Origin of the sequence: uncultured Tenacibaculum sp. (assembly GCF_947495995.1) — a bacterium.
Taxonomy (GTDB): Bacteria; Bacteroidota; Bacteroidia; order Flavobacteriales; family Flavobacteriaceae; genus Polaribacter.
In genome coordinates this window covers 576,715-692,057 of the sequence record NZ_CANMAX010000002.1, presented here as the reverse complement: position 1 = coordinate 692,057, position 115,343 = coordinate 576,715, and the positions used below count along the sequence as shown (strand labels likewise).

Genomic DNA, 115,343 nt, shown 5'->3' with positions numbered 1-115,343 from the left:
ACATTGTTGCAAATTGGACAGAAAAACTTGCAAATATGGGAGTAAAAATAGTATCTTTGTCTGACACGATCGGTAGTTCAACCCCGGATGTAATTGACTATCTGTTTTCGAATTTAACCCCAAGTTATCCTAACATTGAGTTTGGAGCTCATCTCCATACAACACCAACAACTTGGTTTGAAAAAATTGATAGTGCATTTAAAGCCGGATGTAGAAGGTTCGATGGCGCTATAAAAGGGTATGGAGGTTGTCCTATGGCAAAAGATGATTTGACAGGAAACATGCCTACAGAAAAAATGCTATCTTATTTCACTACCAACAAAATTGAAACAAACATTAAACCTATGAGTTTTGAAAGCTCTTATAATAAGGTTTTAGATGTTTTTAATAGTGTTTATTAACTGTGTGTAAAGTATGAAGTTTAGTTTTTTAATAACATTCTTAATTGGTTTATCTTTAGGTCCTGTAGATCCACCTGCGCGAGCAAACGAGACTCTAGGCTCTTGGGAAATCAGAAACGGAATTTTTATTGACAGCTCAGACGACGATACTACAATAGCCAGATATAACTGGAGCATATTTTACAGCATTTTTCCTAAAAGAATAACACAGAAATATATTAAGAGATTAGTTTTAATGACTGATGGTGAAGATGAAAAAACTGGAGCTCTTGGTGCATTAAACGATAAAAATACTGAATGGCAACTAGTAATTGATCCTATAGATGTAAACTTTACAGATATGGATGATAAAACTAGAATTAACCAATCAATTTATACGCTTGTTCATGAATTTGGTCATCTACTTACGTTAAATCATACTCAGATTAGACCTGGTAGGAAAATTGATCAGCAGCCTAATGAACCTTATGTAACTTTAGAAGGTACAACTAACAAGAAAAGCTATTTAAACTTATTTGTTAATGAATTTTGGGATGGAACACTTTTAAAAGAGTGGGATTATATCCAAAGAAACTTTTGTTATACAGAGCAGAAAAGTTGTTTAGAAAAGCTTTATGGATTGTATAAAGACAATTATAACGATTTTATTACCGATTACGCTGCTGAAAGTCCAGAAGAAGATATAGCTGAAAGTTGGACTGCTTTTGTTTTGGGCAAAAAAATAGAAAATCCTGAAACTGTTTCAGAATTAAAAATTAACTTTTTCTACCAATTTGAAGAATTGGTATACTACAGAAAAGTTATTAGAAAGAATATCAAGAAATACGAATAGACTAAGGAAAAATTCCTGTGAAATCAATCAACTTTTTTTTAAAATACAGTTTAGTTTTAATTGTATTTATAGCATCTTGCAAATCCAAATCTACACCTAGTAACAATCCATTAGAATCTTCAGAAGAGTTTAAGTTTAAACAAAGATTAGGGCATATTTATTTTACCATTTTACAATTGAATGATGTTTATGAAATAGCACCAATTCAAGGAAATAAATATGGAGGAATGGCTAGAGTAGCAGCGCTTCACAGACAATTGGTAAAAGAAAATCCAAATACAATGCTTGTATTGGCTGGAGATTTCTTAAATCCGTCGCTTTTAGGAACAATGAAAGTAGATGGAGAACGAGTGCGAGGAAAACAGATGGTGGAAGTAATGAATGCTATGAAATTTGATTTAGTAGCATTTGGAAACCATGAATTTGACTTGAGTTATAGTGATTTGCAAAAACGTTTAAATGAAAGTGAATTTAAATGGTTAAGTTCAAATGTTTTTCATAATCAAAATGGAGAAAATTCTTTCTTTCATAAGGTAATTAACGGTAAGAAAGAGAATGTAAACGAAACTTATATTAAGGAATATAGTTTAGGAAATAATACCATAAAACTTGGATTTATAAGTGTATGTATTCCTTCTAATCCAAGAAGCTATGTAACCTACACAGATATTTACAAAGAAGCAGAACGAACGTATAATGAATTAAAAGATAGCGTTGATGTAGTTTTAGGTTTAACTCACGTAAAAGTTGAACAAGATAAAGAGATCGCTAAAAAACTACCCAATATTCCTTTGTTTATGGGTGGACATGAACATAATAATATGTATGTAAAAGAAGGAAATGCATATATTGCGAAAGCAGATGCAAATGCAAAAACAGTTTATATACATCGATTTGAGTTCAATCCGGAAACTAAAAAGCTTAATTTTAAATCAGAATTAAAAACTATCTCAGATAAACTACCAGTAGATAAAGAAGTCGACTCTGTAGTTAAGAAATGGCAAAATCTACTAAATGTAAATATTAAAGATGTAGTTGATAATCCAAATGAAGTTGTTTATAAAGCAATTGAACCTTTAGACGCAAGAGATACACCAGTAAGATCTGTTCAAACTAATATGGGAATTATTATAGCTGAAGCAATGAGTAAATCATACGGTGATGATATTATCGATTGTGCTTTTGTAAATGGAGGATCAATTCGAATTGACGATATTTTAGAAGGTGATATTACCGCTGTTGATATTTTTAGAGTGCTACCTTATGGCGGACCAGTTTTAAAGGTTAAGTTAACAGGAAAACTTTTAAAAGAGGTTCTTGATTTCGGTGAAAATGCCGGAGGAACTGGAGCTTATCTACAACGATTCAATATCAATAAAAACGAAAAAGGGGAGTGGTTAGTAAAAGGTAACTTAATTGACGATACTAAAGAATATTCCGTTGCAACTTCAGACTATTTATTAAAAGGTTTCGATATTCCTTTTCTAAAAGATTCTAATCCACAAGTGATTGATAATTATAACCCTAACTCAGAAGAAAAAGCTTCAGATGTAAGGAAAGCAGTTATTGAATTTCTTAAGTCAAAATAATTTATTTTAAATAAATCTAAATAAAGTTTGCTTAAGAGCGAATGAGTGCTATATTTGCATGAAATTATTTAAAATAAGTCTTAATAAAATGAAGAGAGGTTATTTATCAGTATTAGCTATAGCTGGTTTATTTTTTGTTTCATGTTCAGATGACAACAATATTCCAGACGATCCAAATCCAGAGGTTATAGCTCCAGCTACATATAAATTTGAAAGAAATGGAAGTACATCGGTAAGTTATTCTGGTCAAACTACAAGAATCAAAATGGCTGAAGAACTGATCAGCGCATTAAAGAATGATCCTTCAAGTACAACTATTCCAACTACTACAGAAGCTATGCTTGACGGTATGTTTGCACACGTAGAAGGAAATAGCGATTTTTCTGATGCAGATTTAAATGCTTCGGATAAAAGTATTCGTAGTAAAACTGCAGCTTCTAGAGACTATTTTTTCTCTAATGCAGTAGAAGGTACAGCTATCAAAGAAAAGTTCGATGGTTGGATTGAAGCACAAGTGGCAGAAGTTTTTCCTAACTGGAATACAAATGCAGCTGCTGGTGTTGCAGGAAGAATTCAAGAAGCAGGTGGTGGATCAAACCGTTTAGTTAATGGTAAAGGTTTAGAATTAAATCAAGCTATTAATAAAACATTAATCGGAGCTTTAATGGTTGACCAAATGTTGAATAACTATTTAGGTGTTTTAGTTTTAGATGAAGGAACAAATGTAGCAGATAACGATGCTGAGACACTTGCAACTGATAAAAACTACACAACTATGGAGCACAAGTGGGATGAAGCTTTCGGATACTTATACGGTACAGATGACGCTGAAAATCCACAATATAACGCAGATAGTTTCTTAAGTAAATATATTTCTAGAGTAGAAGGAGATTCAGATTTTGCTGGAATTTCTGCTAAGATTTATGAAGCATTTAGAACTGGTAGACAAGCAATCGTTGTTAAGAATTACACTGAAAGAGATGCGCAAGCTAAAATTATTAGAGACGAAGTATCTAAAGTAATTGCAATTAGAGCTGTTTACTATTTGCAACAAGCTAAAGCTACTTTAGCAACAGATAAAGCTTCTGCTTTCCACGATCTATCTGAAGGTTATGGTTTTATAGAGTCTTTACGTTTTACACGTAATACTTCAACAAATGAGCCATATTTTACTACAAGTGAAATTACTGAGTTTACAGATAAATTATTAGAAGGAAACGGATTTTGGGATGTTACTAATGCTACATTAGATGATATTTCAGAAGATATTGCGGATAAGTTTGATTTTTCTGTTGAAGAAGCTGGAAGTTAATTAAAATTATTCTAAATAAAAATAAATTTATAAAAAGTAGCTAGATTCATAGCTACTTTTTATCTTTGCGAAAGTTTTATTTAGAATAAATAGAAATAATTATCACATGTTAAGAAAGTATTCAATATTATTCATTTCATTTTTATTAATCATAGCGTGTTCTGATGATTCGCAAGGTCCTGATACAGGAAATAATAGCGATAATTTTGATAGAGGAGCATTACTTAGAAATGTAGCAGATAACATTATTATTCCAGCATTTAAAGATTTACATGATGAGTTAATCTTATTAGATGGAAATGCAAGAGGTTTTACTCAAAATCCAAATACTTTATCGTTAGGACAGGTAAAAACATATTTCTATCGTTCTTATAAAGCATGGCAACAAGTTTCTATGTTTGATATTGGTAAAGCAGAAGAATTACAATTTGTAAATCATTTTAATATTTTTCCTGTAACTGTAGCTGATGTTGAAAGCAATGTTACAAGCGGAACATATGATTTTAATAGTCCAAATAATCATGATGCGCAAGGTTTTCCAGCAATTGATTATTTAATCTTCGGGATAGGAGCAGATGAAAATGCTGTAGTTGCTAAATTTACAACGGATCCTAATGCAGATGGATATAAAAAGTATCTTACAGATATTACAAAGTTAATGGTAGATACTATTTCTGATATCATTCAAGATTGGGAAAGTAGTTATAGAGACGAATTTGTAGCAAGTACAACAAATACAGCAACAAGTGCTTTAAACAAGTTAGTAAACGACTTTATCTTTTATTATGAAAAAAGATTAAGAGCAAACAAAATTGGTATTCCAGCAGGAGTTTTTTCAAATACACCTTTACCAGAAAAAGTTGAAGCATTTTACAAAAAAGAAAACTCTAAAGAATTTGCTTTAGAAGGATTATTAGCTGTTCAAAATTTCTTTACAGGAAAAGCTTTTAATGGTACAACGACTGGAGAAAGTTTCAAAACGTATTTAGTTAGTTTAGATAAAGCTTCTTTAGCTACAGATATTGAAAATCAATTCAATTTAGCAAAAACACAAATTGAAACATTAGATGATAACTTTTTTGATCAAGTTAATTCTAATAATACTGAAATGTTAAAGGCATACGATGAATTACAAAAAGCAGTAGTGCTTTTAAAAGTAGATATGTTACAAGCATTTAATGTAAGTGTTGATTTTGTTGATGCTGACGGAGATTAGTAAAATAGCATTTAAAGAAATATAAAAAAGCTGTCTGATCATCAGGCAGTTTTTTGTGTATAAAGTATTGAGGTTTAATAATTACATATCAAAAAGAATTAGTTCAGCTCCATTGGCGACTTTTCGCCTGTTTTTTGGATTGTTGATGTGTATTAGTATTATTAGATTTTGGTATCATGGTTGGATTGATAAATTATATATTCAACCTAAATTTTTCTTCTCTTTTTATGGGTTCAGTTGGGTAAAACCTTTTGGAACTTACACCTATTTATTATTTATCATTTGTGGAATTTCAGCTTTATTAGTTGCTGTTGGTTATAAATATAGATTAGCGATTGTCACTTTCTTTTTAAGTTTTACTTATATAGAATTGATGGATAAAACTACGTATTTAAATCATTATTATTTTGTAAGTATTTTAAGTTTTTTACTTATTTTCTTACCTGCAAATGCTGCTTTTTCCATAGATGCATACAGAAGAAAAAAAGAGTATAAAACAATTCCAAAATGGACGATAGACAGTATAAAGTTGTTATTAGGAATCGTTTATTTTTATGCTGGTTTAGCAAAACTAAATTCAGATTGGTTGTTTAGAGCACAACCTTTAAAAATATGGTTGCCGTCCAAATACGATTTACCATTAATTGGTCAGAATTTAATGCAACAAGAATGGTTTCATTTTGCGATGAGTTGGAGTGGAGCGATCTATGATCTTTGTATTCCTTTTCTATTATTGTTTAAAAAAACAAGACGTATAGGATTCCTTTTTGTAGTCGTTTTTCACGTCTTTACACGAATTTTATTTCCTATAGGAATGTTTCCTTACATCATGATTGTTGCAACATTAATTTTCTTTGATGCGGCATTTCATGAAAAGATAATTACTTTCTTAAAAGAAAAATTAAACTTAAATAAGTTTAAAATAGCAGTTTTACCAGCATTTGAATTCAAAAAGAAAATAGTCTTTAGAATTGTAAGTCTATTTTTAGTTTTACAGCTTTTATTTCCTTGGAGATATATATTATATTCAGGAGAATTATTTTGGACAGAAGAAGGATATCGTTTTTCATGGCGAGTAATGTTGATGGAAAAAGCTGGATATACCACTTTTAAAATTGTTGATGGAAAAACAAAACAGTTTTTTTACGTAGATAACACAGACTTTTTAACCTCTTTTCAAGAAAAACAAATGAGCTTTCAACCAGATTTTATTTTGGAGTATGCTCATTATTTAGGAGATCATTTCACACAACAAGGGCACAAGAATGTTGAAGTGTATGCAGATTCTTATGTAGCATTAAACGGTCGTTCAAGTGAACGATTTATAGATGCTAAAGTTAATCTTTATAAAGAGCAAGAAAGTTTCAAACATAAATATTGGATTTTACCTTTTACAAATGAGATTAAAATTAAGGGACTATAGTTTTTTAATTATAGTAGTATTAATATCGATGCATTCTTATGCGCAAAATCGATTTACGGGGACAGTAACAAATACAAATAAAAAAACATTACAAAAAGTATCAGTTTTAGATAATTCAGGGAATACTTTAGCTACTACAAATAGTAAAGGAGTATTCTCTTTTACTGCTGCTAAAAGTAAGATTCGAATTATTTTCTATTTAGATAACTACGAATTACAAGAGCAGGAGATTCAATCAGGAAACAATATTACTGTTGTTTTAGAATCTTTTTCTGAAGAATTATCTGAAGTAGAAATCAAAGCTAAAAAACGAAAAGCATTTGAATTAAAACGATTAAAAGACGTTGAAGGAACAGCAATTTATGCAGGAAAAAAGACGGAAGTAGTTTTAGTAACTCAATCTTCGGCGAATTTAGCTACGAATAACGCAAGACAATTGTATAACCAAGTAGCTGGATTAAATATTTTTGAGAATGATGATGCTGGTTTACAGTTAAATGTTGGAGGAAGAGGATTAGATCCGAATAGAACATCGAATTTTAATACACGTCAGAATGGATACGATATTAGTGCAGATGTGTTAGGATATCCAGAAAGTTATTATACTCCAGCAGCTGAAGGTGTTCAAGAAATTCAAGTAATTCGCGGAGCTGCATCTTTACAATACGGAACGCAATTTGGAGGATTAATAAATTTCATCATGAAAAAGCCAAATCCTAATAAATCATTAGAAGTTGTTTCTAGAAGTACTTTAGGAAGCTTTAACCTATTTACAAATTTCACAAGTGTTGGCGGAACTTCAGAGAAATTAAGTTATTACGCCTATTATAACTATAAACAAGGAGATGGTTTTAGACCAAATTCAGGTTTTAGTTCTAAGAATGTTTTTGCTCATTTAGGATATCAAATTTCTGATAAATCAAAAATAGAAGGAGAAGTAACATATTTAACTTATTTAGCTCAGCAAGCTGGAGGACTGACAGATAGAATGTTTGCTGAAAATCCGTTTCAAAGCAACAGAGAGAGAAACTGGTTTTCTGTAGATTGGTTCTTATACAACTTAAAATTCACACACGATTTTTCTACGAATACAAAACTTACATTTAATTTCTTTGGATTAAATGCTTCTAGAGATGCAATTGGATTTAGAAATAGGAGAGTAGATTTAGCAGATGATTTACAGGCAAGAGAGTTATTAAGTAGTGATTTTAATAACTTTGGTTTCGAGGCTCGTTTTTTAGATAGATATACAGTTTTAGGAAAAAAAGCAACGTATTTAATCGGAGCTAAATATTACAATGCTAGTAATACATCTTTTCAAGGACCTGGAACAGATGGAAGTGATGCAAATTTTAGTTCTGCTATAGATCAATTTCCTAATTTCACTTTTCAATCAAACTTTGAAAATCCAAACGAAAATATCGCTGTATTTGGTGAGAATATTTTGTACTTAAACGATAAGTTTTCAATTACTCCAGGTTTCCGTTTCGAACATATTGTTACAGGAAGTAATGGTTTTAGAAGGCGTGTAAATACAGATGCAGCTGGAAATCCAATTGGAACGGTAGAAGAATCAGATAATTTAACCAAAGAACGTTCATTTGTTTTATTAGGTTTAGGATTAAGTTACAAACCAAATGATGCTTTAGAAATTTACGGAAATGTATCTCAGAATTATAGATCAATTACATTTTCTGATGTAAATATTGTAAACCCTTCTAATGCTATTGATCCTAATTTAGAAGACGAAACAGGTTTTACTATTGATTTTGGAGCACGTGGAAATTTTAATCGTTTTATTTCTTATGATTTAAGTGGTTTCGCATTGTTTTATAATAATAGAATTGGTGACTTCACTACTACAATTCCACCTTTAAACACAGTAGGACAGTTAAGAACAAACGTAGGAGAAGCAAGGATTTTAGGAATAGAATCGCTTATAGATGTAAATCTGAAGAAAGTTTTCAATTTATCCAATGATTATAGCTTAAACACGTTTATCAATACTTCTTTTATAAATTCTGAATACACAGCTTCTAGAGAAAATAATATTCAAGGAAATAAAGTAGAGTTTGTACCAGATTTAAATTTAAAAACAGGATTAAAATTCGGATACAAAGATTTTACTACAAGTGTGCAATACTCGTATTTATCTGAACAATTTAATGATGCAAATAACTCTGCTATGCCAGATAATTCTAATGCAGTGCGTGGACCAATACCTGCTTACGGAATTTTAGATTTATCTGCATCGTATTCGTATAAATTTTTAAGATTAGAAGTAGGAGTGAACAATGCTTTAGACGAAGTTTACTTCACAAGAAGAGCAACAGGTTATCCTGGACCAGGAATTATTCCTTCAGCTCCAAGAAATTGGTATACAACTTTACAGTTTAAATTCTAAGTTTCTATTTAGAACTATTCAAAATAAAATCGAAAAAACCAGTATGTAATTATACTGGTTTTTTTGTCGTATTTTTATGGTAAATAGAGCGTTATCATGTTACATCCGGTTAATTTACAAGAAAAATTACTTAAAACTAGAAATAAAGAGCTTAAGAATTTTGCTATAGATTTTTGGATTAAAGAAATCTTTGCAGATTTAGATAAAGCAAGAGAAGCTACAAAGTCAAAATTAGAAGCTGAAAGTGATGCAACTAATTTGAATCAATTTGATATAGATCATGTAGATTCTAATGCCATTTTTCATATCAGTCAGATAAAGAAAATTTGTATTGATTATAGATTACGTTTCTTAGATACTTCTTTCTTCAAAGGAGATTTTCCTGAAGAAGCGATTACAAAAATACACGAACTAGAAAAAGTACATAATACAAATCTAGAAGGTTTTAAAATAATTGCACCTTCTGTATTATTCCGACTTAAAAAAGCTGATGATCCTATGCTTTTTGCTCCAATGGGTAATGATTATTACTATTTAATTCACAAATGGGGTAACGATTTACATCCTTTACGCAAATTAAAATTTTGGTTTGTAAAAGATTTAGATAATTTCATATTCACATTATTAGCTTTATGCTTTTTGTTTTCAATAGCAACACATACTTTTTTCTTCAGAGAACATTCTTCAATCAGTTATTTCATAGTATTATTCCTGTTCTATTTCAAAGGAGCTGTAGGTTTAAGTTTATTATGGGGAGTTTCTTTAGGAAAGAATTTCAACAAGTATATTTGGCAAAGTAAATACGATAAGGTGTCTTAATAATTTATTAGTATTCTTTAGTTTACGTTATAATATTGTTTTGTTTCAATTAGATTGAATAAAAAATTGCTTTTTTTTCAATTTTTATTGTAGATTTAGTTTTTCTAATCAAACAATTTTTAAAAACTATGGCATCTATTACAATAGGAGCAAACCCAGTGTTAACTAATTTAAACACTACAGTAAACTACAACCCAGAATCAAATTATCCTGCAGTAACTGTTTTTAGTAACGGTAACAACAACTATTCAGTTTATGCTTTATGTTATATCCCAACAGGAGCTTTAATTTCAAAATCTGTTGCAGCATTTTGTCAAGGAAATTACTCAGGCTATACACCAACACAAGCAATTCCATTAGTTGGAGATGTGAATAGTGCCACAGTTGTTTTAGCTAATTTTGAAGATATTGAAGCTGCAGATATGGTACAATCAGAGAGTACACAGTTTACAACTCGTGCTTTTGCGGTTTGTTATGATTTTGAAGCTCAAGGATCACCTTCTTATGAATGCAATTTATATGCATTACAATTTGACTATACTGTAAATGATGGAAGTAGTTTTGAGGTATTATTTTTAGCTCAGGGTGATTTAGATCCTGAGTTAAGTAGAGGAACAATTAGTGCACCTTCAAAACCTAAAGAATAGTAGTGGTAAAAAGATTCCTTTTCGTTTTATTTATTTTACTAATAATATTAGACTCTTTTTCACAAGAAACATCTAATAGTCTTAAAGGAGATTTAGAGCTTTTTTACTACAAGAGAGACTCAATATACAGTATTACAAAAGATTCAGATTTTAAAAAACTAATTGATTTTTACAAAATAGAAGAATTTGATTCTTCATATGTATATTCGGATGTTTTATTGCTAAAAGTAAATACTGTCCTTGAAAAGGATATAGTTAATTATATACAAGGTGTAAGTTCAATTAATAAAGGTTTTTATAAAAAAGCTTTATTGAATTTTCAGAGGATGTCTAAGGATAGTGATTTTGATAATTTAAGATTACTTAAATTAGGTTGGTCTCATCTCAATTTAAGAGATTATAGTAAAGCTATTTTATATTTTAAGAAGTGGAATGACCAAAATCAAAATACTGAAAAAAGAATTAAAATAAACGGTTATCATGATTTAGCATTATGCTATATGCATCTTAAAGATTATAAAAAAGCTAGAGAATTTTTTGATAAAGAGTTATCTCTACTATCTAAAAAAGATACTATATCTAACATTAAATATAAAATAGATCTAGCGAATGTATATTATGAACAGTATTTAGATGGTGAAGCAATCCCATTATTTAAAGAGGCTTATGATTTAGCTAAAATTTTTACAGATGTAGAGTTAAAACAATTAACAGCCCAAAATATGGCAGTTATTGAACGTAATCGTAAACGCTATAAAGAAAGTGTAGAATATTATCAGGAATATAATAAATGGAAAGATTCTATTTGGAATCGAGATCGAATTATAGAGTTAGCAGATAGAAACAAAAAACTAATGGTAGCTCAAAAGGATAAAGAGATCGCAATACAAGAAGCTGAAATAAAGCAAAAAGAAGCAGTTCAACGTGGACTGCTTTTTGGAGCTTCTGGCTTACTTTTATTTATTGGAGCTTTAGGCTTTTTCTATTCTAAACTAAGAAAACAAAATACTTTAATTACTAAGCAAAAGGAAGATTTAGCTATTGCAAACAAAACCAAGAACTACCTTTTTTCTGTTGTTTCTCACGATTTACGTTCTCCAATGAATACAATTAAATATCAGCATGAACAATTGAAAAAACATATCGCTGATAATAATTTAGAAGCGATTGAAGAAGCAAATAATACAGCTATTACAGTTACAGAAAGTACTAGTCATTTGTTAAATAATGTATTGCATTGGTCTTTAGAACAGAGTAATCAAATGGTTTTTGCGCAAAAAGCGTATCCTTTAAAATCAATTGTAGAACATGTTTTATATGATTACGAAAATCTTATCGAAGCTAATGCTATAGAAATTTCTACAAATTATATTCAAAATTCAATTGTAAATGCAGATCGAGAGTCTATAAAGATTGTTTTACGTAATCTTTTAGATAATGCAGTAAAATACATGAACGGAGAAGGTAAAATCACCGTAGAAATTGGTGTAGATAATGAAAATTACAGTTATGTGTCTATTCAAGATACAGGAATTGGAATTCCTAAAGATCGTTTGGAAAAAATCAATGCTCTAAAAGGTGTAAGTATTGATAAAATAGATCGTTCTGAAGGTGTGGGACTTGGGTTAATCTTATGTCAAACTTTAGTTAAGAAAAATAAAGGGATTTTATCTTTTGATAGTGAAGTAGGTAAGGGAACAAAAGTAACGATACAATTACCAATAGCTGACGAATAGATAAATGCTATCTTTTTTTAATTGAATATTTTTTAATTAAAAGAAGCATTAAATCATGATCTAATTACTTAATACAATCACGAAAAATCATTTTCGTTATTAATTGATTGATTTTATGTATGCTTGGTAGTGTTTTAACGTTTTTAAGAGAAAGTTCTAACCTAAAACAACGAAACCTTGTCAACTTTTTTATACTTTTATGGTTAAACAACCATTAACATGAAAAGCCTTCGACTACTACTGCTAGAAGATTTAGATAAAGAAGCCCAAGATTTAATCGATTTTTTGGATCAACATGATTATGAAATTACTCGTGTTAGAAACTTAGCTGAAGCAGAAAGTGAAATTAAAAATCGTTTTTTCGATGTCATCATTCTAGATATAATGATTGATGGAAAACCAGAAGGAATTGAGTTTGCGCAACGGTTAAATAAAGAAGGTATAAATGTTCCTTTTTTATTTTTAACCAGTATGCAAAGTAGAGCTGTTTTTGATGAAGCTAAACTGACAAATCCATTGGTGTATCTTTTAAAGCCGTACAATAAATTAGAATTATTGTATTCTTTAGAATTAGCTATAGAATCTTGTTATCAGCAAAATAACAGTATAAGTTTTGGAGATGATAGTGGAGTTTTAAGTCCGAAATTTCTTTTTATAAAACACAAAAGGAGTGTAGTTAAAGTTGATGTCGATTCAATCAATTTTATTGATGTAAAAGAGAAATACTGTAATTTACAATGTAGTGAAGGAAGGTATTTGGTAAAGTTATCTTTAGTAAAATTGAAAGAAATGTTGAACAACGACAACTTTAGGCAAGTTCATAGGAATTACTTAGTAAATGTAAAGAGTATCAAAGAAATTTATCTAGAAGATAATTTGATAATTCTAAATAATCTAGAAAAGATTCCTTTTAGTGAACGATATAAAAATGCATTTATAAGAGATAATACTATCTTCAGATAATGAAAAAAAGGTAATACTTGAAAATAAATCAATGTATTACCTTTTAAATTATAATCCCCTAAAATTATATTTTTTATTTGTTTGCAGATGTTACAGGAACGTTTTCAATTTTTTGAAAACCAAAACTAAATCCTCCAGTTCCATTCCAAGAATTATCAACATCTAAGTATGCATTAAACTTTTCTAAATAACTACCGATAGCTGGTGGTGGAACAGTTACTACATATTCTCCGTCTAAACTTACGATCTGAGTTATATTTCCATAACCAGTATGACGTAATCTTCCAGCTACATTAACTTTAATTGTAGGTCTGTCAATAGCTTGTGTAATTTCTACTATTCCAGAAACAGTTCCTTGTTCAGGAGAAACAACAAGAGAAAAATGTGCAATAGGTGCTCCAGGCATTCCAACATTTCCAATTGTTCCTTTAGTTAAATATGCTGTATCTAGTAGTGATTTTGGTTCTTTTAAAGTAGCCATGTTATTTTGTGTTATCGGGTTAGTAATCTTCTATCTTTATGAGACTAAGTGGCGCCGTTTAGTATTCACATCTACTAAATTACCTGATAACTACTTTAAAACTGAAGTTTTTTCCTTAAGTGTATGAATATTGAGAATAAACGTTTTGTATTTAATTATTGAGCAGAAGAAACAATCATTAACGTTAACATAAAGTAAATGTTACAATAAAAGTAGTATATTTGCATGCAATTAATTGACAAGATAATATTGATTGCAATATGAATGCTCACCAAAATAAATTCGTAGGCGAAGGTTTAACATACGACGACGTATTATTAGTTCCAGCTTACTCAGAAGTACTTCCAAGAGAAGTAAGTATCCAAACAAAATTTACAAGAAACATAACAATTAATGTGCCTATAGTATCTGCTGCTATGGATACAGTTACTGAAAGTGCAATGGCAATTGCTATGGCAAGAGAAGGTGGTATTGGTGTGCTTCATAAAAATATGACAATCGAGAAGCAAGCTCAAGAAGTAAGAAAGGTAAAAAGAGCGGAAAGCGGTATGATTATCGATCCGATTACTTTACCTCTAGATGCGATTGTTTTAGATGCAAAGCAAGCAATGAAAGAGCATAAAATTGGAGGAATTCCAGTTGTTGATGCTGAAAATAAATTAGTTGGTATCGTAACTAACAGAGATTTACGTTTTGAAAAAGATAACGATAGATCGATTACAGATGTAATGACATCTGAAAACTTAATTACTGTTGCTGAAGGAACTTCATTAAAAGAAGCAGAAATAATTTTACAAGAAAATAAAATTGAAAAACTTCCAGTAGTTAATGATGACGATATTTTAGTAGGGTTAATTACTTTTAGAGATATCACTAAAACAACTCAAAAACCTATTGCAAACAAAGATAGTTTAGGAAGATTAAGAGTGGCTGCTGCTTTAGGAGTTACTGCCGACGCTGTCGAAAGAGCAGAAGCTTTAGTAAATGCAGGTGTAGATGCAGTAATTATAGATACAGCTCACGGACATACGCAAGGTGTTGTGTCTGTATTAAAAGAAGTAAAAGCTAAGTTTCCTAACTTAGATGTTGTTGTTGGAAATATTGCAACACCAGAAGCTGCTAAATATTTAGTTGAAGCTGGAGCAGATGCTGTAAAAGTAGGAATTGGACCTGGATCTATTTGTACAACTAGAGTTGTTGCGGGTGTAGGTTTTCCACAATTTTCAGCAGTTTTAGAAGTAGCTGCAGCAATTAAAGGAACAGGAGTACCAGTTATAGCAGATGGTGGTATTCGTTACACAGGAGATATTCCTAAAGCTATTGCAGCTGGAGCAGATTGTGTAATGTTAGGATCTTTATTAGCAGGAACAAAAGAAAGTCCAGGAGAGACTATTATTTACGACGGAAGAAAGTTCAAAACATATAGAGGAATGGGATCTGTAGAAGCGATGAAAAAAGGTTCTAAAGATCGTTATTTCCAAGATGTAGAAGATGATATTAAAAAATTAGTTCCAGAAGGAATTGTTGGTAGAGTACCTTACAAAGGTGAGCTTTATGAAAGTATTCACCAATTTGTAGGAGGTTTACGTGCTGGTATGGGATATTGTGGATCAAAAGATATTGAGACATTAAAAGAGAACGGAAAGTTTGTAAGAATTACTTCAAGTGGAATAAACGAAAGTCATCCACACGATGTAACTATTACTAAAGAAGCTCCGAATTATAGTAGGAGATAAGATAATATTACAATAGAAAAAAAGCGGTTGAATTTAAATTCAACCGCTTTTTTTATTCATATAATAAACCTTCTTTTTCGAGATAAAGAGCAATGAATTTTAATAGTTTTTTGTCCAAAAAATTTATTTTTGGTTGAATGTTAATTAAAATTTTTAAAAATCCATTTTTGTTATGAAACACATTTTAATAATATTCGCATTGATTATAGTGAGCAGCATATTTACTTCATGTACAGGTTCAACAGAAGAACAAATACAAGAATTAGAATTACAAGAAAAAATTAAAGCTACTGGAGGAGAGGATGAGCAAGACCCAGATGAGGATCCAGATGAAGAATCCTACTTAATAAACTGAAAAGTATGGTAGAATTTTATGCAAACTAGAAAGTAAAAAGAATAAATAGTTAACACTCTATTTTCATTTTAACACTGTTAATTAATGCTGAGCTAACTTTCTCATAAAGCACATTTTTCTTTAGAAAGAAATCAAAAAGATAATTTTAACTGAGTTAACCTTAATACATAATTTATAATGAAAAAAATCACTCAAATTATTGTCTTTTTAGTAGCTATCTTATTAGTTTCAAATGTTGAAGCTCAAAATTTAGTAGATAATTCAAATACTATTGTTGAGACCAAAACAAAAAAAGAACTAAATAAGAAATCATCAGAATTTGATGTAAGAATCAAATTAGTAGATAGATATGGAAATGAAGTTCCAGCAGCAACTTTACCTGGATATTATGCGTATAATTTAGAAACAAACACATATTATTATGCAGATGATAGAAGAGAAGTAGATCTTTTTACAAATTTACCTGCAGGAACATATCGTTTCGATGCTTACGATGGATATTTTGATGGAGCGAGCAGTACAATGGTTACATTATCAAATGCTTTAGTTGTAAATGATGAAATTGTGGTAACATTGTCTTATTGGTCAGAATAATTTTATTTCTTCTATTTAGAAATCAATACATTAAAAACTCTGTTAATAACTATGTTGACAGAGTTTTTTGTTTTTTCTATGTAAGTCTTATTTTAGCATACACTTCATTTTTCTCAGATTTTATGGCGCAAGAAACTAAATATACCGAAGATAATATACGATCACTCGACTGGAAAGAGCATATTAGAATGCGTCCAGGAATGTATATTGGTAAATTAGGAGACGGTTCTTCTCCTGATGATGGAATATATATTTTAGTAAAAGAGGTACTCGATAACTCTATTGATGAGTTTGTAATGGGGACAGGAAAAACAATTGAAGTATCTATTCAAGGTAACAAAGTTATTGTTCGAGATTACGGTCGTGGTATTCCGTTAGGAAAAGTTGTCGATGTAGTTTCTAAGATGAATACCGGAGGAAAATACGACAGTAGAGCCTTTAAAAAATCTGTAGGATTAAATGGAGTTGGTACCAAAGCAGTAAATGCATTATCAACATATTTCCGTGTAGAAAGTACACGTGATGGAAAATCTGCTTCTGCTGAATTTGAAAAAGGAAATCTTACCAATCAAGATCTTTTAGAAGAAACAACGAGAAGAAGAGGAACGAAGGTTACTTTTATTGCAGATGATGCTATCTTTAAAAACTATAAATATCGCCCAGAATATGTAATTCGTTTATTGAAAAACTATGTATATCTAAATCCAGGGTTAACCATAGTTTTTAATGGAGAAAAATATTATTCTGAAAACGGATTAAAAGATCTTTTAGAAGATAATAACAATGTTGAGGATATGCTATATCCAATCATCCATTTGAAAGGAGATGATATAGAAATAGCTATGACACATAGCAAAACTCAATATTCTGAAGAGTATCATTCGTTTGTAAATGGACAAAATACAACACAAGGTGGTACGCATCAAGCTGCATTTAGAGAAGCTGTTGTAAAAACAATTCGAGAATTCTACGGAAAAAACTTCGATGCTTCTGATGTTCGAAAATCTATCATTGGAGCAATTTCCATAAAAGTAATGGAGCCTGTTTTCGAAAGTCAAACAAAAACAAAATTGGGTTCTACCGAAATGGGAGGCGGATTACCAACGGTAAGAACTTATATTAATGATTTTGTAAAAACAAAGCTTGATAATTTCTTACATAAGAATACTGTAATTGCTGAAACACTTCAAAAGAAGATTTTACAAGCAGAAAAAGAGCGTAAAGAATTATCTGGAATCCGAAAGTTAGCAAGAGATCGAGCTAAAAAAGCAAATCTTCACAATAAAAAATTAAGAGATTGTAGAATTCATTTTGGAGATACAAAAAAGGAAGATTATTTAAATACAACGTTATTTATTACCGAGGGAGATTCTGCATCAGGATCTATTACAAAATCTAGAAATGTAAACACTCAAGCGGTTTTCAGTTTAAAAGGAAAGCCTTTAAATTCGTACGGATTAACAAAGAAAATCGTATATGAAAACGAGGAGTTTAATTTACTTCAAGCTGCTTTAAATATTGAAGACGGACTAGAAGGTTTACGTTACAACAACATCGTAATCGCAACCGATGCCGATGTCGATGGGATGCACATTAGACTGTTATTGATTACATTCTTTTTACAATTCTTCCCAGAAGTAATAAAAGAAGGACATTTGTATATTTTAGAAACGCCACTTTTTAGAGTTCGTAATAAAAAAGAAACGCATTATTGTTATTCCGAAACAGAAAAACAAGCTGCTATTGCCAAACTAAGAGGTAAACCAGAAATTACACGATTTAAAGGATTAGGTGAAATTTCACCAAACGAATTCGTACACTTTATTGGAGACGATATTCGTTTAGATCCAGTAATGTTAGATAAAGAAATGTCTATCGATCAGATGTTACAATTCTACATGGGGAAAAATACTCCAGATCGTCAAAAGTTTATTATAGAGAATCTAAAAGTAGAGCAAGATTTAATAGAAGAAAGTTAATCATATAGTTTATAGCTATTAAATTGATATATGAAAAAGATATTATTATTTACTGTTTTTATTTCTGTAAGTTGTTTTTCTCAATTTAAACAAATTGATATCACAAGTATTGATGAAAAGATTAAAGAAAAAATATTTGATTTTACTTTTAACACATTAAAAGTATGTGATGGAGGAAAATATATTCCTTTGGATACAAATTCAGGAGAAAAACAATTACTAGAGTTTTATTCTATTAAATCAGTTACTAAGAATTGCGAATGGTTTCTAGAGAGATATGGAAAAGTTTTAGATGTAAAACTAGAACAAGTTTTGAAAAGTGGATATCAGAATTTAATTTTTAGATTTAAAGTTTTCAGAACACATTCAGACATTCCTCAAGAGTGTAAAGTTTTTTATAGTAGTAAAGGAAAATATTATGGTTTTTCAACAAAAACCTATTGGGATGATAATTATGATAGTACAAATAAATATCCTGAACTATACATAAGAAGTATTGAAGAAATCACTAAACATCGTAAAAAAGAACTAAGTGATTTTGTTTTGAATTCTTATAATGTTTGCGATGAAAAGAATATGCCAACTATAACTAAAGGCAATACCGTGTATAGATCTTATAGAAAAGGATGGACATCATTACAAATCAAGGAATGTGATTCAATAAAATCGAAAAACGGAATAATTACATCATTAAAATTTGAACAATATTTATCTGATGATATCATAAATAAAATATATCGTTTTAAAGTGCAATTTGATAAGTTATCGAAGCCATCAGAAATTAGAGTTTATGCGAATATAAAAGATAAATATAGAGGAATATTTGTGATAGATAAATGGTACAGTAATTATCTAGAGTTTGATGAAGCAATCAATAAATCACAAAAAGACCTGAAAAGTAAACACCTAAACGAATAATCGTTTAATCATTTATAAATGAGCGAAGAAAACAATAATTACGAACACGACGAAGAATTAACAAACGAAAACCAAGTTGAAAATACAGAGACCATAACTAAGGTTACGGGAATGTATAAAGATTGGTTTTTAGATTATGCTTCGTATGTAATCTTAGAACGTGCTGTTCCGTCTATTGAAGACGGATTTAAACCTGTACAGCGTCGTATCATGCATTCTATGAAAGATTTAGATGATGGACGTTATAATAAAGTAGCAAATATTGTTGGTCATACCATGCAGTATCACCCACACGGTGATGCTTCTATTGCAGATGCCATGGTGCAAATGGGACAAAAAGAGCTACTTATAGATATGCAAGGAAACTGGGGTAATATCTTAACAGGAGATAGAGCTGCAGCTTCACGTTATATCGAAGCACGTTTATCTAAGTTCGCTTTAGATGTTGTTTTCAATGCAAAAACTACCGAATGGCAATCGTCTTACGATGGTAGAAAAAAAGAACCTGTAAATCTTCCTGTAAAGTTTCCTTTATTGTTAGCACAAGGAGCAGAAGGTATTGCAGTAGGTTTATCTACAAAAATTTTACCGCATAACTTTAATGAGTTAATTGATGCTTCTATCAAATATCTTAGAGGAAGAAACTTTACTATAGTTCCAGATTTTTTAACTGGTGGTATAGCTGATGTTTCTAATTATAGTGATGGTAAACGAGGAGGAAAAGTTCGTGTAAGAGCAAAAATTTCACAGTTAGATAAAAAGACATTAGTAATTACAGAAGTTCCTTTTGGAACAACAACTTCTTCGCTTATTGATAGTGTTTTAAAAGCAAATGATAAGGGTAAAATCAAAATCAAGAAGATTGAAGATAATACAGCAGCTAATGTAGAAATATTGGTGCATTTACCACCAAATGTATCTCCAGATAAAACTATAGATGCATTGTATGCTTTCACAAATTGTGAAAATTCAATTTCTCCATTGTGTTGTATTATTGAAGATAACAAACCAATTTTTATTGGGGTTTCTGATGTTTTAAAACGTTCTACAGATTTTACTGTCGATTTATTAAAACTAGAGTTAGAAATTCAGTTAAATGAATTAGAAGAGCAATGGCATTTTTCTTCATTAGAACGAATTTTTATTGAAAATAGAATTTATCGTGATATTGAGGAACAAGAAACTTGGGAAGGTGTAATTGAAGCAATTGACTTAGGTTTAAAGCCTCATACTAAGCATTTAAAACGTGAAGTTACTGTAGATGATATTGTAAAACTTACTGAAATTCGAATTAAGAAAATTTCTAAGTTCGATATTGATAAAGCGAAACAATTCATAGAAAGTTTAGAAGAGAAAATAGCAGAGGTAAAAGAATATTTAGATAATCTTATCGAATTCGCTATTGATTACTTCAAAGAATTAAAAGCTAAATACGGAAAAGGTAAAGAGCGTAAAACTGAAATCAGAATCTTCGATGATATTGTTGCTACAAAAGTGGTAATGCGTAATGCAAAACTTTATGTGAATAGAGAAGAAGGTTTTATTGGAACATCATTAAAGAAAGACGAATTTGTTGCTGATTGTGCCGATATTGATGATATTATCGTTTTCCGTGAAGATGGAGTAATGCAAGTTACCAAAGTTGGTTCTAAAACTTTTGTTGGTAAAGGAATTATCCACGTAGCAGTTTTCAAGAAGAAAGATAAGCGTACAGTTTATAACCTAATTTATAAAGATGGTACACGCGGACCAAGTTACATGAAACGTTTTAATGTAACTTCCATAACTAGAGATCGTGAATACGATTTAACGAATGGAAACAAAGGTTCTCAAGTACTGTATTTCTCTGCAAATCCAAATGGAGAAGCAGAAGTTGTTACTATTTTATTACGCGCTGTAGGAAGTGTTAAAAAGCTAAAATGGGATTTAGATTTCGCTGATTTAGCTATCAAAGGTAGAAGTGTAAGAGGTAATTTAGTTACTAAACATAGCGTTAAAAAAGTAGAATTTAAAGAAGCTGGAGTATCAACATTAAAGCCACGTAAAATATGGTTTGATGATACTGTAAAGCGTTTAAATGTTGATGAAAGAGGAGAATTATTAGGAGAATTTAAAGCTGAAGATAAAATTCTAATCGTAAAACAATCAGGAAAAGCTAAAGCTGTAACACCAGACTTGGCAATGCATTTCGATAATGATATGATTGTCTTAGAAAAATGGAAACCGAATAAACCAATTTCTGCTATTTATTACGATGGACATAAAGAACGTTATTATGTGAAGCGTTTTTTATTAGAAAGCACTGATAAAGAAGAAACATTTATCACAGATCACGAAAAGTCACAACTACAGATTGTAGTAACAGATTATAGACCAATGGTAGAAGTGATTTTTTCTAAAAGAGCTTTACCTAGTATGAAAGTAAACTTTGAAGAATTTATTTCAGTAAAAGGTATAAAAGCTATTGGTAATCAATTAACAGCAGCTAAAATTAGAACGGTAAAAACTCTAGAATCTTTACCTTATGAAGAACCTGAAGAAGAAAAGGTTGAAAACATAGAGGTGAATGAGGAAGAGTTAGTACAAGATAATGATACTACTGCTGATACAGATGAATCTTTAGATAAAAAAGAGAAGGCACGTAAAGCATTAGAAGCAGCCATTAAAAAGAAGAAAGAAGGTGATGATGAAAGTCAAACAGCATTATTTTAAATGAAACTAAAGTATTTGTACTTATTCTTAGCAATATTGGGTATGTGTTATACGTGGTATTACAATATCCAATATTTTCAAACAGCAAATGATCCATCATTTTTGAACTTTTTTGCAGATGCGAAAGTCAATTTTGCCGGTAAATCACTAAGTGCAGATTTATTAGTAGTTGCTTTAGCTTTTTTCGCTTTTTATATACCAGACGCAATAAAACTGAAAATTAAGTATTGGTGGATTTTAATTCCATTAACTTTTATTATTGCTGTGGCTTTTACATTTCCATTGTATTTATATTTAAGAACAAACGCATTAGAAAAAAGAAGCTCAATTGGATAAAATCTCTCCATATTTTGATTTAAATACTCCATTAGGTATTACACTTTATGTCCTAATAGTATTACTTGTCGCTTGGGGAATTTCTAGATTGATTCGTCAGATCATTTTAGTAGTAATTAAATCCAAAAAATCTGAACGTTTTGGTAGAACTAGTATTCAGTTTTTACGTAATTCAGTAAAGTTTTTTGTAGGGATTTTCGCCTTAATGTTTGTGGTGATGACGATTCCTACATTACGAAGTAAAGCTACAATTATATTTTCTGGAGCTGGTATTATTGCGGCTATTATCGGTTTCGCAGCACAGGCCGCTTTATCGAATTTAATTGCAGGTGCTTTTATCGTAATTTTTAAACCATTTCGAGTAGGAGATTATATCAAATTAGATGAAGCTAGAGTAGGGATTGTTGAAGATATCACATTACGACATACCGTAATTAATAACTTTGAAAATAAACGTTTAATCATTCCAAACTCTGTAATTAGTACCGATTCTGTTTTAAACCACACCATACAAGATTCTCACGTTTTAAGCTTTAATAATTTTAAAATCGGATTAAGAGCAAATATAGATTTAGCACGTAAAATTATTCAGGAGGAAGCCGTAAAATTACCTATGGTTATGGAAACTGAATCTAGTGATAGTATTGATGTTCGTGTAATAGATATTCATGAAACCTACATCCATATGAGAGCTTATGTTTGGATGAACGAACCATTTCAAGAATTTAGAGGTAAATGTGCTTTAAAAGAAGCTGTTCATAAACGTTTTATTGAAGAAGGAGTAGATTTACCTATTCCAATTAATAAAGTGGAGAGAATCGATTAAAAGTCAATTTGGCAATGGTTTTTAAAATATATTTGGAATGAAGATATAGAGTTACCAAAAGAATAATATAAAGAAGCAGAGAAGATTAATTTTTCTGATTTTTATGTAGATCTATTTCAAATTTCTATCTGTAATTTCTACTCCTATATGATATAATTGTTCGAGTTGTTTAAGTTGATTTAATTTCCCTCGAATTCGTACACGAATACCTTCAGTATCTCTTATAATTATTGGATGATACATAATATTTTTGCTTTTTCTAGCGGAGATTAAACTGTTTAAAGTTTTGTATTGATCTAAGGCATTTTCATTTCCTTCTGATGCAAGAACAGCTCCTAAAGGTTCTTCAACCGATCTTTCTACTAGTTTACAATGATTCAAATCTATCGACATACCTTGCGTATACTGAAACATTAAACGTTTTATAATATTAGTAAAGATTCCAGCTTTTCCTTTGTTTAACATTTTTATAGTTTTCTGAGGTAAACGCGGACCCAAAACTGCAATGCCATTTTCTAATTGACCTTTATTTGTAGACCATTCTATCCATTGTTCTTTATGAACAGAATTGGTTATAGCAGAAGTTGAAATAAAACTATAAATATCTATTTTCCATTCGTTTGTATAGTCTGATAAATAGATGTGTTCACCAGTATTAGACTTTCCGGTAACGTGTCGATATTGCCAATTTTTGATACGAGCAAAAGACTTAATTTTCTCTTTTGATATTCTTGTGTTTCGAACAGAAAGGTTTTGAATTAAATATCCAATTACACTAGCTACAATAAAAAAGATAATGATTTCAGTATACATTCGTTTGTTTTATCCTTTATGTTTTTTGTTGGTAAAGGATAACAATACTATCTTTTGTTTCTTCTTTTATTAAACCATTTTTATCGTAAAGAACTCTATAGGTTTCATTTGTTTTGTTTCTATCATTATCTAAATAATGAAAAACCTGTATAGCTGAATCTATTTTTTGATTGGTATAATAGTATTTTACTGTGTTTTTAAAAGCGTTGTAATAGTTGTAGTTAGCAGAATCTTTAATAATGCTTAAGTCTAAAAATTTTTTCTCAGATAGTAATTGATGTAAAGAATCATAGGTATATTGAGTTATGTATCTTCTTCCAGCATCAAAATCATTATTTTCATACTGAGATTTTTCAATTAAATATCCTTGTTTATTGAATTTGAAAGTTCCTGAAATAACAGGAATTTTTCCTGATATATTTTTACAGGTTGGACTCTTATATTTTTGATATAATAACAGACTGTCAGGTTTTAATTCATAAACAAAATCAAATTCATTGGTAAAGTCTGATTAATGAATTTTTTTAGTAACTAAGTTTAATGAATCATATTGATAAGAAACATTATTGCTATATAAAGCTTTAGTTCTGATATATTTATTGATTAATTTCCCTTGTGCATTATATTTTAAAATACTTATAGTATCATTCTTTTTATATTGCCCAAAATCTGATCCAGCAATTTTGTAAACTTCTTTTACATTATTCTTTCTGATTGATTTCTCATTTACATCTGGGAATTTTAAGTCTTGTATCTTAAGTTGATTACTATTTGTACAATTCCACAGAAAGCCAATTAAAAGTATAGTTACAAGTTTATTTTTCATAGTTTATAATTCACTTTCATTTTAGTTATTTACTCGAGTTTAAAATCTTTTAAATCCCAACGTTTAATAGATGATTCTCTGCAAATTCTAGCAAGCTGAAATGATTTTTGCTCCAAAGTATTTAAATCTATTTCAGATGCTTCATAAGCTTTTATTTGTCTAGAATAATTCTGCATGGCTTCTTTTACAGAAGTATCTTCAACTATTGAAAGTGGTCCCCAATATAGTACATAGAATTTTTTTCTAGCGATTACATAATCATCAGAATTAATTTCAAATTGAGTGAGTTGAGCAGCGTAAGTACAGACCTCAATATATAAATCCAATTGTTTTTGCCAGAATGAATTTTGAAAACCATTTAGTTTTGTTTCTTGATTTTCTTTGCGCTGTGCTTCAATTTGAGTTTTAACAATACCAATTTGATTTTTGTGATTAATATTGAAATGGATTATAGTTACTAAAATTCCTGCTAACACTAAAACAGCGTTTATTGAGTCCATAGTATTTTTATTTGAGTTATATTTTGATTCGTTTCTTCGTTACAATTGTACTCAAGCCTGTCTAAAACAATTCCGGATTTCCCTTTGGAGATTTCAGTATCTACAATTTGTTCCAAATTTTCACAAGCCATTGCTCCAACTCCATAATAATCAAAAACTAAAGTAGTATATTTCTCAAAATCACATTTAATCATCAAAGCTTTTTGTTGTCCTAAAATTAAATTTTTCACTTTTTCTTTAGGTTTGATTTGTAATTCTTTAGCAATGTCAATTGCTTTGTTTTTATCTATATCAAGACTCTTCATGATATAATTCTCAACAGTTATAGCATTGAATAAAGAGATCAATTTATTTTCTTGAAAATCTGTAATCAGTTTTGCATTTGGGACATTTTCAGCTAAATGATGTAACAAGTCGTAACGAAAATCATGTACTAAACATCGACCTTTAGAATCAGTATTAGGTATACATATAGTAACTAATTTTCCTTTTTCTAATTGAAATTCTGGTATATCAATTCCTTGAAGTTTGAATTTTTGACTATGAAAAATAATCTTATTTGACATTATAAATAGTGTAAATTAAAAAGTAGCCATTACATTGTAATGACTACTTTATAAATTCTAGTTTAGAAGATTATATCGTAAACTATAAATAGTTTTTAACCATTAGTTGAAGGAGAACAAACTCCACTAGCACAGAAACCAGTTGGACAATGCGGTAAACCTGTTAAACAAGCTAAACCATCTGTAGCAAAACTACAAGATTCGATGTATTCAGTTAAAAAACCTCCTACAAGTTCTTTTTGAGCATTTTTGTTTAATTCCTTAATTCCTTGAATTTTTAAGATTTGTCTCATAATAATGATTTTAATAAGATTAATTTAATTGTACTTAAAAATACAAAGTTTCATGTGTGAAACGTAAGTTATAAGGTCAGTTTTAACTTTTTATTAAATATTTTAACATTTTTAGTTAATGAATCTTAGTTTAAAATTATTAGTTGTAAAAAATGTATAATTCTATTTTTTCTTTGGACGAAATGGTTTTATAACTTCATGATTACACTCTAAATATGGTCCGTTCATTAAATCGATACAATATGGAATAGCAGGAAAAACTGCATCTAAACATTCACGAATTGATTTCGGTTTACCAGGTAAATTCAGAATTAAACTTTCTTTTCTAAGACCAGCAGTTTGCCTAGAGAGTATAGCTGTAGGAACATATTTTAGAGATTCCGCTCTCATTAATTCTCCAAAGCCAGGCATCATTCGATCACAAACAGCTTCTGTAGCTTCGGGCGTAACATCTCTTTTTGCTGGACCAGTTCCACCAGTTGTAATTACTAAACAACAACCTTGATTATCAACCATATCGATCATGGTGTTTTCAATAACATCTTGTTCATCTGGAATAATTTGATAAACTTCTGTCCAATCAGAAACTAAATAATCGTTTAATGTTGCTATAATTGCTTTTCCACTAAGATCTTCATAAACACCTGCACTTGCTCTATCGCTTACAGTGATAATTCCAATTTTCGCCATTGTTATTTTACCTGTTTGTATGTAATTATTCGTTAACTAGTTCGTTTAAAAAAGAATCGAAATTTTCGGTAAACTCAGTATATAATTTACCAGTAGCCGGACCGTTAAATCCGGTGTGTATTTTACGAACCTTTCCTTTTTTATCTATAAAAATAGTAGTTGGGTAAGATAATACATGATTTAACATTGGTAACTTTTCTTGAGCAGAAATTTTACTTGAAGATCCGTATTGTGCAAGTAAAATAGGGTAGGTGATACCAGTTTGCTCTTGTAAACGATTTAATAGTTCAAAAGCATCTTCTTTTGTTTTAGCAACTTCAAAAGCTAATGAAACAAATTCAATTCCTTTAGCTTTATTTTTATTGTAATATTCTGAGTAAAATTTACTTTCATCTAAACAGTTCGGACACCAAGATCCCATTATTTGAACTACAGTTACTTTGTCTTTAAAGCGATCGTCTTTTAAAGAAACAATAGCATCATTTTTATCAGGAAAAGCAAAGGCAAAACTATCATAACCTTCTTTTAAATAAGTTAAAGATTCTGCATTAGGTAATTCGTAGTTGTTATTAAGTTTAGCTGTAAAAGGTTCTTTCCAATGATTTCCAGAGTAAAAATGTCCATTCATTGTAGAATCTGTTACTTTAGCTGTAAAGAAGAAAGCATGAGCACCATCGAACGTAGACAGTTCAAGCTGATCATTATTAATAATACCTTCTAAAAAACGATAATCACCAGTAGTTGTTCTAAATGTACCAGTTACTTTATTGCCTTTTTGTTCAAAAATACCTTTAGCGATGTAACGATCTTCATCAGAATTTGGACTGAAAACTGTTTCCCAATTTCCACTAATATTAAATTTACTTTCTGAAGTTTTCTCAAATCTATGTTTACTTTCTACAGCTGTAAACGGAACAATACGATTTAAACTAGATTTTACAAATTGACCGTTAAGTTTTTTACCATCGACTTTCGCAATAAGGTATCCTTCAAAGAAAGGCATTTGTATTTTTACCGAATCATTTTTATACGTGATTTCGTGAACTTTTATCGTTTCTTCAGCATTAAAAACATGTAGTTCTTTTTCATTAATAACTTCGAATAAAAAAGGAATTTCTTTTTGATCTTGGATTTGTAATGTAGCTCTGTAAGTACCTTTTTCTAAGGTGTTAATTTTAGTTTCAGAAGCGCATGAAGATATAATTATAGCTAAAAGTAAAGCAATGTAAGATTTCATAAGATAAATTTGGTATTAGTACGAAGTAACAAAAAAATCTTACACGATACTAGTAAAAAAAGAAATCGCCCAAATAAGGCGATTTCAAATATTGTGTATTCTAAAATGAATTTATTGTTTTCCGATCATAGTGATGTCTTCTGATTCACCAATTTTTTCGAAATCAATAGTTAATCCATCAGTTTTCTTAAGAATGAAGTTTAACAATAGTGTAATTATTAAACCACCGATAAAACCAGCAATGAAATACATTATAGGTAAGAAAATTAGAGTTAAAAGACCTCCTCCAAAAAATCCAAATGGGCTCATTCCTCCAGCAGCACCTATCATGCTACTAAAAATAAAGACAAAGAATGCAAGTACTAGTCCAAATAAACCTAATACTGCTCCATATACTATTCCAGCTTTAACAGGATCAATTTTCTTTAATTTAAGTTTTAAGTTACTCATAAGTTAGTTAATTTAAATGATAGTTAATATTTAGTTGAAAAGGATTTAGAACAGTCCTCTCGATTTTAATTCTAAGTATTTATTGATAGTATTTCCGGTAAGTTCTTTAGGCTTTGTAAGTACAGATTGAATACCGTACTTTCTTAATTCATTTGCAATTTGTTTCTTTTCATACATGAATTTTTCAGCAATAATCTTATCGTAAACATCACTTACTTTTGTTGATTCTTGTGAAACTATTTTATTTAACTCAGTATTTTGGAAAAATACAACAAGTAATAAATGATTTCTTGCAATTGCTCTTAAATAAGGTAATTGTCTTTTCAGTGCATCTAAAGTTTCAAAGTTTGTATATAAAATCAGTAAGCTTCGACTTGTGATTTTTCGTTTTACTGAAGCGTAAAGTAAACTATAATCAGATTCTAAAAAGTTGGTTTTAATATTATATAAAGCCTCTGAAATTAAATTCATTTGAGAGTTACGCTGTTCTGCAACAATAATGTTATCGATCTTTTGAGAGAAAGAAAACATCCCAGCTTTATCATGTTTCTTCAAAATAGCATTACTAACTGCAAGTGTAGCATTTATGGAATAATCTAATAAAGTTAAATTGTCGAAATGCATTTGCATCGCTCTACCAGTATCAATAATTGAATACACAGGTTGAGATTTTTCTTCAACATACTGATTTACCATCAGCTGATTCCTTTTTGCTGTAGCTTTCCAGTTTAAGGTACGTATATCATCTCCAGTTACATATTCTTTAATTTGTTCAAACTCCATTGAATTTCCAATTCTTCGAATCTTTTTATTTCCATGAGAAGTAATATCATTTGAAATAGCTTTGATAGAAAAATCGTTTAACTTTAAAAAAGAAGGATAACATTTTACAATTTTAGGCTCTCCTAAAACATATTTTCGAGTTACAAACTTTAATGGAGATGAAACATATACGTTCATTTTACCAAAGTCATAATCACCTCTAACATTAGGTCTAACAGTATAGTAAAGATCTTTTTCTTCTTGTTTTTTTAATTCCGTAGGAAGTTTAAAATAACGCATTTGTAATTGATAAGGAAGCTCTTCTAAAATTACAGCGTTGGTCCTAATCGTATAATTACTTTTTAGTGAAATTTGTATTTTATTATTATCTCCATTCGATAGCTTTTCAGGAACAAAACGTTCTCCTGTAATTCCATTTTTTTTAGAATACAGAAAAATAAGATCTATAAATACAATGGCACCAATACTAAATAAGGCAATTTTAGCAATAGCAAAAAATATAGGAATGAAAAAACCAAAAATAAATGCAGTAGCTATAATTCCTAATACATAGAAGAAGCGATTATTTAAAAATAAAGAACTAAAAAACTTTTTCATTTACAATTTACCTAGGAATTTCTACAGCTTCTATAATTTGTTCTATAATTTGTTTGCTTGTAACACCTTCCATTTCACGCTCAGGAGTAACAATAATTCTGTGTTCTAAAACCGGAATAGCTGCATTTTTAATGTCTTCAGGTGTAACAAAATCTCTACCTGCAACTGCTGCAAAAGCTTTAGAAGCTTTTAAAATTGAAATTGTGGCTCTTGGTGAAGCTCCTAAAAATAAGAATGAATTAGAACGCGTATTTACCACAATATTAGCAATGTATTGTAGTAGGTTTTTCTCTACTTTAATATTAGTAATTAAATCTCTGTATTTAATAATTTCTTCACCAGTAATTACTTTTTCAATCTGATCTAATTTCTTGTTTTTAAGTAAAGCTTGTTCGCGAGTAACAATTTCTAACTCTTCAGAAGCAGACGGATAATCTACATTAATTTTGAATAAAAAACGATCTAATTGAGCTTCAGGTAATCGGTAAGTTCCTTCTTGCTCAATTGGGTTTTGAGTAGCTAAAACAATAAATGGAGCATTCATTGGATAACGAGTTCCATCCATAGTAATTTGCTTTTCTTCCATTACTTCGAATAAAGCAGCTTGGGTTTTTGCTGGAGCCCTATTAATTTCATCAATTAAAACCATGTTAGAAAATATAGGTCCTTTTTTGAATTCAAATTCTGATGTTTTTACATTGAAAACAGAAGTTCCTAAAATATCAGAAGGCATTAAATCTGGAGTAAATTGAATTCTACTAAAATCAATATCCATAGCACGAGATAATAACTTTGTAGTAATTGTTTTTGCAACACCGGGCACACCTTCAATTAAAGCATGACCATCAGAAAATATAGCAACAATTAAAAGGTCGATCATGTTTTTTTGACCAACAATAACTTTATGTAGTTGATTTTTAATTTTATAAACACTTTCTTGTAATTCAGAAAGATCTATTCTATTTTCAAAAGCTAAATTATCTTGAGGTATGTTGTTTTCTTCCATATTATTTGTTTTTAAAGAAGTTCTCAATCAAGGTATTTAATCGAATTAATTCGTCTTGACTACATTGAGATCTTTTATTTACCGTTATTATCGTATTAATTAAATATTTTGTTGTGTGTTCTGTATTTCCTGACTTTGCAGCTAGTTTTTCTACAAAACTATCATTAAGGTTTTGAGTATCTATGTGATAAAGTGATCGAACCTTTTCTAAAAAGTAAGTTATCTTTTTAGTAACTAAGTTTTTATGATTTTCTTCTTTTAAATATAAGTTAGCAATTGTATGCGTAAAATCTTGAGTAGAATTTTTTAAAGGTTTTAACTCTGGAATAGCGCGTTGTTTTCTTCTTGCATTTAGAAATAAAAACAATAAAAGCCCGAAAAACGCTACATACAAAGACCATTTTAAAGAAGGATTACTGTAAAAGAAATTTAAGGCAGATGTTTTTGGTCTGTCACCTTTATTTTGGTTGTACGTACTTCTATGACGTTGTGTATCTAGTATTATGTCTCTATCTGGTAAATAAGAAAATACTTGTTCAACGTAAGCTGCATTCTCATCTTTTAATAAATAATAGTTTGTAAAAGCAATAGGTTGAGTGTGTAAAAAAACATAACCCAATCCGTGTTTAATTTTAATGAAATTTGGATTCGTAACTCCTTTTGCTTTTTGAGTTCCTAAAACAACAGTTGTTGTAGTATCAATAGTTTCAAAGTAATTGTTTCTTAAATTACGATCGTAATAATACGATTTAGATTTATCCTTTAAATATAAATTACCATCTAATTCTTTTAAGGCTTGTATGTTGTATGTATTACCATCTTCATTAGAAACTTCAAAGTTTAATTCTTTTTGAAGTGTTTCATTAAAATATGATAGCGCTAAAAAAGCATCGTTACCCAAAGCAACATATTCTAAGATTTTAGCTGTACTAAGATCATCTAATCGATAGGCATATGATTTTACACAAACATAGTTTGCATGATTTTCTACACTCATTGAAGCATCATCGAGTAAATAATCATAAATATGCTCATCGAGTACTCTGGTTTCATTATTATCAAATAAATTTTCTAATTCATTTGCTAAAATATATGTACCAAAAGGATCGGTAGATCGTTCTTGAAAACTTTCACTCCAGTTTGTGTTTTCACAGCTTGTTAAGGTTAGTAATAGAACTACTAATATGTAAATACTTTCTCTTTTAATCATGACAATTTTTTTAGAAAAGATTCATAATTAGTTTCTATAACATCAAAATTCATACGATCTACAACAAACTCTCCATACCAAACATAATCGTAAATATATAATAGGTACGAAAAAGGCTTTCTTAATTCTTTCTCTTGAAGATCGAAAATATATTCTGTATTTGTTTTGTCTTTATCAAACGTGATTAAACCTTTATTAGACATTTGTTTTAGTAATAACAAATAGTAATAACGAGTTGCAGTTCTAAAGTCACCTTTTTCTTTAGCAAGTTCTATAAGTTTACTGTAATTCTCACTTTTTAAATAAGATTCTTCTTCAGAAGTAAAAATAGCAGCACGTTCAATCTTTTTATTTTTAGAAAATTTAAGCCAAGACAAATCATCACCCATAACAGCTTTAACTACTATAAAAATTACCATTAAAGCAATTACATAAGGAAATGCGGTAGATATAAAATCAAATAATTTGACTAGACTTTCACTTTTCTCACGTTCAACCTTTTTTGGTGGCGGTTTATATTCTTGGTATTGAAATTCTACACCGTTATATTTCGATGATAAATCTTCATTAAAATTACGTTGCTTGCTAATTTCATTTGATGGAGGAACAGGTTCATAAGTTGAATAATCTTCCTGCGCATACAAAATTACATTTCCGAAGAAAAGTAGTAGTAAATAAAGGATTTTTTTAATCATACAACTTGTTGTTTTTTAGCAACTTTATATGGAAATATAAGGTAATAATATGATATAGATGCTAAACAAAATAAAATAATAAATACACAGATAAAAGCTGGCATTTTATTGTAAAGTCTAGTTACGTAACCTTCTAAAAAAGCAGCAACAAAAGTAAAAGGTATTGTGCTTAAGAAAATAAAGAAAGCTTCTCTCAACCCTCTTTTAAAAGATTCTAAACGTTTTAAAGCTCCTGGAAATAAAATACTAGCTCCGATAATATAACCACAACCAGCTTCTATTACCATTGCAAAAATTTCATAAGTTCCATGAATCCAAATTCCCTTTAAACTATCAAGTAAAGAATTATTTTGATAGAAAAAAGCTTGGAAAACTGCAACCATAATTCCATTCACCATAATGTAATATCCAGTACCGATACCAATAAAAAGACCAGATAAGAACATGTTTAAGCCTACTCTTAGGTTATTATTAAATATTCCTATAAAACTTCCCCAAGTACTTCCGCCTTTATAAACGGCTAAAGCATCACCTTTTTCTATATTTTCAAGTGTTTGATCTACGTATCCGTTTCCTAAAATTTGCCTTGCAAAATTCTCATCATTAAAAGTAGATAACAAACCAATAAAAAAGAATATGAAAAACACAGCAAAAGAAATGTACATGTATTTTCTATGCTTGTATAATAATAAAGGTACTTTTTCTAAGAAAAAAGAAACGAAAATATTTTTAGTTTGCTTTTTGGTATGGTAGATTTTACCATAACTACTTTTGGCTAATTTATTTAAATAAGGTACAACGTTACTTTTCGGATAAAAAGATTGCGCATACGACAAATCATTCATGATCTGTATGTGTAAATTAGCAATTTCGTCAGGAGTTTTCTCAATTTTATTTGAAATTACTTCTTCTAATTCAAGCCATTTTTCTTTATTTTGCTTTATAAAAGCGATCTCTCTCATAGAGACAAATGTAAAAATTGTATGAAAACACTACAAGTAAATACTACACAAAATGTTAAAATAAATTTTGAGTTGGCTAACGTAGGTCAAAGATTATTAGCATTTATAGTAGATAACATCGTAAAAATTGCCTACCTATATTTTGTGGGGAAGTTTATAGATTTCGATTCCCTTTTGAGATATATAGAGCAAGACCATTGGTCGAAAGTAGCCATAAGAGTATTATTCCTTTTACCAATAACATTTTACACGTTGTATTCTGAAGTTTTAATGAACGGTCAAACTATTGGAAAAAAAGTGGTTAATATTAAAGTGATTAACCAAGAAGGGTTTAAACCTTCTTTTTTAGATTATACAATACGTTGGTTTATGCGTATGGTAGATTTCAACTTTTTTATTTTGATTTATGTTTTGCTGAGTAATAGTTTGCGAGGCGAACAACTATTTGTTTGGGTATACATGATTTTCTTGATAGGTAAAATGATTGGTTTTTTTGCAATTGTTTTTACTAAAAATAATCAACGAATAGGAGATTTTGCGGCAAATACTGTAGTGGTTTCATTAAAAGATAGAGCTAGCTTTTCTAGAACAATTATACAGAACATTAGAGAAGATTATAAACCAATGTTTTCAAATGTTATTAAGCTGTCGGATAATGATGTAAGAATTATTAAAGACACGTTTATGAGAGCAAGTAAAAGCAAAGATTATAATACGTTAATAAAACTGAGAACTAAAATTGAAGAAGTTACTACAATAAGTAAACCTAAAAACTTAACAGACATTCAGTTTATAGATATTGTATTGAAAGATTTCAATTATTATACTCAGGATGCTTAAATTTTAATATTCGAATTTGCTGAAAATCAAATCATACAATAATACCAAAATATCTACTTTTTTTCCTATAGTATTGGGACTTATATCTGGTATTTCGGTATTTTATTTTTTGTATTTCTTTGAAGCTTATGGTATTCAAAAAGGAACTTCTTATTCTGGACATTCACATTTGTTTAGAAGTTCTTGTTTTGGTCTTCTAACATTTGTTTATTTAGCTTTTTTTGAGTTTTATCTTAAGAAGAAGTTCACTATAAATACTGTAAAACAACAAGTTTTTTGGTATGTGTTTTTAGTGTTTTTTGCTAGTCAGTTAATCTTTTTATTATTCAATTATTTTTGGAATTGGCAAGAATGGAATCTTGAAGCTTATCTCTTAATTATCAAAGAATTTCCTTTGATGATGATTATTCCGATAGGTTTTTATTTAATACTTTCTGAATTAGCTAATCATAAAAAGAATGAAAATACTGAGTTGATATTTCAATCAGAAAATAATAAAGATCGTTTAAAGATTAAAGCAGAAGATTTTTTATATGCGCTTTCTTCAGGAAATTATATTACTGTTTCCTATGCTTCCGAAAATTCTATTAAAGAACATTTAATTAGAAAAACATTAAAACTTCTAGAAAAAGAATTAGAAGAGGATTCAAACATTAAGCGTTGTCATCGTAGTTATTTGGTAAATACTTCAAATATTCAAGCTATAAAACAAGAAAAAGGAAAGGTTTTTATAGAAATTAAAGAACATAAACTTCCTGTTTCAAAACAATACCAAGAAGAATTCTTATTCTAACTTATTTTTTCATCACAGATACTAAAAATTCATCCCTTAGCACAACTATTTTAGGATATTACAGATTTAAGTTTTCATATTTGTGAAAGAATAAATCATAAATGAGAACATCAGTTTTTATCACTTTTTTAATAATAATCTTCCTGAATATAGGATGCAATTCTAAAGAAAAAGAATCTATAATTAAAGATTTAGATTTTAGAGTTCAGCAAATAGATACTTTATTTCAGCACAAGCTTAAAGAAGATAAATTTCATGGAGGCGTTGTAATTTCAAAGAAAGGAGAAATTTTATACGAAAACTACTTTGGGATTGCAGATAGAAGTCTAAACATTCCAATGCGCAGGAACATGAAATTTGATATTGCTTCAGTAAATAAATCAATGATTGCTGGATTGGTGTTAAAAGCTGTAGAAAATAAGTTGTTAAATCTAGAAGATAAATTGGTCGATTTACTTTCTGATTTTAAATACTCTGGTCAATTTGATTCAGAAATTACACTACATCAAATGCTTTGTCATCGTTCAGGATTGCCAGATTATGATAGTGTTTCTTTAGAACTGAAAGAGAATGGATTTTTGAAATTTAAAAGATTACGATTTACGAATGAAGAATATGTGGATTTTATAAGTCAACTTAAACCTGTAAGCAAACCTAATCAAAAATTCTACTACAGTAATTTTGCTTATCATTTGATAGCAATAATTTTAGAAACTGCTTATAACAAGCCTTTCAACGAAGTTTTAAAAGAAAACTTAACAGTTCCTTTAGGATTAAAACACACGGTTTCTGAAAGTAGAAATGAAAATATTATTCCTAGTTTAGTTAAAGCTTATACTTACGATGTTCAACATAAGAATTGGCAAATTACACCATATATCGATTTAAGCTTAGGAAGACGAATTTTTTCTACTCCTTCAGATTTAAATAAATGGGCGCAAGTTATGAGTAATCCTGGATGGTTATCTCAATCTTCACTGAAGTTGATGTTGCAAAATTATCAAGAAAAAACATCAAATGTTAGTTATGGTTACGGATGGTTTGTAGTAGATGAAGAGCATAAAAGTAAGATTGGAAACTTAGAAATAACTCAGCCGTATATTATTCATGGCGGAAGTACAGACGGTTATAAAGCAATGCTAATTAATATCAATAATCAAGAGTTTGTAATGAGTTTTTTAAGTAATGTAGGTAATCGAACAAATGAGATGAAATTAGCTCAAGAAATCGTGAAAATTTTAATTCAATAAATAAGATGAAAAGAAAACAGTACACATTAGTTTTAGTTGCTTTGATGTTAATTACAACTACTAGTAACGCGCAAAAAGAAAAGTTAATTGGTTTATGGGAAATTAAAAATGTGGTTGTAGGGAATCAAAATATGACACCAGTTGCAAAATGGACTCAAATAAATTCTGATGGAACTTATGCTTCTGGAAATGGATGGTTACAGAATGCGAAAGGAAAATGGAATTTTGATACAAAAACCAATATTTATTCAGCAGTTGATGTTTTAGATGTTGCTGATGAATTTGGAGGTTTTTCTGTAACTTTTGAGAACAATAAAATGTGTTGGAGTAGAGTAGAAGAAGGACAAAATGTGAAAGTTACATTGTCAAAAATTAAAGAATTACCCATGTCGCCAGCAGACTATTTAGAAGGAATTTGGGATTTAGAAGACATTAAAAAGAAAGGAAAAAGTATTACAAAAACATATGATAAAAATAACAAACACAAATTGTTTATCAGATGGGATAGAATTTATTTGAATTTTAATCCTGAAGGAAAGAAAACAACAGGCTATTGGCATATTCACGGACATAAACCTCACATCACTTTAATTCCGCATTCGAAAGATGATAAATTAGAAAGCTGGAAAGTGAGTGTAAACGAAAAGGAGTTGATTATGATAGGTTTATCAGATACTAATAGAGATGAAGAGCGAATATATAAGCGTAGAAACTCGTTTTAAGTTTTTTTGAGAAAAGACAATAAAAAAAGGAAGGTTTAAAAACCTTCCTTTTGTATTTATTCCTCTTCGTCATGTATCGGATTTCTAAAGACTAAATTGTCGTCAAATTCATCTAGAAGAATCAAACTATCACTAGATATTTTTCCTGCTAAAATTTCTTTAGACAGTAAGTTTAATACTTGCTTTTGAATAACACGTTTTACTGGTCTAGCACCGAATTCAGGTTGAAAACCTTTTTCCGCTAAATAATTAATTGCTTGCTCAGTTGCATCCAGAGTAATATTCTGTGCTGCAACAGTTTTTTTAACATGATTCAATTGTAATTCTACAATAGATTTGATGTTTTCCTTAGTTAAAGGAGTAAACATGATGATATCATCGATACGATTTAAGAATTCAGGTCGAACACTTTGTTTTAAGAGACTTAATACTTCCTCTTTCGCTAATTCCATTGAAGCTTCTACAGCTCCATTCATAGTATTGTATTTCTCTTGAATAATATGACTTCCCATGTTAGAAGTCATGATAATTATCGCATTTTTAAAGTCAGCTAAACGACCTTTATTATCGGTTAACCTTCCTTCATCTAAAACTTGTAAAAGTATATTAAATGTATCTGGATGCGCTTTTTCAATCTCATCTAATAAAATTACTGAATACGGTTTACGTCTAACAGCTTCAGTTAATTGTCCACCTTCATCATAACCAACATATCCAGGAGGCGCGCCAACTAATCTACTAACAGCATGACGTTCTTGATATTCACTCATATCAATTCTGGTCATCGCGTTTTCATCATCAAATAAATAAGAAGCTAAAGCTTTTGCTAATTCTGTTTTACCAACACCAGTTGTTCCTAAGAAAAGGAAAGAACCAATGGGTTTATTCGGATTTTGAAGTCCGGCTCTAGATCTCCTAACAGCATCAGAAACTGCTTCAATAGCTTCTTCTTGTCCAACTACACGTTTATGCAATTCTTCTTCTAAACGTAATAATTTCTCACGCTCAGATTGTAACATTTTAGTAACTGGAATCCCAGTCCACTTTGCAACAACTTCAGCAATATCATCGTAAGTAACTTCCTCTTTAATTAAAGCGTTATCACTTTCTTGAATTAAAATTTCTTGTTGACGTTCTAATTCTTCTTGCGCCTCTTTTATTTTACCATATCGAAGTTCTGCAACTCTACCATAATCACCATTTCGCTCAGCTTTTTCTGCTTCTAGCTTATAATTTTCGATATCAGTTTTTAAAGTTTGAATTGCATCAACCGTACTTTTTTCAGATTGCCATTTAGCATTAATATCGTTTCTTTCTTCTTTTAAATTTGCTAATTCAGCATTTAAAGATTTTAATTTAAGATCGTCATTTTCACGTTTAATCGCTTCGATTTCAATTTCTAACTGCATAATTCTTCGATCTAAAACATCTAATTCTTCTGGTTTAGAATTAATTTCCATGCGAAGCTTAGCTGCAGCTTCATCCATCAAATCAATCGCCTTATCAGGTAAAAATCGACTCGTAATGTAACGTTGAGATAATTCTACAGCACCAATAATGGCTTCATCTTTAATACGAACTTTATGGTGTGTTTCATATTTTTCTTTAATTCCTCTCAGGATAGAAATTGCACTTTCAGTATCGGGTTCATCTACCAATACTTTTTGAAAACGACGTTCTAAAGCTTTGTCTTGTTCAAAATACTTTTGATATTCATCTAAAGTAGTTGCTCCAATAGCACGAAGTTCACCACGAGCTAATGCAGGTTTTAAAATATTAGCAGCATCCATAGCGCCTTGTCCGCCACCAGCACCAACTAAAGTGTGGATTTCATCAATAAATAATACGATGTCTCCTTCAGATGAAGTTACTTCTTTTACAACTGCTTTTAAACGCTCTTCAAATTCACCTTTAAACTTTGCACCAGCAATTAAAGCTCCCATATCTAAAGAATAAATCTGCTTATCTTTTAAGTTTTCAGGAATATCTCCTTTAATAATACGGTGTGCTAATCCTTCGGCTATAGCTGTTTTTCCTGTTCCAGGTTCTCCAACAAGAATTGGATTGTTTTTAGTTCTACGAGATAAAATTTGAAGTAATCTTCTAATTTCTTCATCTCTACCAATCACAGGATCTAGCTTTCCATCTTGTGCTAATTGGTTTAAGTTTTTAGCATATTTATTTAAAGAATTGTACGATTCTTCTGCGCTTTGTGAAGTAACACGATTTCCTTTACGTAATTCTTCTATTGCAGCTTTTAAACTCTTTTGGTTTATACCTTGATCTTTTAAAAGTTGTGCAATTTGACTTTTAGAATTGAAAATAGCTAGAATTAGATGCTCAACAGAAACATACTCATCGTTCATTTTTTTTGCTATAATACTAGCTTCATTCAACGTTTTTGTAGCTTCTCTAGATAGTAAAATTTCTGCACCATTTACCTTTGGGAAACTATGTAATTGTTGATCTAATATGCTTGAAATTAAATCAATATTTACATTTAATTTCTTTAATATGTACGGAAGCACGTTTTCATCTACTTGTAATAAAGCCTTGAAAAAGTGTTCGTTTTCGATTTGATTGTGACTGTACTCTTGCGTTATTTGTTGTGCAAGTTGGACAGTCTCTTGTGATTTTATTGTATAGTTATTGAAATTCATTTTCTCAACTTTTTTATTTCATCCAGTAATAGTCAAAATACATTCCATTAGAAAAAATATGTCAATTTGACTTTTTATTGATAATAATCCTGTAATCTTGTCGTTATTGAGTTGTTTTTAAACACTATAACCAACTAATAAATCCCTAAAAACCAAATGAAATCTTTAATTAAACTCCTTGTAATCTTTACAATAAGTACAACGTATGCACAAAATATATATGTTGCCAAAAATGGAAATGATGCAAATTCTGGAGGTGAAAACGATCCTTTTTTAACAATAGCGAAAGCTTGTGAAGTAGCAAGACCAGGAAATGTTGTATTGATTCGTGAAGGAAAATATGAAGAAACCATAAAACCATCCAGATCAGGTGAAGCAGGAAATCCAATAGTTTTTAAATCTTACCCTGGAGAAAATGTGGTGATTTCAGCAATGAAATCGTTAAGTAATTGGACTGCTGATGGTGATGGACGATGGAAAACTACTGTGAATTGGGATTTAGGTCAACGTAATTTTGTGATGAATGGAACTACAGTTTTAGATTTAGCTAGATGGCCAAATAATACTGATGGTGATCGTTTTACTTTAAATTCTTTACGAAATGATGGAGGAAGTCAAGATGAAGTTTCTGTAAACGCGTTTTTAACTGATACTGAAATTCCAAATTGGAATTGGGCAAATGGAGGTTCAATAATGTTTTACGGTGATCGCCCAGGATCTGGCTGGACAACTTGGAGAGCTTGGATTAAAAGTCAATCTTCTGGTCGTGTAAATTTTGATGCAATTAAAAATCAAAATTGGATTATCGGATCACATCCTCCAGGAGATTTAGGAGATTATTATTTAGAAGGTATTAAAGAAGCTTTAGATTATCAGAACGAATGGTATTTCGATGCTACTACAAGTACACTCTTTGTACAATTACCTGGCGGAATTAAACCAAATGATGGTGAAGTACAAATGTCGAGAAGAGAAATAACTGCAGATTTACAAGGTCGTAGTTATATTCATATTGAAAATTTAGCATTGTTTGGTGGAAATATTTTAATAAAAGGAACAGGGAATAAATTAAATAGAGTTACAGTTTTATATGGAAGTATGACAAGAGGAATTAATCCTAATTTTAATTCAGGAATTAATGCTGTTGATATAAAACACGGTTCTAGAAATACAATTATAGAACATTCAGAAATTGGTTTTGGAGATGCAACAGGTATTTGGGATTCAGGTACGGCTTCAATAATTAAAAACAATTATGTACACGATTTTGATTTTTTAGGTTCTTACGATGCCCCAATAATGGCTAGAGGTGGAGTAGACACTAAGATTTTAAATAACAATATTTCAAGAGGAGGAAGAGATGCTATCCAAATCGTTAATAAAAATTCTGAAGTAGCTTGGAACGATATATCTCAGAGTAATTTAATTGCTGATGATTGTGCGTTGCTGTATACTATTAATAAAGGTTTAAATCTAGATATTCACCATAACTGGTTTCATGATGCTGAAAGTAGAGGAAGATTAAAAAAAGCAGCGGGTATTTATTTAGATAACGATGCCGAGAATGTGAGAATTTATAGAAATGTTGTTTGGAATGTAGAGTGGACTAACATTCAAATTAATTGGGATGGAAAAGATATTGACATTTTCAATAATACTCTAGTAAAAGCAAAAGGCGGAACAATGGGAGCTTGGCATAAAGCCGGAACCATGTTTACGAATGTTAAGGTGTGGAATAATATTACTGATAGAAATGCAACAGATCAAGGAGGGAATCAAGAAACAGAGGGAACTTGGGAGACACAGTCTGATAAACAGAATAATTTAGTGAATAAGACTTCTTTTGTAGATCATGAGAACAACGATTTTAAATTGAAAGCAGGTTCAGCTGCAATAGATTTTGGAAGAGAAATTACAGGATATACAGATGGTTTTAAAGGCGCTTCTCCAGATGTAGGTGCTTATGAATTAGGAGACGATTGGATTCCTGGTCCGGATTGGAAATTATCTGAAGGAGCAAATGGTTCTTGTTATAATTTACCTGGAGAATCTTGTGGTTGTACTCCGGTTGTTTGGTATAAAGATGCAGATGATGATGGTTTAGGAGATCGTAATAGTACTTTAGAAGCTTGTAGTAAACCTAATGGTTACGTAGCGAATAACTCAGATAATTGTGATGATGATAAAGATAACAGATGTGATATTTTACACCAAGTAGGAGTAAAAATAGAAGCTGAGGACTATAATAATGAACAAGGTGTAGATATTGAAACTAATGTAAGTGGAGTTACGAATTTAGGTTTTATTGAAAATAATGATTTTTCAGCCTATAAAATCAATATTCCACAAACAGGAACGTATACCATCACTTATAATGTAGCTAGTGCAAGTAGAGGAGGAGGAATTCAACTAACTTCAGATAAAACAGGATCAGAATCTGTAATTACAACGATTGCAAATACAGGCGGGTGGCAAGCTTGGCAAGAAGTTTTTTCAACATTAAAGTTAGAACGAGGTATACAAACATTAACAGCAACTTTTGTTGGTGGAAGTAGCTTTTTATTTAATGTAGATTGGTTAAGAGTTGATGCTGGAGTTTTATCTGTTGATGATATTGATGCTTTAGCAGTAAAAGTATACCCTAATCCTTCTAATGATATTATAAAAATTGAAGGTTTACGAGAAGATATTAACTTCAGTCTTTTTGATATAAAAGGAAGAAAGCTAAAAACAGTTGTATTAACTTCTAATTCAAATGAAATTCATATTGAAGAATTACCTCAAGGAATCTATTTTTTAAAATCTAAACAGAAAGATGTTTCCTATAAGATTATTAAGAAGTAACTTTGTAAGTAATCGAAGTAATTCGAGACTACACAAGAAAAATAATTTTTATAACTAAGGAATAATGGGAGTTTTTGGAAATATTTTTAAGAAATCATCAGAACAAAAGAAAGAAGTAAAAGAGAATAATATCAATTGGATTCCGTTAAAATCGGTAGATCAAATTAAGCAAGTGACTAAAAGATCACACAACAAACCAGTAGGTATTTTTAAGCATTCTACACGTTGTGCTATTAGTAAAACAGTGATTAAAAACTTTGATCAGTCATTCCCAAAAGAGTTAAATGAGAAGATTGATATCTTTTATATAGATTTATTAAACTATAGAGACGTTTCTAGCGAAGTTGGATACGAATATCAAGTTTTACATCAATCACCTCAGTTTCTTTTAATTAATAAAGGAGAGGCGGTTTTACATGCATCACATTACGATATCACTCAAATTGATTTAGAAAAAATCATAAAATAATAGGTAGGTTTTACAAATAGGTTGTATTTTTGAGCTTTCAAAAAAATTAACCTTTTGAGCGCTACAGAGTCAAAAAACAAAGTCGGAAAAAGCCTATATAACTACCAAAAGGAAGCATTATTCAAGATATTTAAAAGTTTTGAAAATGCTCCTGAGAATTATCATTTGTTATATCAACTTCCAACAGGAGGTGGTAAAACAGTTATATTCTCTGAGATTACTCGTCAGTATTTAAAACATTATCAAAAGAAAGTTTTAATAATGACACACCGAATCGAATTGTGTAAACAAACAGCTAGAATGCTTGGAGAGTTTGGTGTAGAAAATAAAATTATTGACAGTAAAGCGGATTTGAATGATCAGGGAGATTATGATTGTTTTGTTGCCATGGTGGAAACATTAAATAATCGTTTAAATGATGATATTCTTGATATTTCTGATGTTGGTTTAGTCATTATTGATGAGGCACATTACAATTCTTTTACAAAGTTATTTAAGTTCTTCAATAAATCTTTCATTTTAGGTGTAACAGCAACTCCTTTGAGTTCTAACATCAAAATGCCAATGAAAGATAACTACGATCATTTAATCGTTGGTGAAACAATTGCGGCACTTATTGATAATGAATATTTAGCTAAAGCTAATGTGTACTCATATAATGTTGGTTTAACTTCTCTTGAAGTAGGAGCTAATGGAGATTATACTGTAAAATCTTCGGAAGATCTTTATACCAATACAAACATGTTATCTAAGCTTTTACAAGCTTATGAAGAAAGAGCAAAAGGAACTAAAACTTTAATCTTTAATAATGGTATTAATACATCTTTATATGTATACGATACTTTTAAAAGAGCAGGATATCCTATTGCACACTTAGACAATACAAATACTAAGAAGGAAAGAGATGCGATCTTAAAATGGTTTAATCAAACTCCAAATGCTATTATAACATCGGTAAGTATTTTAACTACTGGTTTCGATGAACCTTCAGTTCAGTCTATCATATTAAACAGAGCGACAAAATCGTTAACGTTATATTATCAGATGATTGGTCGTGGTTCTCGTATTATTCCAGGGAAATCTCACTTTAATGTAATTGATTTAGGAAATAACTTCCATAGATTCGGACCTTGGGGTGCTGATTTAGATTGGCAAAAAATGTTTAGAGCTCCAAACTTCTACCTAGATAATCTATTAACAGATGAAGATATTGAGAGTACTTTTAAATATGAATTGCCAGAAGATGTAAGAAAAGAATTTGCAAATACTAAGGAAGAAGATTTATACTTCGACGTTAAAAGAGTATATGTAGATACGATTCAATCTGGTCAAAGTTCTAAGAAAGTATTAGAAAAATCTATCGAACACCATACTCGCATGTGTGTTGAAAATAGTGAAGATGTATTTGATGCATTAATCTTAGCAAAGAAATTAGGAGGAGATATAGACGATAGAATTCACAGATATTCTAAATGTATTTGTAAATCAACTCACAATTTTATTGATTGGCTTCAAGACGATTATAGAAAGAAATTGCATTCTTATATCAGAGCAAACTTTGATGAAGTTTATGAAGATATTTTTGGTCATCCACCACCAGAAGAATAAAATATAAAGCAAATAAAAAACCATTTCTAATTAGAAATGGTTTTTTTGTTTATGTTAAGTATTGTGATTTACTTTTTGAATGGTTTAGCAGGTAAAATTTTACCAGTACATTCTCCAAATCCAATTCTTACTTCATTGTTTTGAGAATAACCTCTCATAATAACAGTATCATGATCGTTAATAAATTTACGCTCACTACCATCATTCATTTTGATAGGATTTTGTCCTCTCCATGTTAATTCCAACATCGAACCAAAACTATCTTCAGTTGGTCCAGAAATAGTTCCACTTCCCATCATGTCACCAGCTTCAACAGGACATCCATTTACTGTATGGTGTGCTAATTGTTGTGCCATTGTCCAATACATATACTTAAAGTTAGAATTACAAACTACAGTTTCTTTCTCGTTTTCTGGCTGAATTGCCATCTGTAAATTAATATCGAAACTGTGTTTACCTTCGTGCTGCAAATAAGGTAATGGTTGTGGTTCTTGTTTTGGGTTATTTACTCTAAAAGGCTCTAAAGCATCTAAAGTAACAATCCAAGGAGAAATTGTAGAAGCAAAGTTTTTACCTAAGAAAGGTCCAAGTGGTTGGTATTCCCATGCTTGAATGTCTCTTGCAGACCAATCATTAAATAAAACTAAACCAAAGATATAATCTTCAGCTTCTTCTACAGCAATACGATCACCCAAATCATTTGATACCGTAGTGATAAACGCCATTTCTAATTCAAAATCTAATAATTTTGAAGGCCCAAAACCTGGTACTCCACCTTCTTCAGTAGGTCTAGATTGACCAATTGGTCTACGAATTGGAGTTCCTGAAGGAATAATAGAAGAACTTCTTCCGTGGTAACCAATAGGAATGTGTAACCAGTTTGGTAATAAAGCGTTTTTAGGATCTCTAAATAAGCTTCCTACATTAGTCGCGTGTTCTTTACTAGCATAAAAATCTGTATAATCTCCAACTTGAACTGGTAAAAGCATTTCGATCTCATCCATTCTAAAGATAATTTTATCTTTATGATCTGCATTATCACGAAGTTTACCGTTCTTAACATCAAAGATATCAGCAATTCTATTTCTAACTAATCGCCAAGTTTTTCTACCATCAGCGATAAAGTCATTTAATGTATCTTGTAAAAAAATATCGTCAGTTAATGGAATACCTTCAAAGTAACCTAATTGATGTAAGGCACCTAAATCAATTGCAAAATCACCAATTCTTGTTCCAATAGTAATAATATCATCACGAGTTAAGAAAACTCCAAAAGGTATATTTTGAATTGGGAAATCTGAAGTTTCTTCAACTTTTAACCACGATTTTCTGTTAGGGTTATTGGCTGTTATTTCCATTTCGTTTTTTAGTTAATTGTTTCATCAAACCTACATATTTTTTCAATTCACAACAAACTTTACAGGCTAAAAAAAGCAGATATTTTTCCTATAAATAAGTTAAAAATAAATATGTTCTTCATTATTAGTGCAATTCAATGTGAAACACTACTTTTGCGGCAAATTAATGTAGCACTATGCAATCCATAAGAAATATAGCAATTATAGCCCACGTAGATCATGGTAAAACTACTTTAGTAGATAAAATTATAGATCAGGCTAAAATATTAGATGAGCGTAAAGAGCGTAAAGATTTATTGTTAGATAACAACGATTTAGAAAGAGAGCGCGGAATTACAATTTTATCTAAAAACGTTTCTGTAAACTATAAAGGAGTAAAAATTAATGTAATCGATACTCCTGGTCACGCCGATTTCGGTGGAGAAGTAGAGCGTGTATTAAAAATGGCAGATGGAGTTTTATTATTGGTAGATGCTTTTGAAGGACCAATGCCACAAACACGTTTCGTATTAGGAAAAGCATTAGAGTTAGGATTAACACCTATCGTAGTAGTAAATAAAGTTGATAAAGAAAACTGTACACCAGATTTAGTACACGAAAAAGTATTCGACTTAATGTTTGCTTTAGAAGCTACAGAAGAGCAATTAGACTTTACAACTATTTATGGTTCTGCTAAGAATGGTTGGATGAGTACAGATTGGCAAGATCAAACTGAAAACATTATTCCTTTATTAGATGCTGTTTTAGAAACTATTCCTGAAGCACCATACAGAGAAGGAACTCCGCAAATGCAAATTACTTCGTTAGATTATTCTTCATTTAAAGGAAGAATTGCTATCGGTAGAGTATATAGAGGAGATTTAGAAAAGAATAAAGATTACATGTTATGTAAAGCTGATGGAACTACAAAGAAAGTTCGTATCAAAGAATTACATGTTTTCGAAGGAATGGGTAAAGTAGAAACTGATAAAGTTCGTAGTGGTGATATTTGTGCTGTTACAGGAATTGATGATTTTGAAATTGGTGATACTATCGCTGATTTAGAAAGTCCAGAAGCTTTACCAAGAATTGAAGTAGATAAACCTACGATGAGTATGTTATTTACAATTAACAATTCTCCTTTCTATGGTAAAGAAGGAAAATATGTAACTTCTCGTCATTTACGTGATCGTTTATATAAAGAAACAGAGAAAAACTTAGCATTACGTATCGAAGATACAGATACAGAAGATAAGTTTAATGTATTTGGTCGTGGTATTCTTCACTTATCAGTTTTAATTGAAACGATGCGTAGAGAAGGATACGAATTACAAGTTGGTCGTCCACAAGTAATTTTAAAAGACATCGACGGAACGAAATGTGAGCCATATGAAACATTAGTAATTGATGTTCCTGAAGAGTTAGCAAGTAAAGCAATTAACTTGGTAACTATGCGTAAAGGAGATTTATTAGTAATGGAGCCAAAAGGAGATTTACAACACTTAGAGTTTGATATTCCTTCAAGAGGTTTAATCGGTTTACGTAATAAATTATTAACTGCAACGCAAGGTGAAGCTATTATCAACCACCGTTTAAGAGGTTATGATGCTTACAAAGGTGAGTTCTCTGATTTAGTAAACGGAGCAATTGTTTCTTCTGAAAGTGGAAAAGCTACAGCTTATGCGATTGATAGATTACAAGACAGAGGAAAGTTCTTTATCGATCCTAACCAAGAAATATATAAAGGTCAGGTTGTTGGAGAAAATGCAAAGCAAGACGATTTAGCTGTAAACTTAATTAAAGGAAAGAAGTTAACTAACGTTCGTGCTTCTGGATCTGATGATGGAGTTAAAATTGCACCGAAAATCGATATGTCTTTAGAAGAGTGTATGGAATATATTAAAGACGATGAGTATTTAGAAGTTACTCCAGAAAGTTTAAGAATCAGAAAGATAAATTTCAGGTAGAAATCTTAAGATATTGTTAAAAACACCCTTTTTTGGGTGTTTTTTTATGTTAAAAGCTGTTTTGTTTATGTTAACATAATAAAAGTTAAACAAAATCGTTATATTTGAACATCACTTAAATTAAACAAGTGATATTTTTTGGCCAAAAAAGTTTTTGTTTATTAAATTTAAGTAAAAGTTAAACAATTAAATTAACCCTAAAAAACAAACTTATAATGTTATTTAAAACAATCAAAAAAGCAGCTATTCTAGGCTTAGTGTTAAGTTTTGGATTATTTACTTCTTGTGATGATGACGATGATACAATGAACGGGGGACAACAAGACGATATTGTACAAATTGCTTCAGCAGATAACAACCTATCAATTTTAGTTCAAGCATTACAAAGAGCAGATTTAGTTTCAGCTTTACAAGCAGACGGTCCATTTACAGTTTTCGCACCTACAAATGCAGCTTTTCAAGCATTATTAGATTCTAAAGCAGAATGGAGTTCTTTAGATGATGTTCCTGTAGATGTTTTGAGAAATGTCTTATTATATCACGTAGTACAAGGAAAAGCATTAGCTCAAAGTTTAACAAATGGTCAAACATTAACAACTTTAAGTCAAGGAACAATCACAATCGATTTATCTAGCGGTACTAGATTTGTAACAGGAGCAGAGCAATCTGTATCTGGAGACACATTTAATATCGAAGCTTCAAATGGTGTAATTCACACAGTAAACGAAGTATTTTTACCAGGTAAAATTCAAGATATTGTTGATTTAGGTGTTTCTACACCAGATTTAAGTTCTTTAGTTGCTGCGTTAGAGAGAGCAGATTTAGTTTCAGCTTTACAAGCAGACGGTCCGTTTACAGTATTTGCACCTACAAATGCAGCTTTCCAAGCGTTATTAGATTCTAACATAGATTGGAATTCTTTAGATGATATTCCTGTTGATGTATTAAAGAATGTATTATTATTCCACGTAATCAGCGGAAAAGTTGAGTCAGGAGATTTATCAGATACGTATGTAAATACATTAGCTGTTGGACCGAATGACGAGCCACTTTCTTTACAAGTAGAAGTTACTGGAGGAATTGAATTCAATGGAGATTCTAAACCAGTTGAAAACTTAATTAATATTTCAGCTACTAACGGAGTTGTACACGTAATTGATAAAGTTATGTTACCACCAAACGTTGTAACATTAGCGTTAAACAATGCTGGTTTTTCAACTTTAGTTGCAGCTTTAACAGATTCTAGACACACAACTGACTTTGTTTCTATCCTTTCAGGAGACGGACCATTCACAATTTTTGCACCAACAAATGCAGCTTTCCAAGCATTACTAGACTCTAACGCAAGCTGGAACTCTTTAGCTGACATTCCAATCGCTACTTTAGATGCAGTTTTAAAGTATCATGTAGTTAGTGGATCAAATGTACAAGCAGATCAATTAATGAACGGAGATGTAACAACTTTAGGGGGAACAATCACTATCGATTTAACTTCTGGAGCGCAAATTAATACATCTAGTTCACAAACCGTTAATATTCTTGTAGGAGCAGCTACAAACGACGTACAAGGTACTAACGGAGTTATTCATGGGGTTGATAAGGTATTATTACCTTAACCTGATATATATATTTACACTTGTTAATAGTAAGAGCTACTCGTTTGAGTAGCTCTTCTTTTTGTTAAATAATAGTAAAGTTTTATTAAAGCTATTTTTTCGATAGTTGGTGGTATGTTTTTTGTTTCAAAAATGTAGAAACCAATTAAATGAAAAATTATGAAAAAAAGTAACTATTTATTTTTAATGATGCTGTTAACAATTTTAATTCAAGGTTGTTATGGATATAGACCTTCAGTTGAATATACAGCATTTAAAAATGAAGATTGCGAAGAAAAACACCAATCACTATACCTGTTTTTTGATGGTGAAGAAATTGCCTTTGAGTATGAAAAATTAGGTTTGGTAGAAGTAGAAGGCGAGCAATTTGCTTCAAATACCGAAGCTTTAAACAAACTGAAACAAAAAGCATGGGAAAACTGTGCAAATGGTTTAATTAAAATTGAAACAGGTTATAAAGATAGAGAACGAGGTGTTGCTTTTGTAGAGGAAACCGAAGAAGTTTACAGCGCTAAATTTTACAAAGCAATAGCTGTAAAAATTCTAGTTGATGATGATTTTAGAGCTAAATACGGAGGTGGAGTTGAAATCAATCTAAAGGAGTAGTAATTTTTAAAATAGCTGTTGCGAATATTTAATATCTTTGCCGAATGAATGAATTCGGACAACTTTTTCAGGCTTTAAAAGAAGCAATTTCAAACGATAATTTTGTAAAGTTAACATTGAGTAAACCTATAAGCAAAAGCTTTAATTTACCTAATGTTTATGTACGATTGGTGAATATCAAAAACCAAAAACAATTACAGTTTACGTATCGATATAACACGAACGATCAAACAAAAAATTATAGTGTAGAAGAAGCTTGTGAAGAGTTAGAAACATTGTTATTAGAAAAATTCAAAGCAGCTACTTTATTTACTTTGGAATCGGACTTGTTAGTTATGATTTCTAAGAAGAAAAAAGTAAGTTACAGAACTACTGCACCAAGTTTTAAAAATAAACTTCCCGAAATTCACGATAAACCTAAAGAAAAGAGAATAAATCTTTCAAGTAGCTATTTACAATTTCTAGGAATTATAGATAAGAGCAGTAAAGTAATTCCTAAAATGGCTGATAAATATCGACAGATTAATAAATATTTAGAAGTAATCGAAAGTTTAATTGCTTCTTTAGATATGAACAAAAAGCTACAAATTGTTGATATGGGTTCTGGTAAAGGCTATTTAACTTTTGCTTTATACGATTACCTAGTCAATTTAAAAGGGTATAATGTTTCTATTACAGGAATTGAACTCAGAGAATATCTGGTAGATTATTGTAATGATATTGCTAAAAAAAGTGGTTTCGATCAGTTAAACTTTATTGCGCAGCGTATACAAGAATACGACAACGATAAAATTGACATTTTAATTGCTTTACATGCGTGCGATACTGCTACAGATGATGCGATTTACAAAGGTTTAATGGCAAAATCTGAATTAATCATTTGTGCGCCGTGTTGCCATAAACAAGTGCGTCAGCAAGTAAAAGGAAGAGAGCAGGAGAGTCCGTTATTAAAATATGGAATTTTTAAAGAGCGTCAATTCGAAATGATTACCGATACCATTCGTGCATTAATTTTAGAAAAATTCAACTACAACACTAAAGTTTTCGAATTTATTAGCAGTGAACATACACACAAAAACGTAATGCTGATTGGTAGTAAATCAAGCAAAAAGAAAGATATAGAAAGTATCGATAAAAAAATAGAAAGTTTAAAAGAGTTGTATCATATCGATCATCATTATTTAGAAACGTTGTTGTAGTAGGTTATTTTATAATCTATTGTCAAATCGAAGCCTGAGAAAAGGAATTTCAAGCAGATATGATGACATTATTTTGAAAAACGTCATCGCGAATGTAGTGTAACGGAATGAAGTGATCTGATATTCGATAAGTAGTTTACTTCTTTCGCTATCGCTTCATCGTAATGACGAAAAGATAAACATGTCAATGGTGGTAAAATTACTTGTAATGTAATGAAGAATAATTTTGTACTTCGACTATTGCTCAGCAGAACTATCGAGAAGTTCTAGTTACACAAACTGTTCTCGATATATTTTTTACTACGTTTACACTCCATAAAAAACACTCGAACTGACATATATTTGTAAATTGATATGTATTTATGGAAAAGAAAACTTTAACAAAAGAGCAATTATCCAAACGTTTTTTTAGACGATTAAAAGACTATAGAAATAGTCGTAAGTTGATCTTTTTTGATGAAGTTGATTTTAAACAGACTAATCTACAGGTACAAATCAATGAAGACGACGTTCCTATTGCATTACTAAAACTTAAGAATTCTGAACAAATTCTAATCACTATTCGAGCTTTATATCACATTAAAAAATCTGTAGTAACAAAAATTGAAGCAAAAGATCTAGAAGAATGTAAATATCTACCTCATGAAAATGCTTTTGAACTTCGACAAAAATCGCTATATCATAAATTAAAAAACAAGTTTGAACTTACTTTTTTAATTGGAAAAGTTCAAATACAAACCAAAAACAATTCGTTTATTGATTTGTATATGACCAGAGCTAAATATTTGTTTGTCTTAACAGGGATGATTAAAATGCTTAGGGATTATAGTTTCTACAAGATAAGTTAAATGTAATGATTTAATTTCTTGTGTAAAATTAAAAGTTGTATGTTTATTTTTATGATTAAAAATTGATACTTGTAGAATAGATAATAAAAAAAACAAACAATTATTTGTGTGATTCTTGCTCTTTCCCAAACTCTTCAAGTAAATTACTCATATTGATGTGGTAATCATCATTTATTTTTTTATATTTAGTTAAATAACTAATATTTTCAAAAAGAACATCTACAAATTTTTCTATATACTTATCGTCTTTAAAAAACTGTTCTAAAAGATTTTTATTCTCGTTTTGTTTTTCAAAGAATTCACTTAGTAAAATATCAATTTTAGATATTATTATAGATTGTTTTTTTTCGTCTTTTATAAATAACTCATTCTTTTCTGAAGCAACTTCATCAATTTGAGATATTTCTTTACTTTTTATTTCATTAAATTTCTCATAATATTTTAAACCTATTTTATCCTCTGAGTCAATAAATGTTAAAATATTATCTATTAGTGATTTTGTTTTACTGTTAAACGAAATGTCATTCTCGAGTATTAAAAGTACTTCATTTGTTAAGGATCCGTAACCTACATTAAGATTCATCATTGAAAAGTGCTCGATTAATCTTGAAGGTGTATACATGAACCATTGGGTACAACCTTTATTTACTTCAAAATATTTTTTTCTTATAGAGATTAACGAAAAATCCCAAGTACAAAAAATAGGTTCAATAGGATTTATTTCAATATTGTTATCAGCTAATCTCTCAAACATTTTACTATCATTCGTAATAGCTTTTAAGGATTTATTCTCTTGAGAATTTTCAGCGATTAGATGTTGTGTTTTAGATATATCATAACTTGGTAAGTTTTCAACATTTATTTTAAGATGTTCTAGTATACCAATGATTTGTTTTTCTATCCCACTTGTATGATTGTATGCTTGCTTAGTGATACCAAATCTTTTAAGAAATGTTTTAAAATCTTCTGAGTTTTCTAATAAATCATTATCATGTAGATGGATATAAAACTTATATATAGCATTATTAGTTTCACTTATTAAATATTTATGTTTTCCTTCTGTTAATGGGATAAGTTTATATGCATATTTAAATAAATTAGAAGTTTCAATAACGTATTGATATATCGTTTTCAAATCTAATGACTTTGCATAAGAAAACTTAAAAAATTGATTAATGATTTTATACCTAGGGTTATCATATTTAAAATCTATATTGTAAGAGTTAAGAACTAAAAAAACTAATACATTAGTGTCAATGAAAATACTTTTATTGTTGTGATGTTGTTGAATGTAATCTTGTAAATTATCAAGAGAGTTTACTTTTGTATAAGCAGAACCTGAAGCTATTATAGATATTAATTCGTTATTATCAATAATTTCAGATAATGATTCTATCAATGCATCAATATTGTATTTTTCTTCATCAACAATAGTTTCTAAATAAGATTTAAAATGATTTACTTTTTTTTCAAAACTTTTAAAATCTGACTTTCTTTCAATAAGTTCATTATAAGTATCCGAATAACGAGATTCACTTAATGAAAATATTTGTTTAAGGATCTCATCTATTTTATTTTCTATATTATACTGACATAGAATATTAGTTACAGACTTCCTAAGATGAGATTCATGTTCATTTAGAGTTTGATGTAATTCGCTAATTCTTTTATTTTCCGAATCACTTATTTTTAAAAAAGAGTTATTAATTTTTATATAATTTTTAGTTTGTAACTTTTTTAAAAAAACATCATAATAATGCTCACCGATTGTTGATTCAAAATTCAAATTTATAGCCTTTAAAACTCCAACTTTGCTGGTTTCACCTTGTTTGAAAAGAAGATTTATTACGTAGGATTTAATGATGTTAAATTTAATGTCATTTGAAGTTCCTATAGTCATTAAATCATAATAAGTTCTGGAGTTTACATTATTAAATTTATTATTTTGAAAATCAGATTCTGATATTTTATTCTTGTCAAGAAGTAACTTTTTAAGTTCAGAAGTAATCATTGCTTCAGAAGCTATATCTTCAGCTGAGTAAATATTTAGTTTCAAAGAATAATTTGTAGTTGCCAATTTACGATATTCTACCTTTTTTTGTTGAGTAATTTTTTTGGAATAAAAATAGAGAACCTTGCTAGGCATATTTTTATCCTTTACATTTTTTTCTGCTTTCTGTAAATCTGATTTTAACTTATTTAGAAATCTAGATTCTTTAGTAGTGGTAGCTTGATATTGATAATTAATTTTTTCATAATCTCTAGCTATTAAATCTACACCTGAATCATTTGTCCCATCAACTATAGATATTCCTTTATTACCTTCTATTTCAGTTATAAAGTAAAGAGCTATTTCATTTAATTCTTTATCATTTAGAGATTCAACAAGTTTTGTATTAAAAGAAAGTTCAGACATATTTAAAGTAGTTTGTTACAAGTGATATATTTTTTTGAATAAAATTTATAAGAATCTAACTTTTTGATACTAATTTTTTAGTTAGACGAATTTAGATTTTTTATAATTGAGATTATCATCTATTGAGTCTAATTTGTTTTTTTAAGTAGTTAGAATTTTATCTATAAATCAGAAAAAATAAAGGAATAGGAGGGTTTGTCTATTGCTTTTTCATTTTCTAGTTGCCAAATAAAAAGAAAGTCTACATTAAAAACAAAAGGATACCCGTAAAGAAATGAGAAAGGGGAAAAACACTCTTTTTTGTTTTTGTAGAAAAATAAACTAGAAGATTACTTCATTTCACCCATTCGAAATTTCTCTGGGTTCATTCGTAATGACGTTAAATTAGAAATACCTTTTTATTGTCATTGAGAGCGAAATTTAATGCAGAGAAGCAATCTGTTTATTGGTTTTATCCTTAGTATTGATGTAAAAAAATAGTTTATTAAAAAGAAAATTCTATTTAGCAAAGCTTGTCTTGAGCGACAGTAGAAAGATTCGTAATGATGTTAGGTTAGAAATACTTTTTTTATCGTCATTGCGAGCGAAATTTAATGTAGCGAAGCAATCTGTATATTGGTTTCAAAGAAACCTTATTCATTGTCAATTTGTTCAATCATTTCTAAAGCTTCTTTCCTTGGAGGATATAGTTTTGAAACAAGAAAACCTACAAGCATAGACACTAAGAAAGAAGGAAACAATACATCAACAGCAACAAAATATGCACCAATAGTTTCAATTTCTTTAAAAACAAAATTAAATAACATTACGGCTACAAATCCAGAAATCATTGAAGCAATAGCTCCTTTTTCCGAATATCCTTTCCAGAAAAGTGTAAGGATAATTACAGGACAAAAAGTGGCGGCAATTCCAGACCAACCAAATATGATAACCCAGAATATTTGTCGATCAGGAGAAACGTAGTTCATAATTAAAGCAATAACTAAAGCAGAAAAAGCCATAATTATTGTAGATGTTCTAGAGAACTTAGTAAGGTTTTCATCTTTAATATCGGGTCTAAATATTTTTTGATAAAAATCGCGAGTAATGGCACTTGAAGCCAATATTAATAAAGAATCAATTGTAGACATAATCGCTGATAAAACAATAGCGATAAAAAGAGCAACTAAAACTGTTGGTAAAAACGATTCTGTAATCATACTTAAAACATCTTCTCCATTATTTCCTAAAACTGCCTCTGGATCTTGTCCATTCGTTGTAAAATAAATACGCGCCAAAATTCCTATAGTCACAGCGGCGGTATCTGTTAACAAAGTAAAAATACAAGCAACCCATTTTCCTTTATCAATTTCTTTTTTGTTTTTAATCGACATGAATCGTACATAAACTTGAGGTGAACCTAAGAAACCAAGACCAATCATAGAAAACCCAAGAATAGTAAAAAGGTTCATCCAACCGTCAGAACTTCTACCCATAATATTGGTCAAGGTAGGATCTATAGCATTCAGTCCAGCGGTAATTCCAGCACCTTGATCCATAGAAAACCAAACAACGATAGGAAGTAATACTAAACCGAAGAACATCAACAATCCTTGAAAAAAGTCTGACCAAACTGCAGCAACAAATCCGCCAAAAAAGATATAAGCAAGCACAATGAAAAAACCAATTAAAGCTCCTAGTTTATAATTAATGCCAAGCATAGATTCAAAAGCTACACCTGTTACATCTATTTGAGAAGCTACATAAATAACAATAAAGACAACCAAAACAGAAGCTGCAATTATCCTCAACGTATGTGTAGATGTTTTAAAATGACTTTGCAAATAATCTGGAATTGTGATGGCACCAAATGCATCTGACCTTTTTTTGAAACGTTTTGCCATAAATTGCCAAGAAATAAAAACCCCCAACAATTCTCCTAGTACAACCCAATAAGCAGAATATCCAGCTATAGCTCCCATTCCTGTTAATCCAATTAATAACCAACCAGATTCACCTGTGGCTCTAGCCGAAAAAGCAACCGCCCAAAATCCCATTTTTTTTCCACCAACATAGTAATCACTCATTCCTTTTATTTTGCGAGAAGCTAAAATTCCAATTAGAAACAGAATTCCAACATAAACAGCCAGTACAGCTATTTTAATTACTAAATTTTGGTCTACCATAATGAATTTGTTTTTTTGATTTTATGTTGATGAGTTTCTAAAAAAGAAGAAAATACGATTTTTTAACGATCTTCAAAATAGATAAAATTTAATGAATTTTTAAGTGTTTTTAATGTTTTAACTAAAAAAAGACTTTAAAAATGCTCAATTTTATTATTTTTATGCGAATCTTGATTTGCGACACTTATCAATATAAATAGGGCAAGGAAACGTTCTTGGATTTGCAAATCAACCCTAAAAAAACAAAAGATTTGAATCAAAATCAAAAACCTTCTCAGAAGGAACTTCAAACTTTAGATGATTTAGTAACAGCTCTTTCAGAGGAAGAGAGGACGACTATAAATCACATAATACGCTCAATTAATATTAACCCCAAGGACATAGAAAAATATACTTCATGGTCTGAGGATTGCTACACGAGAAATTGCATAATAAACAATGAAAAGTTTGAATTAATCTTAATTTGCTGGTGTAAAGGTCATAAAACGCCTATTCACGATCATGGTGGTCAAGAATGTTGGGTGAAAGTTATAGAGGGTGAATTGGAAGAAGTAATTTATAAAAAGAATGAGAATGATGAGTTGATAGCAATAAGGTCATCAAAATCAAAAGCGAATCAAGTTACTTATATGAAAGACTTTATGGGATTTCATAGTTTAGAAAATATATCCCCAAACAGAAGCATAACCCTTCATTTATATGCAAAACCTATACGAAAATGCAATATTTTTAATGAAGATTTAAAGAAGTTTGTAAGTAAGGAGATGAATTACGACACAGTTGCAAATTATATAAAAAAATAAAATAGTATATGTCTACAATAAAAAATGATTTAAAGTTATTCAATGAACTTGCAGAAGTTTTATTGAATGAAGAACAGCAGAATCCTGTTGCGGAAAGAATAGAAGCAAATCAATTATATGAGACTATTGATTTATCTTTACGTGATACTGCAATGGTTGATGATGATTTTAAATCGTTATTACAAGATGTGTTAGTTTCCACACCAAAAACTGCAACTAGTTTATTTTTCAATCAACTTTTTGGAGGAAGACAACCCAAAGCTGTTTTGGGAGATTTATTGGCTGTTTTATTAAATAACAGCATGTATACATATAAAGTTGCAGGTCCTCAGGTAGGTATAGAACAAGAAATTATTAGAAAATCTTGTAATTTAATTGGTTATGGTTCGAATAGTAACGGAACTTTCCCAACAGGAGGATCTATGAGTAATTATATGGCCTTAGTTATGGGGCGCGATGCAAAAGATCCTTCATGTCGTTTTGATGGAATGAGAAAACCTTTAATTATTTACACATCTATTGAATCTCATTACTCTAATGCTAAAAATGCAAGTTTTGCAGGAATTGGTAGAAATAATATTCGATATATAGAAGTTGATAGCGAAGGAAAAATGATTCCTGAAAAGCTAGAAGAACAAATTAAAGAAGATATTAAAAATGGCGGTATTCCAACATACGTAAATGCAACTGCAGGAACTACAGTTTTAGGTGCTTTTGATCCTATTGATAAAATTGCAGATATTACTGAAAAGTACGATATCTGGCTGCATGTAGATGGAGCTTATTGTGGAAGTGTTATGTTTAGTGAAAAATACAAACACCTTATAAAAGGAGTAGAAAGATCTAATTCTTTTAGCTACAATGCTCATAAAATGTTAGGAACTCCTTTAACATGTTCTATTCTTTTAGTAAATGATAAAAAACATTTACACAATTCTTTTAGTAATGATGCGAGTTATTTGTATCAAACAGATGGTGATGATTTTAACTTAGGGAAAACTTCTTTTCAATGTGGAAGAAGAAATGATGCTTTAAAGTTTTGGACACTTTGGAAATCTATAGGAACAAATGGGTTAGAACAAATTGTAGATAAACAATTAGAATTGGCCAAAGTTGCAGTTGATTATATTAAAAACAATCCTGACTACACGTTGTACAGTTATGACGATTCTATTTCTGTTTGTTTTAATTACAAGGATGTAGATCCCGTTGCTTTATGTACTGCCTTATATGAAAATCAAGAAACTGTTGTTGGTTTTGGCTCGTTTAATGAAGATACTTTTGTAAGATTTGTGACAATTAATGCAACTAATAGTAAAAATGATATTTTGAATTTTTTCAAAGTTCTAGAAAACTTTGTAGCTAATACATCAGTATTAAAAACTACATCAGCACTAAATACATAAACCACGCTTCAACCAGTTAAATAAAGATTCTTTATTTTGAAATAAAAGAACATCTGTAAAGATGTATTTATATTGTCTGATGGTAGTTTAGCCTATAAAAAAAAGAAAAGAGATTGATTTTTATAAATCAATCTCTTTTAATGCTTTAATATTATTACGTTCTAAGAAAGCATCAATAGTTTCAAAATGCTCAATCACACGTTGATCTTTAAATTCAAAAACTTTCTGAGATAAACCTTGTAAGAAATCACGATCGTGAGAAACCAAAATTAAAGTACCATCGTAATCTAATAAGGCTTCTTTAATCACATCTTTCGATTTTAAATCTAAGTGATTCGTAGGCTCATCTAAAATTAATAAGTTCACTGGCTCCAATAATAATTTTACCATCGCCAAACGCGTTCTTTCACCACCAGAAAGTACTTTTACTTTCTTTTCTAAATCGTCTCCACTAAACATAAAACGACCTAAAATATTCTTAATCTGTGTACGAATATCACCTTCTGCAACTTCATCAACCGTTTGGAAAATCGTCAATTCAGGATCTAATAACGAAGCTTGATTCTGAGCGAAATACCCAACTTTAGCATTATGTCCTAATCCACCTTCACCTTCAAAATCAATTTCTCCCATAATAGCTTTAATCATGGTCGATTTTCCTTCACCATTTCTACCCACAAAAGATACTTTTTCACCACGAGCAATAGCAAAACTAGCTTCTTTAAATACCACATGATCTCCATAAGCTTTTGTCAGTTCACTAACTTTAACCGGATAATCACCAGATCTTGGAGAAGGAGGAAAGCGTAATTTTAATGCAGAAGTATCTACTTCATCAATTTCTACAGGAACTAATTTTTCTAACATTCGCTCACGAGAAGCTACTTGGTTGGTTTTAGAATACGTTCCTTTAAATCGCTCTATAAATGCTTTGGTTTCTGAAATAAATTTTTGTTGTTCTTCGTAAGCTTTTAATTGATGTGCTCTACGTTCTTTTCGTAACTCTAAATAATGTGAATAATTCGCTTTATAATCGTGAATTGTTCCCATCGTAACTTCTATGGTACGATTGGTAATATTATCAATAAACGCTTTGTCGTGAGAAATAACAACAACAGCTTTTGCTTTGTTTAATAAGAAGTTTTCTAGCCAAATTACAGATTCAATATCAACGTGGTTTGTAGGCTCATCTAGTAGAATTAAATCTGGTTTTTGTAATAAGATTTTAGCCAATTCAATACGCATACGCCAACCACCACTAAATTCAGAAGTTGCCCTGTCGAAATCTTCAGGTTTAAAACCTAAACCTTTTAAAGCTTTTTCAACTTCAGCTTCATAATTAATTTCTTCTAAAGCATAGTATTTCTCACCTAAATCAGAAACACGTTCTATAATTTTCATATACGCTTCAGATTCGTAATCGGTACGCGTTTCTAATTGCTTGTTTAAATCATCCATTTCAGCTTTCATATCAAAAACTGATTTAAATGCTTTTGAAGCTTCTTCTTTTACAGTACAATTATCTTCAATTAGTAAATGCTGAGGAAGGTAAGCGATCACTGTGTCTTTAGAACAACGAACTCCACCTTTTGTTGGAGAAGTTAATCCGGCAATAATCTTCATCATTGTAGATTTTCCTGCTCCATTTTTTCCCATTAAAGCAATTTTATCATTTTCATTAATCACAAAAGAAACATCGCTAAATAAGGCACTTCCGTTAAACTCAACCGTTAATTGATCTACTGATATCATATGGACTTCGTATTATTAAGCTGCGAAAATACTAATTTGTGATAAGCAGATATAACGATTAAAAATAAAAATGAATTCATTTAAAAAATGGTTAACATTATTAAACACATTTTTGTTAATTTGTGAGAGATGACATATTGTTATCTTTTTAATAACCTCAAATTAATTTAATATGATTAAAAACATTTCAAAATTAGGAAAGCACTTAGACAAATCTGAACAAAAGTCTATCAAAGGAGGATATCGTTGTACTCCATATGACTGTTGGGTACGTTATGGAGGACAATTTCTTACTCCAGAAAACTTCTTTTGCCAAGGAGATGCTTGTGGTTTAAAAGCAATTTAAAAATAATACAAAAGCGAGTTAAACTCGCTTTTTTTGTTTTAGTTATGAAAAGACGCTTACATAACCCAAAATACAGTTCACTCATTTTATCATTTTCGTTAATCACTAAAAAAATATAGCTAAATAAGGCACTTCCATCAAACTCAACCGTTAATTGACCTACTGATTTCATAGTGTTTTTATAATTGCGTGAAAATAATGATTTTGGTAATTATCGATTAAGGAATACAATGGGTTTATTTAAAATTTTTACGTTTGTTCTTCTAAAAGTTTAATTTTAGAAAAAGTAAAAGCTATGATACAAATGCTTAAATATATTATCACATTCTTGATTATCATATTAGTAAGTAACGACATAATTGCACAAAATTCAGAATTAGTGCTAACTATAGAGAGTAAGTTTACTTCTCTTTTAAAGAATAAACGATTTAAGAATAATGAAGGTCGTTTTATAAATGAAGCAAGAAAAGAGTTCCTTTCTCATTTAAAAATTGACAATGATATTAAAGGGAATTTAGTTGAAACATTCGATGCAGAAATACCTTCAAGATTATATTTAGCAATTATAATGTATGATGATATGATTTTCATATTTGAAAAAGGAATAAAAGATGGTGAAATTGAATCAGGAAAGCTTACTAAAATTGATAAAGATGATTTTGTAAATAATTATCCAGCATTATCATGTGTTTTATTTGAAATGGAAAAACCAGTACCGAATAAAATTAAGGGTAAAAAGAGAGAAGGAAGTTATCATTTTAGAATATACCTAACTAAAATATTAAACTTAAAAAAGGTGTTTACGTATATCCCTGATGATATTTGTGTTAATTTGTAAAGATGATTTTTTTGTTAAAATAGAAGTAATAAAACAAGTATTTGTTTAAAATTTAAATATTTGAGATTTTATTTGGAGGATAACTAAAATATCTCATACATTTGCACCCGTAAAACAATTACAATGACATTTATTCAATTACATCATCATCATCATCACATTTGCACTCAGGCGAATTGATAATGATATGTATGTAATTAACAATCATAAAATTTAAAATCCGTTTGAGTAAGTCAAGCGGATTTTTTAGTTTTATAAACTATTTAAAATCTAAAGATTTACTCAAACAACAACACAAACTTAAAAAATGAGTAAATTAAGATTAGCAGTTCAAAAATCAGGTAGATTAAACGAAGAATCCCTTAAACTTTTAAAAGCAATTGGTATTTCTATTGACAATGGAAAAGATCAATTAAAAGCTTCAGCTAGAAATTTCCCTTTAGAGGTTTTCTTTTTACGTAATGGTGATATTCCACAATACTTAAGAGATGGCGTTGTAGACATTGCTATTATTGGAGAAAACTTAATTGTTGAGAAAGGAGAAAGTATCGAAGTAGTTGAAAAATTAGGTTTTTCGAAATGTAAAGTTTCTATCGCTGTTCCAAAAACATCAAACATTTCAAGTTTAAAAGAATTAGCAGGAAAACGTATTGCTACTTCGTATCCAAAAACTGTAGAAAAGTTCCTAGAAAAAGAGGGAATTACAGCTAATTTACACATTATTAACGGATCTGTAGAAATTGCACCAAATATTGGTTTAGCAGATGCAATTTGTGATATTGTATCGAGTGGAAGTACATTATTCAAAAACAATTTAAAAGAGATTGAAGTTTTATTAAAATCGGAAGCTGTTTTAGTAAAGTCGCCAAAACTATCTGATGAGAATGAAGCAATTTTAAAGAAAATACAGTTCAGATTACAATCAGTTTTAAAAGGTAGAGAGAATAAGTACGTGTTATTAAATGCACCGAACGATAAGTTAGAAACAATTACTAAGATTTTACCAGGAATGCGTAGTCCTACTATTTTACCATTAGCACAAGAAGGATGGAGTTCTGTACACTCAGTAATTAATAAAAACGATTTCTGGGATGTAATTGATGAATTACGTGAAGCAGGAGCTGAAGGAATTCTAGTTTGTCCGATCGAAAACATGGTACAATAAAAATTTACCGTCATTCTGAAGGAGTTGTGCGACTGAAAGAATCTCTTTAATACTAGTAGATTGCTTCTTTGCACTGCGTTCCAATCGCAATGACATAAAATATATCACAAAGATGAAATTATATAATAATCCAGATCAGAAAGAGTGGCTAGACTTGTGTAAAAGAGCACAGTTTGATAAATCTACATTAGATGAAGCCGTTACTAATATTCTGGAAGATGTAAAAGAAAATAAAGATGCAGCTTTATTCAAATATGCTGAACGTTTTGATGGAGTAAAGTTAACTTCTTTAACTGTAACTCAAGAAGAAATTAAAGCTGCAGCAAATGAAGTATCTGAAGATTTAAAACAAGCAATTGTTTTAGCGAAAAATAATATTGAAAAGTTTCACGAATCTCAGAATGAAGCTCCACAAAAAATAGAAACTACCAAAGGTGTAGAATGTTGGAGAAAATCTGTTGGAATTGAAAAAGTTGGTTTATACATTCCTGGTGGAACAGCACCGTTATTTTCAACAATTTTAATGTTAGCAATTCCTGCTAAAGTTGCAGGTTGTAAAGAAATTGTGTTATGTACGCCACCAAACAAAGAAGGAAAGGTTAATCCAGCTATTTTATACACTGCAAATTTAGTTGGTGTAACTCGAATTTTTAAAGTTGGAGGAGCACAAGCAGTTGGAGCTATGACTTACGGAACAGAAACTATTCCACAAGTATATAAAATTTTTGGACCAGGAAATCAATACGTTACCAAAGCGAAAGAATTAGCACAACAATCAGGAGTTGCTATTGATATGCCAGCCGGACCAAGTGAAGTGTTAGTCATAGCAGACGAAACTTGTAATCCTAGTTTTGTTGCAGCAGATTTATTATCGCAAGCTGAACACGGAGTAGATAGTCAAGTGATTTTATTATCAGACAGTGAGACTGTAATTTCAGAAGTGAACAAAGAAGTAGAAAAGCAATTAGCAGCATTACCAAGAAATGAAATTGCTCAAAAAGCTTTAGAAAATAGTAGGTCATTATATTTTTCTGATATGAATACTTGTATCGAGTTTAGTAATGAATATGCACCAGAACACTTAATCATTGCTTCAGAAAAAGCTGATGATTTCATTGATAAAATAACTAACGCAGGTTCTGTTTTCTTAGGAAATTATAGTTGTGAAAGTGCTGGAGATTATGCTTCAGGAACAAATCACACATTACCAACTTACGGTTATGCGAAGAATTATAGTGGAGTTTCGTTAGACAGTTTTGTAAAGAAAATTACATTTCAAAAGTTATCTAAAGAAGGAATAAATAACATTGGTAATGCGATTGAATTAATGGCGGAAGCAGAAGGTTTGCAAGCGCACAAAAATGCAGTAACGTTACGATTAAATTCTATTAAAAGTTAAATTGTCACCTCGAGCATTATCGAATCAAAATAATATTTTTGATGAAGATAACTTACGTAGTAAGTCGAGAGGTTATTAAGATCTCGACTCCGCTCGATCTGACATATCAAGTGAATAATGAAAACAATCAATTTAAAAAATATAGTTAGAGAAAACATTTTAAATCTAACACCATATTCATCAGCAAGAGACGAATTTAAAGGAGCTGCAGATGTATTTTTAGATGCGAATGAAAATCCTTACGGAACATTAAATCGTTACCCAGATCCACACCAAAGAGAAATCAAGCAAAAGTTAGCGAAAATCAAAAACGTTGAAGCGAGTCAAGTTTTCATAGGAAACGGAAGCGATGAAATTATCGATTTAGCTTACAGAATCTTTTGTAAACCAGGTGTTGATAAAGCATTAACATTCTCACCAACTTACGGAATGTACGATGTTTCTGCAGGAATCAATAATGTAGAATTAATTAAACAGCCATTAATTAATGATTATCAGATCAATTTAAATCAATTACAACCGTATTTAGATGATCCGAAAGTGAAAATTATTTTTGTGTGTTCACCGAACAATCCTACAGGAAATTCTTTCAATATAGGAGATGTAGAATACATTCTAGATAATTTTGATGGTATTGTTATTATAGATGAAGCGTATATCGATTTTAGCGAACAAGCATCATTTGTTAGTAAAATTAACGATTACGAAAACTTAATTGTTAGTCAGACATTCAGTAAAGCTTGGGGATTAGCAGGAGTTCGCGTTGGAGCAGCTTATATGAATGAAAAATTAATGGATTTATACAAACGTGTAAAACCGCCATATAATGTAAGTGTTTTAAATCAAGAAGCTGTTTTAGAATCATTAAACGCTTATGAATTAGTACAAGCTAACATTAAAGTAATCTTAGAAGAACGAGAAAATTTAAGAGAGAAATTAGCAGCATTAAAGATTGTAAATAAAATTTACCCTACAGATGCTAACTTTTTATTAGTAAATGTAGATAATGCGGATAAAACGTATGATTATTTAATCGAAGAAAAGGTAATCATTAGAAACCGCAATAAAGTAGTTAATAACTGTATTAGAATCACGGTAGGAACACCTGAGGAAAACGAGAGATTAATCGAATCATTAAAAGAATTAAGTTAGCTGTCACTTCGAGCGGAGTCGAGAAGTTATTGAGGTCTCGACTCCGCTCGACCAGACATTTTAAAACGAAAATAAAGTGAGCAAAAAAGTATTATTTATAGATAGAGACGGAACTTTAGTAATAGAACCACCAATCGATTATCAATTAGATAGTTTAGAAAAATTAGAGTTTTATCCGAAAGTATTTCGTTACATGGCTAAAATAGCTGAAGAGTTAGATTACGAATTGGTAATGGTAACAAATCAAGATGGATTAGGAACAGATTCTTTTCCTGAAGATACATTTTGGCCTGCACAAAATAAAGTGATTACAGCTTTTGAAAGAGAAGGAGTTGTATTTTCTGAAGTAGTAATTGATAAAACTTTTGCTCATGAAAATGCACCGACTCGTAAGCCAAGAACCGGATTATTAACACATTATTTTTCTGAAGAATATGATTTAGAAAATTCTTTTGTGTTAGGTGATCGTATTACAGATATGGAGTTAGCAAAAAACTTAGGAGCAAAGGGAATTTACTTATCTGAGAATCCAGAATTAGGAGTAGAAGAAATCGAAGCTTCGAAACAAGAAATTTTTAATAGTATTGCTTTAACAAGTACAGATTGGAAGGAAATTTACGAGTTTTTAAAGTTAGAAGATCGTGTTACAGAGATTACAAGAAATACGAACGAAACTAAAATTTATATCAAACTGAATTTAGATGGTTCTGGTAAGAATGATATTGATACAGGATTAAAGTTTTTCGATCACATGTTAGATCAAATCGGTCGTCATGGAGCAATGGATTTAACAATCAAAGTAGATGGAGATTTAGAAGTAGATGAACATCATACTATCGAAGATACCATGATTGCTTTCGGAGAATTATTCAATAAAGCTTTAGGAAGTAAATTAGGTATAGAGCGTTACGGTTTCTGTTTGCCAATGGACGATTGTTTAGCGCAAGTTGCTGTTGACTTTGGAGGAAGAAACTGGTTAGAATGGGATGCAGAGTTTAAGCGTGAGAAAATAGGTGATATGCCAACAGAAATGTTTTTCCACTTGTTTAAATCATTTACAGACGGAGCGAAATGTAATTTAAATATTAAAGCAGAAGGTGTAAACGAACATCACAAAATAGAAGGTATTTTTAAAGCCTTTGCTAAGGCAATGAAAATGGCTGTTAAGCGCGATGCGAATAAAATGTTTTTACCTTCTACAAAAGGAATGTTATAAGACTCTAAAATATGGCATATTATGCAGATATTTATGTGATAAAAAAGAATAGATCAAAAAAAGATGGATTAAAATTCTTAAATTATTTTTTACCAAATAGAAAGGAAAGTAGTGATGAATATTTAATCCCTCAATTTTCAAAAAAACCTATTCAAACATTCCATAGAGTAGAAGATTTAATGGATTTTTTAGAGTTACATAAAAATTATGCACAGGCTATTTATTGGTCTAATTCTGATAATAAAAATCCGAATGCTCACGGAATGCTTTTCTATACAGAAGATGGCTGTATGATTTTTGGGATTTCTAGGGATATGAATGAGATTAAGTCAAATAGAAAGCCTGAAAAATGTCTGGAAGAAATGCAAGAGTTTTTAGAAACAAATATTGGGTATATAACATATGAAACTCCTCCTGAAGACACATATGAAGAGTTCTTAAATAAAATAAAAAAATAGTAAACATGAAACTAGTAATCATAGATTACGGAGCAGGAAATATAAAAAGTATTCAATTTGCTTTTAAGCGTTTGGGAGTAGATGCTGTGTTAACCAATAACGTAGCAGAAATTCAGAATGCAGATAAGGTGATTTTCCCAGGTGTAGGTGAAGCAAGTTCTGCAATGCAAAAACTAAGAGAAAGCGGATTAGATAAAGTGATTCCAACTTTAAAACAGCCTGTTTTAGGAATTTGTTTAGGAATGCAGTTAATGTGTAATTCTTCAGAAGAAGGAAATACAAAAGGTCTAGGTATTTTCGATGTCGATATCAAACGTTTTTCTAATGAAGTTAAAGTTCCACAAATGGGATGGAACACGGTAACAGATTTAAAGTCTGAATTATTCAAAGACATCAAAGAAGATGAATATATGTATTTAGTGCATAGTTTTTATGCTGAAGATTGTGAATATGCTATAGCTTCTACAGAATACGGAGTAAAATATGCAACGGCTTTACATAAAGATAATTTCTACGGAACTCAGTTTCACCCAGAGAAAAGTGGAGTAGAAGGAGAAAAGATTTTAAAGAACTTTTTAGCGTTATAATTTAAAATAAAATGGAAAATACAACGAATTATAAAAAGTGGGCTTTTAAACTGTTATTGTATATCATTATTATCAATATATGTGTGGCTTTTTTACCTTTTTTTACGCATAGTTTAAATATCTTGGTTTTATCAATTATAGCAGATATACTATTTCTAACAGGTATTGGATTAACTATTGCATCAATTAAGTATAAAGAAGAGAAAGATTATCAATATTATTTTTCAATTACAGGTTATCCTATTTTAATAGTATTATTCGTTTTAATAACCTTTATAATTAAATAAATGACACAAGAAGAGAAACAAATCATTTTAGAAACATATAAATGGATTAAAGTTAAAAAGTATGTAGATGATCAATCTCTATCTTGGGAAGAACGTTACAAAAGACTAGAAAAACATCATTTAGAAGAGACCAATTTTTTAATTGATAAAATTAGAGAAGTAGTAAAACAGTTTTAAATCATGTTTGAGATAAATAAGATTATTAGTCATTATAAAAAATCTGGAATAAAGCTTAATAAAGGTATAGAAGTTGCTAACATTAATACTCTTGAAAAAAAGCTGAAATTTATTTTTCCTAATTCCTTCAAGGAGTTTTATAAAGCAATAAATGGTTTTTCAGATTTCGATATGGATGATAATATGTTTACTATCTATTCAATAGAAAGAATTGAAGAAGAATTTAAAGCATCAAAAAATGCAGAGTTTATTCCATTTTCTGATTATTTAATCAATTCACATCAAATAGCATTTAGAAAGTCTGATGGACATGTTTATATTAACTACTCTTTAGAAAATTATATAAATACTAAAGTAGCTTTAACATTTGAACAAAGTTTATTAGAAATTATAAATAACACAGATAAAGTTTACTAAACCAAAGAACAACTAACAAAATGAGAATCATACCAGCCATAGATATTATAGACGGAAAATGTGTCCGTTTAACAAAAGGCGATTACGATACAAAAAAAATATATAATGAAAGTCCTGTTGAAGTTGCTAAGGAATTTCAAGATGCAGGAATCGAATATTTACACGTAGTAGATTTAGATGGAGCTAAAGCTAGTAGAATAATCAACTACAAAGTTTTAGAGCAGATTGCGACTAAAACTTCTTTAAAAATTGATTTTGGAGGCGGGTTAAAATCTGATGAGGATTTAAATATAGCTTTTGAATCGGGAGCAAATCAAATTACAGGAGGAAGTATTGCCGTAAAGAAACCAGAAGTTTTTGAAAGTTGGATTCAAAAATACGGATCAGATAAAATCATTTTGGGTGCCGATTTTTATCCAGATGATACTGGAGGGAAAATTGCAATAAGTGGTTGGCAAGAAGAAAGTAATTTAGCTTTATTACCTTTCATTCAAGGATATCAAGAAAAAGGAATCAGTTATGTGATTTGTACAGATATTTCTAAAGATGGAATGTTACAAGGTCCAAGTTTCGGAACGTACGAAGAGATTTTATCAGATCGAGCGGAGTCGAGAGCTAAACTAAATCTTATCGCTTCTGGAGGAATTTCTAATTTCGATGAGCTACCAAAATTAGCTGAGTTAGGTTGTGAAGGAGTAATTATTGGTAAAGCCATTTACGAGAATAGAATTAGTTTAAAAGAATTAGAAAATTTTATAGTTTCAAATAGTTAATGTTATGAATGAAGAATTACTTAATGAATTCAAAGAGCAAATCATTTTTAGACTTGACGAAAGTTCAAGAATGAACATGAAATCTCTGGCTTTAATTTCCGAAGAAGATGTGTGGAAACGTTTTAATCAATCATCAAATAGTATTGGTAATTTGATTTTACACCTTTGTGGAAATATAACTCAGTATGCCATTGCTTCTCTAGGGAATAAAGAAGATCAAAGAAATAGAGATATAGAATTTTCAACAGAAGAAGGATATACTAAAGCAGAATTATTAAGTAAACTTTCGGCAACAGTACAAGAAGCAAAACGTATTATTTTAGAAACTTCTCAAGAAGAATATTTAAGAAAAAGAGAAGTGCAAGGTTTTAATTTTTCAGGAATAGGAATAGTAATTCATGTTACAGAACATTATTCTTATCACACTGGTCAAATTGCATTTTGGATTAAGCAATTAAAAAATAAAGATCTTGGATTTTACGATGGTATCGATTTAACAGTAAAAAATAAACAGTAACATGTTAACAAAAAGAATTATTCCTTGTTTAGATATAAAAAACGGAAGAACTGTAAAAGGTGTCAATTTCGTTAATTTAATAGACGCTGGTGATCCGGTTGTATTGGCTAAACAATATGCAGAAATAGGAGCCGACGAATTGGTGTTTTTAGATATTGCAGCTACGTTAGAAAACAGAGGAACTACTTTAGATATGGTAGAAAAAGTTGCCGCACAAGTAAATATTCCATTTACAGTTGGTGGAGGAATTTCTTCTGTAGAACATGTAGATGCATTGTTAAAATGCGGCGCAGATAAAGTTTCTATCAATTCATCAGCAGTAAAAAGACCAGAACTGGTAAATGAATTATCTCAAAAATTCGGAAGTCAATGTGTAGTTGTAGCCATAGATGCTAAACAGATTGATGGAGAATGGAAAGTACATTTAGCAGGAGGAACAATTCCTACAGAATTAAATCTTTTCGATTGGGCTAAAGAAGTAGAAGAAAGAGGTGCAGGAGAAATCTTATTCACTTCTATGGATAACGACGGAACTAAAGCAGGTTTTGCTAATAAAGCCTTAGCGAAATTATCAGAAGAGTTAAATATTCCAATTATTGCTTCTGGAGGTGCAGGTTCTGTTCAACATTTTGTAGATACGTTTATAGAAGGAAAATCAGATGCAGCATTAGCAGCTAGTGTTTTTCACTTCGGAGAAATTCCAATTCCTGAGTTAAAACAGGAATTACAAAATCAGAATATTCCAGTTCGAATTTAAAATGAAAAAGAAAATTAAATCAGATTTTTAATTGATGATAGATTTTGATTCAAATATCATAATTAAAGATGTTGCTACTTGGATGGATGGTGGTTCTGTTACTTTAACATGCAAAAATGATAAAGAACAAAATTTTAAAGTCCATTTTGTTCAAAATATGATCTTTGAAATACCAGAAGATTTTGAAGAATTACCGGGTAGATTATACTTCAATAATGAATTAATAGAACAACGATCAGATTTAGAAAGAGATATTATCAATTCTTTAGAAAAGAAAATAGTTTCTGGTTTAGGAAAGTTAGAAAAAGCGTTATTGAAAGAAAAGTTAGATTATATTAAGTCCGAAGAATACTTAAAAGCAAAAGAAAAAGTGAAAGTATACAAGAGGAACAGAAAATGAAAAAGAAAAAATTATTTCTAGATGATATTAGAACCATAGACATGGTTTACGGTGCATCAGAAGAAAAAAACTATGATATTGTAAGAACTTACGAAGCCTTTGTTACTTACATAAAAGAAAACGGATTACCTGATTTTATCAGTTTTGATAATGATCTTGGATTAGATGAAAATGGTGAAGTTGCTCTAGATGGATATGCTGCTGCAAAGTGGTTAGTGTACGAATCTGGATTAGATTTATCAGAATTAAAATATAAAGTACATTCTGCAAATCCAGTAGCAGCAGAACAAATAAGAGGATTATTAAATAATTATATCGAGTTTTTAAATAAAAAATAAATGTCAACTAGAGCGCAGTCGAGAAGTAGTATTTTAATATATCAGTAGGTTTCGACTACGCTCGACCTGACAACAAAAACATAAAAATGAAAATAGATTTTACTAAAAGCAGTGATGGGTTAGTACCTGTTGTGGTTCAAAACAATAATACTTTACAAGTTTTAATGTTAGGTTACATGAACCAAGAAGCATTTGAAAAAACTGAAAAAGAACAAGTAGTTACCTTTTTTAGTAGAAGTAAAAACAGATTATGGACCAAAGGTGAATCGAGTGGAAATTTTTTACACGTAAAAGATATTCAAATCGATTGTGATAATGATACAGTATTAATCAAAGCAGATCCTAAAGGACCAACTTGTCATAAAGGTGATACCTCTTGTTTTGCTGAAGAAACACCTAAAGGTTTCTTATATGAGTTAGAACAAATCATTCATGATAGAATTGATAACAATGTTGAATCTTCTTATACAAACAAGTTATACAAAAGAGGAATTAATAAAGTGGCACAAAAAGTAGGTGAAGAAGCAGTAGAATTAGTTATTGAAGCTAAAGACGATAACGACGAGTTATTTACAAACGAAGCTGCAGATTTAATGTATCACTACATTATTTTATTAAAAGCAAAAGGATTTACTTTAAAAGACATCGAAGCTGTTTTAAAAAGCAGACATTAAACTCTTACTAAAGTGCAAGGAATAAATGAACTTTTTATTTCTTGCACTTTGTAATCTGCCTTCTTAGATAAACTTTTAGAAATACAATTTTTCTTCCTGAAATTCCAAATTCTCCGTAGATTTCTAAAAAGCAAAAAACATCAATTATTTTTAGATTATTAAAATGTAATCATCTTAATGTTAATATAAACATTACTTATTTTAAGAGTAATTGTAGTAATGTTTTACTAATATAATCGCGGTTTCATCTATTTAGTTTAGCGGACATATTAACCTAAAATCTAAATAAAAATGAAACAAAAATTATGCTTGTTACTACTACTTGTATTATCTCAAATTACAGTTCAAAGTCAAGACTTCTTAATTAGCGCACACAGAGGAAACTCAAGTGAAGCTCCAGAAAATACATTAATAGCAAATGAACTTGCAATAGACGCAAAAGCTGATTTCATCGAATGTGATGTAAGAAGAACAAGAGATGGAGTTTTGGTTTTAATGCACGATAGTACATTAGACAGAACTACAAATACCAGAGGAAGATTAAGAAACTTCAATTATAATCAATTAGCAAATGTAAGTGCAGGATATTCAAGAAGATTTGGAAATCAATTTTCAAATGAAAGAATACCAACATTAAGAGAAGCTTTAGTTCAAGCCAAAGGAAGAGCTAAAGTTGAGATAGAGATTAAAGAAAGCGGATTAGCAGATGCAGTTATGGCTTTAGTAAAAGAACTGAATATGGAAAACGATGTGATTATTATTTCATTCACTTTTTCAGAATTACAAAGAGTAAAACAAATTTCTAATATTCCAATTAAATATTTAGTAAGTATTTTCTGGGGAAGTAGCACATTAAGAAGAGTTCAAAGCATTGGTGGAGAATATTTCGGACCAAGAGGTGTTGTATCTACATCTAGAATAAGAGAAGCAAAGGCTATGGGAATTGAAATTATTTCTTATACGATAGATTCTGAAAGAGATATCAGAAGAGCAATTCAAAACGGACAAAGAGGTATTGCTACAAATTATCCAAGAAGAGCTTATAGAATCAGACAAGAGTTACAAGGCAAGTCAGTAACCACAACTGAAGATATTTTACCTGTAATTGATGAATTAGATTCGGATGAGGTAACTGTCTATCCAAATCCAACTATAAATTCTTTTCAAATAAAAACGAATAAGATTTCAGGGAAAGTAAGAATTGTAAATGCTTTAGGTCAAACTGTAGCTAATTTTGGAATTATTAAAAATGTAACGAATTACAACTTTACTATTCCTAGTTTACAAAGTGGTAGATATACAGTGATTATTGAAACAGAAGCATCAATAGAAAAATTACCGTTGTTAATTAAGTAGAAGCATAGTAATATTAATTTTTTAAACTCCATCTTTTATAAAACAAGTTGGAGTTTTTGTTTACTTTTATCTCAAAAATAACTTGTGTGAATTAAGAGTATGAAAGTAAAACTTTGGACGATTCAAAATGAAAAAGGTTGGAATGAACTTCAAACAAAAGGAGTTTTAATTCCAGAAGAAAAATATATTATTCCAGAATGGAAAGAAGGTTATTCTTGGTTAAAATCTCAAATGATTCAAAGAATTGGTACCCCCAAACACAAAGATCAATTTCCAATTTGGGCTTGGTTTCAACATTACGATGAAAACAAAAGAAAGCCAGATTTACGAAAATCAGGACATTTGCCTTCAGGAGAAATAGGGTATCGTATAGAAATAGAAAAAGAAGAAAGAGAAGTTTTATTATCAGATTTTGTTTTGTGGCATTGGCCTTTATGTTATAAAGATTATATAGCGAATTCAGAAGAAGAAGCAATTAAAGTTGATAAAGAAGAGATAGTTTATACAGAAGAAGAGGTTCAGAAAAGTTGGGAGAAAATTTTCGATATGAATTTTGATGTAGAATATTATACATTACCATTTGCAGAAAAAAAAATCCAAGCAACTTTCTGGGATTTAAAAGTTGAAGATGTTATTAAAGTAGATAAATTCATAGCAAGGTAAATATCTAACCTTAATAACATCTTTATATATTATTTTCTAGTCAGTTTAAACTTAAAAATTAAGAAAAGATAATTAAAGAATACAGACCAAGCACTTAGTTTTAAATTTGGTTTTTTACCTAATCCTAAACGTTTTATTTGCGCTTCGTACCAAATAATATTCATCATTCCATCAATACCTTTCACACCAGTTTTATTAATGTTTACTCCAAAGTTTGTTCTACTTTCTTCTAAAACCTCATTTCCGATATTAGGAAACAAAGTAAAAGGACGTGCTAATCCAACCACGTCGAGTTCTTCAGAGGCTATAGCTTCTTGCATTACAGAAACGGTTCTAAAACCTCCAGTTAACATTAATGGAGTTTTAGTTATAGCTCTTGCTTTTTCGATATAATCAATAAAATAAGCTTCTCTTTCTTTAGTACTTTGCTTACGATTTCCCATCATCATTGCAGGAGCTTCATATGTTCCACCAGAAATTTCAATTAAATCAATTCCAGCTTCCGATAGTAGTTCTATTACTTTAATAGAATCTTCTTCACTAAATCCGCCTTTTTGAAAATCCGCAGAGTTTAACTTAATTCCAATAGGAAAATCTGCACCTACTTGTTTTCTAATTTCTTTATAAACTTCCAATACGAATCGAGCTCTTTTTTCTAAACTTCCTCCCCAATCATCTTCACGAACATTAGCGTAAGGCGATAAAAACTGACTTACTAAATATCCATGAGCTCCGTGTATTTGAACTCCTCCAAAACCAGCTTCTTTTAAAATCGAAGCTGTTATTCCGAAACGTTTAATAATATCTTCAATTTCTTCATGCGTTAAAGCTTCCGGAATCTTAGTTGTCGCTTTTTTTCTTCCTTTAGATTTTAAAGGAATTGCAGATGGAGCTTTTAAAACACTATTAATTTGATCCATCGCTTGTCGCCCAGGATGATTAATTTGTACCCAAAGTTGTGTATTCGTTCCTTCTACAGAATTTGCCCATTCTTGTAATTTTTCGAAGTGACGTTTATCTTCTACTACTACATTCATAGGTTCACCAAGAGCTTTACTATCAATCATTACATTACCTGTAATTAATAATCCAGAACCACTCTTTGCCCATTTTTTATAAGCATTTATTAAAACTGGCGTTGGTTCGTGAGTTTTATTAGATAAGTTTTCACTCATTGCAGATTTAGCAATTCTATTAGCTAATACGGTTCCATTCGGAAGTGTAAGTTGATCTTGTAGTGTAGTCATTGGGTCGATTAAAATAGTATGTAATTTACTTAGTTCTTAAAAATACTTAATACATCTAAATTACTTAGATATAAAATGAAAAAGTTTTAAGATTAGTTTTCATGAATACCTATTTTTGTGGTTCATTTTTTAGTGAATGATTTATGAAGTTTAGCGAACATATTGTATCTAATTATAAACCTAAAAATCTTGCTGTAAAACTTTCTAGTAAAGGAGAACAACATGTAATTAAAAAACATCCTTGGGTATTTTCAAATAGTATTGAAAAGATTAGTAACGAACCTAAAACAGGTGATTTAGCTATTATTTTTAGTAAGAAAAGAAATAAGGTTGTTGGAATTGGTTTGTATGATGCAGATTCACCAATTCGAATAAAAGTTATTCATAGTGAAAATGAAAAAGCTACAGTAAATGCTGAATTTTTTCATACTAAAATTGAAAAAGCTTACAATAAGCGTGAGAAATTATTAGAAACAAATACCAATAGTTACCGACTTATTTTTGGTGAGAATGATGGATTTCCGTCTTTAATTGCTGATGTATATGCCAGTGTTTTAGTAGTGAAATTGTATTCTGAAATTTGGTTACCTTTTTTACAAGATATATTACAAAGTTTACAGCAAGTTTCTAAAGCGAAAACTGTGGTGATTCGTTTAAGTAGAAATGTAGAGAAATCTACAAATCATAATCTGAAAGACGGAGAAGTGGTTTACGGAGTTTTAGAAGATGAGGTGGTACAATTTGTAGAACACAATGTGAATTTCTCTGCAAATGTGATTAAAGGACATAAAACAGGATATTTTTTAGATCATAGAGCAAATAGAAAACGAGTAGGTGAGTTGAGTAAAGGAAAACGTGTGTTAGATGTGTTTTCTTATGCTGGTGGATTTTCGGTTCATGCATTATACAATCAAGCAAAAGAAGTAACTAGTTTAGATATTAGTAAACAGGCTTTACAAATTGCCGTTGAAAATGGAAAATTGAATGATTATTCTGGAATTCATAAAACTATTGCCGGTGATGCTTTTGAAGAATTACGTAAGTTGATTCAACAGAACGTAAAGTTTGACGTTGTCGTTATTGATCCACCAAGTTTTGCGAAACAAGCTTCAGAAATTGATCTTGCAGAGAAAAAGTATAAGCAATTGGCAAAATTAGGAGTACAACTAACTGCTAAAAACGGATTGTTAGTATTGGCTTCTTGTTCGTCTAGAGTTGTTGCTGAGGTATTTTTTAGTATTAACGAAGAGACTTTAAATTCTTCAAAAAGAAGATTTAAAACTGTTTCTAAAACATATCACGATATAGATCATCCGATAGGTTTTCCAGAAGGTGCTTATTTAAAATGTGGGTATTATCAGTTTTTTGATTGATTTTTAAAATTTCATTCTCAAATAAAACGTAACTTAGACCAATGAACAAACAAAAACTATTCATTCTATTATCCTTCTTTTCAATTTATTTTATTTGGGGATCAACATATTTATTAAATAAAATAGCAGTTGCAGAAGTACCACCGTTACTTTTAGCAGCTATACGTTTTGGTAGTGCAGGAGTTTTAATTTTGGTGATAGCCAAATTGCTTAAAAAATCACTAAAAATAACAAAAAGGCAATTATTGAATATAACAGTAGCTGGTTTTCTATTTTTAGTTTATGGAAATGGAGTTTTCGTTTGGGCTTTAAAATATGTAGATAGTGGTTTTGCTGCTTTATTAGCTTCTACACAACCTTTATTTGTGTTGTTTTTACTGCGATTAATTGACGGACAAAAAATGCAACAAAAATCAATGATTGGTGTTGGTTTAGGTATTTTAGGAATGTATCTTTTAGTAAGTCAGAAAACAATTTCAACTTCAGAAGGTATGATTCTAGGTATTTTTATGATTCTATCTTGTGTTTTAAGTTGGAGTTATGGTAGTGTATTTGTTTCAAAAGCAGATTTGCCTAAAAACTTTTTTGTTAGTACAGGTTATCAAATGACTATTGCTAGTATTTTGCTTTTATTTTGGAGTCAGATTTTCAAAGAAGATATTACTACAATTACAAGAATTACATCTAAAGTTCAAATTTCTATTGTCTTCTTAATTCTTTTTGGTAGTATAGTTGCCTTTACTGCCTTTAATTACTTATTGAAAGTAGTTTCTCCGGAAAAAGTATCAACATCTGCTTATGTAAATCCTGTAATTGCTTTATTATTAGGATGGTATTTCTTAGGGGAAAAACTAACCAATCAATCGATTTTAGCTTCTTGTGTTTTATTAACTGGTGTGTATTTTATTACATCTAGAAAGAGAATTACTAAGAGAAAAGTAAGACCTTCACAAAAAACATAATTCAATTTTTTTGCAATAAATGGTAGGGATTTTTGTTTATGGATTGTATTAATAATATAATCCACTAAATATAATTATCCTCATGAACACAAAAAAACTCCTAAATTATGTAATGTATACAGCTATAACTGTTACAGTTATGTGTTGTATTTTCTTTTTAATGGTTCAGCATTTTAAAGATTTACCAATTATATAAAATAGTATCATGCATTTCTATAGTTTGTTGAGGTTTAATCACCACCAGACTATAAATATTTTGAAGAGTTCTCCATTTGCTTTTTTCAACCAACATAAAGGAGAACTCTTCTTTTGTAAAAAAATGTCAAGTTTTTCCTCAAACGTATCATAATTCAACCAGCCAACATCATAATGTGGTTTTACTAACCAATTATGTTTCGTAGGAATATAAAATTTAGCATTTGCATATTCTTTTAGCTCTTTTCTATAAATGTAAAATCCTTCAATACATTCGTTATTTATTATCGGAAATTCTTTTTTATAATCGTTGAGGTGTGGATACAATTGTGCCTTAAAATATACTTTTTGAATAATATCTCTAGGATCTAAATTATACTTACTAATTGCCTCCACAGTTTTTTCATGATATAATAATGGAAGTTGTTTCTGAATTAATTTATCATGTTTTTGTCTGAAACTATCATTTCTATTCGGACCAATCCAATGATCAATTTCTGAAGAACCAACAGATGCATCATACAAATAGAATTTATACACAATTTCTAAATGTACCGGTTGTTTATTTTCTAGAAGCAAACAATCTATTTCTCCAACGGTAATTTTATCGTTCTGTATCTGTAAATTCTCGGTTATAATTTCAATTCGTTCATCTTTAGAGAATTGATAAAAAACAAATTGCTCTACAAGTTTCCCCAATCTCGGATTACCATCTATTTTTAATTGAGATAAAGATGTGTAATCATTTTGAATATCAGTAATTTGATTTAATTTATTTAAAGTATTAAACCATAATAGTTTGGTGTTTTCAAACCCTTGATATTGTAATTGTATTTCTTTGCTTTTAAAATGCATTAATGTTAAAATAATTCTAAATAGTAATACATATGAATGTAAGACTGGTGTAAAAATACAAATAGCCGTATTTTTATAATATGATTAATCAGTTTAAAAAAGGATTACGCTTCGAAAAATTCGAAGCAAAACAAATCCCGCCATTCGATAAACTTTTTGATATTTTCAAAGAATTGATCACGTATACTTCTGGTGATTTCGATGAAGCTTTTGAATGGTTAAAGCAATTAGATAAAGAGTACAAGTTAACAACTCCTGAATATACCTTAGATGATTTTTTAGAAGATTTAAAAAGAAAAGGATATATAAGAGAAGAGTTCGATGATCCTAAAGATGGAGAAGGAGATGGTGAAGGTAAATTAAAAATTACTTCAAAAACAGAACAAGCCATTCGGCAGAATGCATTAAATCAGATTTTCGGAAAACTAAAGAAAAGTCGATCAGGAAACCATAAAACCAAAAGTATTGGTCAAGGCGACGAGCATACCGGTGAATTTAGAAACTTTCATTTTGGTGATGCTTTAGATCGCATTTCTATGACTGAAAGTATTAAGAATGCTCAAATTAACAACGGAATTGGTAATTTTTCATTAACTGAACAAGATTTAGTTGTAGAAGAAACTAATTTTAAAGCTCAAATGAGTACGGTTTTAATGATTGATATTAGTCATAGTATGATCTTATATGGTGAAGATAGGATTACACCAGCAAAAAAGGTTGCTATGGCTTTAACTGAATTGATAAAGACAAGATATCCGAAGGATACAATCGATATTTTAGTTTTTGGAAATGATGCTTGGCCAATTTCCGTTAAAGAACTTCCGTATTTAAAAGTTGGACCGTATCATACCAATACAGTTGCTGGATTGCAATTAGCAATGGATATTTTACGTAGGAAGCGAAATACGAATAAGCAAATATTCATGATTACCGATGGAAAACCAAGTTGTTTGCGTTTACCAGACGGAACGTACTATAAAAATAGTAACGGATTAGATAAATATATTGTAGAAAAGTGTTACAACATGGCTTCTCAAGCTAGAAAATTACACATTCCTATCACAACATTTATGATTGCGCAAGATCCGTATTTGATGCAATTTATCCGTCATTTTACACAAGCAAATCAAGGAAAAGCATTTTACACCGGATTAAAAGGTTTAGGTGAAATGATTTTCGAAGATTACGAATCAAACAGAAAAAAAAGAATACGAGGAATATAAATTATGAAGTTTACCGATATAAAAACATTAGGCGCTTTAAAAGAAGCAGGATATAAATCTGTTGATATTAAAGATGAATTAAGAAATAACTTAATTAAAAAATTAAAAAATCAAGAAACTGTTTTTGAAGGAGTTTGGGGTTACGAAAATTCTGTTATTCCAGAGTTAGAAACAGCAATTTTATCAAAACATAATATTAATTTACTAGGATTAAGAGGACAAGCTAAAACGAGATTAGCTCGTTTAATGGTAACACTTTTAGATGAGTATATTCCAGTAGTAGAAGGTTCTGAAATTAATGATGATCCTTTTAAACCGTTATCACGTTTTGCCAAAGAGTTGATTTCAGAAAAAGGAGATGAAACACCAATCACTTGGTTGCATAGAGATGAGCGTTTCTTTGAGAAATTAGCAACACCAGATGTAACTGTTGCAGATTTAATTGGAGATATTGATCCAATCAAAGCGATGAATTTAAAATTAAATTACGCAGATGATCGTGTGATTCACTTCGGAATGATTCCAAGAGCTAATCGATGCATTTTTGTAATTAATGAAATTCCGGATTTGCAAGCAAGAATTCAAGTTTCGTTATTCAATATACTTCAAGAAGGAGATATTCAAATACGAGGCTTTAAACTACGTTTGCCATTAGATATTCAGTTTGTGTTTACAGCAAATCCAGAAGATTATACAAATAGAGGTAGTATTGTAACTCCGTTAAAAGATAGAATTGGATCTCAAATTTTAACGCATTATCCGAAGTCTGTAGAAATTGCAGAAAAGATTACAGAACAAGAAGCTAAAATTTTACAAGGACAAAAAGATACAGTTCACGTACCACAACTAGCAAAGCGCTTGGTAGAACAAATTAGTTTTGAAGCTCGTGATAGTGAATATGTAGATGCTAAAAGTGGTGTTAGTGCCCGTATGAGTATTTCTATTTTTGAGAACTTATTAAGTACTGCCGAACGAAGAAGTTTATTGACAGAAGATGAAAAAACATCGATTCGCTTACTAGATTTCTTTGGTACAATTCCAGCAATTACTGGAAAAATAGAATTGGTTTACGAAGGCGAGCAAGAAGGAGCCGATGTAGTTGCACAAACTTTAATAAGTAATGCGGTAAAATCATTTTTTGTTGAATTATTCCCAGAGATTAAAAAACTAAAAAGAGAAGACGAAGAAACTCCATATGATGATATTTCGCAATGGTTCTATTCAAAAGATGCTATTGAATTGTTAGATGATATGGATGATAAATATTTTACAGAACAGTTAGATACAATTACTCCGTTGAATTCTTTGATTAAAAAATATCAACCAGAATTTCCACAAGAAGATCTGTATTTCTTAAAAGAGTTTATACTTTGGGCTTTATCAGAGTTTAAAATTTTAAACAAAGAACGTTTTACTAAAGGTTTTCAATTTAATGATCCTTTAGCGAATTATATAAGAGGAATTTAATTCGTACAACAGATAAAATTTTAATAGCTCAGAGTTTTCTGGGCTATTTTTTTTGTTTAAAACTTAATGAATAGTAAAAATTTAGACTATAATTAAATACTATCTTTTTTCTTACTTTAGTGGGCTAATCAACCAAATAATAAGTCAATACTTATTATTTTCTAGACTTTTAATTAACCTAAAAATAATGAAAAAAGTAATTTCAATTTTCGTTTTGTTACTAACGATTATATCCTGTAACAATACTACACCTAAAAAAAATGCTTATAATTATCCTAAAATAGAAAAAGAACCAGTAACGGAAGAATACTGTGGGGTTTCAGTGACAGATGATTATAGAAATTTAGAAAACCTTAAAGATTCTTCGGTCATTAAATGGTTTGAAGATCAAGAAACTTATGCAAATAACTATTTGAATAAAGTAAAAGGAAGTGAAACTTTATACAAAAAGATGACTTCCTATGCCTCAAGAAGTGAATTTGAGACCAAGACTATTTGGATGTTAGATAATGGAAATTACTTTTATTTAAAGCAATATGTCAAAGAAAATAAGGTGATTTTATGTAAGAGAAACTCATTAAATGAAGAAGAGCAATTTATCTTTAATTCTCAGGAATATAAAAAAGGTGATAAAAAGAATTATGTGATTCGATCTTATGCACCAAGTTGGGATGGTAAAAAAGTAGCTATAGCATTAACTCATGCAGATAAAGAATATTCAGAGGTACTTATAATCGACATTGAAACTCAAAAAGTTTTAATAGATGGTATTCCAAATTTTTGGAGTGGATTATCATGGTTAAAAGATAATACAGGTATATATTTTACATCTTTTGCAGATAATTATAAAGCATCCGATGATCATTTTAAAAACATGAGTGTAATTTTATATAAATTAGGATGGCCTGCGTCTAAAAAAGAAACACTTTTTAGTAAAGAAACTGCTCCTGAGTTAAATCTTACAAATTCAGATCTACCTTTCGTAAGTGTAGATAGAAGCAATGATAAATATGTGATTGGTAGAAAAGGAGGTGCTACTGCTTATTCTGATAGATATTATTGTTTATCGTCAAACTTTTTCAATAAAAAGAATGTAAAATGGCTTCCTTTAGTTAAAAAAGAAGATAAAATTAAGAAAGTTATAATTCATAATGATAGTGTATTTGCTCTAACGGCAATTAATAATGCGAATTATGAAATTATAAAAACAGATCTTAATAAAATTGAGTGGACTAAGGATAATACATTAATAAGTCCTAAAGAAGGAGAAGTAATAAAAAGTTTTGTAATTACTTCTGTAGGTTTATTCTACACAACTTCTATCAATGGAGTAAAAGCGAAACTGTATCATTTTAAAAATAATAAATCTACAGAAATAGAATTACCAATGAGTGCAGCTAGCTCTTATATTGGTAATTTATCTTCTAGTAAGCCAGATCTTTGGGTTTTCACTAGGGGTTGGTTAAATAAACTACGACGTTTCAAGTACGATTTTAATGAGAAAAAGTTTACACCAGAGGAGTTATCACCTGTAGCAACGTATCCAGAATTTGAAAATTTTACAGTAAAAGAAGTAGAAGTTACGGCTCATGATGGAGAAAAAATTCCTTTATCAATTATCCATAAAAAGGATATAAAAAGAGATGGTAGTAATCCTACGTTATTATTAGCTTACGGATCTTATGGTAGAAGTTACACTCCTGGATTTTCTGAAAGCAGATTAACATGGGTAGAACAAGGTGGCATTATAGCTATTGCTCATGTTAGAGGTGGTGGAGAAAAAGGAAGTGCTTGGTATTTGGGAGGTAAAAAACAAAACAAGCCAAATACATGGAAAGATATGATTTCTTGTACTGAATATATGATTAATGAAAAGTATACATCAAACAAGAAGACTGTAATTACTGGTACTAGTGCAGGAGGAATAATGGCTGGTAGAAGCATAACTGAAAGACCAGACTTATACGCTGTGTCCTTATTAAGAGTTGGTACTTTAAACATGTTAAGAAATGAAGAAGGACCTAATGGAGCAAATAACGTTAAAGAGTTTGGTACGTATAAAAATCCAGAAGAATGCTCAGCATTATTAGAAATGGACGCTTATTCTAAAATAAAAGAAAATGAAAAATATCCTGCAACAATTATAACCGCAGGATTAAATGATTTAAGAGTTGTTCCTTGGGCTCCAGGTAAATTTGCAGCTAGATTACAAGAGAAAAATAAATCAGATAAGCCAATTATTTTTTATGTGCAATCAAATAAAGGACATGGAGTTAATGAAGCAGAATTAAAAATCTATCGTGAATTATCAAACCTTTTAGCCTTTGCTTTTGCTCAAGTTGGGCATCCTGGTTTCGAAGTAAAAAAATAATTAATACTATATTTCAATTATATAAATAGCTCAGAATCTTTCTGGGCTATTTTTTTTAAATTCAACTATGAAAATATTAAGAATACTTTTCGTTTTTTTATTGATACTGTCTTGTAAACAAGAAAAACAATCAAAGGAAATTACTAGTAAAGAAGAATCAACTGCCAATAAAGAAATTGTTTCAGAAAAATTTCAAAAAATAATTGATGAAGCTAAATTAAAAGGATCTATTTTAATTTATGATTCCAACAAAAGACAGTTTTTATCTAATGATTTTTATTGGGCAAGAACAGGAAAATTACCAGCGTCTACCTATAAAATTCCGAATTCAATAATAGCTTTAGAAACAAGTGTTGTAGAAAATGACAGTACTATTTTTAAATGGAATGGGGAAGATAGACGATTAAAAATCTGGGAACAAGATTTATATTTTAAACAAGCATTTCATTATTCTTGTGTTCCTTGTTATCAAGAAATAGCTAGAAAAATAGGAGTAAAGCGAATGAAGAAATACCTTGAAAAACTCAATTATGGTGACATAAAAGTTGATAGCACAAATATTGATTTGTTCTGGCTTCAAGGAAATTCAAAAATAACTCAATTTCAACAAATTGATTTTCTACAACGTTTTTATAAAAAACAACTACCTATCTCTAAACGAACAGATAGTATTATGAAAAATATGATTGTAATGAAAGATAAAGAAGGAGTAAAGTTAAGCGGAAAAACAGGTTGGTCTATCTATAATAATATTAATAATGGTTGGTTTGTTGGCTATGTAGAAGCAAAAAATAATGTTTTCTTTTTTGCTACCAATGTAGAACCAACAACAACTTTTGATATGAAATTGTTTCCTAAAATCAGAAAAGAAATAACATTCAAAGCTTTTGAAAATATAGGAATATATTTAAATTAAATAACAAAACCCACCAAATCATAGCATCTTGGTGGGTTTTGTAAATCTCTGTACAAACTTTAAATTATACTGTCTTTTTCTAGCAATTTTTTTAATTTCTAATTCATTTCTTTTATTCCATTTTTCTCAACTAATTTATTTTCCTTTTCAATTCAAATGTATAGCATACATGAAGAGTTTACAATCCATATTGAGTGTAAGTGGTTTTTTATTGAGTAAACGTGACTTAGTTAACGGAAATAGATACAAAATCATCAGTGAAACTGATTATTGATAATCATATGGATTTCTTTTTATAGATTTTTTCCTTAGTTCTTTTGAATTTTTCCTGCATTCATTAGAAAGTAATTTTTCACGTTTTATGATCCACGTAGTTTTGAAGTGTCATTAATAACTAAAAAACGAAACACGATGATAAATACAACAAAAGAACTTATTTTTTTAAGAACATTCGCAATCACAACAGCTTTAGGAATTATAACTTTTGCCTCTTTAGCTTTCACAAAATATAATGGTAACAATAAATTCGGAACTATTGATGTTGAGCGAATTAATATTGTAGAAAATGATGGAACTGTAAAAATGGTAATTACAAATGCTAATCATTTTCCGAGTAAAGGAGATGAAGTAAATGGAATAGTTTATCATAAGCGTACAAAGCGAGCTGGAATGTTATTTTATACGGAAGATGGTAAAGAATGTGGAGGATTTATTTACGATGGAAATAAAACAAAGAATGGGCATAGTTCAGGACTTTCACTTACTTACGATCAATACGATGGAGATCAGGTAATGCAGTTAAAAACTACAGATAATCAAGTAGGAGAGAAGCGTTATAAGTCTGGATCATTAGTTTTTAACGATCGTGGAGATAATGAAACTCATGCTAATACAATGAAAATAAATGAAGAGTTACAAGCTATTAAAGATCCGAAAGAGCGTAAGAAAAAATTCAGAGAGTATTGGAAAAAAGGAATGATAGGTTCTGTAAGAAGAGTTGCATTAGGACAAACTCCTGGAAGACAAAACGGATTGTTTTTATACGATGATAAAGGAAGACCAAGAGCTAAATTTGCTATTGATGAAAATAATAATGTTAAGCTTGAAGCTTACAATGAAAAAGGAGATGTAGTTAATTCTTGGCCAAATTAAATTATTCTATTCATAATGCATTTGCAAACAAGAAACTAGTTTTTCTTCTTTGCAAATGCCTATATTTACCAAGCATGAAAGTAGTTGAGTTTTATAAAGAAAATAAGAATTTCATTCTTTTCTTATTTATTTTTTCCTGGTTATTTACCCTTAAAAATAATATTGGTAGCGCAAATTCTTGGCAAGATTTTGTTTTTCATTTAGATGCTCCAATTTGGGTTTTTATAGGAGCATTTCTCATTTTTTTGTTAACAGATTTTGTAAAGAGAAAAGTTAATAAAAACGAAACTAACGAAGTTTCTTCAGTAAAAAGATACATAAACTTTTTCTTGATAAGTTACGTGTTTTATATACTATCAGCCAATATTTTCGGAATTCTGATTTCTCTAATTTTTAATACATTTTCGAGAAATTTTAATTCTTCATTTATGATTACATACAGGCTTTTTTATCAGACAATAGACTTTGTAATCTTCGGAGGAATTTCATTGGCATATCTATATTCTAAGGATAATAGTAAGTACCGTAAAAGGTTGAACGAATATGAAATAACTAATTCTAAAAGTAAAATTCAACAATTAAAGGCTCAGTTAAATCCACATTTTCTCTTTAATAACCTTAATATTTTAGATCAATTAATAGAAGAAGATCAAGATAAAGCTTCAGATTTTTTAAGTAGTTTTTCTGAATTATATCGTTATGCTTTAAATAGCGCAGAAAGTGAACTTATAGAAATTGAAAAGGAATTGATATTTACTCAAAACTATTTTGAGCTAATGGAAAAAAAATATGAGGGATATTATCAATTAAATATCACTAACGAAATTAAAAATTCAAGGATTATAGTTCCGCCGTTTTGTCTACAAGTATTAATAGAAAACGCCATATTGCATAATTTAGGAACAAAACAAAATCCTGTTATTGTTACAGTTACTCTAGAAAATGGAGTAAAAGTTAGTAATAATAAAGTTGAATTAAAGAGAAAGAAAAAAAGTAATGGAGTGGCTTTAAAAAACCTAAATAAACAGTTTGAATTACTGACAAAAAAGCCAATTGAAATTCAAGATGCAGGAAGTGCTTTTACTGTGATTTTACCACTTATTAAAACAAATAGTTATGATTAGAGTTGTAATAATAGAAGATGAAGCTCCGGCTAGAAAAAAGTTAAAGAGGTATTTAGAAAAAGTAAATGAACCTATTGAAATTATAAAAGAAATAGAAACTGTAGACGAAACTCAATCTTTCTTTAAAACTTCTCCAGATATTGATTTAATTTTTTCTGATATAGAATTACGAGACGGAAATGTTTTTGATGTTTACAATCAGATAGCTGTTGATTTTCCAATCATATTTGCAACTGCTTATGATCAGTTTTGGATGAATGCGTTTGAAACCAGCGGAATAGAATATTTATTAAAACCTTATTCCTTTACACGCTTCGAAAAAGCTTGGAAAAAATATACTTCATTGGTAAATAAGACAGAAGTAAATCATAACGATATTTTTAAAAAATTAGATGCTTATTATCAGAGTAAGATTGAAGTGAAGCCAAATTATAAAGAATATATATCTGTTAAATCTAACAGTGATATTTACTTTCTAAAAGTTGAAGATATTATTTTCATTCAATCAGATTACGGAGTTGTGTTTGCTTATGATCAAAACAATAAGAAACATCTGCTAAATCAAACAACGCTTAAAGAAGTACAAGAAATGCTTAATCCGACTTCGTTTTTTAAAATCAATAGGAGTGAGTTGATTAATAGAAATTATATCGAAAAAATAAGTCGTTATACCAAAAATACTGTGGCAATTCATATCAAATCACATGTGTTAAAAACTAGTCAAAATAGTACAGCATCATTTAATACTTGGATGGGAGTTTGATAAATAATTAAACAATAAATAAAGCAAAATAAAAACCTCACTAAAATCATAGCCATTTTAGTGGGGTTTATAAATCCTTAAACAAACTTAATTACATCCTCTTTTTTCTAGCAATTTTTTTAATTTCTAATTCATTTCTTTTTATTCTTTATTTATCAACTAATTTATTTTCTTTCTCAATTCAAATGTATAGTATATGTCAGGTTCATACAATCTGTATTGAGTGAACAAGATTTTTTGTTGAGTGAAAGTGATGTAATATTGAGTGTAGAGAATTTGAAAAATAAAATACTTTATAAAAAAAAAGAACACTAATCTATTTGAGCTTCTATTTTTTGGATAATGGTGTTTCTATCTTCTTTAAAATCGAACCATAATGTTTCAGTATCTCTTTTAAACCAAGTAAGTTGTCTTTTAGCGAAACGTCTGGTATTCTTTTTTATTTCTGAAATTGCATAGTTTAAATCCCAATTACCTTCAAAATATTCAAACAATTCTCTATAACCAACCGTTTGTAGTGCATTTAAATGTTTGTTTGGAAACAAAGCTTTTGCTTCATCTAATAAACCATTATTAACCATAATATCAACTCTCTGATTAATTCTATCATAAATGATTTCACGATCAGCAGTTAATCCGACTTTTATAGATTTAAAATTTCGTGGTTCTTTTTCTTTATTTATAAAATAGGAATAAGGTTGATTTGTTCCTATGCAGATTTCTAATGCACGAATTAAGCGATGTGGATTATCGATAGCTATTCTTTGATAAGATTCGATATCAAGCTTTTCTAATTCTTGCTGAAGAGATTCGATACCTTCGTTTTCAAATTTTAAGGTAAGACCTTTTCTGATTTGTGGATCAACATCTGGAAAATAATCTAATCCTTTTAAAACAGCATCAACATATAAACCACTTCCGCCAACCATTATTTGAATGTTATTTTTATCAAATAATTCATTGAGTTTAGCTATCGCATCTTTTTCAAAACTTCCTACATTGTAATCTTCAAAAACACTTCTGTTTTGAATGAAATGATGAGTAGCAGCTTCTAATTCTTCTTTTTCAGGAACAGCAGTACCAATGCACATTTCTTTATAAAACTGTCTAGAATCACAAGAAATAATATCCGAATTAAAATGTTTGGCAAGCTCAATACTTAAAGCTGTTTTTCCAATTGCAGTAGGACCAACTATGGTGATTAGTACATTCATTACTCGTTAAGTTTATGTCCGCAGTGATAACAATAAATAGCATCATCTTTATGATTTTCTGCTGAACAATGAGGGCAAGATTGTGTATTTAAATTAGGTGCTGTTTTCTTTACAATTTCCGAAGAAACAATTCCTGTAGGTATGGCAATTATAGCATAACCCAATATCATTATAGCACTGGCAATAAACTGACCCAAAGGTGTTCCTGGTGCAATATCTCCATAACCTACTGTTGTAAGCGTTACAATTGCCCAATAAACACTTCTTGGAATACTCGTAAAACCATTTTCAGATCCTTCAATTAAATACATAAGAGAACCCAAAATGATACATATAATTAGTACGAAAAATAGGAAAACAGATATTCTAGCCATACTAGCTTTAATAGCACGAGAAAGATGATCAGACTCACCAATAAAACGACCAAGTTTTAAAATTCTAAATACACGTAATAATCGTAATGCTCTTAATGCTACAAGTGTGTGTGTTCCAACAAAAATTATAGATAAGTATTTCGGAATCGTGGATAGAAAATCAACAATACCATAAAAACTAAAAATATATTTAACTGGTTTTTTAATAGATATAATTCGTAGGATATATTCTAGCGAAAATAAAATGGTGATAATCCATTCAGCAATATTTAGTTCATTACTGTATTTATCGTTAATCGTATTAACGCTTTCTAGCATTACTAAAGCTATACTAAATAATATCGCAATCAGAAGAATAACATCAAAAAGTTTTCCTTCAGGAGTATCTGCTTCATAAATAATTTCATGAAGTCTTTGTTTCCAATTTTTCTTAGTTTTAGAAGTACTCAAAGCAGTTATTATTTGAGCAATATTACAAATTATTTTCTAGTTCGTATCGTATAATCTTATCTGTATTATTAGCAGTATCTAAATAATTTTTGATGATAGTTTTAGCTAAAGCTTTATTATCTACAGGAGTTAAAATATTCTTCAGAATTTCTATTTGATTTGTCTGATACGATAGGTTGGTATAAGCATAACCGTAAACTTCATTGTTTTCTACTAAAATAACAGCATTTTCTTCAGGTATTCTTCCTTTAGAAACTAAAATGAAGTGATCGTGACCGAAGTTTTTTTCAGTCATTTTTCTCTTACGGATGATATTATATTTCGGTTTTATTGTAGTGAGTTGAAGGTAATATTTTAAACGAGTAAAAAGCTCACTTCCAGTTTTTTCGTAGGTGATAGAGTCAACTTTATCTTTTACTTTTAAAGCACGTTTAGATTGTTTTAAAAATAATTTATTAGCTTCAAACCTAATATTTTTACCTCTACCAATAAAAATCACATTTCCTTCTTCATTATGAACGTAATAAATTCCTTCAGTTTCTGGTAGATCATCAAGAATGCTCTTAATTTTCAGTTTATGATTTCTATTATCAACATATTTGATAGTGTGTTGTAAAATATTTTTCTCTTTATCTTTTTCTAATAAAAGCTGAAAAAGTTTTACGGTAGCTAAAGCATCGCCGTTAGCTCTATGTCTATCGGTGACTGGAATTCCTAAATTACGACACAATTTTCCTAAACTATACGATGGCTGCTCAGGAATTAATTTCTTACTTAACGAAACAGTACATAATGTATTTCTAAAGTAATTATATCCTAAACGATCAAATTCTGTTTTTAACATTCGATAATCGAATGCAGCATTATGAGCCACAATGATACAATTGTCGGTAATTTCAATAATACGTTTGGCTACTTCATGAAATTTGGGGGCATTACGTAGCATTTTGTTGTTAATACCTGTTAGGTTAACAACAAACTCTTGTATTTCTCTTTCTGGATTAACTAAGGTAATAAATTGGTCAACAATTGAATGACCATCGAATTTATATGCTGCGATTTCGGTAATTCCTTCCTCGTTAAATTTTCCGCCAGTAGTTTCAATATCTAAAATAACATACATGCAAATGCCTCTCCCATTAAAAGTTTAAGTAATATTAAGGAATTATTAACAACAAATATAAGAAAACCAGTTTAGTAATTAAATGTAGTATTTATATCGTATAATTTCTTGCTCCAAAAATAGAGCTTCCAACACGTATCATAGTACTTCCACAATCTATGGCTAACTTATAGTCACCACTCATTCCCATTGATAATATCGAAAAATCAGAGTTTGTACTTTTTATTTCATTAAATAAGTTGCTTAATGAGCTAAACTCTGTTGTTAATTGATCTTGATTATCAGTAAATGTAGCCATTCCCATCAGTCCAACTACTTTTACGTTGTTTAAGTTACTAAATTCTTTTGAATTAATAATATTTTTAATTTCTTCAAATGGTAAACCGAATTTAGTTTCTTCTTTTGCAATACGAGCTTGTAGTAAACAATTAATAATTCTATCGTGTTTTAATGCTTGTTTGTTAATTTCAACAAGTGTTTTAAAACTATCAACTCCATGAATCAAATCAACAAAATGAGCCATGTATTTTACTTTGTTACGTTGTAAATGACCGATCATATGCCATTGAATATCTTTTGGCAATTCATCGTATTTTGCAACCATTTCTTGTATTTTATTTTCTCCAAAAATACGTTGACCAGCTTCATAAGCTTCTTTTAAATCAGCAACTGGTTTTGTTTTAGAAACGGCAACTAATGTAACTTCTTTGGGAAGTGTATTTTTTATTTGAATTAAATTTTCTTTAATCATAAGATTTCATAAATCGTTAAAGCACTTCGTAGTTTAGGTTCTATATAAGTAGTTTTTGGAGGCATTACTAATCCTTTATCTACTATAGTTTTTATTTCTTCAATTGTAGTTGGCATCATACCAAAAGAGACTTTAAAATCTCCACTATCTACTTTTGTTTTTAATTCTAAACTATCAGATTTGTCTTGTGAGTAAATAATTTTTGAATCGTCTCGAATGTCTTCTATACCTAAAATTGGTTTTAAAACTGTTCGAAATAAAATTTCAGCATCTAGTTTGCTTAATTCATCAGTAAATTCATAAGCAGATTTACGTAAATAGAGCGCATAAAATTCACCTTTAAGATACATGCTAAAGTGATGTTTCTCTTTAGGTTTATATAATTCTTGACCTCTTTTTTCAATTCTGAAATAGGTGTCTAATTCAATTAAAAACTCATCTGGAGTTAATCCATTTAAATCTTTAATTAATCTATTAAATTCATATATACTAAGCTGACTTTCTGGTAACAAATAACTCATAAAAAAATTGTAATCTTCATCACCAGTATGATTTGGATTTTCTTTAGCTAGATTTTTAGCCAAAATACAAGAAGATGTTGTACGATGATGACCATCAGCAATATATAAAGTTTCAACATCTTTAAAAGCATCAATTAAGAGTTGTAAATCAGACGGATCGTTTACTAACCATAGTAAATGCAAATCTTTGTCAGAAGTAGTAAACTCGTATTCTGCTCTTTCCTTTTTATATTTCTGAATAATCTCTTCTACCTTGTTGTTATCAGGGTAGGTAAGTAGTACTGGTTCAGCATTAAAACCAGTATTTTTTAGATAATTTTCGAATAATAATTCTCTTTTTCTTAGTGTACGTTCATGAATCTTAATTACGTTATTATGATAATCTTCTGTAGAAGTTGCAGCTATAATTCCTGAAAAAGATTGTCCAGAAGATATCTTTTGATAAACATATAAAGAAGCTTTTTCATCTTGAGTAAAAATGTGATCTTCTTTGAATTCTAAATAACGATTATGAACTAATTTAAAGCGTTTTTCACCAGTTACATCTTGTGAATGGTATTTATATCCTGGATTTACTACATGTAAAAATGTAAAAGGATTGAATGCTAGTTTTGCATCCAATTCTGTTTCCGGATAAGTTTCATAAGATTTAGAAGACACCAGAGCAACTTTATCTCTGGTTGGTCTAACTGCTTTAAATGGTTTAATTTTAGCCATAAATTATGATAGTAAATTAGCGATTTGATTTGCTAATTCGATACTAATTTTTTGTTGTGCTTCGTTTGTTGCTTCTGCAATGTTTGGCGATAACGATAAATTCGGATTCATTAATAATTGAATCTCTGGATTTGGTTGATTCTCAAATGCATCTAAAGCAGCATAACGAATCGGACCTTTTTCAATAGAATCAACTAGAGCGATTTCATCTACTAATCCACCTTTTACACAGTTTAGAATAATAACACCTTCTTTTACTTTTTTAAATTCAGCTTCACCTAATCTAAAATTATCAGAATTTAAATGCACTGTAATAAAATCAGATTCTTCTAATAATTCATCAAAAGGAATGCTGTTAAAGTCAAAATGTAATGTTTGTCCATCAAAAAACTCTAATTCTACCGAAGTTTCAACAACTTCAGGATCAGAAAAAACAACTTTCATTCCGTAACCTAAAGCAATTTTAGCAGTTGCTAAACTTGAATTATTAATTCCGATTAAACCTAAAGTTTTTCCTCTTAATTCTATACCGTGATATAATTTTTGTAATCCTTTAAAATTCATGTCACCTTCTAAAGGCATTTCTCGATTGGCTTGATGTAAACTTCTAGCTAAACCAGATAAGTGAGCAAAAACCAATTCGGCAGTTGCATTTGCGCTCCCTTCTTTACTATTTACAACTTGTAAACCTTGATCAATTGCGTATTGTACATCAATGTTATCCATTGTTCCAGCAGAAGCTATTAATTTTAAAGTAGGACAACCATCAATTAATTCTTGTTGAATTTGTGTGTTGTTTTTAACTAAAATAGCATCAATACTATTGTCGTTAATATAGTTTTCAAGTTGCTCTTGCGCTACTTTAGTAATGATTACTTCAAATCCTTTGCTTTCTAAAATATCAACTCCACCTTGAGTAATTCCTTCGTTTACTAATATTTTCATTTTATAATTTAAATCGTTTGTACATTAATCTGAGTTTATTTCAGTTTCTTTTAATGATAAGATTTTGAAACAAGTTCAGAATGACACATATTTTATGCTTTTCTCTCTAATTCTTTCATTACATCTACTAAAGCTTGTACGCTATACAATGGTAACGCGTTATACATACTTGCTCTATATCCACCAATTGAACGATGTCCGTTAATTCCATTAATACGAGCTTCAGCCCACATTGAATCAAAACGAGTTTTTAAATCCTCGTTTGCTATTGTAAATGTAGCATTCATAATACTACGATCTTCTTTAGCGACAATACCTTCAAAAAGTGGATTTCGATCTATTTCATCATATAATAACTGAGCTTTCTTTTTATTCACTTCTTCAATAAAAGAAATACCACCTAAGTTTTTTAACCAATCTAAAGTTAACATAGATACATACACGGCAAAAACTGAAGGAGTATTAAACATACTATCTCTTTCTACATGTATTTTGTAGTTTAACATCGATGGAACTTCTCTGCAAATACGATCTAATAATTCTTCTTTAATGACAACTAAAGTTGCTCCAGCTGGACCCATATTTTTTTGAGCTCCGGCATAGATTAAATCAAATTTTGAGAAATCTAACTGACGAGAAAAAATATCAGAACTCATGTCACAAATTAAGGGAACATTAGTTTCTGGAAATTCATTCATTTGAGTTCCATAAATGGTATTATTACTTGTACAGTGGAAATAATCAACATCGTTAGGAACAGTATAACCTTTTGGTATGTAAGTAAAGTTTTTATCTTCAGAAGAAGCAACCTCAACTAAATCTCCAAAAAGTTTGGCTTCTTTAATCGCTTTACTACTCCAAGTTCCTGTATTTAAGTATGCTGCTTTTTTATTTAAAAAATTATAAGCAGTCATTAAAAACTGAGTACTAGCGCCACCTTGTAAGAATAAAGCTTTATAACCTTTATCTAATAAGTTTAAATGTTCTAATGCTAAAGTTCTTCCTTTTTCAATTACTTCAACAAATGGTTTACTTCTATGGGAAATTTCTATTAACGATAAATCGTCGTTATTAAAATTTACAACAGCTTCAGAGGCTTTTTTTAGTACTTCTTCTGGTAGAATACAAGGTCCGGCACTGAAATTATGCTTTTTCATTTAAAAAAGGTTTAGAGGTTTGATAGAAAGTTTAGCGTGTTTACACCATCGGCGTAATCCCATAAATTAGGGTGTTGTGTTTGCCCGAAAGATATTTCTTGTTCTAGAAAATCTTTAGCAACTACACATTGTATTTTATCACGGTCTTCGTATAATTTAATCTTTAAATCATCTGAGTTGTCGTAATATTCGTAGAAAATAGAAGCGATAGGAGAAGCATAACTTTCATCTTCCTTAATCATTAAAAATCCGTTTTCTAAAATATCAAACTCACTCATTAAGTATACTGCTTTGTTATAATCGTAATTATTCGCATACTTTGCATTATTGATGATATCTTGTTTGTTGTACATTCCTTTAAAGAATTGATCGAAATCATAATCTTTAGGAATAAAAAGTTTAGAAACAGAACGACAACCTAATCCGAAATAACGAAAAACATCTTCACTAAGTTTCTCATAATCTTCTTCATTTTCATTACCAGTGATAATAGCAACAGAATTTCTGTTTTTACGAATAATATTAGGTTTATCTTTAAAATAGAATTCAAAGTAACGAGCAGTATTGTTACTACCTGTAGCAATTACAGCATCAAAATTTTCTAATTTTTCACTAGTAAATGTAATTTTACCTTTGAATTCATCATTACAAAACTCAAGATATTTAGCAATAAATGGAAGCAAATGCTTGTCGTTAGTTGATAATTTAGCAAGTACAGCATGACCAGAAATCAATACTGAAAGAAAATCATGAAAACCTACTAATGGAATATTACCAGCCATAACAACCGCTACAATCTTATTAGAATCTGTAATTAAGGATTCATCTTTTATCCATTTTTCAATATTGGACAGTGTTAAAGCTTTAGTCCAGCTCTCACAAGCAAACAGTAAATTTTCTCTTGTAAACCAGTTGTTATTTTCCTCAGCTAATTTTAATTGATGTTTAAATCCATCAAAGAAAATATCGTTAAACTCAACAGTATCATTTTTTTGAATTCCTTCTTGAGAAAACTGACTTAAAAAGTTACCTAATTTTACAAACGCATCGATACGTTTTCTGATTTTATCCATTTAAATTGTTTCTAAATTAAATTGGCTTTATTTTTGCGTTAGCAAAGTTACAAAACTGAAATAGATTAGCTATGGCGATTATTATAACAGATGAATGTATAAATTGTGGTGCTTGTGAACCTGAGTGCCCAAACACAGCGATATATGAAGGAGCAGAGGAGTGGAAATATGCTGACGGTACAGATTTAGGAGGTAATATAGTTTTACCTAACGGAAATAGTGCAAACGCAGACGAGGATCAAGAACCAATTTCTGATGAAATTTATTATATAGTAGTTGATAAATGTACAGAATGTAAAGGTTTCCATGAAGAACCTCAATGTGCTGCTGTTTGTCCGGTTGACTGTTGTGTGCCTGACGAAGATAATGTTGAAACTGAAGAAGAATTGCTAGCTAAGCAGCGATTTATGCATAACGACTAAATTCAAAAAAACTTGAATTATAAAATCCTGAGCAAATTTGTTCGGGATTTTTTATTGCTTTTGAGCTACAACAACATAGGTGTCAAAAGCATAACTTTTACGATCTATCATTTCAATAATTTTAAAATCATTTAGATTTAAGAATAATTCCCATTCATTTTTTGTAAAAGCTCTAACTTCCGATTGATCTTCAGTTAATAATGTTTGTTCACCATTTATAGTTTGGTAGTACTTTGCATTCCACTGAAACATAAAATTCTCTTTAATTACATTAGGTTTCATATAACTAATTCTTGAATAATTTTTATCATTAATTGTAGCTTCATGTATTACTGTTTTTCCATTTTTAATGCTAGGAAAAAAACGACTGGCATCTATAAAATCAAAACATAAAACTCCATTATCATTCAGATGATTGCTAATGTTTTTAATAGCTTTTTGAATAGCGATATTGTTTAATAAATAACTAGTTGTTCTTGCAGTAATAATTATACTATCGTATGTGTTATTTAAATTAAAACCAGTCATATCTCCATTATAAAAAGTTCCTTCTGGATTTTTATTTCTTGAAAGTTCTACCATTTCATTACTTAAATCCATTCCAGAATAATGAATGGGAGAGTTGATAAAATGAGAAGCTAATCGACCAGAGCCACAACCAATTTCTAAAACATCTTTCTTTTGCTGTTTTAAAATAATTTCAGAATAAAATTGAAATTCCTTCTCATAATCAATGAATGTTTGATACATATCATCATAAATATTTTCAAACCCATTGGTATATAAACTTTGCATGAATAGTGTATTTGATGAATAAAAAAATGCTACTTTATAAAAGTAGCATTTTTAAGATTGGGGAATTATAATTAGAACTTATAATTTACAGATAAATTGAATAAAGTTCCTAATTGGCTAAAGTGATAGCCATCATAAGTCATTTGAGAATATCTCTGGTTGAATGTAATTAAGTTAGACTGCTGTTGCACTTGAGCAGGATCAGCTAAAATAGCATCACCAGCAGCGTTTTGAGAAACAAAATTCCATTCTGGAAGCACATTAAAAATGTTGTTAATGTTTGCAGCGATAGTAATATTCTTAGTTGCGTTGTAGTTAATACCTAAATCAGTAACAACATTTGGAGTAAATTCTGTACCTAAGTTGAAAATTCCGTTAGCATCAGTACTTAAACCTTGTTGGAAAAATTCTGTCTTTCCAAAGTAAGTATTATTTAAAGTAAAGCTAAACTTATCAATATCGTAAGTCGTACCTAAAATCCACTTAGTTCTTGGTCTAGAAGTAAAAAATAAAGCTTCTTGAGTTTGATTTACAACAGATTGCCCAGCGTTAGCTACAATTGTAGGATTATTAACTGCTCCATCTCTTTCGTTTTGAATTGTATAGTTACCAGATAAATTGAAACCTAATTTACCAGTTCCTAATTTTACATTTTTATATCCAACAACTACATCTATACCAGAAGTTCTAGTATCAATAGCATTAACAAAGAAACTTAAATCGCTTAAGTTATTTGCATCTAATAATTGATCAAGTGCAGTATTTCCAGCAGCAGTTCTACCGATTTCTGTACTTAATACAATTCTGTCATCTACAGCAATGTTATAATAATCTACAGTTACAGAGAAGTTTTTAAATGGCTTAGCACCAAAACCAACTGTAAAGTTTGTAGATTCTTCAGCTTTTAACTTCGGAATTCCTAAAAGACGTGCTTGTGGAGAAATATTATTTACTAAACCACCAACTTGAATACCTTGACCAGGAATAAAGCTATATTGTGCTTTTTGAGTATAAATTTGATGTAACGTTGGAGCTCTAAATCCAGTAGAAACTGAAGCTCTTAATGTATACTTATCTTCCATAAACTTGTAACGAGTACTTGCTTTCCAAACAAAAGTACTTCCGAAGTCAGAGAAGTTTTCTGCTCTTACTGTACCGTTTAATAAGAAATCTTTAGTTACATCCCAAGCGATATCAAAATAACCTCCTAAATTGTATCTGTTGAAGTTTCCAGAGTTTTCTGGTCTATTTCCTGCAAAAGAGTCTGCACCACCACCATCGTAAGAAGCTAATCCACCTTCAATAACTTCAAAGTTTTCAGTTCTAAACTCAGTACCAATACCAATTGCAACTTGATCAGATAAAACTTTTGAAATATCGATGTTTCCTACAATATGATTAAATGAAGTTCCACCTGGATTGAAACTTAAAGGACTATTCTCTCTATATAATTGAGTACTTTCTGTAGTTTCACCTGGATCAACTATACCATTATTATTCGCATCTACCCAAGTAGAAGGAGATAAAACCACATTTCTGTTGTGAGAATTACTAACTGTATACGTTTGTGTATTTCCACCAAAAGTAGCACTTGCATCGACATTCCATCCATTGATTTTAGATTTAAATCCTAAAGTAGCATTAAAGTCATTTAAATCACCTTCAAAAGTTGGAACATAACCGTCATATCCACCCGGATTTGTTGGATTATTTCCAGGGAAGAAGTTAGCTAAGTAAGGGAAATCTTGAATATCTCTCCAATATGGAGTTCTATAGTTTGCAAAACTATTTACTTTCTTATAAACATAAGCAGCATTGAAATATAGATCACTATTCTCACTCATGTCATAACTACCATTCACTAAGAATTTAGCAGCAGTAGTTTCAGGTGAACCATTAATGTTTCCTGCATCTGGTCTTCTAGATAAAAATTCTTGAATATCAGCTAGAGTTTCACCAGGACGCGTTCCTCCAAAATCAGCGAATTCTCCTTGTGCATCTACAGTTCCAGGTCTGTTTGCTAAAGCAGTTTTAGAAAAATCTAAAGTATAGTTTACAAATCCTTTTTTTCCAATTCTACTACCGTTATTTACACTTACACCAAGCATTTCTCCATCTCCTTCACCAGTAATTCCAGCTCTAAATGTAGCAGATCCATCTTTATAATCATCTTTTAAAATAATATTCATTACCCCAGCAATTGCATCAGATCCATACTGAGCAGAAGCTCCATCTCTTAAGATCTGAATAGTTTTAATCGCATCTGTAGGAATACCTGAAATATCTGCACCAGTTTCACCACGACCTGGTGATGTTTGTGTATATAATAACGCACTTAAATTTTTTCTTTTACCGTTAATTAAGATTAACGTTCTACTCGGTCCCATGTTTCGAATTTCATAAGGATCTAATAACGAAGTTGCATCGTTTACAGGAGTATTTACAGTGTTAAATGAAGGTATTTTATATTGTAAAGCTTTATCGAAAGTTGGTTGCCCCGTACTTTGTAATTCTTTTACACCAACTATATCAATTGGTAACGGACTTACAGTATTACTCCTAGCAGGAGTTCTAGATCCAGTAATTACAACTTCATCAAGTTGTACTCCATCTTTTAAAACTATAGTGAAGTTTGTTTTTCCATTAACAGCAACTTCTGTAGTTTCAAATCCAGTGAAACTTACAACAAGTACAGCACTGTCTGAAACAGTAAGTTCAAATAAACCGTCAAAGTTAGTAGAAGTACCATTGCTAGTTCCTTTTTCAACGACACTAGCTCCAGGTAAAGGCTCATTTGTGGAGTCTACAACCTTTCCAGAAATTTTTGTTTGTGCATACATTACGCCACATAAAATTGTGAGTAAAAAGCATAATTTTGTTTTTAACATAATTAATTGAATTAGTTTTATTTTAGATTTATCATTGTTGATTTTTGATTTAATTAACAATGAGATTATACTATTCTTAAGTAATTATGTTTTTTTTTATACTCTAAATTTTAAGAAAAATTTAAAATTTAGCTAAAAATTTGCTGTAATAGAAGGCTCCATTTGTACCCATTTGAACTGCATCCCAAAGTCCTCCACTGTCAGTATTTTCGCCCTGTACAGTTGGGTAAGTGTTGAATAAATTATTAGCTCCAATTTGGAAAGAAAAATTTTTATTGAATTTATAAGAAATATGAGTGTCTAATGTATATTTTGAATCATATCTATCGACTGAAGCGTTAAATCTTTCTGTAGTTGAATTATTAAATTCACTCAAAGGATTGTTGATTTGCCAATCAATTAATTCTAGACTACTATATTGAGTTATAGTGTTACTGATTGAAAACTTTCCTGTAGAAAAAACCGAATTTAAAATGATCTTATAGTCTGGTGCTGATGCTTTAAGAAAATATTGTTCTCTTGTACCGAAGAATGTTTCTGTATCTAAATCTTCATGATCTATTCGGGTAATTTTCATATTATTTACATTTCCAGTTAGATTTACAGCTAAATCGGAATTAGACCATTTTTTTAACCAATTTAATTTAAAATCGATACCAAAAGTGCTGGTATTAACACCATTTGCAAAAAATTGTATATTTTCTGCATCAGTATTTAATGATGAAGCATCAAAATTTCCGCTTAATATAATTCGATCTTTAATAGCAATATGATAAGCATCTATAGAAAACCCAAGATGATCTGAAATTCTATAATTGTAGCCTAAACTGTAATTTAAAGCTTTTTCTTCTTTTAACTTCTGAATTCCAAATTGTCTTGTAATCGGATTGTTATTTGCGATTAGAAAAGATTCTGTAGGAACATTATCAATATAATTCGTAAACTTTAAATTATAATAAATTTGGGCTAGGGAAGGAGCTCTAAAACCTGTACTAAAAGAAAAACGGAGATTTGATTTTGGAGTAATTTTATAATTACTAGCTACTTTTGCATTTATCGAACTACCAAAATCACTATAGTTTTCGTAACGCATGGCAGTTGCCAAAATCCATTTCTTAGTAACGTCTATTTCACTATCAAAATAAAAGCTAAAACTAGTTCGAGTTCTATCAACTTCGTTAATTGGAGCATATCCTGGAAATCCTTGAGATCCACCCGGACGAATATTTCCATTAAAGGTTGGAATTAGATTTTGAGGTGTATTATTTGTCACCACATTTCCATTAATATCGTACGATTCGTAAGAGAAAGGTTCACCTGCGAATATTTTATAATTCTCAATTCTATTTTCTAAACCTAAAGCGATGTGTAAACCTTTTAAAACGCTCGGAAATTGTTTGGTAAGATCAATATTCGTAGTGTTCTGATTCAAACTATGTCCGCCTGCATCAAACTCATTAGGTGAATTTTCTAATAAAGTAGCATTTAAAGTTTCTTTAATAAAGTAATGAAAGTAATTGTCACCATAACTATTGCTAAAATCTATGTTCCAACCGTTTATTTTTCCTCTAAAACCTAGCGTGAAAGATTTATCAGAAATATTAGATGTTATTAAAGGATTGAAACCATTTGGGTAAATAGATTGTACATTTCGTTCACTATCGAAAGGTCTTGTAAAAGCGTAAGCTTTTGTATTTTTTAAATTATATCCTCCATTAGTATATGCTTTAATTTTACTAGAAATAGGAAGTTCTGAATTAAAGAAAATACTACTACTAGTAACAGCAGCATCTCCATAATTTTGTCTAATTGAAGTTCCTTGCCTGAAAGTATGTCCTTTAGTTAAAAATTCAGCAGATAAATTAATAAATCCATCTTTTTTTATCGGAGCACCATAGTTTACTTCAGTTTTAAACGTAAGCCCATCAACACCTTTTTTATCAGCATTTCTGTTATTATTTGCATTGTAAAATCCAAATGTTGAATTTATATTAGTTGTGTTAGGATTATCGTTAAGTACAATATTAATTACGCCAGCAATAGCATCGGAACCGTATTGAGCAGAAGCTCCGTCTTTTAAAACCTCAATTCTTTTTATAGCTGAAGTTGGAATAGTATTTAAATCTGTACCAGAATTTCCTCTTCCTCTAGTACCGTAAAGATTAATTAAAGAAGTTTGATGTCTTCTTTTTCCATTGATTAGCACTAGAGTTTGATCTGGACCAAGACCTCTGTAAGTAGCGGGAATGATATGATCTGCGCCATCGGATCCTGATTGTTTTGTGGCGTTAAAAGAAGGGATTTCAGTTTGAATTAATTGATTTACTTCTAAGAGATCACTTTTTTTAGTAATACTTTTAACATCAATAATTTCTGTAGAAACGGGAGAGTCAACTTTTTGTCTTTTAGAATTTCTAGATCCCACAATGAAGACTTCATCTAATTGAACTCCAGATTTTAAGATGACTTTAATGTATTTCTGAGTAGGAAATATAATTTCATTGGTGAATCCTATATGTGAGATTGTTAACGGATTACCTTTGGTTAATTTCAATTCAAAACTTCCATCTCTTCTAGTAATAGTTCCGTTTCTGGTATCGTTTTCAATAACATTTGCTTTTTGAACTGGTTGATAATACTCATCAAAAACAACACCTCTAATAAGTTTGCTGTTCTGATAATCAATACCTATAATACTGTCTGTTTTTCTATCAGAATTATTAATATTTGTATTTGATACGGAGTTATAATTGAAGTTCTTTTTAGGTTTAAAAACTACATAATAGTTGTTTCCTAAATAATCAATTTGATAAGAAGTAAGCTTTTTAAGTAAAGAAATAGATTTTGAAAGTGATAAGTCGATAAAAGGGGAGATATCGATTTTATCTTTTTCTATTACTAAAGGATTGTAAGTAAAATATACATTGTGTTTTGTACTAATTTCTTCTAAAGCTTCTGCTAATGGAATATATTTAGATTCTTGAGAATGAATCTTAAAACTAGAAGTTGCCAGAAACACAAATACAAGAAAATTCTTTCGAAAAGTGTTTCTAGAAATCATTTAAAAAGGGTTATAGTTCGTTAGGTTAATTTTTATAAACTACTAGTATACCATTTTCTTTTCGAATATTAATATTTGTAGACTTTTTTATTGCGTTCAAACAAATTTCTAAATTCGTAATAGGCACTTTTCCTGTAATCAGTATGTTTTTATTCTCTAGCTTATTGTATTTAAATTTAACACCATATGTTTCAGAAATTTTGGCTAAAGCGTCTTCTAAACTTGTGTTGTCAAATATTAAATTTCCGTTTTTCCAAGATATAAATCCGTTAGTAGAGTTAAGGTTCTTATTTACAATTATTTTTTGAGCTGTTGAAGAATACTCAATATAATTTCCAGGAATCATCTTTTGAGCTTCACCATTATTTAAGTTCAATAATACACTTCCTTCCTCTAAAAATACATTTGTTTTATTTTCTAAAGTTTTTACATTGAATTGTGTACCATACACTTCTACAGTTAAATCACCAGTTTCAACTTTAAACTTAGCTTTTGTTGCTAAATCTTTTTTAACATTGAAAAATGCTTCTCCAGATAATTTGATATTTCTAGGATTATTTTTTTGATACGAAATTTCTGAATTTGCATTTAAGGTAACTAGAGTACCATCTTCTAAAGTTACATCAAGCATTTCACCATAACTTGTTTTATGGGTAACATTTGAAAAATTAGCGTAGATAAAAACACTTGCAGATATTAATAAAAGTATAGATGCTGCGGCAGAAAAATATTTAAAGTTTAATGACTTTTTCGATTTTTTCTCTTGTGTTTTATCCTCTTTAGTTTGAATTCTATTTGCAAACTTTTCCCATTCAGCATCAATTTTTTCTTTAGTAACAGTTTCTTTCTTAAAATTAATCCCCACAATAATATCTTTAGCTTCAGCAGCTAAAGTTTCGTGTGTAGGATTTTCTTTTATCCATACATTCCATGAAGAAGTCTCAGAAGAATTCTCTTCCAAAGCCCATTTATTAAAAGAAGCGTCTTCTAATAAATCTTGTATTGTATTGTATGTTTCTTTTCTCATTAGAATTACAGTATACTGTACTATATATGTATTTTATTATTTAAAGAACATAAATTATGAATTATACTCTTTTTAAACCACAAATTTATGAATTTAATAATTTAACAATAGCTTCTTCGTCTCTAAGGTTTTTAATTGCCTTGTGTAATGTGTTAATTACACTCTGATAATTAATTCCCATAGTCTCGGCAATTTCATTTGCTTTGAAGTTGCAATTGAACTTTAAATAAATAACTTCTCTTTGTCTTTTCGGTAGTTTGTTTATCAGTTTAGCAAGGTTCTTATTTCTAAATGTTAAAGATTCTTGCGTGGTAATAAACTCTTCGGGGGTAAAACTAATGTCAACTACATTCGTATCTAAATGTCTTATAAATGTATATTTCTGTTTCTTTTGAATTATTTTGATAATAAATCTTCGGAAGGACGCAAATAAATACGGAGCTATGGTTTGTAGATCGCTTAAATTCTCTTTATGCTCGTAGATGTATACAAAAAAATCTTGTAAAGCATCTTCAGTTAATGATTCGTCTCGAGAGATTTTTAAGCCATAACTATGCAACGATGGATAGAATTTTTTGAAGACGACAGAGAATGACTCTAGGTCTCCTTTTTTTAATGATTTCCATAAAATTTCATCCGATTCGCTACTCATTAAATATTTAGTTGAAGGTCTAAAATAGAAAAAATGGATTAATTTATAAAAGAATAGTATTAGCTTTTTAATCAGAAAGCTTATTAAAGTAAAGTAATGTACTATATTTGCAAACGCAAAAAAATATCAATTTATATTAAATGAAAGCTGGAATTGTAGGATTACCAAACGTAGGGAAATCAACTTTATTTAACTGTTTATCGAATGCAAAAGCACAAAGTGCAAACTTTCCATTCTGTACTATAGAGCCAAATTTAGGAGTGGTAAATGTACCAGATCAAAGATTAGAAAAGTTAGAAGAACTAGTAAATCCAGAAAAAGTAATTCCTGCTACTGTTGAAATCGTTGATATTGCTGGTTTAGTAAGAGGAGCAAGTAAAGGTGAAGGTTTAGGAAACCAGTTCTTAGCAAATATTAGAGAAACAGATGCTATTTTACATGTGTTAAGATGTTTTGATAACGATAATATAATTCACGTTGACGGTTCTGTAGATCCAATAAGAGATAAAGAAACTATCGATATCGAATTACAGCTTAAAGATTTAGAAGCAGTAGAAAAGAGATTAGAAAAAGTAAAGAGAGCTGCTAAAACTGGAAACAAAGAAGCACAAGCTGAATTAGCTTTATTGGAGAAAATTCAAGAAGTTTTATTAGGTGGAAAATCTGTAAGAACAATTGAATTTACAGAAAAGGAAGAAGAATTAGTACAGTCTATGCAATTTATTACTGCTAAGCCAGTATTATATGTATGTAATGTAGATGAATCGTCAGCTAAAGATGGAAATGCATATGTAGATAAGGTTAGAGAAGAAGTTAAAGATGAAGAAGCAGAAATTATTGTTCTAGCTGTAGCTACTGAAGCTGATATTGCAGAGTTAGAAGATTACGAAGAGCGTCAAATGTTTTTAACTGATATCGGATTAGAAGAACCAGGTGTTTCTCGTTTAATACGTTCTGCATACAAGTTATTAAACTTACAAACATATTTTACCGCTGGAGTAAAAGAGGTTAGAGCTTGGACAATTCCTGTTGGAGCTACTGCGCCACAAGCAGCTGGAGTAATTCATACAGATTTTGAAAAAGGATTTATCCGTGCAGAAACTATTAGCTATAGTGATTATGAAGAATACGGAAGTGAAGCTAAAGTGAAAGAAGCTGGTAAAGTGAGAGTAGAAGGTAAGGAATATGTTGTTGCCGATGGAGATGTAATGCACTTTAGATTTAATGTATAGTAAAATACAACTTAAAATATTTAAAAACCATATCGATTAGATATGGTTTTTTTGTTAAAGTGTTAACATTCAGTTTTAAAAATAAATATTCTTAAATTAGAAGAAATTAAAAATATTGTAAATGAATAATAATCTAGCCGTGCTTATTGATGGAGATAATATATCTTCAGGTTATGTTGAAGAAATGATGGAAGAAATAGCTAAATATGGTAATCCAACGATTAAAAGAATTTATGGAGATTGGACAAAACCTGGGCTAACTAAATGGAAGAATTTACTTTTAGAAAATGCTATAATACCAATACAACAATATGGATATACTAGAGGTAAAAATGCTACCGATTCAGCAATGATAATAGATGCTATGGATATTTTATATAGTGGAAAAGTAGATGGTTTTTGTTTAGTTTCTAGCGATAGCGATTTTACACGATTAGCTACAAGATTAAGAGAAGCAGGAATGACAGTTATTGGAATAGGAGAGAAGAAGACACCGAATCCTTTTATTGTAGCTTGTGATCGATTTATTTACATAGAAATATTAAAAAAACGTACTGAAGAAAAAGTTGAATCTAAAGAACCTAACGTAGATAAAATTACTAAGAAAGAGATAAACTTAATTTCTTCAACAATAAATGATTTATCAGATGACGATGGTTGGGCGTTTTTAGGAGATGTTGGTAGTTTGATTCAAAAAAAGAGACCTAATTTTGATTCTAGAAATTATGGGTTTGAAAAATTAACTCCTTTAATTAAATCGATAGGTAAATTTGATATTGAAAGAAGAGAAAATCAGAAGAACAAACATCAACTAATCTTCGTACGAATAAAAACAAAAACCTCAACAAGAGCTAAGAAAAATTGATTCATACAAAATTTTAAAATAGAATAATCCTTTTTTAATCTACAACAAAAACCTACCTTTGAGCTATATATTTAAATTGTAGATTAAATTACAAACGGATTCTTTAGTTTTACTTTTCTTTCACTAAGACAATCAGACAACTTATCCTTCTTGCGCTTTAATTTTTTTCTAATTATATGAATTCAATCTAACTAGTTAAAAATAAAGTTAGTTATTGATTGAAGTAAAAGATTTTTATAAAAATATGAAGTCTTTTCTAGTGTGGTTCAATTTTTATTGAGCTTATCTATAGTGAGTAATTATTTATCTATAAAGCATGAGACAACTTAAAATAATTAAACAAGTTACGAATAGAGAGTCAAAGTCTTTAGATAAATATTTACAAGATATTGCAAAAATAGATTTAATTACTGCAGATGAAGAAGTAGAATTAACAAAAAGAATTAGAGAAGGAGATGAAAGAGCTTTAAAAATATTAGTTGAAGCGAACTTACGTTTTGTAGTGTCGGTTGCTAAACAATATCAAAACCAAGGTTTAAAACTAATAGATTTAATAAATGAAGGAAATATAGGTTTAGTTAAAGCTGCACAACGTTTTGATGAAACTAGGGGATTTAAATTTATTTCTTATGCAGTTTGGTGGATTCGTCAAGCAATATTACAAGCTTTAGCAGAGCAATCTCGTATTGTGAGATTACCTTTAAATAGGATAAGTGATATAAATAAAATAAAGAAAGCTGTTGTACGACTTGAGCAGGATAATGAAAGAGTTCCTTCTGTTCATGAAATTGCAAAAGTTTTGGATATGACTCCAACTAATGTTAAAGAATCGATGATGAATATTAGTAAACATTTATCTATGGATGCTCCATTAGTAGACGGAGAGAATTCGAGTTTATATGATGTTTACAATTCAGGAGAAATACCGAATGCAGATAAAGATTCTAATGCTCAATCGTTAAAAATTGAAATAGATAGAGTTTTAAAGACATTATCTCCAAGAGAATCGGATATTATACGTTTGTTTTATGGAATTGGAGAAGAATCTACAATGACACTTGATGAAATAGGTGAAAGTATAGATTTAACAAGAGAAAGAGTTAGACAAATAAAAGAAAAAGCCTTAAGGAAATTGAGACATGTATCTAAATCAAAATCTTTAAAAGGCTATTTAGGTTAAAATTTTAAATAAGTAAATTCAATAAGAAAGTATGTTAATAATTAAAGTAAAAGACGGTGAAAATATTGATAGAGCTTTAAAGCGCTATAGAAAGAAGTATAGAGATGTAAAGCTTTTACGTGAAATTAGAGGAAGAAAAGAATACGTGAAAGAATCTGTTCGTAGAAGAGAAGAAGTTAAAAAAGCAGAATACAAACAAAAAGTATTATTAAAAGACGATTAATTTATTCTAAATTAAAAATTAAAGAGCTATATTTGCAGTGTTCAAAATAGAACGCCTTTTCAAATTAGGGTAGTATTTAATAAGTTTTTTTGAGTTTTCTCTTTCCTTCTTTATTCCACATTACTTTATTTTTTTAAGAGTTTATATACAACGTAGGTGTTGACTATAAATATTTGTATCTATAGTTATCATTTAACAGTTTTATTTTGAATAAAAAATAAGTATTAAAATTAATTAAGTAAAGATGCAAGAAGGTACAGTTAAGTTTTTTAACACTACAAAAGGATTTGGATTCATAACAACTCAATCAGGACAAGATATTTTTGTTCATAACAGCGGTTTGATAGATGATATTAGAGATGGTGATAAAGTACAATTCGAAACTGAACGAGGAAAAAAAGGAATGAATGCTGTTAATGTTGAAGTTCTAGACTAAAAATGTATTAAAATATCTCCAAAGACGTTTGGAGTTTCTTTTTCATAGCAATTTTCCCACTCAATCTTTGAGTGGGTTTTTTTATGTAAAAACTGAAATTATTTTCTTGAATTTAATATTTGATAATCAGATTTTTAATCTTTTCTTAGTTATGTTGACTATTGTAGTTATGATTTTAACTATTAAATAAAGATTAAAACAAGACGTATTTTTACTTTATGAAAATTAGAAATAAGCAATTATTAGGCTTTCTTGTAGGGATTTTAGGAATTGTATTGTTCTCTTCAAAAGCTGTATTAGTGAAACTAATGTACAAACACGAAGTACCAATGATAACAGCCTTATTTTTAAGAATGTTGTTTTCATTTCCATTTTATGTGTTCATCTTAGTTTCTTCTTTCAAAAACAAAAACACTACTAAAATCACCAACAAAGAATTATTATGGATTATCTTTTTTGGTTTCGTGGGATATTATCTCGCTAGCCTTTTTGATTTCATAGGTCTTACTTTTATAAAGGCCAGTTTAGAAAGAGTGATATTGTTTGTTTATCCTACAATTGTATTATTTTTAAATGCTTTTTTTCTAAAGCAAAAAATCACCAAACAGCAATTACTAGCTACTTTTGTTACTTATTTAGGAATAGCAATAACTTTCGGGTCTGAGATTTCTGTTTCAAATGATAATGTTGCTTTAGGAGGTTTTTTTGTATTACTATCAGCTATAACTTATGCTTCTTATTTAGTAGGAAGTGGTTGGTTAATTCCTAAAATAGGAGTGGTACATTTTACTTCCTATGTTATGGTAGTTTCTTGCCTGTGTGTGTTTATACATTATTTTATTACTGCAGAAACTTCAATATTAAATTATTCTTGGGAAGTTTACGGTTTAGGTTTTTTAATAGCAATTTTAGCAACTGTAATTCCTTCGTTTTTAGTTTCTTGGTCAATCAAATTAATATCATCATCGAACTTTGCTATTTTAGCTTCATTAGGACCAGTATCGACTATTATCTTAGCTGTGATTTTTCTAGATGAATACTTATCATTTCTACAATTATTAGGAACCGTGATTGTAATTTTTGGTGTTTTATTAATTTCAAGAAATAAGAAGTGAAAAGACTAGAACTTCTTTGCGTTGAGTTCTAGTCTTAGTCAATTAAAACAATTTCACATAGAAATTAATTGTAAATAGTATCTAAATCTGTTGCGTTTACTAAAATGAATTTTCCTTTTTCTCCTGATTTTCCTTGGATTCCTTTTCCTAAGTTAGATGGATTAGCAGTTGCACCACTGCTACCAGTTCTACCACCGCCACAGTGACCAGTTCCTCTACCAAAAGATCCGCCTTTACCTGCCGCACCATGAATTCCAGGAATACCACCGTTTCCACCTTTTCCGCCTTCATTTAATAATTGCATGTAACTAAAGCTTTCATTTACTTGTTGACTAGATATAATCGTTACAGAAACTCCGTTTCCACCAGTACCTCCAGTTCCACCTTTACCGCCTAAACCAGCATTTCCACCGTTTCCTCCATTTCCACCGCCACGTCTACAACTGAACGCACCAGAAGATGCTTTTCTACCTTTATAACCATTTCCACCATTTCCTCCGTTACCACCAGCACCACCAGTTCCTCCTTTGTAACCATTTCCTAAAATAGCAATTGGAGCAAAAGCAGGCATTCCTATTGGAGAAGAAAACTCTTTTGTAACAATATATACATGAGGCAAGTTTTTAGTTAAACCAGTTTTTCCTGTAATTCCTGTTCCACCGTGACTACCATGTTGACCATTTCTCCAATCTCTATAAGTAGTTCCGTTGGCTCCATTTCCACCTTTAGCAGCTCTATCTGGAGTTTTTAAAGTTGTCCTTTTGAATGTGATTTTTGAAATTTTATTCGGATTTTGAACTTTTATTTTATTTGCTTTAATAAGTATCCATGGAACGTCGGTATTTTCAAGGATAAGATGTGCTCCGTCTGAAAATACAATTTCATTAGCATTAATGATTTGACCATTAAAATTTTCATTATTACCTATCGGAAATACTGTCGTAAAATTTGTGTTGTTTTTAATTATTTCTAATACTTCCTGAGGTATAGCTTCCTCAATTTTTGATTCAACTATATCTTGAGATCTTACAATAATAGTTGACAATAATGTGATGATGATAAGTGTTTTTTTCATTGTGTTTGGTTTTTCAGTAAAAGTAGTATCAGAAGTATCTTGCTGAAATCCCTAGCAATAGGTAATTTGTGATTAGGATTGATATTCAGAAAAGTTTTTTAACGTTTAAACTAGGTTTGAAATCTGCATAGTCTTTGTGGTTTTTTGTATTTTGTAGTCCATAATTTTACAACTATGCAAATAGAACAATCAACCTTTAATTTTTTAAATAAACTAGCTGAAAATAACAACAGAGATTGGTTTGCTGATAATAAATCTGAATTTGATACCATTCAAAAAGATGTAAAGCAATTTTATAAAGCGGTTCAAGAAAAATTAGAAGCTCATGATGAAATAGAAAAGCACAAGTTTTTTAGAATTTATAGAGATGTTCGTTTTTCAAAAGATAAAACTCCATATAAGACACATTTTGCAGGATCTTTTTCTCGAAATGGAGCACATTTAAGAGGTGGATATTATCTACGATTAAAACCAGGAGAAAGTTTTTTAGCAGGTGGTTTCTGGGAACCAAATAAAGAAGATTTATTTAGAATTCGAAAAGAAATAGAAATCGATGCTTCAGAATTTAGGGATATTTTAGATGATGCAGAATTTCAGAAATATTTTGGAGATAAGTTTGAAGGAGATGAATTAAAAACAGCTCCTAAGGGATTTGATAAAACACATCCAGATATAGATTTAATTCGTAAGAAAGGATATATAGCAATTCGAAATTTTACAGACAAAGAAGTACTTTCTAAAAACTTTATTGACGAAATTGATGCTTCCTATACAGCATTACGTCCGTTTTTCGATTTAATGAGTTCTGTGTTAACCACAAACTTAAATGGAGAATCAATACTTTAAATGTAAAAACATTTAAAGTATTGATTGAAATATATAATTATATCTGACTTAATCCACCATCAACTTCTAATTCAACACCGTTGATAAAAGAAGCGTCATCAGAAGCTAAGAATAAAGCTGTACTAGCAATTTCTTCAGATTTTCCAAATCTACCTAATGGAACTGTTTGCGAAAAACTTTTACCCATTTCTTCTACAACTTCCCCAGGTAAGTTCATTTTTCCATAGATTGGAGTTTCAATCGGACCTGGTGCAATAGAATTTACACGAATTCCTCGATCTTTAACTTCAGAAGTTAATACACGAGAGTATGCTCTTAAAGCTCCTTTACTAGCAGAATAAACTCCGAATCCATCAAATCCTTTTTGGTGTACAATAGAGTTCGTAAATAAAATAGAACCACCATCATTAATATGTGGAATTGCTTCTTTAGCAGCTAAAATAGGACCTTTTACATTAATATTAAATACTTCATTAAAGTGCTCTTCTGTAATTTCATTTGCGGCAGCTACTGGAGCTACACCAGCATTTAAAAACAAAACATCTATTTTACCGAACTTATCTACAGTTTCTTGTATTAATCTTTTGTTATCTTCTTGTTTTGCAACATCGGCAACAACAGTAATAAATTCACCATTTAAATTTTCTGTAGCTTCTTTTAATGCAGTTTCTCTACGACCAGATAATACTACTTTAGCTCCTTCTTCTAAAAATAACTTTGCTGTAGCTAATCCGATACCACTGTTTGCACCTGTTATTACCGCTACTTTTCCTTGTAATTTACTCATTTTAATAGTTAGATTTTTATTTGAAACAATCGTTTCAAATAAGGTTAAAAAAAAATTTACTCCAAGACTGAAAGTATTGTTTTTACTATACTTTTTAAATCTTTTTGATCATGTATTAAAACATTAGAAAGATTGAATCCTTGAAAAGCAGTTAATAAATAAATAGCATACTCGTAAGCGGTTTTATTTTTATTTATCGAACCTCTTTCTTGACCTTTTTCTATGATGTCTTTAAACAATGTAATCATACCATCATTATTTTGCTTTAGAAACGTATGTACTGTATCTTCTTGATTGGCCATTTCAGTGACACAGTTATTTATTAAACATCCGTTTTTATCATTAATGTTAGAATAAAATATTCGTTCTAAAGTTTTGATGTAACAGTCATTTGAACAAAGAATGTTATGAATCTTTTCTTGAGCTTCACATTGGTAACTTTTTAAGCATAACATATATAAGTCTAACTTACTACCAAAAGTATTATAAATACTAGATCTGTTTAATCCTGTAGCATCTACTAAATCTTGCATAGAAGTTAAACTGTAACTTTTTTGATGAAATACTTCAGTTACCTGTTTAATTACTTGTTCTTTATCAAATGTTTCTGTCTTTGGCATGTATTTGAAATGATCGTTTCAAAATTAATAGTTTTTTAGAAACCAAGAATAAATTAAATGTTAATTTTTTAATAAAGCGATTTCTTTACGTACAAAAAAGTAGGTAACAATGGTTGCTAACAAGTCAGAAATAGGGAAGGAGAACCATATTCCATCTAATCCATAAAAAATAGGAAGAATTATAATAAACGGAATTAAAAAGATAGATTGACGTAATAGAGTTAATATCAAGGCAGGTTTTGCTTTTCCTACAGCTTGAAAATATGAGGCTCCAACTAATTGAAATGCAATAAAAGGAGTGGCCAATAAGGTAATTAAAATAGCGTTTGGAGTTTGTTCTAATAATTGTTGATCGTTAGTAAATACAGTCGTCATTTCATAATTAAAGAAATATACTACACCAAAAATAAAAATACACAGAATTGTTCCGTATTTATTAGCTGTGTTTAAAACATCTTTTACACGATCGTACAAATTGGCTCCGTAATTATATCCAGCAATTGGTAAAAATCCTTGTACTATTCCAAATACAGGGAAAAAGATAAACATCATTAAACGGTTGATAATCCCAAAAACGGCTAACGAAGATTCATTTCCATACTTGTATAAAGAGTAATTCAATATAATTGTTAAAATACTAATAGTTCCTTGTCTAACTAGTGTAATACTTCCTAGAGAACTAACTTCAGATACAATTGCTTTATCAAATTTTAAATGATTTAAACGTATTTGTAAACTACTTTTTTTAGATAATAAAAATCCAAGAATAAATAATCCGCAAACGGCATAAGCAATAGAAGTAGCTAATCCAGCACCAAACATTCCCCAGCCAAATACTTTTATAAATAGTATATCTAGAATAATATTTGCAATAGCTGGTAAAATAAGGGCAATCATAGCATATGTTGGTTTTCCTAAAGCCCTAATAATTGGATTTCCCATCATGGCATAAGCTAAAAACGGTACACCAATTATAATAATTCTGAAATAAGGAATCGCAGGTTCTAAAATATTACCATTAGCACCAAATAATTTTAAAACTGCTTCTTCAAAAATTAAACATAAAGCAACTAAAACTACTGATGTTATTGTTGTTAAACTTATTTGATTTCCAAATACTTTTTTAGCTTTTTCAATATTATTGGCTCCTAAAGCAAGCGAAATAACAGAACCACCACCAATACCAATAGCCATTCCAATAGAAGAAATTAAAAATCCGATTGGTAATACGACAGTAATAGCAGCAATAGCTAAAACACCAATCCATTGTCCAACAAAGATGGTATCTACAATCATGTTAATAGACATTACCAAAATACCAATTGCAGCAGGTATAGATTGTTTTAATAATAACTTGCTTACTTTTTCTGTGGAAAGTTCACTGGCAACTTGATTCATGATAGTAGAAATTAGTCTAC

The 115,343-nt window shown here is 29.9% G+C and carries 107 protein-coding genes (1 of these 107 running past the window's edge); 69 read left to right on the top strand and 38 right to left on the bottom strand.

Translation table 11 applies throughout. From position 1 onward, the window contains the following. The 11 genes from Q1A15_RS08360 to Q1A15_RS08310 all read left to right on the top strand — a co-directional run. Positions 1-401, top strand: partial view of a hydroxymethylglutaryl-CoA lyase gene (locus tag Q1A15_RS08360; protein ID WP_299621635.1) — the final stretch only. It extends 469 nt beyond the left edge of the window; the window shows 401 of its 870 coding nt (coding positions 470-870); its start codon lies off the left edge, out of view; the stop codon is at positions 399-401. Positions 402-414: 13 nt separating this feature from the next. Then, a complete protein-coding gene (locus tag Q1A15_RS08355) occupies positions 415-1,233 on the top strand; it encodes a hypothetical protein (protein WP_299621632.1) in 819 nt (272 codons plus the stop codon). A gap of 17 nt (positions 1,234-1,250) precedes the next feature. Then, positions 1,251-2,822, top strand: coding sequence for a bifunctional metallophosphatase/5'-nucleotidase (locus Q1A15_RS08350; RefSeq protein WP_299621630.1), 1,572 nt, complete (start codon positions 1,251-1,253; stop codon positions 2,820-2,822). Positions 2,823-2,910: 88 nt separating this feature from the next. Further along, entirely contained in the window at positions 2,911-4,134 is a 1,224-nt protein-coding gene (locus Q1A15_RS08345; protein WP_299621627.1) for a DUF4856 domain-containing protein, read from the top strand. Positions 4,135-4,240: 106 nt separating this feature from the next. Continuing rightward, positions 4,241-5,350, top strand: coding sequence for an imelysin family protein (locus Q1A15_RS08340; protein ID WP_299621625.1), 1,110 nt, complete (start codon positions 4,241-4,243; stop codon positions 5,348-5,350). Positions 5,351-5,417: 67 nt separating this feature from the next. After that, the gene (locus Q1A15_RS08335; RefSeq protein WP_299621622.1) at positions 5,418-6,773 is read left to right on the top strand and encodes an HTTM domain-containing protein; all 1,356 of its coding nucleotides are present in this window, start codon (positions 5,418-5,420) and stop codon (positions 6,771-6,773) included. Further along, on the top strand, positions 6,748-9,177 hold the full coding sequence (locus tag Q1A15_RS08330) for a TonB-dependent receptor (protein WP_299621619.1): 2,430 nt from the start codon (positions 6,748-6,750) through the stop codon (positions 9,175-9,177). The genes Q1A15_RS08335 and Q1A15_RS08330 overlap by 26 nt, the downstream gene beginning before the upstream one ends. 96 nt (positions 9,178-9,273) lie before the next feature. Continuing rightward, entirely contained in the window at positions 9,274-9,996 is a 723-nt protein-coding gene (locus Q1A15_RS08325; protein WP_299621616.1) for a hypothetical protein, read from the top strand. A gap of 128 nt (positions 9,997-10,124) precedes the next feature. Beyond that, the gene (locus Q1A15_RS08320; RefSeq protein ID WP_299621613.1) at positions 10,125-10,643 is read left to right on the top strand and encodes a hypothetical protein; all 519 of its coding nucleotides are present in this window, start codon (positions 10,125-10,127) and stop codon (positions 10,641-10,643) included. A 2-nt stretch (positions 10,644-10,645) separates the two neighbouring features. Continuing rightward, on the top strand, positions 10,646-12,379 hold the full coding sequence (locus Q1A15_RS08315; RefSeq protein ID WP_299621610.1) for a tetratricopeptide repeat-containing sensor histidine kinase: 1,734 nt from the start codon (positions 10,646-10,648) through the stop codon (positions 12,377-12,379). A 219-nt stretch (positions 12,380-12,598) separates the two neighbouring features. Then, positions 12,599-13,342, top strand: coding sequence for a DNA-binding response regulator (locus Q1A15_RS08310; protein WP_299621607.1), 744 nt, complete (start codon positions 12,599-12,601; stop codon positions 13,340-13,342). A gap of 73 nt (positions 13,343-13,415) precedes the next feature. Here the strand turns inward: Q1A15_RS08310 and Q1A15_RS08305 are convergent, their stop codons facing one another. Beyond that, the gene (locus tag Q1A15_RS08305; RefSeq protein WP_299621604.1) at positions 13,416-13,823 is read right to left on the bottom strand and encodes a DUF1842 domain-containing protein; all 408 of its coding nucleotides are present in this window, start codon (positions 13,821-13,823) and stop codon (positions 13,416-13,418) included. A 260-nt stretch (positions 13,824-14,083) separates the two neighbouring features. On the opposite strand from Q1A15_RS08305, the gene guaB reads away from it, so the two are divergent. The 8 genes from guaB to Q1A15_RS08265 all read left to right on the top strand — a co-directional run bounded on the left by guaB (position 14,084) and on the right by Q1A15_RS08265 (position 23,279). After that, positions 14,084-15,559 carry an IMP dehydrogenase gene (gene guaB, locus Q1A15_RS08300; protein WP_299621602.1) on the top strand — a complete coding sequence of 492 codons (1,476 nt, stop codon included), beginning with the start codon at positions 14,084-14,086 and terminating at the stop codon, positions 15,557-15,559. Between the two features lie 208 nt (positions 15,560-15,767). Continuing rightward, positions 15,768-15,914, top strand: coding sequence for a hypothetical protein (locus Q1A15_RS08295; protein ID WP_299621599.1), 147 nt, complete (start codon positions 15,768-15,770; stop codon positions 15,912-15,914). A 177-nt stretch (positions 15,915-16,091) separates the two neighbouring features. Next, positions 16,092-16,508 carry a hypothetical protein gene (locus Q1A15_RS08290; protein WP_299621596.1) on the top strand — a complete coding sequence of 139 codons (417 nt, stop codon included), beginning with the start codon at positions 16,092-16,094 and terminating at the stop codon, positions 16,506-16,508. Between the two features lie 122 nt (positions 16,509-16,630). Further along, entirely contained in the window at positions 16,631-18,487 is a 1,857-nt protein-coding gene (locus Q1A15_RS08285) for a DNA topoisomerase IV subunit B (RefSeq protein WP_299621593.1), read from the top strand. Between the two features lie 30 nt (positions 18,488-18,517). Then, complete coding sequence (locus tag Q1A15_RS08280; protein WP_299621590.1) at positions 18,518-19,405, top strand: hypothetical protein; 888 nt, start codon at positions 18,518-18,520, stop codon at positions 19,403-19,405. A gap of 18 nt (positions 19,406-19,423) precedes the next feature. Continuing rightward, on the top strand, positions 19,424-22,117 hold the full coding sequence (locus tag Q1A15_RS08275; RefSeq protein WP_299621587.1) for a DNA gyrase/topoisomerase IV subunit A: 2,694 nt from the start codon (positions 19,424-19,426) through the stop codon (positions 22,115-22,117). Continuing rightward, positions 22,118-22,453: a DUF2834 domain-containing protein gene (locus Q1A15_RS08270; RefSeq protein WP_299621584.1), complete on the top strand. Its 336-nt coding sequence runs from the start codon at positions 22,118-22,120 to the stop codon at positions 22,451-22,453. Continuing rightward, positions 22,446-23,279 (top strand): mechanosensitive ion channel family protein, encoded by an 834-nt coding sequence (locus Q1A15_RS08265; RefSeq protein WP_299621580.1) that lies wholly within the window; start codon positions 22,446-22,448, stop codon positions 23,277-23,279. Before Q1A15_RS08270 ends, Q1A15_RS08265 begins: the two co-directional genes overlap by 8 nt. Before the next feature lie 111 nt (positions 23,280-23,390). Here Q1A15_RS08265 and Q1A15_RS08260 read toward each other — a convergent pair whose 3' ends face one another. The 13 genes from Q1A15_RS08260 to Q1A15_RS08200 all read right to left on the bottom strand — a co-directional run bounded on the left by Q1A15_RS08260 (position 23,391) and on the right by Q1A15_RS08200 (position 33,907). Continuing rightward, positions 23,391-24,092 carry a hypothetical protein gene (locus tag Q1A15_RS08260; protein ID WP_299621577.1) on the bottom strand — a complete coding sequence of 234 codons (702 nt, stop codon included), beginning with the start codon at positions 24,090-24,092 and terminating at the stop codon, positions 23,391-23,393. A 511-nt stretch (positions 24,093-24,603) separates the two neighbouring features. Then, positions 24,604-24,918 carry a hypothetical protein gene (locus tag Q1A15_RS08255; protein ID WP_299621574.1) on the bottom strand — a complete coding sequence of 105 codons (315 nt, stop codon included), beginning with the start codon at positions 24,916-24,918 and terminating at the stop codon, positions 24,604-24,606. 29 nt (positions 24,919-24,947) lie between these two features. Then, complete coding sequence (locus tag Q1A15_RS08250; RefSeq protein WP_299621571.1) at positions 24,948-25,418, bottom strand: hypothetical protein; 471 nt, start codon at positions 25,416-25,418, stop codon at positions 24,948-24,950. Continuing rightward, entirely contained in the window at positions 25,406-25,984 is a 579-nt protein-coding gene (locus Q1A15_RS08245; protein WP_299621568.1) for a hypothetical protein, read from the bottom strand. Before Q1A15_RS08245 ends, Q1A15_RS08250 begins: the two co-directional genes overlap by 13 nt. A 95-nt stretch (positions 25,985-26,079) precedes the next feature. Beyond that, positions 26,080-26,277 carry a hypothetical protein gene (locus tag Q1A15_RS08240; protein ID WP_299621565.1) on the bottom strand — a complete coding sequence of 66 codons (198 nt, stop codon included), beginning with the start codon at positions 26,275-26,277 and terminating at the stop codon, positions 26,080-26,082. Between the two features lie 162 nt (positions 26,278-26,439). Continuing rightward, entirely contained in the window at positions 26,440-26,967 is a 528-nt protein-coding gene (gene mog, locus Q1A15_RS08235) for a molybdopterin adenylyltransferase (RefSeq protein ID WP_299621562.1), read from the bottom strand. 25 nt (positions 26,968-26,992) lie between these two features. Beyond that, entirely contained in the window at positions 26,993-28,204 is a 1,212-nt protein-coding gene (locus Q1A15_RS08230; protein ID WP_299621559.1) for a TlpA disulfide reductase family protein, read from the bottom strand. 111 nt (positions 28,205-28,315) lie between these two features. Beyond that, on the bottom strand, positions 28,316-28,654 hold the full coding sequence (locus tag Q1A15_RS08225; protein ID WP_299621556.1) for a hypothetical protein: 339 nt from the start codon (positions 28,652-28,654) through the stop codon (positions 28,316-28,318). Between the two features lie 45 nt (positions 28,655-28,699). Then, positions 28,700-30,034, bottom strand: coding sequence for a DUF58 domain-containing protein (locus Q1A15_RS08220; protein ID WP_299621553.1), 1,335 nt, complete (start codon positions 30,032-30,034; stop codon positions 28,700-28,702). Positions 30,035-30,041: 7 nt separating this feature from the next. Beyond that, complete coding sequence (locus Q1A15_RS08215) at positions 30,042-31,040, bottom strand: MoxR family ATPase (protein ID WP_299621550.1); 999 nt, start codon at positions 31,038-31,040, stop codon at positions 30,042-30,044. A 1-nt stretch (position 31,041) separates the two neighbouring features. After that, positions 31,042-32,250 (bottom strand): DUF4350 domain-containing protein, encoded by a 1,209-nt coding sequence (locus tag Q1A15_RS08210; protein ID WP_299621548.1) that lies wholly within the window; start codon positions 32,248-32,250, stop codon positions 31,042-31,044. Beyond that, the gene (locus Q1A15_RS08205; protein WP_299621545.1) at positions 32,247-32,945 is read right to left on the bottom strand and encodes a hypothetical protein; all 699 of its coding nucleotides are present in this window, start codon (positions 32,943-32,945) and stop codon (positions 32,247-32,249) included. Before Q1A15_RS08205 ends, Q1A15_RS08210 begins: the two co-directional genes overlap by 4 nt. Further along, complete coding sequence (locus tag Q1A15_RS08200; protein ID WP_299621542.1) at positions 32,942-33,907, bottom strand: stage II sporulation protein M; 966 nt, start codon at positions 33,905-33,907, stop codon at positions 32,942-32,944. Before Q1A15_RS08200 ends, Q1A15_RS08205 begins: the two co-directional genes overlap by 4 nt. A gap of 21 nt (positions 33,908-33,928) precedes the next feature. On the opposite strand from Q1A15_RS08200, the gene Q1A15_RS08195 reads away from it, so the two are divergent. The 4 genes from Q1A15_RS08195 (at position 33,929) to Q1A15_RS08180 (ending at position 37,512) form a co-directional block, all read left to right on the top strand. After that, the gene (locus Q1A15_RS08195; protein WP_299621539.1) at positions 33,929-34,747 is read left to right on the top strand and encodes an RDD family protein; all 819 of its coding nucleotides are present in this window, start codon (positions 33,929-33,931) and stop codon (positions 34,745-34,747) included. A 16-nt stretch (positions 34,748-34,763) separates the two neighbouring features. Next, the gene (locus tag Q1A15_RS08190; protein WP_299621536.1) at positions 34,764-35,540 is read left to right on the top strand and encodes a LytTR family transcriptional regulator DNA-binding domain-containing protein; all 777 of its coding nucleotides are present in this window, start codon (positions 34,764-34,766) and stop codon (positions 35,538-35,540) included. 101 nt (positions 35,541-35,641) lie between these two features. Beyond that, complete coding sequence (locus Q1A15_RS08185; RefSeq protein ID WP_299621533.1) at positions 35,642-36,790, top strand: serine hydrolase domain-containing protein; 1,149 nt, start codon at positions 35,642-35,644, stop codon at positions 36,788-36,790. A 5-nt stretch (positions 36,791-36,795) separates the two neighbouring features. Then, entirely contained in the window at positions 36,796-37,512 is a 717-nt protein-coding gene (locus Q1A15_RS08180) for a hypothetical protein (protein WP_299621530.1), read from the top strand. 56 nt (positions 37,513-37,568) lie between these two features. On the opposite strand, the gene clpB is transcribed toward Q1A15_RS08180, so the two are convergent. Then, positions 37,569-40,172: an ATP-dependent chaperone ClpB gene (gene clpB, locus Q1A15_RS08175; RefSeq protein WP_299621527.1), complete on the bottom strand. Its 2,604-nt coding sequence runs from the start codon at positions 40,170-40,172 to the stop codon at positions 37,569-37,571. A gap of 156 nt (positions 40,173-40,328) precedes the next feature. Between clpB and Q1A15_RS08170 the strand changes: the two genes are divergently transcribed. The 3 genes from Q1A15_RS08170 (at position 40,329) to Q1A15_RS08160 (ending at position 45,093) form a co-directional block, all read left to right on the top strand. Continuing rightward, the gene (locus Q1A15_RS08170; RefSeq protein ID WP_299621524.1) at positions 40,329-43,016 is read left to right on the top strand and encodes a carbohydrate-binding protein; all 2,688 of its coding nucleotides are present in this window, start codon (positions 40,329-40,331) and stop codon (positions 43,014-43,016) included. A gap of 64 nt (positions 43,017-43,080) precedes the next feature. Further along, entirely contained in the window at positions 43,081-43,485 is a 405-nt protein-coding gene (gene ytxJ, locus Q1A15_RS08165) for a bacillithiol system redox-active protein YtxJ (protein WP_299621521.1), read from the top strand. A 54-nt stretch (positions 43,486-43,539) separates the two neighbouring features. Next, positions 43,540-45,093: a DEAD/DEAH box helicase gene (locus Q1A15_RS08160; RefSeq protein ID WP_299621518.1), complete on the top strand. Its 1,554-nt coding sequence runs from the start codon at positions 43,540-43,542 to the stop codon at positions 45,091-45,093. Between the two features lie 68 nt (positions 45,094-45,161). Here Q1A15_RS08160 and fahA read toward each other — a convergent pair whose 3' ends face one another. Then, entirely contained in the window at positions 45,162-46,451 is a 1,290-nt protein-coding gene (fahA, locus tag Q1A15_RS08155; RefSeq protein WP_299621515.1) for a fumarylacetoacetase, read from the bottom strand. Between the two features lie 176 nt (positions 46,452-46,627). Here fahA and typA point away from each other — a divergent pair, with 176 nt between their 5' ends. The 5 genes from typA to Q1A15_RS08130 all read left to right on the top strand — a co-directional run bounded on the left by typA (position 46,628) and on the right by Q1A15_RS08130 (position 52,666). Beyond that, on the top strand, positions 46,628-48,397 hold the full coding sequence (gene typA, locus Q1A15_RS08150; RefSeq protein WP_299621512.1) for a translational GTPase TypA: 1,770 nt from the start codon (positions 46,628-46,630) through the stop codon (positions 48,395-48,397). Positions 48,398-48,612: 215 nt separating this feature from the next. Then, on the top strand, positions 48,613-50,013 hold the full coding sequence (locus tag Q1A15_RS08145; RefSeq protein ID WP_299621509.1) for a fasciclin domain-containing protein: 1,401 nt from the start codon (positions 48,613-48,615) through the stop codon (positions 50,011-50,013). Between the two features lie 159 nt (positions 50,014-50,172). Next, a complete protein-coding gene (locus Q1A15_RS08140; RefSeq protein ID WP_299621506.1) occupies positions 50,173-50,619 on the top strand; it encodes a hypothetical protein in 447 nt (148 codons plus the stop codon). 44 nt (positions 50,620-50,663) lie between these two features. Next, positions 50,664-51,818, top strand: coding sequence for an SAM-dependent methyltransferase (locus tag Q1A15_RS08135; protein ID WP_299621503.1), 1,155 nt, complete (start codon positions 50,664-50,666; stop codon positions 51,816-51,818). Between the two features lie 362 nt (positions 51,819-52,180). Further along, positions 52,181-52,666 (top strand): hypothetical protein, encoded by a 486-nt coding sequence (locus tag Q1A15_RS08130; RefSeq protein WP_299621500.1) that lies wholly within the window; start codon positions 52,181-52,183, stop codon positions 52,664-52,666. A 100-nt stretch (positions 52,667-52,766) separates the two neighbouring features. Here the strand turns inward: Q1A15_RS08130 and Q1A15_RS08125 are convergent, their stop codons facing one another. Both Q1A15_RS08125 and Q1A15_RS08120 read right to left on the bottom strand, forming a co-directional pair. Beyond that, on the bottom strand, positions 52,767-55,082 hold the full coding sequence (locus tag Q1A15_RS08125; RefSeq protein WP_299621497.1) for a hypothetical protein: 2,316 nt from the start codon (positions 55,080-55,082) through the stop codon (positions 52,767-52,769). Positions 55,083-55,714: 632 nt separating this feature from the next. Continuing rightward, entirely contained in the window at positions 55,715-57,247 is a 1,533-nt protein-coding gene (locus tag Q1A15_RS08120; protein WP_299621494.1) for a sodium/proline symporter, read from the bottom strand. Between the two features lie 215 nt (positions 57,248-57,462). On the opposite strand from Q1A15_RS08120, the gene Q1A15_RS08115 reads away from it, so the two are divergent. Next, the gene (locus Q1A15_RS08115; protein WP_299621491.1) at positions 57,463-58,050 is read left to right on the top strand and encodes a cysteine dioxygenase family protein; all 588 of its coding nucleotides are present in this window, start codon (positions 57,463-57,465) and stop codon (positions 58,048-58,050) included. Positions 58,051-58,058: 8 nt separating this feature from the next. Continuing rightward, the gene (locus Q1A15_RS08110) at positions 58,059-59,456 is read left to right on the top strand and encodes an aminotransferase class V-fold PLP-dependent enzyme (RefSeq protein ID WP_299621488.1); all 1,398 of its coding nucleotides are present in this window, start codon (positions 58,059-58,061) and stop codon (positions 59,454-59,456) included. Between the two features lie 120 nt (positions 59,457-59,576). Here Q1A15_RS08110 and Q1A15_RS08105 read toward each other — a convergent pair whose 3' ends face one another. Continuing rightward, entirely contained in the window at positions 59,577-61,208 is a 1,632-nt protein-coding gene (locus tag Q1A15_RS08105; RefSeq protein WP_299621486.1) for an ABC-F family ATP-binding cassette domain-containing protein, read from the bottom strand. A 172-nt stretch (positions 61,209-61,380) separates the two neighbouring features. Between Q1A15_RS08105 and Q1A15_RS08100 the strand changes: the two genes are divergently transcribed. From Q1A15_RS08100 to Q1A15_RS08010, 19 genes are all read left to right on the top strand, one after another. Next, positions 61,381-61,554, top strand: a complete 174-nt coding sequence (locus tag Q1A15_RS08100; RefSeq protein WP_299621484.1) for a hypothetical protein — start codon at positions 61,381-61,383, stop codon at positions 61,552-61,554. A gap of 304 nt (positions 61,555-61,858) precedes the next feature. Beyond that, positions 61,859-62,392 carry a hypothetical protein gene (locus Q1A15_RS08095; protein WP_299621482.1) on the top strand — a complete coding sequence of 178 codons (534 nt, stop codon included), beginning with the start codon at positions 61,859-61,861 and terminating at the stop codon, positions 62,390-62,392. Between the two features lie 307 nt (positions 62,393-62,699). After that, positions 62,700-63,557, top strand: coding sequence for an ATP phosphoribosyltransferase (hisG, locus tag Q1A15_RS08090; RefSeq protein WP_299621480.1), 858 nt, complete (start codon positions 62,700-62,702; stop codon positions 63,555-63,557). Positions 63,558-63,669: 112 nt separating this feature from the next. Further along, on the top strand, positions 63,670-64,956 hold the full coding sequence (hisD, locus tag Q1A15_RS08085) for a histidinol dehydrogenase (protein ID WP_299621478.1): 1,287 nt from the start codon (positions 63,670-63,672) through the stop codon (positions 64,954-64,956). A 117-nt stretch (positions 64,957-65,073) separates the two neighbouring features. After that, on the top strand, positions 65,074-66,108 hold the full coding sequence (gene hisC, locus Q1A15_RS08080) for a histidinol-phosphate transaminase (protein ID WP_299621476.1): 1,035 nt from the start codon (positions 65,074-65,076) through the stop codon (positions 66,106-66,108). A gap of 76 nt (positions 66,109-66,184) precedes the next feature. Further along, the gene (gene hisB, locus Q1A15_RS08075) at positions 66,185-67,324 is read left to right on the top strand and encodes a bifunctional histidinol-phosphatase/imidazoleglycerol-phosphate dehydratase HisB (protein ID WP_299621474.1); all 1,140 of its coding nucleotides are present in this window, start codon (positions 66,185-66,187) and stop codon (positions 67,322-67,324) included. Between the two features lie 11 nt (positions 67,325-67,335). After that, positions 67,336-67,782, top strand: coding sequence for a hypothetical protein (locus tag Q1A15_RS08070; RefSeq protein WP_299621472.1), 447 nt, complete (start codon positions 67,336-67,338; stop codon positions 67,780-67,782). Positions 67,783-67,787: 5 nt separating this feature from the next. Beyond that, the gene (gene hisH / locus Q1A15_RS08065; RefSeq protein ID WP_299621470.1) at positions 67,788-68,369 is read left to right on the top strand and encodes an imidazole glycerol phosphate synthase subunit HisH; all 582 of its coding nucleotides are present in this window, start codon (positions 67,788-67,790) and stop codon (positions 68,367-68,369) included. Between the two features lie 11 nt (positions 68,370-68,380). Beyond that, positions 68,381-68,656, top strand: a complete 276-nt coding sequence (locus tag Q1A15_RS08060) for a hypothetical protein (RefSeq protein ID WP_299621468.1) — start codon at positions 68,381-68,383, stop codon at positions 68,654-68,656. After that, the gene (locus Q1A15_RS08055) at positions 68,657-68,833 is read left to right on the top strand and encodes a hypothetical protein (RefSeq protein ID WP_299621465.1); all 177 of its coding nucleotides are present in this window, start codon (positions 68,657-68,659) and stop codon (positions 68,831-68,833) included. Positions 68,834-68,836: 3 nt separating this feature from the next. Continuing rightward, positions 68,837-69,250: an SMI1/KNR4 family protein gene (locus Q1A15_RS08050; RefSeq protein ID WP_299621462.1), complete on the top strand. Its 414-nt coding sequence runs from the start codon at positions 68,837-68,839 to the stop codon at positions 69,248-69,250. Positions 69,251-69,270: 20 nt separating this feature from the next. Next, positions 69,271-70,023 (top strand): 1-(5-phosphoribosyl)-5-[(5-phosphoribosylamino)methylideneamino]imidazole-4-carboxamide isomerase, encoded by a 753-nt coding sequence (gene hisA / locus Q1A15_RS08045; RefSeq protein ID WP_299621459.1) that lies wholly within the window; start codon positions 69,271-69,273, stop codon positions 70,021-70,023. A gap of 4 nt (positions 70,024-70,027) precedes the next feature. Continuing rightward, on the top strand, positions 70,028-70,540 hold the full coding sequence (locus Q1A15_RS08040; protein WP_299621456.1) for a DinB family protein: 513 nt from the start codon (positions 70,028-70,030) through the stop codon (positions 70,538-70,540). Position 70,541: 1 nt separating this feature from the next. After that, positions 70,542-71,297 carry an imidazole glycerol phosphate synthase subunit HisF gene (gene hisF, locus Q1A15_RS08035; RefSeq protein WP_299621453.1) on the top strand — a complete coding sequence of 252 codons (756 nt, stop codon included), beginning with the start codon at positions 70,542-70,544 and terminating at the stop codon, positions 71,295-71,297. 34 nt (positions 71,298-71,331) lie between these two features. Then, complete coding sequence (locus Q1A15_RS08030; protein ID WP_299621450.1) at positions 71,332-71,697, top strand: hypothetical protein; 366 nt, start codon at positions 71,332-71,334, stop codon at positions 71,695-71,697. Then, a complete protein-coding gene (locus tag Q1A15_RS08025; protein ID WP_299621447.1) occupies positions 71,694-72,035 on the top strand; it encodes a cyclic-phosphate processing receiver domain-containing protein in 342 nt (113 codons plus the stop codon). Before Q1A15_RS08030 ends, Q1A15_RS08025 begins: the two co-directional genes overlap by 4 nt. Positions 72,036-72,115: 80 nt before the next feature. Then, on the top strand, positions 72,116-72,709 hold the full coding sequence (gene hisIE / locus Q1A15_RS08020; RefSeq protein WP_262509598.1) for a bifunctional phosphoribosyl-AMP cyclohydrolase/phosphoribosyl-ATP diphosphatase HisIE: 594 nt from the start codon (positions 72,116-72,118) through the stop codon (positions 72,707-72,709). Between the two features lie 291 nt (positions 72,710-73,000). Further along, on the top strand, positions 73,001-74,065 hold the full coding sequence (locus Q1A15_RS08015; protein ID WP_299621444.1) for a glycerophosphodiester phosphodiesterase family protein: 1,065 nt from the start codon (positions 73,001-73,003) through the stop codon (positions 74,063-74,065). A 99-nt stretch (positions 74,066-74,164) separates the two neighbouring features. Continuing rightward, positions 74,165-74,728: a DUF3841 domain-containing protein gene (locus Q1A15_RS08010; protein WP_299621442.1), complete on the top strand. Its 564-nt coding sequence runs from the start codon at positions 74,165-74,167 to the stop codon at positions 74,726-74,728. A 29-nt stretch (positions 74,729-74,757) separates the two neighbouring features. Here Q1A15_RS08010 and Q1A15_RS08005 read toward each other — a convergent pair whose 3' ends face one another. Further along, a complete protein-coding gene (locus Q1A15_RS08005) occupies positions 74,758-75,975 on the bottom strand; it encodes an NADH:flavin oxidoreductase/NADH oxidase family protein (RefSeq protein WP_299621440.1) in 1,218 nt (405 codons plus the stop codon). A gap of 143 nt (positions 75,976-76,118) precedes the next feature. Between Q1A15_RS08005 and Q1A15_RS08000 the strand changes: the two genes are divergently transcribed. Beyond that, on the top strand, positions 76,119-77,348 hold the full coding sequence (locus tag Q1A15_RS08000; protein ID WP_299621438.1) for a class I SAM-dependent rRNA methyltransferase: 1,230 nt from the start codon (positions 76,119-76,121) through the stop codon (positions 77,346-77,348). A gap of 41 nt (positions 77,349-77,389) precedes the next feature. After that, positions 77,390-78,310 (top strand): EamA family transporter, encoded by a 921-nt coding sequence (locus Q1A15_RS07995; RefSeq protein WP_299621436.1) that lies wholly within the window; start codon positions 77,390-77,392, stop codon positions 78,308-78,310. 234 nt (positions 78,311-78,544) lie between these two features. Here Q1A15_RS07995 and Q1A15_RS07990 read toward each other — a convergent pair whose 3' ends face one another. Next, on the bottom strand, positions 78,545-79,360 hold the full coding sequence (locus Q1A15_RS07990; protein ID WP_299621434.1) for a DUF1853 family protein: 816 nt from the start codon (positions 79,358-79,360) through the stop codon (positions 78,545-78,547). 80 nt (positions 79,361-79,440) lie between these two features. Between Q1A15_RS07990 and Q1A15_RS07985 the strand changes: the two genes are divergently transcribed. The 7 genes from Q1A15_RS07985 (at position 79,441) to Q1A15_RS07955 (ending at position 88,376) form a co-directional block, all read left to right on the top strand. Then, complete coding sequence (locus Q1A15_RS07985) at positions 79,441-80,583, top strand: VWA domain-containing protein (RefSeq protein ID WP_299621432.1); 1,143 nt, start codon at positions 79,441-79,443, stop codon at positions 80,581-80,583. A 3-nt stretch (positions 80,584-80,586) separates the two neighbouring features. Beyond that, positions 80,587-82,050: an AAA family ATPase gene (locus Q1A15_RS07980; protein ID WP_299621430.1), complete on the top strand. Its 1,464-nt coding sequence runs from the start codon at positions 80,587-80,589 to the stop codon at positions 82,048-82,050. A gap of 187 nt (positions 82,051-82,237) precedes the next feature. Next, entirely contained in the window at positions 82,238-84,421 is a 2,184-nt protein-coding gene (locus Q1A15_RS07975) for a prolyl oligopeptidase family serine peptidase (RefSeq protein ID WP_299621429.1), read from the top strand. A gap of 67 nt (positions 84,422-84,488) precedes the next feature. After that, positions 84,489-85,337 carry a class D beta-lactamase gene (gene blaOXA, locus Q1A15_RS07970; protein ID WP_299621427.1) on the top strand — a complete coding sequence of 283 codons (849 nt, stop codon included), beginning with the start codon at positions 84,489-84,491 and terminating at the stop codon, positions 85,335-85,337. A 411-nt stretch (positions 85,338-85,748) separates the two neighbouring features. Further along, positions 85,749-86,489: a hypothetical protein gene (locus Q1A15_RS07965; RefSeq protein WP_299621425.1), complete on the top strand. Its 741-nt coding sequence runs from the start codon at positions 85,749-85,751 to the stop codon at positions 86,487-86,489. A 74-nt stretch (positions 86,490-86,563) separates the two neighbouring features. Then, positions 86,564-87,613 carry a histidine kinase gene (locus Q1A15_RS07960; protein WP_299621424.1) on the top strand — a complete coding sequence of 350 codons (1,050 nt, stop codon included), beginning with the start codon at positions 86,564-86,566 and terminating at the stop codon, positions 87,611-87,613. Then, complete coding sequence (locus Q1A15_RS07955; protein ID WP_299621422.1) at positions 87,606-88,376, top strand: LytTR family DNA-binding domain-containing protein; 771 nt, start codon at positions 87,606-87,608, stop codon at positions 88,374-88,376. The genes Q1A15_RS07960 and Q1A15_RS07955 overlap by 8 nt, the downstream gene beginning before the upstream one ends. A 311-nt stretch (positions 88,377-88,687) precedes the next feature. Here the strand turns inward: Q1A15_RS07955 and miaA are convergent, their stop codons facing one another. The 8 genes from miaA to Q1A15_RS07915 all read right to left on the bottom strand — a co-directional run bounded on the left by miaA (position 88,688) and on the right by Q1A15_RS07915 (position 96,701). After that, positions 88,688-89,590 carry a tRNA (adenosine(37)-N6)-dimethylallyltransferase MiaA gene (gene miaA, locus Q1A15_RS07950; protein WP_299621420.1) on the bottom strand — a complete coding sequence of 301 codons (903 nt, stop codon included), beginning with the start codon at positions 89,588-89,590 and terminating at the stop codon, positions 88,688-88,690. Beyond that, positions 89,590-90,414 carry an ion transporter gene (locus Q1A15_RS07945; protein WP_299621418.1) on the bottom strand — a complete coding sequence of 275 codons (825 nt, stop codon included), beginning with the start codon at positions 90,412-90,414 and terminating at the stop codon, positions 89,590-89,592. The genes miaA and Q1A15_RS07945 overlap by 1 nt, the downstream gene beginning before the upstream one ends. Positions 90,415-90,436: 22 nt before the next feature. Then, the gene (locus Q1A15_RS07940; RefSeq protein ID WP_299621416.1) at positions 90,437-91,537 is read right to left on the bottom strand and encodes an exonuclease domain-containing protein; all 1,101 of its coding nucleotides are present in this window, start codon (positions 91,535-91,537) and stop codon (positions 90,437-90,439) included. A gap of 91 nt (positions 91,538-91,628) precedes the next feature. Continuing rightward, a complete protein-coding gene (locus Q1A15_RS07935; RefSeq protein WP_299621414.1) occupies positions 91,629-92,288 on the bottom strand; it encodes a YggS family pyridoxal phosphate-dependent enzyme in 660 nt (219 codons plus the stop codon). Further along, on the bottom strand, positions 92,285-93,526 hold the full coding sequence (locus Q1A15_RS07930) for a DUF1015 domain-containing protein (RefSeq protein WP_299621412.1): 1,242 nt from the start codon (positions 93,524-93,526) through the stop codon (positions 92,285-92,287). Before Q1A15_RS07930 ends, Q1A15_RS07935 begins: the two co-directional genes overlap by 4 nt. A gap of 3 nt (positions 93,527-93,529) precedes the next feature. Beyond that, positions 93,530-94,471 carry an NAD(P)-dependent oxidoreductase gene (locus Q1A15_RS07925; protein WP_299621410.1) on the bottom strand — a complete coding sequence of 314 codons (942 nt, stop codon included), beginning with the start codon at positions 94,469-94,471 and terminating at the stop codon, positions 93,530-93,532. A 92-nt stretch (positions 94,472-94,563) separates the two neighbouring features. After that, positions 94,564-95,628, bottom strand: a complete 1,065-nt coding sequence (serC, locus tag Q1A15_RS07920) for a 3-phosphoserine/phosphohydroxythreonine transaminase (protein WP_299621407.1) — start codon at positions 95,626-95,628, stop codon at positions 94,564-94,566. 11 nt (positions 95,629-95,639) lie between these two features. Next, entirely contained in the window at positions 95,640-96,701 is a 1,062-nt protein-coding gene (locus tag Q1A15_RS07915; protein ID WP_299621404.1) for an acyl-CoA reductase, read from the bottom strand. A 71-nt stretch (positions 96,702-96,772) separates the two neighbouring features. Here Q1A15_RS07915 and Q1A15_RS07910 point away from each other — a divergent pair, with 71 nt between their 5' ends. After that, the gene (locus Q1A15_RS07910) at positions 96,773-97,123 is read left to right on the top strand and encodes a 4Fe-4S dicluster domain-containing protein (RefSeq protein ID WP_299621401.1); all 351 of its coding nucleotides are present in this window, start codon (positions 96,773-96,775) and stop codon (positions 97,121-97,123) included. A 51-nt stretch (positions 97,124-97,174) separates the two neighbouring features. Here Q1A15_RS07910 and Q1A15_RS07905 read toward each other — a convergent pair whose 3' ends face one another. The 5 genes from Q1A15_RS07905 to Q1A15_RS07885 all read right to left on the bottom strand — a co-directional run bounded on the left by Q1A15_RS07905 (position 97,175) and on the right by Q1A15_RS07885 (position 105,546). Beyond that, complete coding sequence (locus Q1A15_RS07905; protein WP_299621399.1) at positions 97,175-97,918, bottom strand: class I SAM-dependent methyltransferase; 744 nt, start codon at positions 97,916-97,918, stop codon at positions 97,175-97,177. 71 nt (positions 97,919-97,989) lie between these two features. After that, positions 97,990-100,806, bottom strand: a complete 2,817-nt coding sequence (locus Q1A15_RS07900; RefSeq protein ID WP_299621396.1) for a TonB-dependent receptor — start codon at positions 100,804-100,806, stop codon at positions 97,990-97,992. 121 nt (positions 100,807-100,927) lie between these two features. Further along, the gene (locus tag Q1A15_RS07895) at positions 100,928-103,867 is read right to left on the bottom strand and encodes a TonB-dependent receptor (RefSeq protein WP_299621392.1); all 2,940 of its coding nucleotides are present in this window, start codon (positions 103,865-103,867) and stop codon (positions 100,928-100,930) included. 25 nt (positions 103,868-103,892) lie between these two features. Beyond that, a complete protein-coding gene (locus Q1A15_RS07890; protein WP_299621389.1) occupies positions 103,893-104,894 on the bottom strand; it encodes a FecR family protein in 1,002 nt (333 codons plus the stop codon). Between the two features lie 85 nt (positions 104,895-104,979). After that, positions 104,980-105,546: a sigma-70 family RNA polymerase sigma factor gene (locus tag Q1A15_RS07885; RefSeq protein WP_299621386.1), complete on the bottom strand. Its 567-nt coding sequence runs from the start codon at positions 105,544-105,546 to the stop codon at positions 104,980-104,982. A gap of 140 nt (positions 105,547-105,686) precedes the next feature. On the opposite strand from Q1A15_RS07885, the gene ychF reads away from it, so the two are divergent. From ychF to Q1A15_RS07855, 6 genes are all read left to right on the top strand, one after another. Then, positions 105,687-106,778, top strand: a complete 1,092-nt coding sequence (gene ychF / locus Q1A15_RS07880; protein ID WP_299621383.1) for a redox-regulated ATPase YchF — start codon at positions 105,687-105,689, stop codon at positions 106,776-106,778. Between the two features lie 121 nt (positions 106,779-106,899). Continuing rightward, positions 106,900-107,643, top strand: a complete 744-nt coding sequence (locus Q1A15_RS07875; RefSeq protein WP_299621380.1) for an NYN domain-containing protein — start codon at positions 106,900-106,902, stop codon at positions 107,641-107,643. A 316-nt stretch (positions 107,644-107,959) separates the two neighbouring features. Further along, complete coding sequence (locus tag Q1A15_RS07870; RefSeq protein WP_299621378.1) at positions 107,960-108,823, top strand: RNA polymerase sigma factor RpoD/SigA; 864 nt, start codon at positions 107,960-107,962, stop codon at positions 108,821-108,823. Between the two features lie 31 nt (positions 108,824-108,854). Next, on the top strand, positions 108,855-109,046 hold the full coding sequence (rpsU, locus tag Q1A15_RS07865; RefSeq protein WP_299621375.1) for a 30S ribosomal protein S21: 192 nt from the start codon (positions 108,855-108,857) through the stop codon (positions 109,044-109,046). A gap of 244 nt (positions 109,047-109,290) precedes the next feature. Continuing rightward, positions 109,291-109,482, top strand: coding sequence for a cold shock domain-containing protein (locus tag Q1A15_RS07860; RefSeq protein ID WP_299621372.1), 192 nt, complete (start codon positions 109,291-109,293; stop codon positions 109,480-109,482). Between the two features lie 218 nt (positions 109,483-109,700). Then, positions 109,701-110,597, top strand: a complete 897-nt coding sequence (locus tag Q1A15_RS07855; RefSeq protein WP_299621370.1) for a DMT family transporter — start codon at positions 109,701-109,703, stop codon at positions 110,595-110,597. Positions 110,598-110,661: 64 nt separating this feature from the next. On the opposite strand, the gene Q1A15_RS07850 is transcribed toward Q1A15_RS07855, so the two are convergent. Further along, positions 110,662-111,672 carry a hypothetical protein gene (locus Q1A15_RS07850; protein WP_299621367.1) on the bottom strand — a complete coding sequence of 337 codons (1,011 nt, stop codon included), beginning with the start codon at positions 111,670-111,672 and terminating at the stop codon, positions 110,662-110,664. Between the two features lie 174 nt (positions 111,673-111,846). Here Q1A15_RS07850 and Q1A15_RS07845 point away from each other — a divergent pair, with 174 nt between their 5' ends. Next, positions 111,847-112,518 (top strand): DUF2461 domain-containing protein, encoded by a 672-nt coding sequence (locus Q1A15_RS07845; protein ID WP_299621364.1) that lies wholly within the window; start codon positions 111,847-111,849, stop codon positions 112,516-112,518. Positions 112,519-112,555: 37 nt separating this feature from the next. On the opposite strand, the gene Q1A15_RS07840 is transcribed toward Q1A15_RS07845, so the two are convergent. From Q1A15_RS07840 to Q1A15_RS07830, 3 genes are read right to left on the bottom strand one after another with little or no spacing between them, the layout of a single operon-like run. Further along, positions 112,556-113,305: a glucose 1-dehydrogenase gene (locus Q1A15_RS07840; RefSeq protein ID WP_299621361.1), complete on the bottom strand. Its 750-nt coding sequence runs from the start codon at positions 113,303-113,305 to the stop codon at positions 112,556-112,558. A 56-nt stretch (positions 113,306-113,361) separates the two neighbouring features. Then, a complete protein-coding gene (locus tag Q1A15_RS07835; protein WP_299621359.1) occupies positions 113,362-113,925 on the bottom strand; it encodes a TetR/AcrR family transcriptional regulator in 564 nt (187 codons plus the stop codon). Between the two features lie 60 nt (positions 113,926-113,985). Beyond that, positions 113,986-115,323 (bottom strand): MATE family efflux transporter, encoded by a 1,338-nt coding sequence (locus Q1A15_RS07830; protein WP_299621356.1) that lies wholly within the window; start codon positions 115,321-115,323, stop codon positions 113,986-113,988. Between the last annotated feature and the right edge of the window lie 20 nt (positions 115,324-115,343).

Bases quoted from the DNA above. Each gene is read 5' to 3' on its own strand.
- hisG (WP_299621480.1), top strand. From the start codon at position 62,700: ATGAGTAAATTAAGATTAGCAGTTCAAAAATCAGGTAGATTAAACGAA.
- Q1A15_RS08305 (WP_299621604.1), bottom strand. From the start codon at position 13,823: ATGGCTACTTTAAAAGAACCAAAATCACTACTAGATACAGCATATTTA.
- Q1A15_RS08250 (WP_299621571.1), bottom strand. From the start codon at position 25,418: ATGGACTCAATAAACGCTGTTTTAGTGTTAGCAGGAATTTTAGTAACT.
- Q1A15_RS07905 (WP_299621399.1), bottom strand. From the start codon at position 97,918: ATGCAAAGTTTATATACCAATGGGTTTGAAAATATTTATGATGATATG.
- Q1A15_RS07960 (WP_299621424.1), top strand. From the start codon at position 86,564: ATGAAAGTAGTTGAGTTTTATAAAGAAAATAAGAATTTCATTCTTTTC.
- serC (WP_299621407.1), bottom strand. From the start codon at position 95,628: ATGAAAAAGCATAATTTCAGTGCCGGACCTTGTATTCTACCAGAAGAA.
- Q1A15_RS07890 (WP_299621389.1), bottom strand. From the start codon at position 104,894: ATGAGAAAAGAAACATACAATACAATACAAGATTTATTAGAAGACGCT.
- Q1A15_RS08055 (WP_299621465.1), top strand. From the start codon at position 68,657: ATGACACAAGAAGAGAAACAAATCATTTTAGAAACATATAAATGGATT.
- Q1A15_RS08040 (WP_299621456.1), top strand. From the start codon at position 70,028: ATGAATGAAGAATTACTTAATGAATTCAAAGAGCAAATCATTTTTAGA.
- Q1A15_RS08180 (WP_299621530.1), top strand. From the start codon at position 36,796: ATGAAAAGAAAACAGTACACATTAGTTTTAGTTGCTTTGATGTTAATT.
- Q1A15_RS08225 (WP_299621556.1), bottom strand. From the start codon at position 28,654: ATGAGTAACTTAAAACTTAAATTAAAGAAAATTGATCCTGTTAAAGCT.
- Q1A15_RS07940 (WP_299621416.1), bottom strand. From the start codon at position 91,537: ATGTATGTTATTTTAGATATTGAAACTACTGGCGGAAAATTTAACGAG.
- Q1A15_RS07835 (WP_299621359.1), bottom strand. From the start codon at position 113,925: ATGCCAAAGACAGAAACATTTGATAAAGAACAAGTAATTAAACAGGTA.
- blaOXA (WP_299621427.1), top strand. From the start codon at position 84,489: ATGAAAATATTAAGAATACTTTTCGTTTTTTTATTGATACTGTCTTGT.
- Q1A15_RS07860 (WP_299621372.1), top strand. From the start codon at position 109,291: ATGCAAGAAGGTACAGTTAAGTTTTTTAACACTACAAAAGGATTTGGA.
- fahA (WP_299621515.1), bottom strand. From the start codon at position 46,451: ATGGAAATAACAGCCAATAACCCTAACAGAAAATCGTGGTTAAAAGTT.
- Q1A15_RS08050 (WP_299621462.1), top strand. From the start codon at position 68,837: ATGTTTGAGATAAATAAGATTATTAGTCATTATAAAAAATCTGGAATA.
- clpB (WP_299621527.1), bottom strand. From the start codon at position 40,172: ATGAATTTCAATAACTATACAATAAAATCACAAGAGACTGTCCAACTT.
- Q1A15_RS08290 (WP_299621596.1), top strand. From the start codon at position 16,092: ATGAAAAAAATCACTCAAATTATTGTCTTTTTAGTAGCTATCTTATTA.
- Q1A15_RS07955 (WP_299621422.1), top strand. From the start codon at position 87,606: ATGATTAGAGTTGTAATAATAGAAGATGAAGCTCCGGCTAGAAAAAAG.
- Q1A15_RS08005 (WP_299621440.1), bottom strand. From the start codon at position 75,975: ATGACTACACTACAAGATCAACTTACACTTCCGAATGGAACCGTATTA.
- Q1A15_RS08215 (WP_299621550.1), bottom strand. From the start codon at position 31,040: ATGGAAGAAAACAACATACCTCAAGATAATTTAGCTTTTGAAAATAGA.
- Q1A15_RS08280 (WP_299621590.1), top strand. From the start codon at position 18,518: ATGAAAAAGATATTATTATTTACTGTTTTTATTTCTGTAAGTTGTTTT.
- Q1A15_RS07855 (WP_299621370.1), top strand. From the start codon at position 109,701: ATGAAAATTAGAAATAAGCAATTATTAGGCTTTCTTGTAGGGATTTTA.
- typA (WP_299621512.1), top strand. From the start codon at position 46,628: ATGCAATCCATAAGAAATATAGCAATTATAGCCCACGTAGATCATGGT.
- Q1A15_RS08100 (WP_299621484.1), top strand. From the start codon at position 61,381: ATGATTAAAAACATTTCAAAATTAGGAAAGCACTTAGACAAATCTGAA.
- Q1A15_RS08340 (WP_299621625.1), top strand. From the start codon at position 4,241: ATGTTAAGAAAGTATTCAATATTATTCATTTCATTTTTATTAATCATA.
- Q1A15_RS08130 (WP_299621500.1), top strand. From the start codon at position 52,181: ATGGAAAAGAAAACTTTAACAAAAGAGCAATTATCCAAACGTTTTTTT.
- Q1A15_RS07915 (WP_299621404.1), bottom strand. From the start codon at position 96,701: ATGGATAAAATCAGAAAACGTATCGATGCGTTTGTAAAATTAGGTAAC.
- miaA (WP_299621420.1), bottom strand. From the start codon at position 89,590: ATGAATGTACTAATCACCATAGTTGGTCCTACTGCAATTGGAAAAACA.
- Q1A15_RS08230 (WP_299621559.1), bottom strand. From the start codon at position 28,204: ATGAAATCTTACATTGCTTTACTTTTAGCTATAATTATATCTTCATGC.
- Q1A15_RS08095 (WP_299621482.1), top strand. From the start codon at position 61,859: ATGCTTAAATATATTATCACATTCTTGATTATCATATTAGTAAGTAAC.
- Q1A15_RS07985 (WP_299621432.1), top strand. From the start codon at position 79,441: ATGATTAATCAGTTTAAAAAAGGATTACGCTTCGAAAAATTCGAAGCA.
- Q1A15_RS08060 (WP_299621468.1), top strand. From the start codon at position 68,381: ATGGAAAATACAACGAATTATAAAAAGTGGGCTTTTAAACTGTTATTG.
- Q1A15_RS08140 (WP_299621506.1), top strand. From the start codon at position 50,173: ATGAAAAAAAGTAACTATTTATTTTTAATGATGCTGTTAACAATTTTA.
- Q1A15_RS08110 (WP_299621488.1), top strand. From the start codon at position 58,059: ATGTCTACAATAAAAAATGATTTAAAGTTATTCAATGAACTTGCAGAA.
- Q1A15_RS08105 (WP_299621486.1), bottom strand. From the start codon at position 61,208: ATGATATCAGTAGATCAATTAACGGTTGAGTTTAACGGAAGTGCCTTA.
- Q1A15_RS08135 (WP_299621503.1), top strand. From the start codon at position 50,664: ATGAATGAATTCGGACAACTTTTTCAGGCTTTAAAAGAAGCAATTTCA.
- Q1A15_RS08185 (WP_299621533.1), top strand. From the start codon at position 35,642: ATGAGAACATCAGTTTTTATCACTTTTTTAATAATAATCTTCCTGAAT.
- Q1A15_RS08015 (WP_299621444.1), top strand. From the start codon at position 73,001: ATGAAACAAAAATTATGCTTGTTACTACTACTTGTATTATCTCAAATT.
- Q1A15_RS08310 (WP_299621607.1), top strand. From the start codon at position 12,599: ATGAAAAGCCTTCGACTACTACTGCTAGAAGATTTAGATAAAGAAGCC.
- hisF (WP_299621453.1), top strand. From the start codon at position 70,542: ATGTTAACAAAAAGAATTATTCCTTGTTTAGATATAAAAAACGGAAGA.
- hisC (WP_299621476.1), top strand. From the start codon at position 65,074: ATGAAAACAATCAATTTAAAAAATATAGTTAGAGAAAACATTTTAAAT.
- Q1A15_RS07885 (WP_299621386.1), bottom strand. From the start codon at position 105,546: ATGAGTAGCGAATCGGATGAAATTTTATGGAAATCATTAAAAAAAGGA.
- Q1A15_RS08345 (WP_299621627.1), top strand. From the start codon at position 2,911: ATGAAGAGAGGTTATTTATCAGTATTAGCTATAGCTGGTTTATTTTTT.
- Q1A15_RS08030 (WP_299621450.1), top strand. From the start codon at position 71,332: ATGATAGATTTTGATTCAAATATCATAATTAAAGATGTTGCTACTTGG.
- Q1A15_RS08275 (WP_299621587.1), top strand. From the start codon at position 19,424: ATGAGCGAAGAAAACAATAATTACGAACACGACGAAGAATTAACAAAC.
- Q1A15_RS07975 (WP_299621429.1), top strand. From the start codon at position 82,238: ATGAAAAAAGTAATTTCAATTTTCGTTTTGTTACTAACGATTATATCC.
- rpsU (WP_299621375.1), top strand. From the start codon at position 108,855: ATGTTAATAATTAAAGTAAAAGACGGTGAAAATATTGATAGAGCTTTA.
- Q1A15_RS07910 (WP_299621401.1), top strand. From the start codon at position 96,773: ATGGCGATTATTATAACAGATGAATGTATAAATTGTGGTGCTTGTGAA.
- Q1A15_RS07925 (WP_299621410.1), bottom strand. From the start codon at position 94,471: ATGAAAATATTAGTAAACGAAGGAATTACTCAAGGTGGAGTTGATATT.
- Q1A15_RS07980 (WP_299621430.1), top strand. From the start codon at position 80,587: ATGAAGTTTACCGATATAAAAACATTAGGCGCTTTAAAAGAAGCAGGA.
- Q1A15_RS07895 (WP_299621392.1), bottom strand. From the start codon at position 103,867: ATGATTTCTAGAAACACTTTTCGAAAGAATTTTCTTGTATTTGTGTTT.
- Q1A15_RS08120 (WP_299621494.1), bottom strand. From the start codon at position 57,247: ATGGTAGACCAAAATTTAGTAATTAAAATAGCTGTACTGGCTGTTTAT.
- Q1A15_RS08260 (WP_299621577.1), bottom strand. From the start codon at position 24,092: ATGTATACTGAAATCATTATCTTTTTTATTGTAGCTAGTGTAATTGGA.
- Q1A15_RS07830 (WP_299621356.1), bottom strand. From the start codon at position 115,323: ATGAATCAAGTTGCCAGTGAACTTTCCACAGAAAAAGTAAGCAAGTTA.
- Q1A15_RS08325 (WP_299621616.1), top strand. From the start codon at position 9,274: ATGTTACATCCGGTTAATTTACAAGAAAAATTACTTAAAACTAGAAAT.
- Q1A15_RS07850 (WP_299621367.1), bottom strand. From the start codon at position 111,672: ATGAAAAAAACACTTATCATCATCACATTATTGTCAACTATTATTGTA.
- Q1A15_RS07840 (WP_299621361.1), bottom strand. From the start codon at position 113,305: ATGAGTAAATTACAAGGAAAAGTAGCGGTAATAACAGGTGCAAACAGT.
- Q1A15_RS08125 (WP_299621497.1), bottom strand. From the start codon at position 55,082: ATGTCTGAACTTTCTTTTAATACAAAACTTGTTGAATCTCTAAATGAT.
- Q1A15_RS07900 (WP_299621396.1), bottom strand. From the start codon at position 100,806: ATGTTAAAAACAAAATTATGCTTTTTACTCACAATTTTATGTGGCGTA.
- Q1A15_RS07845 (WP_299621364.1), top strand. From the start codon at position 111,847: ATGCAAATAGAACAATCAACCTTTAATTTTTTAAATAAACTAGCTGAA.
- Q1A15_RS08205 (WP_299621545.1), bottom strand. From the start codon at position 32,945: ATGATTAAAAAAATCCTTTATTTACTACTACTTTTCTTCGGAAATGTA.
- Q1A15_RS08270 (WP_299621584.1), top strand. From the start codon at position 22,118: ATGAAACTAAAGTATTTGTACTTATTCTTAGCAATATTGGGTATGTGT.
- Q1A15_RS08240 (WP_299621565.1), bottom strand. From the start codon at position 26,277: ATGAGACAAATCTTAAAAATTCAAGGAATTAAGGAATTAAACAAAAAT.
- Q1A15_RS08330 (WP_299621619.1), top strand. From the start codon at position 6,748: ATGAGATTAAAATTAAGGGACTATAGTTTTTTAATTATAGTAGTATTA.
- guaB (WP_299621602.1), top strand. From the start codon at position 14,084: ATGAATGCTCACCAAAATAAATTCGTAGGCGAAGGTTTAACATACGAC.
- Q1A15_RS08220 (WP_299621553.1), bottom strand. From the start codon at position 30,034: ATGAAAAAGTTTTTTAGTTCTTTATTTTTAAATAATCGCTTCTTCTAT.
- hisD (WP_299621478.1), top strand. From the start codon at position 63,670: ATGAAATTATATAATAATCCAGATCAGAAAGAGTGGCTAGACTTGTGT.
- Q1A15_RS08255 (WP_299621574.1), bottom strand. From the start codon at position 24,918: ATGAAAAATAAACTTGTAACTATACTTTTAATTGGCTTTCTGTGGAAT.
- Q1A15_RS08285 (WP_299621593.1), top strand. From the start codon at position 16,631: ATGGCGCAAGAAACTAAATATACCGAAGATAATATACGATCACTCGAC.
- Q1A15_RS08000 (WP_299621438.1), top strand. From the start codon at position 76,119: ATGAAGTTTAGCGAACATATTGTATCTAATTATAAACCTAAAAATCTT.
- hisH (WP_299621470.1), top strand. From the start codon at position 67,788: ATGAAACTAGTAATCATAGATTACGGAGCAGGAAATATAAAAAGTATT.
- Q1A15_RS07875 (WP_299621380.1), top strand. From the start codon at position 106,900: ATGAATAATAATCTAGCCGTGCTTATTGATGGAGATAATATATCTTCA.
- Q1A15_RS08195 (WP_299621539.1), top strand. From the start codon at position 33,929: ATGAAAACACTACAAGTAAATACTACACAAAATGTTAAAATAAATTTT.
- Q1A15_RS08170 (WP_299621524.1), top strand. From the start codon at position 40,329: ATGAAATCTTTAATTAAACTCCTTGTAATCTTTACAATAAGTACAACG.
- Q1A15_RS07995 (WP_299621436.1), top strand. From the start codon at position 77,390: ATGAACAAACAAAAACTATTCATTCTATTATCCTTCTTTTCAATTTAT.
- Q1A15_RS07965 (WP_299621425.1), top strand. From the start codon at position 85,749: ATGATAAATACAACAAAAGAACTTATTTTTTTAAGAACATTCGCAATC.
- Q1A15_RS07935 (WP_299621414.1), bottom strand. From the start codon at position 92,288: ATGATTAAAGAAAATTTAATTCAAATAAAAAATACACTTCCCAAAGAA.
- Q1A15_RS07930 (WP_299621412.1), bottom strand. From the start codon at position 93,526: ATGGCTAAAATTAAACCATTTAAAGCAGTTAGACCAACCAGAGATAAA.
- Q1A15_RS08010 (WP_299621442.1), top strand. From the start codon at position 74,165: ATGAAAGTAAAACTTTGGACGATTCAAAATGAAAAAGGTTGGAATGAA.
- ychF (WP_299621383.1), top strand. From the start codon at position 105,687: ATGAAAGCTGGAATTGTAGGATTACCAAACGTAGGGAAATCAACTTTA.
- Q1A15_RS08145 (WP_299621509.1), top strand. From the start codon at position 48,613: ATGTTATTTAAAACAATCAAAAAAGCAGCTATTCTAGGCTTAGTGTTA.
- Q1A15_RS08025 (WP_299621447.1), top strand. From the start codon at position 71,694: ATGAAAAAGAAAAAATTATTTCTAGATGATATTAGAACCATAGACATG.
- Q1A15_RS08070 (WP_299621472.1), top strand. From the start codon at position 67,336: ATGGCATATTATGCAGATATTTATGTGATAAAAAAGAATAGATCAAAA.
- Q1A15_RS07990 (WP_299621434.1), bottom strand. From the start codon at position 79,360: ATGCATTTTAAAAGCAAAGAAATACAATTACAATATCAAGGGTTTGAA.
- Q1A15_RS08320 (WP_299621613.1), top strand. From the start codon at position 10,125: ATGGCATCTATTACAATAGGAGCAAACCCAGTGTTAACTAATTTAAAC.
- hisA (WP_299621459.1), top strand. From the start codon at position 69,271: ATGAGAATCATACCAGCCATAGATATTATAGACGGAAAATGTGTCCGT.
- Q1A15_RS08200 (WP_299621542.1), bottom strand. From the start codon at position 33,907: ATGAGAGAGATCGCTTTTATAAAGCAAAATAAAGAAAAATGGCTTGAA.
- mog (WP_299621562.1), bottom strand. From the start codon at position 26,967: ATGGCGAAAATTGGAATTATCACTGTAAGCGATAGAGCAAGTGCAGGT.
- Q1A15_RS08355 (WP_299621632.1), top strand. From the start codon at position 415: ATGAAGTTTAGTTTTTTAATAACATTCTTAATTGGTTTATCTTTAGGT.
- Q1A15_RS08210 (WP_299621548.1), bottom strand. From the start codon at position 32,250: ATGATTAAAAGAGAAAGTATTTACATATTAGTAGTTCTATTACTAACC.
- ytxJ (WP_299621521.1), top strand. From the start codon at position 43,081: ATGGGAGTTTTTGGAAATATTTTTAAGAAATCATCAGAACAAAAGAAA.
- Q1A15_RS07870 (WP_299621378.1), top strand. From the start codon at position 107,960: ATGAGACAACTTAAAATAATTAAACAAGTTACGAATAGAGAGTCAAAG.
- Q1A15_RS08245 (WP_299621568.1), bottom strand. From the start codon at position 25,984: ATGTCAAATAAGATTATTTTTCATAGTCAAAAATTCAAACTTCAAGGA.